Raw genomic sequence first — 85478 nt, 5'->3', positions numbered from 1 at the left:
TCGGGCCGGGGGGCGGCGTGCGAGATAGACCGTAGAGATTAGCGTGGAGAACATCTGGTATGATTGCTACTCATTCTAACGGTATTTTTTTTGTCTGAATCGCGCGCTCACTCGACTCTAAACGGCTGGCGGCCTTGGGAGCGTCAGATGTGTATAAGTGACCGCTCTCAACCCCACCTCGACCAGCAGCCCGCTTCCTCTAGCGAGCCCCACCAGGCAGATCCGAAAATCCAACTCGTTGATTTACAAGGAGTTTTCAGCAGCTCTGCGCTGGAAGTGGGGCGCATTATAAGCCTATCCAGCAGACCGTCAACCACTATTTGACTCACTGAACCAAATTGCGCCGAGCAGCTACCACCCTGCCCAGCCAACGCCGCCCCCAAGGGGTGCGGAAAAACAGCAGCGCACTAGCGAGGCACATATAGAGCGCCCACAACCCTAGGTCGGAGCGCACAACCCAGAGCATGTGCAGCAGAACCACGAGCAGAATCGGATAGACCAGGCGGTGCAAGCTCTTCCAACCGGCCCCTAGGCGACGCATGCTCCACCTGTTAGAAGTCAGAGCCAGCGCCAGCAACCCCAGGAAAGCCAGCGCCCCTACCATCACATAAGGTCTTTCCAGCAGCTCCGCGGGCAGGCGCTGCCATTGGGCACCCATGATGAACAATACAAAGCAGGCAATATGCAGGGTGGCGTACGCGAAACTCCACAACCCCAGCTGTCGCCGGATCGCCAGCCAGTGTGGCCAGCCTGTCAGTCGTGACAGCGGCGTCATGGCCAGCGTGAGCAACAGCAACACAAGCGCCCCCTGCCCCAAATGGTCCAATAGCCACTTACCCGGTTCGGGACCGAGGGCCAGCAGCCAACCGAGGTACAACCAATAGAGCGGCACACCCAGCGCAACGAGGAAAACGGCAATACGCAACCAGGCATGTTTCATCAGTAATGCTTCCGCAGATCCATGCCCCGGTAGAGGTCCGCAACCTGTTCACCATAGCCGTTGAATAACTCGGTCGGCCGCACGTTAGGGCTGAACAACGTATTGGGCAGACGGCGCTCCTGGGCCTGGGACCAGCGCGGATGGCTGACCGAGGGGTTCACATTGGCGTAGAAGCCATACTCGTCAGGGGCAATACCCATCCAGGAGCTCTCCGGTTGCTCGCTGACGAAGCTGATACGCACGATCGATTTAATGCTTTTGAAGCCATACTTCCATGGCACCACCAGACGCAGAGGCGCACCGTTCTGGTTAGGCAACACGCGGCCATACATCCCGACTGCCAGGATCGTTAACGGATGCATCGCCTCATCCATCCGCAGCCCCTCCACATAGGGCCAGTCGATCACCGAGAACCGCGACCGGGTACCGGGCATTTCCACCGGCCTATGGAGCGTTTCGAAACGCACGTAGCGGGCATCACCCAACGGCTCGACCCGCCGGATGAGGTCTGCCAGTGGAAACCCCAGCCAGGGAATCACCATCGACCAGGCTTCTACACAACGAAGCCGGTAGATCCGCTCCTGCAATCGGCTCTGTGCACAGAGCTGGTCCAGATCGTAAGTACCCGGCTTGGCCACCAAGCCATCGATGCGAACCGACCAGGGTTCGGTCTGCATCGCCGAGGCGTAGCGTGCCGGGTCGGTCTTGCCCGGCCCGAACTCGTAGAAGTTGTTGTATTGGCTGGCAACGTTGAAGGGAGCGACCCGCTCATCCGAAGACGACCACTGCACGTCGGCCAGGCGCCGCTGCAGCCAGGGCGGCGCAATGGCCGGCTCCACGTCGGAGTACTGCGCCCAGCCGACACTAGGCAGTGCGCCACTGGCAACACCCAGCAACGCGCCTTGCATCAGCCGGCGACGGGAAAGATAGACAGATTCGGGGGTGACCTCGCCTTCGCGACAGTCACTTGAAGGGGGGGACTTGATCAACATACTGCTTACCTCGCTCAACGGGCGCATGATGCACCCGCGAGCGAGATTGGAACAGACCTTATTCTTGCCCCGCGCGCCCCTGGCGACGACGAAGCTGAAGCACGAACTGCACCGGGCCGGATACCGCGTAGGCCAGGAAGATCAGCAGCAGCACTCGCGGCGGGTCGCTGAACACCACAGCGAACACCAGCACCACGACAAGAATAGCCACGAAGGGTACGCGCCCCTTCAGGTCCAGATCCTTGAAGCTGTAGTACTTGATGTTGCTGACCATCAGCACGCCGGCCAACGCCACCAGCAGGGCAAACAGCATGACGGTGGCGACAGGCATGTCGACGCCCTCAACACCGAAATCCTTCAAGGCCCAGACGGTACCAGCCACCACACCGGCCGCCGCCGGACTGGCGAGACCCACGAACCACTTCTTGTCGACCTTGCCGATCTGCGTGTTGAAACGAGCCAGACGCAGTGCGGCACAGGCGGCGTAGATGAAGGCTACGGTCAGGCCGACATTGCCCAGCTCCGAGAGCGCCCACTGATAGGCGAGCAGGCTCGGCGCCAGACCGAAGGCCACCATGTCCGACAGCGAATCGTATTCTGCGCCGAAGGCACTCTGGGTGTTGGTCAGGCGTGCCACGCGACCATCCAGGCTGTCCAGCAGCATCGCGACGAAAATGGCGATGGCCGCCACCTCGAACTTGCCGTTCATGGCACTGACGATGGCGAAGAAGCCGGCGAACAGGTTGGCGGTGGTGAACAGGTTGGGCAGCAGGTAGACGCCACGGTGACGCACCTTGCGCCCTTCTGCATCCTGGCCCTCCTCGACGTGCTCGTCGATCGGCAGCAGGCTTTCAACGGCGGAGTCCTTGTTCGGCTCCTCGGGACTTTCGCTCATGGACGATTACCTTGAAACAGAAGGAAGAAGACAGTGATCCAGTGTATGCCGGATATCACCGCCGGGCTTTATACCAGATGCTTCGAGAACAACGAAAAAACGCGGCACCAGGCCGCGTCTTTTCGGATCGTGCAAGCGCTTAGTTCTTGCTCTTGTCGACGATCTTGTTGGCAGCGATCCACGGCATCATGGCGCGCAGCTTCTCGCCGACCACTTCGATGCCATGGGCAGCATTGTTGCGGCGGTAGGCGGTCATCGACGGATAGTTGGTGGCGCCTTCGCTGATGAACATCTTGGCGTACTCGCCGTTCTGGATGCGCTTCAGGGCGTTGCGCATGGCGGCACGGGACTGCTCGTTGATCACTTCCGGACCGGTGACGTACTCACCGTACTCGGCGTTGTTGGAGATCGAGTAGTTCATGTTGGCGATGCCGCCTTCGAACATCAGGTCGACGATCAGCTTCAGCTCGTGCAGGCACTCGAAGTAGGCCATTTCCGGCGCGTAACCGGCTTCGACCAGGGTTTCGAAACCGGCCTTGACCAGCTCGACGCAACCGCCGCACAGCACGGCCTGCTCGCCGAACAGGTCGGTTTCGGTTTCGTCCTTGAAGGTGGTTTCGATGATGCCGGTACGGCCGCCACCCACGCCAGACGCGTAGGACAGAGCGACATTCTTGGCATTGCCGGAAGCGTCCTGGTAGACGGCGATCAGGTCAGGGATGCCGCCGCCGCGCACGAATTCGGAACGCACGGTGTGACCCGGTGCCTTCGGGGCGATCATGATCACGTCCAGGTCGGCGCGCGGCACCACCTGGTTGTAGTGGATGGAGAAACCGTGGGCGAAGGCCAGGGTGGCGCCCTTCTTCAGGTTCGGCTCCAGCTCCTCGCGGTACAGCTTGCCCTGGAACTCATCCGGGGTCAGCACCATCACCACGTCGGCCTGGGCGACCGCCTCGGCCACTTCGGCGACTTTCAGACCATGGTTCTTGGCCTTGGCGATGGAGGAAGAACCGGCACGCAGACCGACAGTGACATCCACACCGGAGTCCTTCAGGTTGCACGCATGCGCATGGCCCTGCGAACCGTAACCGATGATGGCGACCTTCTTGCCCTGGATGATGGAGAGGTCGCAGTCTTTGTCGTAATAAACTTTCATGAAATTTCCTCGGTATCTGGCCGTCTGGGCCACTTCAATAAAACGTCAGATGCTCAGCACTTTGTCGCCACGGGCAATCCCGGTGACACCGCTGCGCACGGTCTCCAGGATCGACGTGGTGCCGATGGCCTGGATGAAGCTGTCCAGCTTGTCGCTGGTGCCGGCCAGCTGGATGGTATAGACGCTCGGCGTCACGTCGACGATCTGCCCACGGAAGATGTCGGTGGTGCGTTTGACCTCGGCGCGCTGGGCGCCGGTGGCCTTGACCTTGACCAGCATCAGCTCGCGCTCGATGTGGGCGCTTTCCGACAGGTCTACCAGCTTTACCACCTCGATCAGCTTGTTGAGGTTCTTGGTGATCTGCTCGATCACCTCCTCGTGGCCGATGGTAGTCAGCGTCAGGCGCGACAGGGTCGGATCCTCGGTCGGCGCCACGGTCAGGCTTTCGATGTTGTAGTTGCGCTGGGAGAACAGGCCGACCACGCGGGACAGGGCGCCCGGTTCGTTTTCCAGCAGCAGGGAGATGATGTGTCGCATGCTCAGGTCCGCTCCGTCTTGCTCAGCCACATGTCGCGCATCGCGCCGTCCCTGATCTGCATCGGGTAGACGTGCTCGCTGGTATCCACCGCGATGTCGAGGAACACCAGGCGGTTCTTGAGGGCGAAGGCCTCTTCCATCTTCGGCTTGAGATCCTTCAGCTCGGTGATGCGCATGCCGACGTGGCCATAGGCTTCGGCCAGCTTGACGAAGTCAGGCAGCGATTCCATGTAGGAATGCGAGTAGCGGCTGTTGTACTGCATGTCCTGCCACTGACGCACCATGCCCAGCGCGCCGTTGTTGAGATTGACGATCTTCACCGGCAGGTCGTACTGCAGGCAGGTGGACAGCTCCTGGATGTTCATCTGGATGCTGCCCTCGCCGGTCACGCACGCCACGTCCACATCCGGGAAGTTCAGCTTGGCGCCCATGGCCGCCGGCAGACCGAAGCCCATGGTGCCCAGGCCGCCGGAGTTCAGCCAGCGATTGGGCTTGTCGAAGCGGTAGTACTGGCAAGCGAACATCTGGTGCTGGCCCACGTCGGACGACACGAACGCATCGCCCTTGGTGACTTCATAAAGGGTCTCGATGACCTTCTGCGGCTTGATGATCGAGCCGTCTCCCTCGTTGTAGGGGAACAGCCGGCCGCTGCCGCGCCACTCGTCGATCTGCTTCCACCAACTGGCCACCGCGTCCTTGTTCGGCGTCTGGCCGATTTCCTTGAGCACGGCGACCATCTCGGTCAGCACGCTGTCCACCGGACCGACGATCGGGATGTCGGCCTTGATGGTCTTGGAGATGGAGGCCGGGTCGATGTCGATGTGGATGACCTTGGCATTCGGGCAGAACTTGGCCGGGCCGTTGACCACGCGATCATCGAAACGCGCGCCGACGGCGAGGATCACGTCGGCATGGTGCATGGTCACGTTGGCGGTGTAGCTGCCATGCATGCCGAGCATGCCGATGAACTGGCGGTCGCTGCCAGGGTAGCCACCGAGGCCCATCAGGGTATTGGTGACCGGCAGGTTGAGCATTTGCGCCAGTTCGGTGAGCTGCGCGGACGCATTGCCCATGATCACACCGCCGCCGGAGTAGAGCACCGGACGCTTGGCGGCCAGCAGCATTTCCGCGGCCTTGCGGATCTGTCCGGAATGGCCTCGCACCGCCGGGCTGTATGAGCGCAGCTTGGCCTTCTTCGGGTAGACGTATTCGTATTTTTCGCCCGGAGTACCCATGTCCTTGGGAATGTCCACCACCACCGGGCCGGGACGACCGGACTCGGCGATGTAGAACGCCTTCTTCAGGGTTTCGGGAATCTCCGAGGGATGCTTGATCATGAAGCTGTGCTTCACGATCGGCCGGGAAATGCCGACCATGTCGGTTTCCTGGAAGGCGTCGGTGCCAACCATGGTGCTGGGCACCTGGCCGGAGATCACCACCATCGGAATGGAGTCCATGTAGGCGGTGGCAATACCGGTGATGGCATTGGTCGCACCAGGACCGGAGGTCACCAGCACCACGCCGGCCTTGCCGGTGGCGCGAGCATAGCCGTCGGCCATGTGAGTGGCGGCCTGTTCGTGGCGGACCAGGATATGGGTGATTTCCTTTTCCTTGAACAGTGCATCGTAGATGTGCAGCAGGGCACCGCCCGGGTACCCGTAAACATATTTCACGCCTTCGTCGCGCAGGAAGCGGACGACCATTTCAGCGCCGGATAGAAGCTCCACGTTATTCCCCTCTAGAACGCCAGAATGCCGCCTGGGGCCAGGCAGCCTGTTTAGGTCTACTCCTCGGCAGAGCATGTGCGACGGTTGGCCGCAAATGGAAACAGCTCTACTGAGCAAGTACTGGGAGCAACCCTGGTGTGTTGCGGATGGCTCCCACCCAGCGCGAGGTAACGCGTTGCGGGTGTTACAGATTCGGCACGGGTAGGCGCCTCGAGTCGCGTGAATCGGAGCCGTCGGCTCAAGATGCAGCGAGCGTGGAATTGTTCGGATAAGGCGCGAGCAAGTCAAGTCGCACGTGCTGCGAGGCGGGCATTGTGCGCCCTCGCGCCGACAGAGCCGTCCGTCATCTGTTATTCAGGCACGCTCCACCCACCCGGAACCTACCATGCATCCACTGCTTTCTACCCTGCTGCTGCTCAACGCCTCGTCTGCCCTGGCGGCTGCCGTCCACAGCTGGACGGACGAGCATGGCATCCGCCATTTCAGCGACCGCCCCAGCGCACTGCACAGTACGCAAGCACAGCCCCTGCCCAGCGCACCATCGCCCGGCCCCAGCCAGCAGCGAAGAGACAATACCGCGCAACGCGCGGCCGCAGAGCAACGCCGCTTCAACGACGTTCTGCGCCGGGATGCCTTCAGGGAGGAGCAGGCACGCCAGCAGCGCTGCAGAACGCTGGAGGAACAACTGGCAATGCTGCGCGACCGGCCACGCCTGAGACTGGCTGATGCCGCAGGCTCCCCACGGCCGCTGGACGAAGCCGAGCGGGAGGTATTGATCCGCGACACGCGGGAACGACTGAGGATCAGTTGCCCGCGGTGATCAGGCGATCAAATTCCGTCAGGGCCACCAGCAGGGTGCGCACCTCGCCGAGTCGCTCGGCATACACCACTTCGGCCATTTCCGTGATGCCGGAAACGGCCGGCAATGGACGACCACTCTCCACCAGGATCTTCATGCGCGGCAGGAAGATCCACTGCAGCCACTGATGCAATTCGAGGGTGTCCACACAGAACGGCTGCTCACTGGACAAGGCTTGGGCACTCGGCGGGACGCTACTCCACCACCCCAGCAGCCGCAGCTCCCGCTCGATCAACAACAACTGATCGGCGACGGCCGAAACTCGATTGTCCATCAACTGCTCACCTTGGCTCGTTGTCGGGCCTGCGCGGCCCCGGCGGGATCGCCCTGACGCTCACGGGCCTTGGCGATCAGCTCCCAGAGACTGGCCTGCAGCGCGGGTCGACCACCGGCGTAGGTGAGCGCCCGGCGGGCCAACTGCTCGGCCTGGGCAGGATCACCCTGCGCCAGGCGCAAGTCCGCCAGCCGGTAGAGCACCTGCGGCTCGCGGGGAGCGATGCGCTGTGCGCGCTCCAGACTGGAGGCGGCGCCATTCAGGTCCCCTCCATTCTGCATCTGCCGGGCGGATGTGAGCAGCGCCAGGACCGGACCGTCCAACTGCTCATCCGGCGCCAGCTCACCCTGGGGAATCCCGGTCGGTGCCGGCACGCGCGGCGATGCGGATATCACCGGAGACACCCCACCGGTCGACTGCCCTTGCCCTGCGCCGGGAAACGCAATGGCACCCGGTGCGGTCTGCAGCGGTGCCGAACCGGCATCCTGCGGCACCATCACCACGACACCGGCATCTTCCTCCTCGACGGGCGCGGGAGCCGCAGCGGGCGTGCGCGGCGTGGGCTGACGACCAAGCGGCTCGGCGCCCATCCACTCCTGCTCCTGATAGATCGAGGCGCCATTCTCCTGCACCGGGACCACCCCGCGCGGATTGCTCGCACAGCCCGAGAGCACCAGCAGAACCGCCACGGTGACAAGCCATCTGTTCACAAGCACACCTCTGTCGTCAGTTCAGCCAACCGCGCACCCAATCCATGACCGATTCGGCCGGCGGGATCCCACAGGAGACGCCCGGCAGCGGCTCGCTGCCGCGGATGTAGGGCATCTGCACGGCATCCGGACAATGTTCGGCGGAACCCTCGCCGGTATGCGCATTCACCCAAGCCAGCACGATGTTGTCCGGTACCGGCATCTCCAGCGGCATCGGATCGGCCTTGGCCATGAACCGCGTCCAGACCTGCAACCCTCCACTGGCGCCGGTCAGCGGCGTTGAGCCGTTGTCGTCACGCCCCATCCAGACGACCGCCAGCAGGTCTTGACTGAAACCGGCGAACCAGCTGTCGCGCGAGTCATTACTGGTCCCGGTCTTGCCGGCCAGCGTCAGGGATGTCGGCAACTGGTTGTAGACGGAGCGACCGGTACCCTCGCGCATGACGCGCTGCATAGCGTTCTGAATCAGATAGATCGCGCCAGGATCGAAACGTTGCTGGATCTCGAACGGATAACGCTTGAGCGGTTCGCCATTGCCGTCGAGCACGCTGCGAATGGCCCGCAGCGGCGTATTGAAGCCGCCGTTGGCCAGCGTCTGGTACATGCCGGCCACCTCCATCGGTGTCAGGCCGCCCGCGCCGAGCAACATCGAGGGGTAGGCCGGCCATTGCCGTGACACGCCCAGGCGCTGCAGGGTGCGCAGTACATTCTCGACGCCCAAGTCGAGACCGAGCCTGGCCGTGGACAGGTTGTAGGAGTTGGCCAGCCCCTGGTACAGGTAGACGGTGCCATGAGCCTTCTGATCGTAGTTCTGGGGCTGCCAGACCTGACCGTCGCGCGCGGTCACGGAAAACGGCTCGTCCTCGATCAGCGAGGTCAGTGTGTACTGACTGGGCCGCTCCAGCGCGGCCAGATACACCGCTGGCTTCACCAGCGAGCCAATCGGGCGCACCGCATCCAGCGCACGGTTGTAGCCCGCGAAGCGCGGCTGGCGACCGCCGATCAGCGCCTGCAACTCCCCCGTTTCCGGGTTGGCGACCACCATGGCCGCCTCGATCTCATCGACGCCCTTGCGCGCGCCCAACCGTTGCAGCGTCTCGGCCAGGGCTTCCTCGGCCTTCAACTGCAGCAGTGGATCGAAGCTGGTGAAAATGCGCAGCCCTTCCTCGGTGAGGTCCTGTTCCTGGTAGTCCTCACGCAGTTGACGCTTGACCAGGTCGAGGAAGCCCGGGAAGGAGGTATCGGCCAACCGGCCGCGCGGTGTGACACCCAGCGGCTGCTGTTTGGCCTGGGCCGCCTGGGCGACATCCAGGTTGCCTTGCTCGACCATCAGGTCGAGCACCAGATTGCGGCGAGCCAGCGCCCGCTCGGGCTGGCGTCGGGGGTTGTAGTAGGTGGGCCCCTTCACCATGCCGACCAGCAGGGCCACCTGATGCGCCTTGAGTTCGGAGAGCGGCTGGCCAAAGTAGTACTGGCTGGCCAGGCCGAAGCCGTGGATGGCGCGCTGGCCGTCCTGACCGAGGAACACCTCGTTGAGGTAGGCCTCGAGAATCTCCCATTTGTCGTAATGCAGCTCCAGCAGCAGGGCCATCGCCGCTTCCATCGCCTTGCGGCTGAGCGTGCGCTCGCTGGTCAGGAAGAAGTTCTTAACCAGTTGCTGGGTCAGGGTGCTGCCGCCCTGGCGCAGGCCACCGGCACTGACGTTGACCCACATGGCCCGGGCGATGGACTTGGGCGACACACCGAAATGATTGAAGTACTCGCGATCCTCGACGGCCACCAGCGCATCGACCAGCAGCGGCGGCACCTCGTCGATCTTGATCAGAATGCGGTCTTCCTGATGCGCCGGGTAGATACCGCCGATCAGCAGCGGCTCCAGACGCACCACGGCCAGCTCGCCGCCGCCCGGACGGCTCATGCTTGCGACCCGGTCACCGGCGAAGCGCACGCGAATATGCTGAGGCGATTCGGCGCCCTCGTAGAACTGGAAGCCGCGCGTCTGCAGCTCTACGGCGCCCCCGGTCACGGCGAAGGCGCCCGGCCCGGCCACGCTCGACTCACGTCGATAGCCGAGCGCTTCCAGCTCGCGCAGGAAATCCGCCTGGCTCAGCTTGAGCCCGCCGAATACCTCCAGCGGCCGCGCGTAGACTTTGGCTGGCACGGTCCAGCGCTTGCCGGAGAATTTCTCCTGCACGACCGCATCGAGATAGATGGCAAAACCGGCCAGTACCACCAGGCCGACCAGACCCAGCTTGACCACCCAGCCAAGCCATCTACGGCGAGGCCTGGAAGGTTTCTTGCCACGGGAACGAGGAGTAGGGGAATGCTTCATGGCGGCGGATTATACGCAGTTTATCCACAGTGCGCAGACGGCCACCGGCCGTGGCTGTGGGTAAGTCGTTCGCAAAATGGGTAATGGATGGCCTGAGCCGGTAAGGCCCGGATGATCGAGCTAAGACATGAAAAAAGGTCGCAGAGTTTCCCGCAGGCCGGCACAGCCGCCATAATGTCGCCTTTTCCTGACGAGACGTAAGGACTGACCCGTGAGCCTAGCCCTGATCTCCGCCCTGCAAAATCCAGCCCTTTACCCCCACCCCGTGGACGGTTTCCAGGTCATCGAAACCCACATCTCCTGGGTTCTGCTCACCGGCCCCTACGCCTACAAGATCAAGAAGCCGGTGAATTTCGGCTTCCTCGACTTCACCGAACTGGCAAGTCGCCAGCACTTCTGCAACGAGGAGCTGCGTCTCAACCAGCGTCTCGCGCCGTCGCTCTACCGACAGGTTCTGCCGATCTGCGGCAGCGAACAGGCCCCACAGTTCGGCAGCGACACTCCGGTCATCGAATATGCCCTGCAGATGCGCCAGTTCCCGCAGAGCCAGCTACTGGCGGAGCTGCAGAGCCGCGGCGAGCTGCGCAGCGAGCACATCGATGCCCTGGCCGAATTGATCGCGCACTTCCACCTGCAGGCACCTCGTGTTCCGGTCGAGCATGCCCTGGGTACACCCGAGGCGGTTATGGCGCCGGTGCAGCAGAATTTTGACCAGATCCGTCCGTTGCTCACCGATGCGGCCGATCTGGCTCAGCTGGACACCCTCGAGCACTGGGCACAGAGCACCTACCAGCGTCTGTATCCGCTGCTGGCCACACGCAAGGCCGATGGCTTCATTCGCGAATGCCACGGCGACATCCACCTGGGCAACGCCACCCTGCTGGACGGCGAGGTCGTGCTCTTCGACTGCATCGAGTTCAATGAACCGTTCCGCCTGACCGACATCGTCGCCGACTCCGCCTTCCTGGCCATGGACCTGGAATCGCGCGGCCTCAAGGCCCTGGCCCGGCGCTTCGTGAATCGCTGGCTGGAACTCACCGGCGATTACGCCGCCCTGGAACTGTTCAATTTCTACAAGGCCTATCGCGCCCTGGTTCGCGCCAAGATCAATCTGCTCAGCCTCAGTCACGAGCCGGATGCCACCTGTCAGGCCACCGCCCTGGCCGAATACCGCCGCTACGCCAGCCTGGCCGAACAATACTGCGCCATTCCCTCGCGCTTCATGGCCATCACCCACGGTGTGGCTGGCGTAGGCAAGAGCCATGTCTCGCTGCGCCTGGTGGAAGAACTGGGCGCCATCCGCTTGCGTTCGGACGTTGAGCGCAAGCGGCTGTTCGGCAGTCAGCCCAATGACCAGCAGGGCCAACTCGCCAGTGGCATCTATCAGGCCAGCGCCAGCCAGGCCACCTACCAGCGCCTGGCCGACCTGGCCAGCCTGGCGCTGCGCGCCGGCTATCCGGTGGTTCTCGACGCCACCTTTCTCAAGCGCACGCAACGGGACGCCGCACGGCACGTTGCCGAAGAGAATGGCGTGCCCTTTCTGATCCTGGATTGCCAGGCGCCCGAACCGGTTCTTGAGCAGCGTCTGGCGCAGCGCCAGCGCGAGGGCGGCGATCCGTCCGACGCCACCCTGGAAGTGATGCATGCGCAGCAGGCCTCGCGTGAGCCCCTCGCCGAAGACGAGTTATCCCGCCAGCGGGTCATCAACACGCAGGATGGCAGCGGCCTGGAACAGGCCATCGCCGATCTGCGCCAGCGCCTGCCAGGGCTCTGATCCGTCCGTTCGCCGGCGGCCGGCCCCTCCCCGGGGCCAGCCGCTACACTTGCCACTGGCAAGGAGGCACGATGAACGACGAACTGCTGCGCCTGAAGAACCTGGGCAAGACATCTGCACAATGGCTGCACGCCAGCGGCATTCACAACCTCGATGATCTGCGCCGACTCGGCTCGGTAGACGCCTACCGAGCCGTGCAGGCCCGTGGGTTTCGCGCATCCCGCGTCCTGCTGTATGCCATCGAGGGCGCGCTTCTGGACATCCCCTGGAGCCAACTGCCGCATGACCACAAGGCAGCGCTAAACGCGGCCCTGGAGCAGCGGCCTCCCAGACCCGCCTCGAAACACTGAAGCGCCGGCAACACAACCGCGCTTGACTATCAAATGATAATCGTTATTATTAGCTTCAACTGATCGCGAGATCAGCCGGTAAGCTGCAAGAGCAGGTGGCCCCAACCGGGCGGCGGTTCTTCAGACTATCTCCTCATCAGGCTAATCACGGTTTTAGACCCGGCACCCGCCGGGTCTTTTTTTGTCCGCCGACCACGCGCCCCACTCAACGCCTCAGGGCCGCCGTTCCCGCCATTCTGCACAGTGATCCTTTTCCGGCAGAGCGCGGGTATACCAGACGAAATCCGCCTGCCGCTCGCTGAGGTCGGCCCCCTCCTCGGCGAGGATCAGCACTCGGGTCACGCCCCGTGCCCCGAGGTCGTCGAGATGCAACGGCACGCCCAGATCACGGCGCACATGGAAGGCACCCGCGAACAACAGGGCCGGCCGTGGCGCCTGCAACAGACGCTCGGCCATGCGCCGGTCGCGCTGCTGCTGGACAAGGCGCATGGCCGGCACCTGCGACTCGGGCAGCATTCCGCAATGCGACTCCCGGATCTGGACATCCAGCGCGGCCAATACCGCCGGCGCACCGCTGCGTTGGCCGCCCAGCTGTGGCTGGCGTCGATAAATGTCGAGGATTTCGCTGCGATCCAGGTTGGCCGCCAGCAGCGGACTGGGCAGCCCCAGCGCGTACTCCACCAGCTCGCCATACAACGCCCAATCCCAGCCAGGCTGCCAGGCCAGCGCCTCGACCAGGTCTCCAGGGCGTTCACCCGCCGCCCAGCGGGCGCGCACGGCATCCACGCGCGCCTGCTGATCGGGGTTGAGCATTTCCAGCAACAGGCTGCCGGTCTGGCGCCGCTGCGCAAGCGCCTCCAGCAGCCAGCGCTGCAAGACGTGATGATCCGGGTGATCGTGGCGTTCGCCGACCAGCACCCAGTCCGCCCTGGCCAGCTCGCCTACCAATTGTTCGGGGGTTAATCGCTCGCCGCTCCGCAGATCGACGATTCCATTGTCGATCTGCCCGCTCGGCAGCGGCGGCAGCTGCTGGCAACCGGTCAGCAGCCAGAGCATGGCCAGCACTATCAGACGCATGTCGATCTCCCTTTATGAAACGAACCCACGCGGCGAAGCATAAGTTTCCGTTTGTCAGCCGATCAGTCGGCCGGCCGCTTGGCATTTGCCGGCAGGGCTGGATAATGCGCGGCCTCACCCGCAGAGGTCCCCCATGATTCGACTGTGTGCCCCCGAAGAACTGGCCGAAGGCCAGAGCCGCGGCTTCAGCCTGCCCGGCACCCGCGTGCTGGCCGTGCGCCGCGCTGGCCGTGTATATGCCTACGAGAATCGCTGCCCGCACCGCAACACGCCCCTGGAATGGCAGGCGGACCGCTTCCTGGATCAAAGCGGCACGCTCATCCAGTGCGCCAGCCACGGCGCCCTGTTCAGCATCGAGACCGGCGAATGCGTCTCCGGTCCCTGCGTGGGGCAGGAGCTGAACTTGATTCCCTGTGAAGAGAACGCGCAAGGCATCTGGGTCGACCCCTAAAGCACCTCCAACTGCCGCACCAGGCTGATGCTATCTGGGGTCAGCTCGGCGCCGTAGGCCAGCACCTCCACACCGGCGCGCTTCGCTTCGCGCAGCGCCGCCGCGTAGGCAGGGTCAATCTCCTCGGCGGCACGGACCGCCTCGATGCCGGACAGGTTCACGCAATACAGCTGCACCGCACGGATACCACTGCGCGCCAGGGCCGCCAGCTCGCGCAGATGGCGCGCGCCGCGCTCGGTGCGTGCATCCGGAAAGGCCGCCACCGCCTCGCCGGCGTAGCCAAGGGTGACGCTTTTCACCTCCACGTACACTGCCTCACCAGCAAAATCCAGGCAGAAGTCGATCCGGCTGTTTTCCACGCCGTAGCGCACCTCGCGGCGCAGGCCATCGAAGCCGGCCAACTCGCGAATGACGCCCCCACGCAGCGCCTCCTCGACCAGCGGATTGGCCCGCGCGGTATTGATGCAGGCAAGCCGGCCATGCGGCGTTTCACTCAACTCCCAGGTGCCGGGTAGCTTGCGCCGGGGATCATCGCTGCGACTGAACCACACGCGCCCGTCCGCCTGCATGCAGTTGAGCATCGAACCCGTGTTCGGGCAGTGGATGCACAACTCCTCGCCCTGCTCGGTCACCACGTCAGCCAGGAAGCGCTTGTAGCGACGACGCAGGCGCCCCCGCTCCAGCGGTCGCTCAAAGTGCATGGGGCCGCCAGCTGCGCAATCCCCGGGCAATGCGCGCCACGGCTTCTTCCAGGCGCGGCAGGCTCTGGGTATAGGCGAAACGCACATGCCGGTCGGCCAAGTGATGGCCGAAGTCGATGCCGGGCGTGACGGCGACGTACTCGGTTTCGATCAGATGGCGACACAGGTCGTAGGCGTTGCCACCGAACGCCGAGATATCCGCATATAAATAGAAGGCGCCCTCCGGCTCCACCTCGATCCGGAAACCCAGCTCGCGCAGGGCGGGTAGCAGGTAGTCGCGGCGCCGGGCGAATTCGCCGCGCCGCGCCTCGAGGATCTCCAGGGTGGCCGGCGCGAAGCAGGCCAGCGCGGCGTGCTGGGCCACGGTGGAGGCGCTGATATAGAGATTCTGCGCCAGTTTTTCCAGCTCCGGCACGGCCGCGGGGGGTGCCACCAGCCAGCCCAGGCGCCATCCGGTCATGCCGAAGTACTTGGAAAAGCTGTTGAGCACGAAGGCGTCGTCATCCACCTCCAGCACGCTGTGCGCGTCCGTACCGTACGTCAGACCGTGGTAGATCTCGTCAACCACCAGGTGACCGCCGCGTGCGCACGCAGCCGCGGACAGGGCCGCCAGCTCGTCGCGGCGCAGCAGCGTTCCGGTCGGATTGGCCGGCGACGCCACCAGGGCGCCTACACTGTCCGCATTCCAGTAACCTTCCAGCAGTTCAGCGGTCAGTTGATAACGCGTCTGCGGGCCAACCGGCACCAGCTGTGCCGCGCCTTCGACCAGTCGCAGGAAATGCCGGTTGCAGGGATAGCCCGGATCGGCCAGCAACCAGTGCTTGCCGGGATCGACCAGCAGGCTGCTGGCCAGCAATAGCGCGCCGGAGCCGCCGGGGGTGATCAGGATGCGTTCGGGGTCCAGCGACAGGCCGTAACGGTCGGCATAGAAGCCGGCCAGCGCCTCACGCAGTTGTGGCAGGCCGCGGGCCGAGGTGTAACGGGTGTGGCCGGCGGCAAGGGCTGCCTGACCGGCGGCAACAATGGGATCGGCGGTGGTGAAATCCGGCTCGCCGATCTCCAGGTGGATGACGTCATGGCCCGCCGCCTGGAGCTCATTGGCCCGCGCCAGCAGCGCCATGACATGAAAGGGTTCGATGGCGCGACTGCGCGCGCTGAAGGAGCTGAGCAATGCAATCTCTCCCGCCGTGGCGATGGGGAAAACCGGCGATTCTAGCGAACCATGAGCACCGCGGGCAGTTACGACCGTCCGGGAGTAGCGCACCCCGGTACGTTCTGGTAATTTCGCCCGCTTTGATGCGCGGGGGTCCGGTTTGCAACTGACCGGAAGGACTTTCCCCCACGTCTGGGGAATTGAGAAAGCGAGAGGCGGACATCCATGCCCACCAAAGCAAAAGAGCAACAAGGCCAACTCAACCGTGGCTTCGAGCCCTACCAGCCGGCCAAGGGTGAGGAGTACATGAGCGATGCCATGCGCGCTCACTTCACCGATATCCTCAACAAGTGGAAGCTGGAACTGATGCAGGAAGTGGATCGCACCGTGACCCACATGCAGGATGAAGCCGCCAACTTCCCCGATCCGGCCGACCGCGCCAGCCAGGAAGAAGAGTTCAGCCTGGAACTGCGCACCCGCGACCGTGAGCGCAAGCTGATCAAGAAGATCGACGAGACGCTGACCCTCATCGAAGAGAACGAGTACGGCTGGTGCGACTCCTGCGGTGTCGAAATCGGCCTGCGCCGGCTGGAAGCCCGCCCCACCGCCACGCTGTGCATCGACTGCAAGACCCTGGCGGAAATCAAGGAAAAGCAGATCGGTTCCTGATCCCGAACGGGGCGCCAGCGGCGCCCCGTTTCGTTTCCGATGCCCATGCCCCAACGTCCCGCCTACACCGGCCGCTTCGCCCCGACGCCCAGCGGCTATCTGCACTTCGGCTCACTGGTCGCCGCCCTGGCTTCCTATCTGGACGCCCGCGCTGTCGGTGGCGTCTGGCGGGTGCGCATGGAAGATCTCGACCCTCCCCGCGAAGTACCCGGCGCACAGGATGCCATCCTGCACACCCTGGAAACCTACGGTTTCGAATGGGATGGTCCGGTGCTGCGCCAGAGCGACCGGCATGAGGCCTATGCCGAGGTGGTGGGCCGCCTGCTTGCGCAGGACCTGGCCTATCCTTGCCACTGTTCGCGCAAGCAGCTCGAGGGCCAGGCGATTTATCCCGGCACCTGCCGCGATGCGCATCTGGACCGCCACGACGCCGCCATCCGCCTGCGTGTCCCGGACCGTGAATACGCCTTTGTTGACCGGGTGCAAGGCGCGTTCCGCCAGCATCTGGGTCGCGAGGTGGGCGACTTCATCATCCAGCGCCGCGACGGCTTTTACGCCTACCAGCTGGCGGTGGTCCTGGATGACGCGTTCCAGGGCATGACCGATATCGTGCGCGGCGCCGACCTGCTGGACAACACGCCGCGCCAGCTCTACCTGCAGGAACTGCTCGGCCTGCCCCAGCCCCGCTACCTGCATGTCCCCCTGCTGACCCAGCCGGATGGCCACAAGCTGGGCAAGCGTTACCGCTCGCCGCCGCTGCCGGCCGAGCAGGCCGCACCCCTGCTGTGCCGAGCCCTGCGTGCTCTGGGCCAGGCGCCCAAGCCCACGCTGGAGCAAGCCACTCCCCGGGAGGTGCTGGCCTGGGGTATCGCCCACTGGGACGCCGGACGCATTCCCCGCCAAGCCACCCTGGCCGAAGCGCAACTTCGCTAGCCCTATCGCGCAGAAATCGAACGGCAATACCGACCGTCGCTTGCAGCCTGGCGTCCATCGCTTATAACGTTGGGCCCGACGACCGCAACCCGCGAAGCCTGCCCCACCATGTACATCTATCGACTGGTCCTGCTTCTGGTGGTGGGCATCTACCTGTTCTCACCGGCCATCATGGACGGCTGGATCCAGCCGGGCAGCGCCTGGTACCGCCCGTACCTGCTGTGGCTGATCCTGATCGTCGTCACCTTCCTGCTGCTGAGCAACCGCGATGCCGATGAGCTTTAACCTCAGCCAGCTGCTGCTGCTCAGCGCGCTGTACCTGCTTGCCCTGTTCGGCGTCGCCTGGCTGAGCGAGCGCGGCGCGATTCCGCGCGGTCTGGTGCGCCACCCGATGATCTACACGCTGTCGCTGGGCGTATACGCCAGCGCCTGGGCCTTCTACAGCTCGGTGGGCCTGGCCTACCAGTACGGCTATGGCTTCCTGGCCTGTTACCTCGGGGTGAGCGGCGCCTTCCTGCTGGCACCCGTGCTGCTGCAGCCGATCCTGCGCATCACCCGCACCTATCAGCTGTCCTCGCTGGCCGACCTGTTTGCCTTCCGCTTTCGCAGCAGCTGGGCCGGCGGGCTGACCACCACCTTCATGCTGATCGGCATCCTGCCGCTGCTGGCATTGCAGATCCAGGCGGTCACCGACGCCATCGGCATCCTCACCCGAGAGCCGCCGCACGCACGGGTGGCACTCAGCTACTGCGCGCTGATCATCCTCTTCACCATCCTGTTTGGCGCCCGGCACATCGCCACCCGGGAAAAGCACGAAGGCCTGGTGTTCGCCATGGCCTTCGAATCGGTAGTCAAGCTCAGCGCTCTGGCCGGCATCGGCCTGTATGCGCTCTATCGGGTGTTCGACGGCCCCCAGGGCCTGGAAGCCTGGCTGCTGCAAAACCAGGAAGCCCTCGCCACACTGCACACGCCCTTGCAGGAAGGCCCCTGGCGCACCCTGTTACTGGTGTTCTTCGCATCGGCAATCGTCATGCCGCACATGTACCACATGACCTTCACCGAGAACCTGCGCCCGCGCAACCTGGCTTCCGCCAGCTGGGGCCTGCCGCTGTTCCTGCTGCTGATCAGCCTGCCAGTGCCGTTGATCTTGTGGGCCGGGCTCAAGCTGGGCGCCGGGACCCACCCGGAGTTCTTCACCCTGGGCGTCGGCCTCGCACTGGACAACCCGGCGCTGACCCTGCTGGCCTACATCGGCGGGCTGTCGGCCTCCAGTGGCCTGATCATCGTCGCCACGCTGGCGCTCTCCGGCATGGCGCTGAACCATCTGGTGCTGCCGGTGTTCCAGCCCAGCGGCGAGAGCAACATCTACGCCTGGCTGAAATGGACCCGCCGCAGCCTGATCGTCGCCATCATTCTCGCCGGCTACGGCTTCTACCTGATGCTGGGTGCCGAGCGCGACCTGTCGGCGCTGGGCATCGTCTCCTTCGTCGCCACCCTGCAGTTCCTCCCCGGCGTGCTGGCAGTGCTCTACTGGCCAAGCGCCAACCGGCGCGGCTTCATCGCCGGTCTCCTGGCCGGCTTCGGCATCTGGCTGGTGAGCATGCTGCTGCCGCTGGTCGGCAACCTGCCCGGGGTGTACCTGCCCGTCCTCGACCTCATCTATGTGCTGGATGACAGCAGCTGGCACCTGGCGGCCATCACCTCGCTGACCGCCAACGTACTGGTCTTCGCCCTGGTGTCGCTGTTCACCGAGCCGAATCCGCGCGAACGCAGCGCCGCCGAAGCCTGCGCCGTGGGCAACGTGCGGCGCCAGCCACGCCGCGAGCTGATCGCCACCTCGCCGCAGGACTTCGCCTCGCAGCTGAGCAAGCCGTTGGGCGCAAAAACCGCCCAACGTGAAGTGGAACGCGCGCTCAATGAACTGAAGCTGCCGTTCGACGAGCGCCGCCCCTACGCCCTGCGTCGCCTGCGCGACCAGATCGAAGCCAACCTGTCCGGCCTGATGGGCCCCAGCTTCGCCCAGGACATCGTGTCCACCTTCCTGCCCTACAAGAAGAGCAACGAAGCCTACGTCTCCGAGGACATCCACTTCATCGAAAGCCGCCTGGAGGACTACCGCTCGCGCCTCACCGGCCTGGCCGCCGAGCTGGACAGCCTGCGCCGCTACCACCGACAGACCCTGCAGGACCTGCCGGTGGGGGTCTGCTCCCTGGCCAAGGATCACGAGATCCTCATGTGGAACCACTGCCTGGAAGAACTCACCGGCATCCCCGCCCAGCGTGTGCTGGGCGAACGGCTGTCGGCCATCGACGAGCCCTGGCGAGACCTGTTGATGGACTTCATCGCCGCCCCCGACGAACACATCCACAAGCACCGCCTGCTGCTGGATGGCGAGGTGCGCTGGTTGAACCTGCACAAGGCCGCCATTGAGGAACCCCTGACCCCAGGACATACGGGCCTGGTGCTACTGGTCGAGGACCAGACCGCGACCCGCGCCCTGGAGGACAAACTCGTGCATGCCGAACGCCTGGCCAGCATCGGCCGCCTGGCTGCCGGCGTGGCCCACGAGATCGGCAACCCGATCACCGGCATCGCCTGCCTGGCGCAGAACCTGCGCGAGGAGCGTAGCGGCGACGCAGAAGTTACCGAAAGCAGCGCGCAGATCATCGAGCAGACCAAGCGGGTGTCACGCATCGTCCAGTCGCTGATGAACTTCGCTCATGCCGGCGCGCGTCAGCCAGGCAGCGAACGCGTCTGCCTGGCCGAGATCACCCGCGACGCCATCGCCCTGCTGCAACTCAACCGCGAAGGCACCGAGGTGCAGTTCCTCAACCTGTGCAATCCGCAGCACTGCGCGGAAGGCGATCCGCAGCGCCTCGCCCAGGTGCTGATCAACCTGCTGTCCAACGCCCGCGACGCCTCCCAGCCGGGTGGCAGCATCCGGGTGAGCAGCGAGGCGGACGAGCACAGCGTGGTGCTGTGCGTGGAGGACGAAGGCAGCGGCATCCCCAAGAGCGCCATGGACCGCCTGTTCGAACCCTTCTTCACCACCAAGGATCCCGGCAAGGGCACCGGCCTGGGCCTCGCGCTGGTCTATTCGATCGTGGAAGAGCATTATGGCCACATCGCCATCGACAGTCCGGCCGACCCGGAACGCCAGCGCGGCACCCGCTTCCGGGTGACCCTGCCGCGTCACGTCACGCCCATCAACGTCCCGTCCTGAGCCGTCGAGGAGAACCCTGCTCCATGCCCCACATTCTCATCGTCGAAGACGAAACCATCATCCGCTCCGCCCTACGCCGGCTGCTCGAGCGCAACCAGTACGCGGTGAGCGAGGCCGGTTCCGTGCAGGAGGCCCAGGAACGCTACAGCATTCCCGGCTTCGACCTGATCATCAGCGACCTGCGCCTGCCCGGCGCGCCCGGCACCGAGCTGATCCGCCTGGCCGAAGGCACGCCGGTGCTGATCATGACCAGCTATGCCAGCCTGCGCTCGGCGGTGGACTCCATGAAGCTCGGTGCGGTGGACTACATCGCCAAGCCGTTCGACCATGACGAGATGCTGCAGGCCGTTTCGCGCATTCTCAGTGAGCGTCCCGCCACCGTCCCAGCCGCTACGCCGGCCCGCGAGGAGAAGCCGGCCAGCCCGAACGACCTCGGCATCATCGGCTCCTGCCCGGCGATGCAGGACCTGTTCGGCAAGATCCGCAAGGTGGCACCCACCGACTCCACCGTGCTGATCCAGGGCGAATCCGGCACCGGCAAGGAGCTGGTGGCCCGCGCCCTGCACAATCTGTCACGCCGCGCCCGCGCGCCGCTGATCTCGGTGAACTGCGCGGCGATTCCGGAAACCCTGATCGAGTCGGAACTATTCGGCCACGAGAAGGGCGCCTTTACCGGCGCCAGCGCCAGCCGCACCGGCCTGGTGGAAGCCGCCGACGGGGGCACCCTGTTCCTCGACGAGATCGGCGAATTGCCGCTGGACGCACAGGCGCGCCTGCTGCGCGTGCTACAGGAAGGCGAGATCCGCCGCGTCGGCTCGGTGCAGTCGCAGAAGGTCGACGTCCGCCTGATCGCCGCCACGCACCGTGACCTTAAAAGCCTGGCCAAGCTGGGCCAGTTCCGCGAAGACCTTTACTACCGGCTGCACGTCATCGCCCTGAAGCTGCCCCCGCTGCGCCAGCGCGGCAACGACGTCATCGAACTCGCCGACACCCTGCTGGCCCGCCAGTGCGCCCGCATGGGTCGCACACCGATGCACTTCACCGAAGAAGCCCGCCAGGTCATCACCCACTATGCCTGGCCCGGCAACGTGCGCGAGCTGGAAAACGCCATCGAGCGTGCGGTGATTCTCTGCGAAAGCGAGAAAATCCCGGCCGACCTGCTGGGCATCGACCTGGAACTGGACAGCCTGGGCGTCGGCGACGAGGACTTCCCGGACAGCTCGATGCTCTCGCCGCAACCGCGTAACGAGCCCGCCGAGAATCTTTCGCTGGAAGACTACTTCCAACACTTCGTCCTCGAGCATCAGGACCACATGACCGAAACCGAACTGGCCCGCAAGCTGGGCATCAGCCGCAAGTGCCTGTGGGAACGTCGCCAGCGCCTGGGCATCCCACGGCGCCGCACGGGGGTGGGCAGCGGCTCCTGAGTCGCAGCGGGTGTTACCGGCAACCCGACGGGTAACGCACCCAGGTTCCGACGGTAACGAAAATGCCATCCCCAACCTGCACGAACGGTCACCGGATTCAGCTAACTCATTGAAAACAAAGCTTTTTATTTTTCTGGCACAACTTCTGCTTTATCTCAGGCACAACAACAACAAAAACCAAGAAACTCCATAACAAGAACAACACGCAACGACTCCTGCATAACAACGATAAAAAGGCGGAGACGCAGCAAACTGATCATTTTGGAGCAGAACGGTCTATGGAGCTTCCCCGGGCACATGCGAAACAACAAGACTGCCTGTGATGCAGCGAAGCGCATGGCCGGATCATCGATCAGGACCACGTCAGCAACCAAAGTAATCCGTTCGCTATTGGCCCCCGATTGGGGGTGCGTATGCGGGCTTCGGCCTGGCCTACGCTTCGGCGATAACAACACCAACAGCCGAAACAATAACAACAACAGCAACACTACTTCAGGGGGAGCTTCGGCTCCCCCTTTCCATTGGCCAATAACCTTGCGTTCCCGATTGCCCCACCCCGGTGCTAGAATTCCCGGCCATCGCATGCCCGGCAGTCACCGGCGGCCATGATCGCCCCCTGCGCGTTCCCGCCCAGCCCCCTGCCGGTTACCCCTTCCCGACACAGTAGCGCCCATGCTGAAGAAGCTGTTCCAGTCATTCCGATTCCCCTTGCGTCGCGCCGCGCAACCGCGCAGCACGCCCCAGGTGCTGGGCAGCCGCCAGCATTCCGTGAACCGTTCCAGTATCAGCCGCAACGCCGTGATGGTGGTGGAGCGACTGCAGAAGGCCGGCTATCAGGCCTACGCCGTGGGCGGCTGCGTCCGCGACCTGCTGCTCGAGCTGCCGCCCAAGGATTTCGACGTGGCCACCAGCGCCACGCCCGAACAGGTGCGCGCCGAGTTCCGCAACGCACGCATCATCGGCCGGCGCTTTCGCCTGGTTCATGTGCATTTCGGGCGCGAGATCATCGAGGTGGCCACCTTCCGAGCCGGCCATGGCGCCGATGACGCCGAAGAGGACAGCAACCGGGCGGCCCACCACGAAAGCGGGCGCATCCTGCGCGACAACGTCTACGGCACGCTGGAAGATGACGCCCAGCGCCGCGACTTCACCATCAATGCGCTCTACTACGACCCGGTCACCGAGCGCATCCTCGATTACACCCACGGCGTGCCGGACATCCGCAATCGCCTGGTGCGCCTGATCGGCGACCCGCGCCAGCGCTACCAGGAAGACCCGGTGCGCATGCTCCGCGCGGTGCGTTTCGCCGCCAAGCTGGACTTCGACATCGAGAAGCACAGCGCCGCGCCCATCAGAGAACTGGCGCCGCTACTGCGCGACATCCCCGCCGCACGCCTGTTCGAGGAAGTGCTCAAGCTGTTCCTCGCCGGCCGGGCCGAACGCACCTTCGAGCTGCTGCTGCACTACGACCTGTTCGCACCGCTGTTCCCGGCGACCGCCCAGGCCCTGAAGGAAAACCCCGAGTACACCGGCACACTGATCCGCCAGGCGCTGATCAACACCGACGAGCGCATTCGCCTCGGCAAGCCGGTGACCCCGGCGTTCCTGCTCGCCGCACTGCTCTGGCCGGCCCTGCCGGCACGCGTGCTCCAGCAGCAGGAGCGCGGCCTGCCGCCGATCCCTGCCATGCAGGAAGCCGCCCACGACCTGATCGCCGAGCAGTGCCGGCGCATCGCAGTGCCCAAACGCTTCACGCTGCCGATCCGCGAAATCTGGGACATGCAGGAACGTCTGCCGCGCCGCCAAGGCAAGCGCGCCGACCTGCTGCTGGAAAATCCGCGCTTCCGCGCCGGCTATGACTTCCTGCTGCTGCGCGAAAGCGCCGGCGAGGAGACCGGCGGCCTGGGCGACTGGTGGACCCGCTATCAGGAGGTGGACGACAGCACCCGTCGCACCATGATTCGCGACCTCAGCAAGGAAGACGGCGGCGCCGCACCGCGCAAGCGCCGGCGCAGCCCGCGCAAACGCCGTCCCGCCAGCCAATCGGGCGGCAGCGACGACTGAGATGGAGCGCGCCTACATCGCGCTGGGCAGCAACCTCGCGACACCGGTCGAGCAACTGCACGCCGCACTGCGGGCGTTGGCCGCACTGCCCGGCAGCCAACTGGCGGCCGTTTCCTCCTTCTACGCCAGCGATCCGCTTGGCCCGCCGGAGCAGCCGCGCTTCGTGAATGCCGTGGCCGCGTTGGACACCGAACTGGCGCCCCTGGCGCTGCTCGATGCCCTGCAGGCCATCGAGCGTGAACAGGGCCGCGTTCGCAAGGCCGAGCGCTGGGGGCCGCGCACCCTCGACCTGGATATCCTGCTGTTCGGCGACCTGCAGCTTGCCAGCGAGCGCCTGACCTTGCCGCACTACCATATGCACGCCCGTGCCTTCGTGCTCTATCCACTGGCGGAGATCGCCCCCGACCTGAGCCTGCCGGATGGCCGGCCGTTGCGCGCGCTGCTCGCCGACTGCCCGTATGCCGGACTGGAACGGTTACCCCAGGCAGCCACGAAGTAACCCCCGGTAACATTCGTAATTGACTTCGCCCGGACCCATCTGGACTATAAGCGCCCCAAGACCCGGCAATGGCGGTAACAGCCCCGGGCGCGCGACCCGGACCTCAGCGAAAGGACGGGGCGCGGAGCCTCCCACTTTCCTGCAGTTCACTCCGGCCCGTGTTGACGTCCGGAGTCATCCGCTCCGCGAAGAGGATCCACCATGCCCATCACGCTGACCACGCTGCAAAGCCGCAAGCAGAACGGCGAGAAGATCGCCATGCTGACCTGCTACGACGCCACCTTCGCCGCCGCGGCGAACGCGGCCGGCGTCGACATCCTGCTGATTGGCGACTCCCTCGGCATGGTCCTGCAGGGCCATGACAGCACGCTGCCGGTGACGGTCGCCGACATGGCCTACCACACCGCCTGCGTGAAGCGCGGCAACAGCGAGGCAATGATCCTTGCCGACCTGCCGTTCATGGCCAATGCCTCCCTGGAGCAGACCCTGCTCAACAGCGCCGAGCTGATGCGCGCCGGCGCGCACATGATCAAGGTGGAGGGGGCCGGCTGGTTGGCCGAGTCCATCCGTCATTTGGCCGATCGCGGCATTCCGGTGTGCGCTCACCTGGGCCTCACTCCGCAGGCGGTCAATGTGTTCGGCGGGTACAAGGTGCAGGGTCGCAGCGAGGCCCAGGCTCGCCAGCTGCGTGCCGATGCCATTGCCCTGGAGCAGGCAGGCGCCGCCATGCTGCTGCTCGAATGCGTACCCAGCGCCCTTGCGGCGGAGGTCACCCAGGCGGTTTCCATTCCGGTGATCGGCATTGGCGCCGGCCCCGGCACCGATGGCCAGGTCCTGGTGATGCACGACATGCTCGGCCTGTCGCTGACCGGCCGCACGCCCAAGTTCGTGAAGAATTTCATGGAGGGTCAGCCGAGCATCCAGGCGGCCCTCAGCGCCTATGTCCAGGCCGTCAAGGCCGTCACCTTCCCCGCCCCCGAGCACGAATTTTCCGCATGAACACCGTCACCACCGTCCAGCAACTGCGCGACGCCGTCGCCCAGGCGCGCCGCGCGGGCCAGCGCATCGGCCTGGTTCCCACCATGGGCAACCTGCATGCCGGCCATGTCTCGCTGATCGAGCAGGCCCGCCGCAGCGCCGACTTCATCGTCGCCAGCATCTTCGTCAACCCGCTGCAGTTCGGCGCCAACGAGGATCTGGACAAGTACCCGCGCACCCTGGCCGAGGATCAGGACAAGCTGGCGGCCGCCGGCTGCAACCTGCTGTTCACCCCGACCGTCGCCGAGATGTATCCCAATGGCATGGACGGCCAGACCCGCGTGCTGGTGCCCGGTGTCTCCGAAGGCCTGTGCGGCACCAGCCGCCCCGGCCACTTCGAGGGTGTGGCCACCGTGGTATGCAAGCTGTTCAACATGGTGCAGCCGGATATGGCCGTGTTCGGCGAGAAGGATTACCAGCAGCTGGCGGTGATCCGCACCCTGGTGCGCGACCTGAACCTGCCCATCGAGATCCAGGGCGCGCCCATCGTGCGTGCCGCGGACGGTCTGGCGCTGTCCTCGCGCAACGGCTATCTCAGCGCCGAGCAGCGATCCGTTGCGCCGGCGCTGTACCGCAGCCTGCAACAGCTGGCCGAGCGCCTGCGCAGCGGCGAGACGGACCATGCCGCGCTGGTCGCCGAGGCCCGTCGCAGCCAGGAGGCCGCCGGCTTCCGCCCGGATTACCTGGAAATCCGCGAAGCCAGCAGCCTGCGCCCGGCCACCGCGGACGACCGCAAACTGGTCCTGCTGACCGCTGCCTATCTCGGCAACACCCGACTGATCGACAACCTCTGCGTCGAACGCTGACCCCGCGCGGCGGCTTGCCCACCCCCCGGGGGTGAGGCACACTCGCCGCCGCCCGCATCCCTGGAGGATTACCCCGCCATGCATGCCATCATGCTCAAGGCCAAACTGCACCGCGCCATCGTTACCCACGCGGTGCTCGACTACGAAGGTTCCTGCGCCATCGACGGCGACTGGCTGGACATGTCCGGCATTCGCGAATACGAGCAGATCCAGATCTACAACGTCGACAATGGCGAACGTTTCACCACCTATGCCATTCGTGGCGAAGCCGGGTCGCGCATCATTTCCGTCAACGGAGCCGCTGCCCACAAGGCCGACGTGGGCCACCGCCTGATCATCTGTGCCTATGCTCACTACGCCGAAGCCGAGCTGGATGACCACACACCACGGGTGCTGTACATCGGCGCCGACGGTGCGCTGAGCCATACCAGCAACGCCATTCCGGTGCAGCTGGCCTGAGGCCGGCCATCGGTCGGCCGGGGGAAACCCCGCGAGTTTTTTCGCTCCAAGGACAGTAGCGCGCCTACGCGCAGGACTTGCCCCGCCGCGCCACAGCCTTCGCGGCATCGCCCCAGGAACCCGGACGACATGCTGCCGTACTACCAGACCCCGCACGACATCACCCTCCTTCCCGCCTGGCAACAGCTCGCCGAGCATCGCCAGGCCATGCGGGGCTTCAGCCTGCGCCAGGCGTTCGCCGAGGATCCCAAGCGCTTTGCCAGCTTTTCCATGGACAGCTGCGGGCTGTTCCTCGACTACTCGAAGAATCTGGTCAACGAGCAGACCATCGCGCTGCTGATGCGCCTGGCCCGCGAGGCAGGTCTGCAGCCGTCCATCGAGGCCCTGCTGGATGGCAAGCCGGTGAACGCCTCCGAGGGGCGCCCGGCGCTGCACACCGCCCTGCGCCGCCCGGTTGGCGAGCAGGTGCTGGTCAACGGCCAGGACGTGATGCCCGAGGTGCACCGGGTGCTGGGGCAGATGACCGACCTGGTCGGCCGCATTCACAGCAGCCTGTGGCGCGGCTACAGCGAGAAGAGCATCACCGACGTGGTGAACATCGGCATCGGCGGCTCCTACCTGGGTCCCGAGTTGGTCTCCGAGGCGCTGTTGCCGTTCCGCCAGCGCGGCGTGCGCTGCCACTACCTGGCCAATATCGACGGCAGCGAGTTCCGCGAGCTGACCGCGCGGCTGAACGCCGAAACTACCCTGTTCATCGTCTCCAGCAAGTCGTTCAGCACCCTGGAAACCCTGAAGAACGCCCTCGCCGCCCGCGAGTGGTACCTGGCCAGCGGCGGCTGCGAGGGCAAGCTGTACCGGCACTTCATCGCCGTCACCAGCAATCGCCAGGCGGCCATCGACTTCGGCATCCGCGAAGAGAACATCTTCCCCATGTGGGACTGGGTCGGCGGCCGCTACTCGCTGTGGTCGGCCATCGGCCTGCCCACCGCGCTGGCCATCGGCATGGCCAACTTCAAGGAGCTGCTCACCGGCGCCTACAGCATGGACCGCCATCTGCGCGACGCGCCGTTCGAGCGCAACATGCCGGTGCTGCTGGCCATGCTCGGCGTCTGGTACCAGAACTTCTGGGGCGCGCGCAGCCATGCGTTCCTGCCCTACGACCACTACCTGCGCAACTTCGTGAAACACCTGCAGCAGCTGGACATGGAATCCAACGGCAAGAGCGTGCTGCAGGATGGCCGCCCGGCGCCCTGCGACACTGGCGCGGTGGTCTGGGGCGGCGTCGGCTGCAACGGCCAGCATGCCTACCATCAGCTGCTGCACCAGGGCACCCAGTTCATTCCCGCCGACTTCATCGTCCCGGTGGTCAGCTACAACCCGCTGGGTGACCACCACCAGTGGCTGTACGCCAACTGCCTGTCGCAGAGCCAGGCGCTGATGCTCGGCAAGACCCGCGCGGAAGCCGAAGCGGAGCTGCGCGCCAAGGGCCTGGCCGAGGCCGAGGTGCAGCGCCTGGCGCCGCACAAGGTCATCCCCGGCAACCGCCCCAGCAACACCCTGGTGATCGAGCACATCGACCCGCGCCGGCTGGGCGCCCTGGTGGCGCTCTATGAGCACAAGGTCTTCGTGCAGAGCGCCATCTGGGGCATCAACGCCTTCGATCAGTGGGGGGTTGAGCTCGGCAAGGAACTGGGCCGCAACGTCTACGACAGCCTCACCGGCCAGCGCCCGGCCAGCGACGAGGATGGCTCGACCCGCGGACTGATCGACTTCTTCCGCAGCCGCCATCGCGGCTAGCGGTAATGGGTAGGCAGGAGGTCCACCGGCCCCCAAGAGCATGAGGCGACCACGATGGAATTCCTGCGCCAGCGCATCGAGCGCCATGTGCTCAGCCTGAGTGGGCTTACCCTCTCCGGCGTCGACATGGAACACCCCAAGGGGGATCCCGGCCTGTTCGGCCCGGACTCGGTGTGCTGGCGAGTACACAGCGACTTCACCTCGATGCTGATCGGCGGCATCTCCGCGCTGATGATCCAGATGCTGCATCCGCTGGCCCTGGCCGGGGTCTGGGAGCATTCCAACTTCCGCCAGGACATGCTGGGCCGCCTGCGCCGCACCGGCCAGTTCATCGCCGGCACCACCTTCGCCAGCCGCGCCGATGCCGAACGGCTGATCGCCCGGGTGCGCGCCATCCATGACCGGGTCAGCGGCATCGCGCCGGATGGCCGACCCTACGCGGCCAACGATCCGCACCTGCTCACCTGGGTGCACGTGGCCGAGGTGTACAGCTTCCTGCAATCGCACCTGCGTTATCGCAACCCCCATCTGAGCGGCGCCGAGCAGGACCGCTACTACGCCGAGATCGCCCAGGTCGGCGAACTGCTCGGTGCCCGCGACATTCCGCGCTCACGCCAGCAGGTGGCCGACTACTTCCGGGCGATGCAGGCGGAACTGCTTTGCGACTGGCGCTGCCGGGAGGTGCTGGATGCCCTGCTCGATGCGCCAGCCCCGAGCACCCTGACCCGTCCCTTCGGCAGCCTGATGCTGCAGGCCGGCATCGAGCTGCTGCCCGACTGGGCGACTCACCTGCTGGGCTTTCACCTGGCGGCACCACGCCGCCAGCTGATCCGCACGGCGGTGCGCCACAGTGCGCCCGTGCTGCGCTGGGCGGTGCGCAACGGCTCGATCCACCGTGCCCGGCGCCGCATGGGCATGCCGCCGGGCGGCTAGGTTTCGAGAACGTGCTCGGCATATCGCTGCGATCCCGGGCACGTGCGCCGGCCGCCGAGGTGGCCACGTGTTGCGTTGACCACCCTGCCAGCCCCGCCGCGGAGCGGGCGGGACCATACCCACGAACAAGGGGGTTCTGCTGGTCGCGGGCGATTTCCGTTAGAATCGCCGCCTCTCCCCGTCCCTCCCGAGTAGCTTCGCATGCCTGCTCTGCAACAGGCGCTGCGCGCCGCCCTCGCCTCCCGCCGCGAACTGATCGAGCGCCTGCATGGCCAAGGTACCGACTGCTATCGGCTGTTCCATGGCAGCCAGGAAGGCGCGCCCGGCCTCACGCTGGACCGCTACGGCCCGCAGCTGCTGATCCAGAGCTTTCACGAATCACTGGATCCGCAACAGCTGCCCCTGCTGGTCGCCGAAGTCGAGGCCTTCTTCGGGCATCCGCTGCTGCCGGTATACAACGATCGCGCGCGCGGCAACTCGCGGGTCGATCGCGGAGCGTACCGCCCCGATGCGGACGCCGTCGCCGAGCAGGTGGGACATGAATGGGGACTGAACTACCGGGTGCGTGGCCGGCATGCCGGACAGGATCCGCTGCTGTTTCTCGACCTGCGCAACGCCCGCGGCTGGGTGAAAGCCAACAGCCAGGGATTGTCCGTGCTCAACCTGTTCGCCTACACCTGCGGCGTCGGCCTGTGCGCGGCAGCCGGCGGCGCCTCGGAGGTGTGGAACCTGGACTTCGCCGCCGGCAACCTGGCCGTCGGTCGCGAGAATGTCGCACTCAATCCGCAACTACCGACCATGCGCTTCGTGCAGTCCGACTACTTCCCGGCCATCCGTCAACTGGCCGGGCAGCCCGTCGCCCATCGCCGCGGTCAGCGCCTGCCGGTCTACCCGCACCTTGAGGCGCGGCAGTTCGACCTGGTGTTCCTCGACCCTCCGGCCTGGGCGAAGAGCCCGTTTGGCACCGTCGATCTGCTACGCGACTACCAGAGCCTGCTCAAGCCGGCCCTGCAGGTGACCGCCGACGGCGGCACGCTGGTGTGCAACAACAACCTGGCCAAGGTACCGCTGGACGAGTGGCGCAGCCTGGTGCTGCGCTGCGCCGAAAAAGCCGGCCGACCGGTGCGCGACTGCCAGTACCTGCCCCCGGCCAGTGATTTTCCCTCGCTCGCCGGGGACCCGCCGCTGAAGACGCTGATCCTGAGGCTCTGAGTTCCCGGGCAGACCCGCATTCAGCTGCCATACTTGGCGCCGTCAAAGCTGGCGGAACCCTCATGTCGAACCTGCCCCTGCGCCTGGCTCGCGGCCTGGCCATCTTCCTGGCGTTCTATGCACTGATCGGCTTCTTCATCGTGCCCGGGGTGGCGCTGCGCATCGCCAATCAGCAGCTGGCACTCTATGCCACCGAACCGGCGCGCCTGGAGCGCCTGGAGTTCAACCCGTTCCGCCTGACGCTGGACCTTTACCACCTGCGCATCGGCGATACCGAAGCCCCGCAGCTGGCCTTCGAGTTCCTGCATGTCGACCTGGAATGGCGCAGCCTGTGGCAGCGCACCCTGCATCTGGCCGAGGTGCGCTTGGTCCGCCCGCACACGGAAGTGCTGTTCGACGCTGAAGGGAAGCTCAACCTCAGCCGGCTCTTCGCCTTTCCAGCCAGCGAGGAAAGCCCCAAGCCGGTGAACGCGGAACCGAGCCGCCCCTTCCCGCTGCGCATCGATCGCCTGCTGCTGGAGCGCGGTCTGGTGCATTTCCAGGATCGACGCCCTGGCGAAACCGTCGACTTCACCTACGACCCGCTCGATCTGGAGCTGCACAACCTGCGCACCCGCTCCGATGATGAAGCCGAAGCTCAGTTCGTGGCACAGGGGCCGGCGGGCGGCACGCTCCACTGGCGCGGCCAGCTGCATCTGCTGCCCTTCCGCTCCAGCGGCCACCTGGAACTGAAGGATCTGCGCCTGGCTAGCATCTGGCCCTATGTGCAGGAAAACATCGCGGTGTCGCTGCGTGACGGCGTGCTCAACGCCGCCGCCGATTACCGCCTCGACCTGGCGGAGGGAACGCAACTCACCCTGGCCAATGGCCGCCTGCGCCTGGCACCCTTTGCGGTTCAGGACCTCGACGGCCAACCGCGCCTGAACCTCGAGCATCTGGACATCCAGCAAGCCAGTCTGGACCTGGCCGCGCAACGGCTGGAAATCGGCCAGCTGCGCAGCGCCGGGCTGGAAACCTGGGCCGCCCGTGAAGCGGACGGGGAAATCGACTGGCTGCGCCTGCTCAAGGCGGACGGCGGCGCAACAGAGCAAGCCCCGACCACGGAGGGCAGGCCCTGGCAGATCCTGCTGAATGACGCCCAACTGCGCGGCTACCGCGCCCACCTGACCGATCGCGCCACGGAACAACCCGTTGAACTGCTGGTCGGCCCGCTGGACCTGGACGTACGCCAGTTCGACAGCTCGGGACAGGCGCCTTTCCAGCTGCGCCTGGACAGCGGCCTCGGCGAGCAGGGACGCGTGCACGCCGAGGGCGAGGCCGGGTTGCAGCCGCTCGCCGCCCAGCTGGCGGTGACGCTGCAGGCCATCGATCTGCGCGTCGCCCAGGCCTACCTCTCGCCGTATGTACGTCTTGAACTTCTCGGCGGTGAGCTGGCAGGCAACCTGGATGTGCAGGTCGCCCACGGCGAACAGCTAGCACTGCAGGTCAGGGGGCAGGCCAGCGTACAAGGTCTGCATACCCGTGACACCCTGCGTCACCGCGACCTTCTCAAATGGCAGGCGCTGCGCCTGGACGGGCTGGACTACCGGCACGGCGAGCAGTTGCACATCGAGGGCATCGAACTGGAGCAGCCCTACGCACGGCTGATTATCCAGGAAGACCTCAGCACCAACCTCAATGAACTGATTGTCGAGCAGCCCACGACGGCCGAAGCCGGCGAGGCCACCTCCGCCAATGAACCCCCTCTGGGTATCCACGTCGGCGGCATCGCGATTCGCGACGGCTCGGCCAACTTTGCCGACTTCAGCCTGCGACCGAACTTCGCCACGGCCATCCAGCAACTCAACGGCCGTATCGGCACCCTCGACAACCGGAGCAAGCAGGCCGCCAGCGTGGACATCACCGGCAAGGTCGATCGCTACGCGCCGGTCACCATCAAGGGCCGACTGACGCCGTTCGACCCGCTGCACAGCCTGGATATCGCCACCGTTTTCAAACAGGTGGAGCTGACCACCCTGACACCCTACTCCGGCAAGTTCGCCGGCTACCGCATCCGGCGCGGCCGTCTCAACCTGGATCTGCACTACCGCATCGACGAGGGCCGGCTGAATGCCGAGAACCATGTGCTGCTGGAGAACCTGCAGCTGGGCGAGCGGGTCGACAGCGACGACGCGGTGGATCTGCCGGTGCGCCTGGCCGTGGCGCTGCTCAAGGACACCAAGGGCAACATCGACATTGCACTGCCGGTGCAGGGTGACCTCAACGACCCGCAGTTCAGCGTCATGCCGATCATCTGGCAGACGTTGCGCAATCTGGTGCTGCGGGCTGTGCAGGCGCCCTTCAAGTTCGTCGCCGGGCTGGTGGGCGGCAGCGATGAGGACCTCGACCGTGTTCCCTTCGAGCCCGGCAGCAGCGTACTGGGCGATGCCGCTCGCCAGCGCCTGGACACCCTGGCGGCGGCGCTCAGGCAGCGGCCGCAGTTACGACTGGAGGTGGAAGGCGCCAGCGCGGTGAGCGCCGATGGCCCGCTGCTGGCCGAGCGGCGCCTGCAGCGTGAGTACCGGCAACTCTGGTACAACAGCTTGCAGCGCCGCGGTCAGCCGGTACCCGCCACCCCAGACGATCTGGAGATCGACGAGGACCTGGGTGATTCCTTGCTGCAGGCCATCTACCGCAGCCAGCTGGGGCAACCTCCCGCCAGCTGGGCTGAGCTTGCGGACGAGCAGATCCACGACAACATGCGCCAAGCCCTGCTGGCACGCTGGAGCGACAATCCCACGGCCCTGCGCCGCCTGGCCCAGGAACGTGCGGCCAGTATCAAGGCGTATCTGGTGGACCAGGGCGGACTCGAAGATAAACGCATCTATCTGCTGGACAGTACGCTGGTCACGGCCGGCACCACTGGCAGCGTGGAGACACCCTTGCATCTGGACAGTCAGTGATGATGAAAACAACGCTGCTCGCCGCCCTGTTGTTACTCGCGTCCCTGGCGCAGGCATCCTCGACGCTGCGTTGCGGCAGCGAGCTGATCAGCCTGGGCGACTCGGCCTGGGAGGTACTGCGCAAGTGCGGCGAGCCGGTGAATCAGTCCCAGCTGGGCCTCAAGCTTCAACGTGACGAATACGGCCTGCGCTACGACGTGGGTGTCGAGGAATGGATCTACGGGCCACGCAACGGCATGTACCACATCCTGCGCTTTGAAGGGGGACGGTTGCGGGACATCCGTAGCGAACGCAACCTGTAAACGCCGAAGCCGCCTGGACGGCGGCTTCGGGCTTTCCGCATGGCGGGCTCAGTCCATGGTTTTCAGCCCATCCGCCATGACCTCGCGCACGCCCTTGATCTCCTTGGCCTTGGTAATGGCCATCTCGCGCTCGGCCTCGGTGGCCACCGTGCCGGTCAGCGAGACCACGCCATCCTTGGTCTCCACTTCGATATCCATGCCGGGGGTGCTGTCATCCACCAGCAGGGCGGATTTGACCTTGGTGGTAATCCAGGTGTCGGACACCGCATCACCCGCTTCGTCCATGGTCGACTCGCCGGCCGCCAGCAGGACACCTGCCATGGGCTGGTCTGCCCAGGCGGGTACGAGAGGGAGGCCGAGAACCAGGGCCAGCGCGGAGGCGCTCAACGTTGTCTGGACTTTCTTCATGCTGTTCACTCCTGTGTTTTCAGGGGACTCCACGGCACTCTCCGGCCGCAGTGGAGGGGTAGACCCGGCAATCCCTCGCGCAGTTCAGAGCAGCCTGCCGATTGGCCTCGCTCGCTTTCTCTGTCCGGAAACGAAAAAGGCCCCTTACGGGGCCTTTTCGTACCGGTGTCGCTTAGACCTGGGAGGCCTTGGCGGCGGCGACGTCCTTGATGGACAGCTTGATGCGGCCGCGGTTGTCCACGTCCAGCACCAGCACTTCCACTTCCTGACCTTCCTTGAGGATGTCGGTGACCTTCTCCACGCGCTGATCGCTCAGCATGGAGATGTGCACCAGGCCGTCCTTGCCGGGCAGGATGTTGACGAAGGCGCCGAAGTCGACGATGCGCTCGACGCGGCCGGTGTAGATCTTGCCGATCTCGGCCTCGGCGGTGATCGCCAGCACGCGCTGCTTGGCGGCCTCGGCGGCTTCCTTGGTCTCGCCGAAGATCTTGACGGAGCCGTCGTCCTCGATGTCGATGGAGGCCTTGGTCTCCTCGCAGATGCCGCGGATGACCGCGCCGCCCTTGCCGATCACATCGCGGATCTTGTCCGGATCGATCTTCATGGCAATCATGGTCGGCGCATTGGCCGACAGCTCGCTGCGGGACTGCGAGATCACCTGGTTCATCTGGCCGAGGATGTTCAGGCGCGCTTCCAGCGCCTGGTTCAGCGCGATTTCCATGATCTCTTCGGTGATGCCCTGGATCTTGATGTCCATCTGCAGGGCGGTTACGCCCTTGGCGGTACCGGCCACCTTGAAGTCCATGTCGCCCAGGTGGTCTTCATCACCCAGGATGTCGGTCAGCACGGCGAACTTGTCGCCTTCCTTGACCAGACCCATGGCGATACCGGCTACCGGAGCCTTCATCGGCACGCCGGCATCCATCAGGGCCAGCGAGGCGCCGCACACGGATGCCATCGAGGAGGAGCCGTTGGACTCGGTGATCTCGGACACCACGCGGATGGTGTAGGGGAACTCGTCGGCGCTGGGCAGCATGGCCTGCACGCCACGACGGGCCAGACGGCCATGACCGATCTCGCGACGACCGGTAGCGCCCATGCGGCCGCACTCACCCACTGAGTAGGGCGGGAAGTTGTAGTGCAGCAGGAAGGGATCCTTCTTCTCGCCTTCCAGGGTGTCGAGGATCTGCGCATCGCGGGCGGTGCCGAGGGTGGCGACCACCAGGGCCTGGGTTTCACCGCGGGTGAACAGCGCGGAACCGTGGGTCTTGTCCAGCACGCCGACTTCGATCTTCAGCGGACGCACGGTGCGGGTGTCACGACCGTCGATACGCGGCTTGCCGTTGACGATGTTCTCGCGCACGGTGCGGTACTCGATCAGGCCGAAGGCTTCCTTCACCTGGGCAGGGGTGTAGGCGGCGTTCTCGTCACCGGCCAGCTTGGCCACCACCTGGTCGCGCAGCTCGCCGAGGCGGGCATAGCGGTCCTGCTTGACGGTGATGGTGTAGGCCTGGGAAACGGCATCACCCAGCTCGGCCTTGATGGCGTCCAGCAGCGCGGTATTTTCGACCGGAGCGTTCCAGTTCCAGGCCGGCTTGCCGGCTTCGGCGGCAAATTCCTTGATGGCCTGGATGGCGGTCTGGAACTCCTGGTGGGCGAACAGCACGGCGCCCAGCATCTGGTCTTCGGTCAGCTCCTTGGCTTCCGATTCAACCATCAGCACAGCGTCCTGGGTGCCGGCCACGACCATGTCCAGGCTGGAAGCCTGCTGCTGTTCGTAGGTCGGGTTCAGCAGGTAGCCGGTTTCGGGGTGGAAGGCCACGCGCGCGGCGCCAACCGGGCCCTGGAAGGGAATGCCGGAGATGGCCAGCGCTGCGGAGGTGCCGAGCATGGCGGCGATGTCCGGATCGGTCTTCTTGCTGGTGGAAACGACCGTGCAGATGACCTGCACTTCGTTCATGAAGCCTTCCGGGAACAGCGGACGGATCGGACGGTCGATCAGGCGCGAGGTCAGGGTTTCCTTCTCGGAGGGACGCGCCTCACGCTTGAAGAAACCACCGGGGATCTTGCCGGCCGCGTAGGTCTTTTCCTGGTAGTGCACGGACAGCGGGAAGAAGTCCTTGCCCGGGTCGGCCTGCTTGGCGGCGACTACGGTGACCAGCACGGTCACATCATTATCGATGCTGACCAGTACGGCGCCGGTGGCCTGGCGGGCAATGCGGCCCGTTTCGAGCGTTACGGTCGACTGACCGAACTGGAATTTCTTGGTAACCGGATTCACGGTGTTTTCCTTCTCTGTGTTGCCCTTGGGGAAATCGGTTGGAATGCCGGGAGTCGGACCCGATCCTTCCAGTACAGAAAGCGGAAAGCTGGAAGTGGAGAGTTGCAAGCGGGACAGCTAACCCACTTCCAACTCCCCACCCCCAGCTTCCAGCCTTCCAGCTCGCGTACGTCTTAGCGACGCAGGCCCAGACGCGCGATCAGGGCGCTGTAACGAGTGGCATCCTTACCCTTCAGGTAGTCCAGCAGCTTGCGGCGCTGGTTAACCATACGGATCAGACCACGACGGGAGTGGTGGTCCTTGCCGTTGGCCTTGAAGTGATCCTGCAGCTTGTTGATGTTGGCGGTCAGCAGAGCAACCTGCACTTCGGGGGAACCGGTGTCGCCTTCGTGCTGCTTGTTCTCGTTAACGATCTGGGCTTTTTCTTCAACGCTCAGTGCCATGGTATGGGCTCCTTGAGTGAACAGGCCGGGAATCGCTTCCCGTGTTTATGAATAGAGGCATGACCGTGCCTGTTGACAGCCACCCTCGGGGTGCGCCGCACGAGGCGGCGCGTTACGGTCATTCCGACCGAATCAGTCGACGCGGGGCGATGCGCCCGTCGTCGCTCGCCTCACCGATACCGATGAAGCGTCCCGCATGATCCTGCACCCGCATCAGCCCCTGCTCCGGTGCGCCAGGCGCGCGTACCGGCTGTCCGTGCAGCCAGTAGTAGGCGCTGTGCTCGGTCAACTGGATCACCGGCCAGTCCTGCAGGCCGCAATCCACCGGCAGCAGGAAACGATCCAGCGCCTCGGAGCCGCCTTCTGCGTGGGCCTGTTCCAGCGTTTCCAGGCTCACCGCCTGGGCCAGCGTGAACGGGCCGGCCTGGGTTCTGCGCAGCTCGGCGACGTGCGCGCCGCAACCGAGCATCTGCCCGAGGTCTTCGACCAGGGTACGAATATAGGTGCCCTTGCTGCAGCTGACGGCCAGGCGTGCCTGGTCATTATCCAGAGCCAGCAGTTCGAGCTGCGAGATAGTAACAGAACGCGCCTCGCGCTCCACTACCTCGCCGGCGCGCGCCAGCTTGTACAGCGGCTGGCCGTCCTTCTTCAGGGCCGAATACATCGGCGGAACCTGCTGGATATCGCCACGAAAACGCGGCAGCAGCGCTTCGATATCGGCGCGGGTCACTGCAACATCACGACGCTCCAGCACCTCGCCTTCCGCGTCGCCGGTACTGGTGGTGACGCCAAGCCGGGCCAAGGTCTCGTAGGCCTTGTCGGCATCCAGCAGGTATTGGGAGAACTTGGTGGCCTCCCCGAAGCACAGCGGCAGCACACCCGTCGCCAGCGGATCGAGGCTGCCAGTGTGGCCGGCCTTCTCGGCGTTGAGCAGCCAACGCACCTTCTGCAGCGCGGCGTTGGAGCTGAAACCGCGTGGCTTGTCGAGGATCAGCACGCCATGCACAGCGCGGCGAATACGTTTGACTTGCGCCACGCTCACTCCTCGCCCTGATCGTGCCGACGGTCTTCGGCCACCGCGCGCTCGATCAGCGCCGACAATTCGGCGCCACGGCGCACGCTGGCGTCGTAGTGGAAATGCAGTTGCGGCACGCTACGCAGCTTCATGGACTTGCCCAGCAGCATGCGCAGGTAGCCGGCGGCATCGTTGAGGATCTCCAGGTTCAGCGCCAGCTTCTCGTCGTCGAAGTCACCCATCAAGGTGATGAACACCTTGGCATGGCCGATGTCACGACTGACATCCACGGCGGTGATGGTGATGAAACCCAGGCGCGGGTCCTTCACTTCACGGGGGATCAACAGGGCCAGCTCGCGCTGCATCTGGTCGCCGATGCGCTGGGTACGGCTATATTCTTTGGCCATCATTCATTACTCGCTAAAAGCCAAAAGCTGGAAACCCCAGCCGGCGCCGCCCACAAGGGCGGCTCCGGCTGACGGCTTCCAGCTTCCGGCAGGTGTCCGCTTACAGCGTACGGGCCACCTGGACCTTCTCGAAGACTTCGATCTTGTCGCCGACCTTGACGTCGTTGTAGCTCTTCACGCCGATACCGCACTCCATGCCGGCGCGCACTTCGGCGACGTCGTCCTTGAAGCGGCGCAGCGATTCCAGCTCGCCCTCGAAGATCACCACATCCTCGCGCAGCACGCGGATCGGGCGGTTACGGTGCACGATGCCTTCAACCACCATGCAGCCGGCTACCGCACCAAACTTCGGCGAGCGGAACACATCACGCACCTCGGCGATGCCCAGGATGTGCTCGCGCACCTCGCTGCCCAGCATGCCGGTCAGCGCCTTCTTGACGTCTTCGATGATGTCGTAGATGACGTTGTAGTAGCGCAGATCCAGGCCTTCCTGCTCGACGATCTTGCGCGCGCCGGCGTCGGCACGCACGTTGAAGCCGAACAGCACCGCATTGGAAGCCAGCGCCAGGTTGGCATCGCTCTCGGTGATACCACCGACACCGGCGGCGACCACGCGCACCTGCACTTCCTGGTTGCCCAGCTCGGACAGGGCGCCCTGCAAGGCCTCCAGGGTTCCGCGCACATCGGTCTTGAGGACGATGTTGAGCATCTTCTTCTCGTCCTGACCCATGGTCTCGAAGATGTTCTCGAGCTTGGCGGACTGCTGGCGAGCCAGTTTGACCTCGCGGAACTTGCCCTGACGGAACAGTGCCACTTCGCGGGCCTTCTTCTCGTCGGCCACCACGGTGAGGTCATCACCGGCTTCCGGCGTGCCGTCCAGGCCGAGAATCGCCACAGGGATGGAGGGCCCGGCTTCCTTCACGTTCTTGCCGTTCTCGTCCAGCATCGCGCGCACGCGGCCGTAGTTCACGCCGCACAGCACCACGTCGCCCTGACGCAGGGTACCGTCCTGGACCAGCACGGTGGCCACCGGGCCACGGCCCTTGTCGAGACGGGACTCCACCACCACACCGCGACCGGGTGCGGACGGCGTGGCCTTGAGCTCAAGCACTTCGGCCTGCAGCAGCACGGCTTCCAGCAGATCGTCGATACCGGTGCCCAGCTTGGCGGAAACCGGGATGAACGGAGCATCGCCGCCCCACTCTTCCGGAATCACATCGAGCGCGGCCAGGCCGTTCTTGATGTTGTCCGGATTGGCTTCGGGCTTGTCGATCTTGTTGATGGCGACCACGATCGGTACACCGGCGGCCTTGGCATGCTGCACGGCTTCCTGGGTCTGCGGCATCACGCCATCGTCCGCCGCCACCACCAGGATGACGATATCGGTCGCCTGGGCACCACGGGCACGCATCGCGGTGAACGCGGCGTGGCCGGGGGTATCCAGGAAGGTGACCATGCCACGATCGGTCTGCACGTGGTAGGCGCCGATGTGCTGGGTAATGCCGCCGGCTTCGCCGACCGCCACCTTGGTACGACGGATGTAGTCGAGCAGCGAGGTCTTGCCGTGGTCGACGTGACCCATCACGGTCACCACCGGTGCGCGCGGTGCGCTCTCGCCCTCGAACTTCAGGGATTCGGCCAGTTGCTCTTCCAGGGCGTTGTCGCTCACCAGCTTGACCTTGTGCCCGAATTCCTCGGCGACCAGTTGAGCGGTCTCCTGATCGAGCACCTGGTTGATGGTGACGGGCGAGCCCATCTTGAACATGAACTTGATGACTTCGGCGGCCTTGATGGCCATCTGCTGGGCCAGTTCGGACACCGTGATGGTTTCGCCGATGGCCACGTCGCGCACGACCGGGCCGCTCGGGCTCTGGAACCCATGCTGGTTGCGCTTCTTCAGGCGGCCCTTGCCGCCACGACCGCCACGACGGAAGGCTTCGCCCTCGTCTTCGGCATTGCGCGGCGCGATACGCGGCGCCGGACCCTTGTCCTTCAGCGACGGACGCTGGGCGCCCTTGCGGTCACGACGCTCGTCGTCATCGCGGGCACGCTCGACGCGGCGCGGCTCTTCCTTCTTGCGTTCTTCGCTCGGCGCGGCAACGGCCACGGCAGCCGGGGCCTTGGCAGCTGCCGGAGTCGGTGCGACCACCGGAGAACCGGCCCTCTTTTCCGCTTCCAGGCGTGCCTGGCGAGCCGCTTCTTCTTCCGCCTGACGGCGGGCTTCCTCAGCCTTCTGGCGCGCGGCGGCCTCCTCGGCGGCGCGCTGGGCCTCCAGCTCGCGCTGCTGCTCGGCCTCGATCTCGGCAGGGCTGCGCTTGACGTAGGTCTTCTTCTTACGGACTTCTACGCTGATAGTCTTGCTGCCAGACACCTTCAGGGTCTGGGTAGTCTTGCGCTGCAAGGTGATCTTGCGCGGACCTTCGGCCTTGGAGCCGTCCCCCTTCAGGTGGTTCAACAGGGTCTGTTTCTCATTGTCGGTCACCACTTGCTCGGCACTCGTGTGCGGTAGACCCGCCTCACGCATCTGCTGCAGCAGGCGCTCGACCGGTGTTGCGACCACATCGGCCAGTTCTTTCACCGTGACTTGCGTCATGCATCTCTCTCCTCAGGCCGCGACTGCTTACTCGAACCAATGGGCTCGGGCGGCCATGATCAGCTTGCCGGCACGCTCTTCGTCCATGCCGTCGATCTCGAGCAGGTCGTCGATCGACTGCTCGGCCAGGTCTTCGCGGGTAGCCACGCCCCGCACTGCCAGTTCCACCGCCAGCTCCTTGGTCATCCCATCGAGCGACAGCAAATCTTCGGCCGGCTGTACGTCTGCGAGCTTTTCCTCGGTCGCGATCGCCCTGGTTAGCAGGCGATCCTTGGCGCGGGCACGCAGCTCGTTAACAATTTCCTCATCGAATCCATCGATGCTCAGCAGTTCTTCCATGGGTACGTAGGCGATTTCCTCCAGGCTGGTGAAGCCTTCTTCGACCAGCACCTGGGCCAGTTCCTCGTCGACCTCCAGATCATCGACAAAGGCCTTTAGAATGTCGCCGGTTTCAGCCTGCTGCTTGGCCTGAATGTCCGACTCGGTCATGACGTTGAGGGTCCAGCCTGTCAGCTGGCTGGCCAGGCGCACATTCTGACCCCCGCGGCCGATGGCTTGGGCCAGGTTGTCTTCCGCCACGGCAATATCCATGGCGTGGGCGTCTTCATCGACAATGATCGCCACCACTTCGGCAGGCGACATCGCGTTGATGACGAATTGGGCCGGATTTTCATCCCAGAGCACGATGTCCACACGCTCGCCGCCGAGCTCACCGGAAACGGCCTGCACCCGGGAACCGCGCATGCCGATGCAGGCGCCCTGCGGGTCGATACGCTTGTCCTTGGAGCGCACGGCGATCTTGGCGCGCGAACCCGGGTCGCGGGAGGCAGCCATGACCTCGATGAGTTCCTCGGCGATTTCCGGCACCTCGATGCGGAACAGCTCGATCAGCATCTTTGGATCGGTGCGCGACAGGATCAGCTGCGGGCCGCGGTTCTCGCTGCGGATTTCCTTGAGCAGGGCGCGCACGCGACCGCCAACACGGAAGATCTCGCGTGGAATAGTTTCCTCGCGCGGCAGCAGGGCTTCGGCATTGTTGCCCAAGTCCACGATGCAGCTGTCACGGGTCACCTTCTTGATGGTGCCGGAAACGATCTCGCCGACCTTGCCACGGTAGGCATCAACCACCTGGGCACGCTCGGCTTCGCGAACCTTCTGTACGATGACCTGCTTGGCGGTCTGCGCGGCGATGCGACCAAATTCGATGGACTCGATGGGCTCCTCGATCAGATCGCCCACTTTGGCGTCAGGCTTGCGCTCCTGCGCCTGCTCGACGGTCAGCTCGGCAGCCGGGTTGACCAGGTCCTCATCGGCGACCACGGTCCAGCAGCGGAACGTTTCATAATTGCCGCTCTGACGATTGATGGCGACCCGCAGATCGACCTCTTCCTCGTAGCGCTTCTTGGTGGCGGTGGCCAGAGCCAGCTCCAGCGCCTCGAAAATCACACCAGCCGGTACACCTTTCTCATTGGATACCGACTCAACCACCAGCAGTACTTCTTTGCTCATGTACGCCTCGCCTTCGCAATCCATTGGATCCGCGGGATCCGTGCCTTAATCAAAACGGGGAACGATGTTGGCCTTGTCGATCGAATCGATCGGCAAGAGGAATTCGTGATCGTCTACAAGCACCACCACATCCTGTTCCTCGACCCCGCGCAGGACACCCTGGAAATTGCGTCGCCCCTCGAAGGGCACGCGCAACTTGATCTTGACCTGCTCTCCGGCATGAGCAGCAAACTGCTCCAGGGTGAACAAAGGCCGATCCATTCCCGGGGAGGATACTTCCAGGGTGTACTCATTGCTGATCGGATCTTCCACATCCAGTACACCGCTCACCTGACGACTGACCTTTTCGCAGTCCTCGATGAAGATGCCATCGGCATGATCAATATAGATTCGCAGCAGGGAATGCTTGCCCTGGGAGAGAAACTCGATACCCCAGCACTCATAGCCAAGGGCTTCTATTACAGGAGCAACTATCGCCTGCAACTGTTCTAGCTTGCTCGACATCGAGAGCCCCCTCTTTTTTTCTTGTGAAATAAAAAATGGGCGAGACGCCCATCCATGCTTGCCATTCCTTACGAATGACTCGAAGACTGCGCAGCCAACAAAAAGCCCCTGGACAGGGGCTTGGCTACAGCGGGTTGCGAGACCGGAACCATCAGCCCTCCGGAAAAACGGAAGACCGGCTTCCCGGCGCCACGCCGCGACAAAGCTGGGCCACGAGTATACGCAGGAGTCCCAACACGGTCAATCGCACCTGCCGGAACGCAAGAGACCCGCATGAAGCGGGCCTCTTGGATATGGTACCGAGGAGGGGACTCGAACCCCTACAGCCTATGGCCACTACCACCTCAAGGTAGCGTGTCTACCAATTCCACCACCTCGGCAAAACCTTGCCTTACCGTTCCGGAACCTCCGGAACATCACCCGCTTCCTGCGGAGCCGAACGCCCCTCAAGAACAGGAACATCTTCTTCGACAACCTTCTTCGGCACTTCCAGCACCGCCGGATCAGGCAAGCCGATCTGACCGAGCTGTTCCGCCTTCTGGCTGGCGAAATACGCCAGACCCAGACTGGTCACGAAAAAAACCGCGGCGAGTATACCAGTAACGCGACTCAGAAAGGTAGCAGAACCCTGGCTTCCAAACACCGTGCCAGACGCACCAGCACCAAAGGAAGCACCCGCCTCCGCACCCTTTCCCTGCTGCAGCAGCACAAGACCAACAAGGCCTAGTGCCATTAGCAGATGAACTACGATCACGACAGTCTCAAGCATCTTCAGCTTCCCGCGGCACGACAGATCGCACCAAACTCATCCGCATTCAGAGAGGCCCCACCAATGAGACCACCGTCGATATCCGGCATGGCAAACAGCTCAGCCGCATTGGCAGCCTTCACACTGCCGCCATACAAAATTCTTACACCGCGCGCCACATCGGCACTCTCGGTTCGCAACTGCGCCCTGATCGACGCATGCACTTCCTGAGCCTGCTCAGGACTTGCCGTCAGCCCGGTACCAATTGCCCAGACAGGCTCATACGCAACTACCGCTCGTGCAAATGCACCAACACCCAGCTGCTCAATCACACTGCCCAACTGACGCTGCACGACCTCGAGGGTCTTACCCGCCTCACGCTGCGCCAGCGTCTCACCGATACACAGGATCGGAATCAGCCCACATGCCTGCGCAGCGGCGAACTTTCGGCTCAGCATCGCCTCGCTTTCACCGAGAATCTGACGCCGTTCGGAGTGACCAACCAATACGTAGGCACACCCGGAGTCAGCCAGCTGACTAGCAGCTATCTCACCCGTCAACGCACCTTGCATCGGCTCGACCGCGCAATTCTGCGCACCCACACCGATCGCCTTCCCCTCGAGCCCAGTCACCACCTGAGTGACGTACAGCGCGGGCGGAATCACAGCAATCTCGACCCCTACCGGCAAAGCCAGCTGACGAAGACCCCTGATCAATTCAGCTACGCTGGCGCGGGTACCGTGCATCTTCCAGTTACCGGCTACCAGTGGTCGACGCATGCTTTACCTCGTCGGTCAAAGTGGGCGCAGATGTTACCCAAGACTTTCAATACAGGCAAGCGAATCAAACACATAGATTCACCTGCCTGACCATTTCGCTTATGCGCAGGCGTCGGCGACGACCCTGGCAAGCGCTTCGGCATGCTGCCGCACCTGGGCCTCGTCATCGCCTTCGACCATGACGCGAACCAATGGCTCGGTGCCGGACTTGCGCAGCAAGACCCGACCTCGCCCGGCCATCTTACGGGTAACCTCATCACATGCCTCCTGCACTGAGGGATTATCGACGGGATCCTTGCCGCCGCTGAACTTCACGTTGACCAGCACCTGCGGGCATTTGCGAATGCCACTGCAGGCCTGCTGCAGTGTTTCGCCACGCCGCTTGAGCGCCAGCAGGACCTGCAGGGCGGCAATTATGGCATCTCCGGTGGTGGTGTGCCGGCAGCAGACGATATGCCCTGAATTTTCCCCACCGAGCTGCCAGCCACGCTCCTGCAGCTCAGCCATTACATAGCGGTCACCCACCTTGGCACGAGCGAACGGGATTTGCATGTCGCGCAACGCCAGCTCAAGACCCAGGTTGCTCATCAGGGTGCCAACGACGCCACCATCCCCCATCAGGCCGCGCTCCTTCAAGTCGCGCGCGATGATGAACAGCAGCTCGTCACCATCGACCACGCGCCCAGTGTGGTCGACCATCAGCACCCGGTCACCATCACCATCGAAAGCAACACCAAGGTCCGCACCCTGACTGACCACTTCAGCCTGGAGTGACTCCATATGGGTCGAACCACAACCTTCATTGATATTCAGCCCGTCCGGCTGCGCCGAGAGCACGCTCACCGTAGCCCCCAGCTCGCGAAAAACGCTCGGCGCCACCTTGTAGGTCGCACCGTGCGCGCAATCGACCACCAGCTTCAGACCAGCAAAACGAGTGCTGGTGGGCACGCTGCTCTTGCAGAACTCGATGTAGCGGCCAGCGGCGTCGTTGATGCGCGACACCTTGCCGATCGACTCGGACACAATCATCGGCTCGTCGAGCAGCGCCTCGACTTTCGCCTCGATATCGTCGGGCAGCTTGGTGCCCTGACCAGAGAAGAACTTGATGCCGTTGTCGTAATAGGGATTGTGCGAGGCACTGATGACGATGCCGGCCTCGGCATGGAAGGTGCGCGTCAGATAGGCAATGGCCGGTGTCGGCATTGGCCCCAGCAGCATCACGTCGGCACCGGCGGCCACCAGTCCAGCCTCCAGGGCCGATTCGAACATGTAACCGGAGATGCGCGTGTCCTTGCCGATCAGTACCCGGCAGATGCCTTCGCGCCGAAACGCGACGCCCGCCGCCCAGCCCAGCTTGAGCACGAAGTCAGGGGTAATGGGGAACTGGCCAACCCGACCGCGAATGCCGTCGGTACCGAAATACTTTCTCGTCATCTCTACTCCATCTGCCTCAATCGGCAGTTTCGACTGCTGCAATCATCCTGACTACATCGACCGTTTCCGCCACATCATGAACGCGAATGATTCGAGCCCCCTTGATCACCGCCAGCGCCGCCAGCGCCAAACTGCCGGGAAGGCGCTGCTTGACGTCGCGCCCCAACACCTGGCCGATCATGCTCTTGCGAGATACACCCACGAGCAGCGGGCGACCCAGCTGGTGCAATTCTTCCATATGCCTGAAAAGCACCAGATTGTGGTCGAGGCTCTTGGCGAAACCAAAACCGGGATCCAGAACGATGCGCTCAGCAGCAATACCAGCCGACTGACAGACGTCCATGCGCTCACGCAGGAACTGCTCAACGTCCCGAGTAACGTCTCCATAGGACGGATTGTCCTGCATGTTGCCGGGCTCGCCGAGCATGTGCATCAGACAGACCGCCATGGCACTGTCCGCCACCGCATCCAGCGCACCATCGCGTTGCAGCGAACGGACATCGTTGATCAGCCCGGCACCGAGCCGCCCGCATTCACGCATCACTGCGGGGGTTGAGGTGTCGACAGAGATCACCACATCCAGCTCGCGAGCAATGACCTCGACCACCGGAGCCACACGCTCCAACTCCTCGCTGGGAGAGACCGCGCGCGCACCGGGGCGAGTCGACTCACCGCCGACATCAATCAGGGTCGCCCCTGCCTCGACCATCGCCGCGGCGTGCCGCAACGCCTTGTCGCGCTCAGTGTAGCTGCCGCCATCGGAAAAGGAGTCAGGGGTGACATTCAGGATGCCCATCACATGCGGACGGGCCAGATCAAGAACCCGGCTGCCACACGGCAGCCGGGTCGGGAGACAAATGTTACTCATGCTCAGTGTTCGCCCGCCGGGCCTCCGATCGGCGACTCCGGACGCTCACCTTGCGGTGCGGAGCTTCCAGAGGCACCCGTACCACCCTGCCAGTCGCGCGGTTCGCGTGGCGGACGTCCGGACATGATGTCGTCGATCTGTTCGGCATCAATGGTTTCGTACTTCATCAGCGCCTCGGCCATCATTTCCAGCTTGTCGCGATTCTCGGTCAGCAGACGCTTGGCCGTGGCATAGCAGGTGTCGATGATGCTGCGCACCTCTTCGTCGATCTGCTTGGCGGTCTCGCCGGACACATTGGTGTGCTGACTGCCGGCACTGCGACCCAGGAAAACTTCACCTTCCTCTTCGGCATACATCAGTGGGCCCATCTTTTCCGACAAACCCCACTTGGTGACCATGTTCCGCGCCAGCTGTGTGGCACGCATGATGTCGTTGGAAGCACCGGTGGTGACACCATCGAATCCCAGGGTCATCTCCTCAGCGATACGGCCGCCGAACAGCGAGCAGATCTGGCTGATCAGCGCGCGCTTGGACAAGCTGTAGCGATCTTCCTCCGGCAGGAACATCGTCACACCCAGCGCACGACCACGGGGGATGATCGATACCTTGTAGACCGGGTCGTGCTCGGGCACCAGGCGACCGACGATGGCGTGGCCGGCCTCGTGGTAGGCGGTATTGAGCTTCTCCTTCTCGGACATGACCATGGTCTTGCGCTCGGCGCCCATCATGATCTTGTCCTTGGCCAGCTCGAACTCCTTCATTTCCACCAGGCGCTTGTTGACCCGCGCGGCAAACAGCGAGGCCTCGTTGACCAGGTTGGCCAGGTCGGCACCGGAGAAGCCGGGGGTGCCACGGGCAATCACGGCCGGGTCGACGTCGTCACCCACCGGCACCTTGCGCATGTGCACCTTGAGGATCTGCTCGCGGCCACGGATATCGGGTAGACCGACCACCACCTGGCGGTCGAAGCGGCCGGGACGCAGCAGCGCCGGATCGAGCACGTCGGGACGGTTGGTCGCGGCGATGACGATGATGCCGTCGTTCATCTCGAATCCATCCATCTCCACCAGCAGCTGGTTGAGCGTCTGCTCGCGCTCGTCGTGGCCTCCGCCGAGGCCGGCACCCCGATGACGACCCACGGCATCAATCTCGTCGATGAAAATGATGCAGGGCGCGTGCTTCTTGGCCTGGTCGAACATATCGCGCACGCGGCTGGCGCCGACGCCGACGAACATTTCAACGAAGTCCGAGCCGGAGATGGTGAAGAACGGCACCTTGGCCTCGCCGGCGACCGCCTTGGCCAGCAGAGTCTTGCCGGTACCCGGCGAACCGACCATCAGTACACCGCGCGGGATACGGCCACCCAGGCGCTGGAACTTGCCCGGGTCACGCAGGAACTCGACCAGCTCGGCGACTTCCTCCTTGGCCTCGTCGCAACCGGCAACGTCAGCGAAAGTGGTCTTCACCTGATCTTCCGAAAGCAGGCGCGCCTTGCTCTTGCCGAAGCTCATCGGCCCGCCCTTGCCTCCGGCACCGCCCTGCATCTGGCGCATGAAGAACATGAACACCGCGATGATCACCAGGATCGGGAAGCTGGCCACCAGCAACTGGGTCCAGATGCTCTGCTGCTCAGGCTGCTTGCCTTCGATGACCACGTTGTTGTCTATCAGGTCACCGATCAGTCCGCTGTCCTGGATCGCCGGACGCACGGTCTTGAACGTACCGCCATCGGTGCGTTTGCCGGTGATCACGAAGCCATCGACGGTGACTCGCTCGACACGGCCATCCTGAACCTGGCTCAGGAATTCGGAATAGTTGAGCGTCTGCGGCTCGCTGGGGCTGGAGAAATTGTTCATCACCGTCACCAGGACGGCGGCGATGATCAGCCACAGGATCAGATTTTTTGCCATATCGTTCAATTCGCTACCCTCTGAGTCGCTCCGTTCGAGGCAACTCCCGCACGCGGCTGGTTGATTACCCGGCCTAACTTACTACACAACCCCTGCCGGGGCAGGTGGCGTCTGTAACCCTTTATGAACCTTTGACTACCGGCTCGGCACTTCACTGCATCGGAGCGCCGCGGAAACCACGCGCCAGGAGGTACTGCTCCCGGGAGCGATCACGCGAGGACAACGGCTTGCGGATCTGCACCTTCTCGAACATCTCCCGCGTCTGCTTGTGGTACGCATCGAAACCTTCGCCCTGGAAGATCTTGATCAGGAAATCGCCACCAGGCCGCAGCACGCGACTGGCCAGATCCAGCGCCAGCTCGCACAGGTACATGGCACGCGGCTGATCCGCGGCCCGCACCCCACTCATATTGGGGGCCATATCGGAAATCACAAGGTCGACGGGATGATCACCGATCGCTTCGAGCAGCCGGGCGAACACCGCATCGTCGGTGAAATCGCCCTGGATGAAGGTGACGTCGGGGATCGAGTCCATCTCCAGGATGTCCGAGGCGATCAGCCGCCCCTTGTCGCCAATCACCCGGCTGGTCACCTGCGACCAGCCACCGGGGGCCGCGCCCAGATCGACGACCGTCATGCCGGGGCGCAGGATGCGGTCCTTTTCCTGGATCTCCAGCAGCTTGTAGCTGGCCCGCGAGCGATAACCGTCGCGCTGAGCCATCTTTACGTAAGGGTCGTCGAAGTGTTCTTTCAGCCAGCGTTGACTGGTCTTGGATCGGGCCACGGAATACCTCTTGGGCGGCGGCTCGGGTACACTAGCCGCCTTTTTCGTACAGTGAAACGTCAGGGCTTGATTATGGCGCTCTCGCAAGAGCAGAAGAAACAGTTCAAATCTATCGGCCACCATCTGAAGCCGGTATTGACCATTGCCGACAACGGTCTCAGCGAAGGGGTAATGGCCGAGCTGGAGCGCGCCCTCGCCGACCACGAGCTGATCAAGATTCAGCTGCGTGTGGCCGAGCGCGACGACCGTCACGCACTGGTCGAGGAGCTTTGCCGTAGCGCGGGCTGCGAGCTGGTGCAGAGTATCGGCAAGGTGGCACTGGTGTACCGCAAGAACCCCAAACCGAACCGCCACCTCTCCAACATCCTGCGCCACCAGGCGTAACCGGCAAGACGAGGCGCGGAACGTCTACGACCGCGCCTCGGGTGGCGCCTGTACCACCAGCAGCAGGCCACAGCAGGCCATGGCCAGGTAACTGAACATCTGCCAGTAGTCGGACACGAGCCAGCCGGCGCGCGCGGCGAGAAAGCCAAGCGCCAGCAGCAGCACCGCCAGCAGCAGCTGGCCGCGCATATCCTTCCACACGGCCCGCACGCCCAGCGCGACGGCCAGACTCAGCGCCTGCAGCAGCACGCAGACCACCGCAAAGCCCACCAGCAGCGGCCGCAAGCCGTTCGCCACCTCCTGCACCAGCAGCGGCGCGAGGCCGATCTTGCCGAGTGCCGGCAGCAATACGAAGTGCAGCAGCCACAGGCCGCCGACCCAGAATGTCTGGGCCAGCTGCCAGGCGATCACCGGCGCGCGCAGGCGCGGCGGATCAGACGTGACGGACTTCGACAATCTCGTACTCGACCACGCCACTGGGGGTGCGCACCGTCACCACGTCGCCTTCGGACTTGCCGACCAACGCGCGGGCGATCGGCGAGCTGACCGACAACTTGCCGGACTTGATGTCCGCCTCGTCGTCACCGACGATCTGGTAGGTCACTTCCTCGTCGGTTTCGACGTTCACGATGTCCACTGTGGTGCCGAAGATCACCTTGCCGGTATGCGGAAGGGTCGAGACATCGATGATCTGGGCGTTCTGCAAACGCCCCTCGATGTCACGGATGCGCGCCTCGGCCAGCCCCTGCTGCTCGCGGGCGGCGTGGTACTCGGCGTTCTCCTTCAGATCCCCCAGCTCACGCGCTTCGGCGATGGCCTGGCTGATCTTCGGGCGCTCCGCCTTGAGGATCTTCAGCTCTTCTTCCAGGGCGCGAGCGCCCTGGACGGTCATCGGGTATTTCGTCATGCCTTGATTCCTGCGTGCAAATCCTGCAGCCGGCGCACGGTCCGCTCGGGACCGAACTTGATGGCCTCACAGACTGCCTGACCACCCGCCAGGGTGGTGGTGATGCAGACCTTGTGCTGCAGGGCGTTACGACGGATGGAGTAAGAATCGGCGATCGACTGGCGCCCCTCGGTGGTGTTGATGATCAGGGTCACTTCCTCGTTCTTGATCATGTCCACCACATGCGGGCGGCCTTCGGTCACCTTGTTGACGCGGCGCACCGGCAAGCCAGCCGCCTCGATCACCTTCGCGGTTCCGGCAGTAGCCACCACTTCGAAGCCCTGAGCGATCAGGTCACGCGCCACATCGGCCACGAAAGGCTTGTCGTCCTCTCGCACACTGATAAAGGCGCAACCGCCGGTGGGCAGGATCTCGCTGGCACCCAGCTGAGCCTTGGCAAAGGCCTCGGCGAAGCTGTCGCCGACACCCATGACTTCGCCGGTGGATTTCATTTCCGGGCCGAGGATGGTATCCACCCCGGGGAACTTGGCAAAGGGGAACACGGCCTCCTTGACGCTGAAGTACTCCGGAATGATTTCCTCGGTAAAACCGGTTTCCTGCAGGGTCTTGCCGGCCATGACACGGGCCGCGACCTTGGCCAGCGATTCGCCGATGCACTTGGACACGAACGGCACGGTACGCGAAGCGCGCGGGTTCACTTCCAGTACATAGATGTCGTCGCCCTGAACGGCCATCTGCACGTTCATGAGACCGACCACACCCAGCTCCAGCGCCATCTTCTTCACCTGGTCGCGGATTTCGTCCTGAATGTGCTGGGGCAGCGAGTAGGCCGGCAGCGAGCACGCCGAGTCGCCGGAGTGGATGCCGGCCTGCTCGATGTGCTGCATGATGGCGCCGATCACCACGTCCTTGCCATCGCATACGGCATCGATATCCACTTCGATGGCCGAATTCAGGAAATGGTCCAGCAGTACCGGGCTGTCGTTGGAGACCTTCACCGCCTCGCGCATGTAGCGCTTGAGCTCTTCTTCCTGGTAGACGATTTCCATCGCCCGGCCGCCCAGCACGTAGGACGGACGCACCACCAGCGGGAAGCCGATGGCCTTGGCGTGCGCCAGGGCTTCGTCTTCGCTGCGTGCGGTGGCGTTCTGCGGCTGGCGCAGGTTCAGGCGCTGCACCATCTGCTGGAACCGCTCACGGTCTTCGGCGCGGTCGATGGCGTCCGGGCTGGTGCCGATGATCGGCACGCCGGCCTCTTCCAGAGCGCGGCACAGCTTCAGCGGGGTCTGGCCACCGTACTGCACGATCACGCCCTTGGGCTGCTCGACGCGGCAGATTTCCAGCACGTCTTCCAGGGTCACCGGCTCGAAGTACAGGCGATCGGAGGTGTCGTAGTCGGTGGAGACGGTTTCCGGGTTGCAGTTGACCATGATGGTCTCGTAGCCGTCTTCACGCATGGCCAGCGCGGCATGCACGCAGCAGTAGTCGAACTCGATGCCCTGGCCGATGCGGTTCGGACCGCCACCGATGACCATGATCTTGTCGCGGCTGGACGGGTTGGCCTCGCACTCTTCCTCGTAGGTCGAATACATGTAGGCGGTGTCGGTCTGGAACTCGGCGGCGCAGGTGTCGACGCGCTTGTAGACCGGCAACACCTTCAGCTTGTGACGGTGGCTGCGCAGGCTTTTCTCGCTCACGCCCAGCAGGGTCGCCAGGCGGGCATCGGAGAAGCCCTTGCGCTTCAGGCGGAACATCAGGTCACGGTCGATGCTGGCCAGGCCGAGGGTCTTGACCCGCTCCTCTTCCTTGACCAGGTCCTCGATCTGCACCAGGAACCAGGGGTCGATGTTGGTGAGTTCGAACACCTCGTCGACGGTCTTGCCGGCGCGGAAGGCATCGGCCACATACCAGACGCGCTCGGCGCTGGGCACGGTCAGCTCACGCTTGAGGACGCTCTCGGCTTCCGGATCGGCCAGGTCCAGCTTGGGATCGAAACCGGTGGCGCCGACTTCCAGGCCGCGCAGCGCCTTCTGCATGGATTCCTGGAAGGTACGGCCGATGGCCATGACTTCGCCCACCGACTTCATCTGGGTAGTCAGACGAGCGTCGGCCTTGGGGAATTTCTCGAAGGCGAAACGCGGCACCTTGGTGACCACGTAGTCGATGGCCGGCTCGAAGGACGCCGGGGTGCGACCGCCAGTGATGTCGTTGCTCAGTTCGTCCAGGGTGTAGCCAACGGCCAGCTTGGCGGCGATCTTGGCGATCGGGAAACCGGTGGCCTTGGAGGCCAGCGCCGAGGAGCGCGACACGCGCGGGTTCATCTCGATGACGACCATGCGGCCGTCCTTCGGGTTGATGCCGAACTGCACGTTGGAGCCGCCGGTCTCCACGCCGATCTCGCGCAGCACCGCCAGCGAGGCGTTGCGCATGATCTGGTATTCCTTGTCGGTCAGCGTCTGCGCCGGGGCCACGGTGATGGAGTCGCCGGTGTGCACGCCCATCGGATCGAAGTTCTCGATGGAGCAGACGATGATGCAGTTGTCCTGCTTGTCGCGGACAACTTCCATCTCGTATTCCTTCCAGCCGATCAGCGATTCGTCGATCAGCAGTTCCTTGGTCGGCGACAGATCCAGACCGCGGTTGCAGATTTCCTCGAATTCCTCACGGTTGTAGGCGATGCCGCCACCGGTGCCGCCCATGGTGAAGGACGGACGGATGATGCACGGGAAGCCCACCTGGTCCAGGACGCCGTAGGCTTCCTCCATGTTGTGGGCGATGCCGGAACGCGGGCACGCCAGGCCGATGTCACGCATGGCCTTGTCGAAGCGCGAACGGTCCTCGGCCTTGTCGATGGTGTCGGCGTTGGCGCCGATCATTTCCACGCCGAACTTTTCCAGCACGCCGTGGCGTTCCAGGTCCAGGGCGCAGTTCAGCGCGGTCTGGCCGCCCATGGTCGGCAGCAGCGCGTCAGGGCGCTCCTTCTCGATGATCTTGGCGACAGTCTGCCACTTGATCGGCTCGATGTAGGTGGCGTCGGCCATGGCCGGGTCGGTCATGATGGTGGCCGGGTTGGAGTTCACCAGGATGACGCGGAAGCCTTCCTCGCGCAGGGCCTTGCAGGCCTGGGCGCCGGAATAGTCGAACTCGCACGCCTGGCCGATCACGATGGGGCCGGCGCCGAGGATCAGAATGCTTTTGAGGTCTGTACGTTTTGGCATGGGAGTCTCGTAGCGGTAATCAGGTCAGGGTTGCGGTGGCCAGCTTCACGCCAAAGCCGACGAACAGGGCGCCCACGCCGCTGGTGGCGCTGGCGGCCAGACGCTGCCGTCGGCGGAACCAGTGCGCCAGGCGGGCGCCGGTAAAGATCAGGAGGCTCAGGTAGCTGAGACTGATGATTTGCAAAATCGCGCCCAGCACCAGGAACGACAATCCCGGATGGGCGTAGGCCGGGTCGACGAACTGGATGAAGAAGGACACGAAGAACAGGATCGCCTTGGGGTTCGACAGGCTGAGCAGCAGGGCGCGGCGGAACGGCTGACCCAGGTCCTGCTCGGGTTCAACCCGTGCATCCGCGGGATGCCGCCACTGGCGCCAGGCGCCGCGCAACATGCCAATGCCGATGTAGCAGAGGTATGCGGCACCCAGGTACTTGAGCCCGGTGAACAGCATCGGCTCGGCCTTCAGAAGCGAAGCAACGCCCAGTGCGGCGGCCAGCATTAGCAGGGTATCGCCGACGAACACGGCGGCGGCGGCGCTGTAACCCGCCGCGATACCGCGACGCGCCGCGCTGGCCAGCACGAACATGGAGTTCGGGCCGGGCAGCAGGATCACCAGCACCGTCCCCAGGACATAGGTCCAGAGGTCGACGATTCCCAGGCTTGCCAGCATGCGCGACAGCCCTTATTGCTTGCGGGCCGCCATGGCGGCGACAAAGCGGTCGAACAGCGGAGACACGTCGTTCGGGCCGGGGCTGGCTTCCGGGTGTCCCTGAAAGCTGAAGGCGACCTTGTCGGTGCGCTCGATGCCCTGCAGGGTGCCATCGAACAGCGACTTGTGGGTGGCGCGCAGGTTGGCCGGCAGGGTGGCTTCGTCGGCACAGAAACCATGGTTCTGGCTGGTGATCATCACCACGCCGCTGTCGAGGTCCTGCACCGGGTGGTTGGCGCCATGGTGGCCGCAAGCCATCTTCACGGTCTTGGCGCCGGAGGCCAGGGCCAGAAGCTGGTGTCCCAGGCAGATACCGAACACCGGGATGTCGGTTTCCAGAATGTCCTGGATCGCCTTGATGGCGTAGTCGCACGGCTCCGGATCGCCTGGGCCGTTGGACAGGAACACACCGTCAGGATTCAGCGCCAGCGCCTCGCTGGCCGGCGCCTGGGCGGGCAGCACGGTCACCCGGCAGCCGCGCTCGACCAACATGCGCAGGATGTTGCGCTTCACGCCGTAGTCATAGGCCACCACGTGGTACGGCAGCTGCTCGGCGGGAATTTCCGGATGGCTGTCGGTCTGTAGCGACCACACCGAGGAGCGCCATTCGTACGGCGCCTTGGTGCTGACCACCTTGGCCAGATCCAGCCCCTTCATGCCCGGAAATGCTCGCGCCAGCTCGAGCGCCTTTTCTTCGGTCGCATCCGCACCAGTCAGGATGCAACCGTTCTGAGCGCCCTTTTCGCGCAGGATGCGCGTCAGGCGACGCGTATCGATCCCGGCGATGGCCACGGTACCGTTTGCCTTCAGGTAGGCATCCAGCGGCTGCTTATTGCGCCAGCTGCTGGCCAGCAGCGGCAGGTCGCGGATGATCAGGCCGGCGGCCCAGACCTGGCTGGACTCGGCATCTTCCGGCGTGGTGCCGGTATTGCCGATGTGCGGATAGGTCAGGGTGACGATCTGCTGGGCATAGGACGGATCGGTGAGAATTTCCTGATAGCCGGTCATGGCGGTGTTGAACACTACCTCGCCGACGGTATGCCCATCGGCGCCGATGGATTCGCCGCGAAAAATGCTGCCATCAGCAAGGGCCAGAATCGCTGGCGTAGTGGCTGGCGTAGTCAAGAGACCTCCGGTAAATCTGCCTGGTGCGTACGCAGGTTGTAAAAAAGCGGGATGACGTGTGAAGGTCATCCCGCTTTTTTTGAATTCGGCCATCTGCGTAACTTTAGTGGACACACTAAAGCGCGAATCATACAGAAACGGCCTTTTTGGGTCTACCCAAACTGCAGACCGATGCGTGACCGCTCAGCGCAGGCCCAACACATCCTGCATGTCATACAGGGCCGGCGCGCGACCCTGCAGCCACAACGCCGAACGGACGGCGCCCTTGGCAAAGGTCATGCGGCTGGATGCCTTGTGGGTAATTTCCACCCGCTCGCCGTCGGCGGCGAACAGAACGGTGTGGTCGCCCACCACATCGCCGGCGCGCACGGTGGCGAAACCGATGGTTTCCCGAGCGCGCGCACCGGTCTGCCCTTCGCGTCCGTAGACCGCCACTTTCCGCAGATCGCGACCCAGCGCCTCCGCCACCACCTCACCCATGCGCAGCGCAGTACCCGACGGCGCATCGACCTTGTGACGGTGGTGGGCCTCGATGATCTCGATGTCCACGTCGTCCCCGAGTACCCGGGCCGCGGTGTCGAGCAGCTTCAGGCACAGGTTCACCCCGACGCTGAAGTTGGCGGCGAAGACGATCGGGATCTGCTTGCCCGCCTCGGCCAGCCGCTGCCTTTCTTCAACCGAAAAACCGGTGGTGCCAATGACCATGGCCTTGCCGGCCTGACGGCAGATCTCCAGGTTCTTCAGGGTCACGCTCGGATGGGTGAAGTCGATCAGCACATCGAAGCGGTCCACCACGGCTGCGAGATCACCGCTCAGGGCAACCCCCAGGCGCCCCAGCCCCACCAGTTCGCCGGCATCCGCACCGATCAGGCTGCTGTCCGGCCGGTCGATGGCCGCAGCCAGCTCGGCGCCCTCAGCCTGGCGGACCGCCTCGATCAGGTTCTTGCCCATGCGCCCGGCGGCGCCCATCACTGCAATTCGCATATACCCAAGCTCCACACTGCCGGCCGTCGCAGCAGGCGAGTGCCCGCTGCCGGCGCAGGATTCAAAGATCGTCGAAGAACCGCTTCATGCCCTCGAACCAGCCACTGGCACGAGGGGAATGGGAGCTGTCGCTCTGCAGGCTGCGGCGGAACTCTTCGAGCAGCTCGCGCTGATGCTTGTCGAGCTTGACGGGTGTTTCCACCACCACCCGGCACATCAGGTCGCCCGCACTGCCGCCACGCACCGGGGTCACGCCCTTACCGCGCAGGCGGAACAGCTTGCCGGTCTGGGTGCCTTCCGGAATTTTCAGCTTGACCCGGCCATCCAGGGTCGGCACTTCGAGCTCGCCACCCAGCGCCGCGTCGGCGAAGCTGATCGGCACCTCGCAGTACAGGTCGCGACCGTCGCGCTGGAAAATGTCGTGCTCGCGCACGTTGACCACCACGTACAGGTCTCCGCTCGGACCGCCCTGGGCGCCCGCCTCGCCTTCGCCCGCCAGGCGGATGCGGTCGCCGGTATCGACACCGGCCGGCACCTTGACCGACAGGGTCTTGTGCTCCTCGACGCGGCCCTGGCCATGGCAGTCGCCACAGGGGTCGGTGATCATCTTGCCGCTGCCATGGCAGCGCGGACAGGTCTGCTGCACCGAGAAGAAACCCTGCTGCATACGCACCTGACCGATGCCGCCGCAGGTGCTGCAGGTGGTCGGGCTACTGCCCTTCTTGGCACCGGAGCCGCCACAGGTCTTGCAGTTGGCCAGGGTCGGCACGCGAATGGTCACCGTGGTGCCGCGCACCGCCTCTTCCAGGCTCAGCTCCAGGGTGTAGCGCAGGTCGCTGCCCCGTTGCGGGCCGCCACGCTGGCCCCCACGGGCACCCCCGAAGAAGTCGCTGAACACGTCACCGAAGATGTCGGAGAAGCTGGCGCCGCCGGCAAAGCCCGCGCCAGCGCCACCCATCTGCGGATCGACACCGGCATGGCCGTACTGATCGTAGGCCGCGCGCTTGTTGGCATCGGAGAGCACCTCGTAGGCCTCGTTGGCCTCCTTGAATTTCTCTTCCGCCGCCTTGTCGTCCGGATTGCGATCCGGATGGTACTTCATCGCCAGGCGTCGATAGGCCTTCTTCAGCTCGGCGTCGTCGGCGCCCCGCTCGACACCCAGCACTTCGTAATAGTCTCGTTTCGCCATTTCTCTCGAATTCCTCTGACACACCCTCCAGACACGCCAACGCGGGAGAGGGCTCCCGCGTGGCGAGTCAGGGGCGCGCGAACACGGTCACGCGCATGAGGCGGAAGCAAACGTGACGTTTACTTGTTGTCCTTGACCTCTTCGAACTCGGCGTCGACTACGTCGTCACCCGCGTCCTTGGCCTTGCCGTCGGCCGGCTGAGCCTGTTCGGCCTGGGCCTGCTCGGCGTACATCTTCTGCGCCAGCGGCGCGGTGGCCTGGGACAGCGCGCTCATCTTGGCCTCGATCTCGGCCTTGTCGTCGCCCTTGATGGCGACTTCCAGGGCAGCGATGGCGGCTTCGATGGCGGACTTCTCCTCGGCGGTGGCCTTGTCGCCGGCCTCGGTGATCATCTTGCGGCTGGCGTGGGCCAGCTGATCACCCTGGTTGCGCGCGGTCACCAGCTCTTCGAACTTGCGGTCTTCCTCGGCGTTGGCTTCAGCGTCGCGCACCATCTTCTCGATCTCGTCATCGGACAGACCGGAGCTGGCCTTGATGACAATGGACTGCTGCTTGCCGGTGGCCTTGTCCTTGGCGGACACGTGCAGGATGCCGTTGGCGTCGATGTCGAAGGTGACCTCGATCTGCGGCACGCCGCGCGGCGCCGGCGGAATGTCGGCCAGGTCGAACTTGCCCAGCGACTTGTTCTGCGCGGCCTGCTTGCGCTCGCCCTGCAGCACGTGGATGGTCACCGCGCCCTGGTTGTCGTCGGCGGTGGAGAACACCTGCGACTTCTTGGTCGGGATGGTGGTGTTCTTGTCGATCAGCGGGGTCATCACGCCACCCAGGGTCTCAATGCCCAGGGTCAGCGGGGTGACGTCCAGCAGCAGCACGTCCTTCACGTCACCAGCCAGCACGGCGCCCTGAATGGCGGCACCCATGGCCACGGCTTCGTCCGGGTTGACGTCCTTGCGCGGTTCCTTGCCGAAGAACTCGGCAACGGTCTTCTGCACCAGCGGCATGCGGGTCTGGCCGCCGACCAGGATCACCTCGTCGATCTTGCCCACGTCGATGCCGGCGTCCTTCAGCGCGGTGCGGCACGGCTCGATGGTGCGCTGCACCAGATCCTCGACCAGCGACTCCAGCTTGGCGCGGGAGATCTTCACGTTCAGGTGCTTCGGACCGGTCTGGTCTGCGGTGATGTACGGCAGGTTGACGTCGGTCTGCTGCGCGGAGGACAGCTCGATCTTGGCCTTCTCGGCGGCTTCCTTCAGGCGCTGCATGGCCAGGGCGTCGCCCTTGATGTCCATGCCCGACTCCTTCTTGAACTCGTCGACGAGGTAGTCGATCAGGCGCATGTCGAAGTCTTCGCCACCCAGGAAGGTGTCGCCGTTGGTGGCCAGCACTTCGAACTGGTGCTCGCCGTCGACTTCGGCGATCTCGATCACCGACACGTCGAAGGTACCGCCACCCAGGTCATAGACGATCACGGTGTGGTCACCGCGCGACTTGTCCATGCCGTAGGCAAGGGCCGCTGCGGTCGGTTCGTTGATGATGCGCTTGACGTCCAGACCGGCGATGCGACCGGCGTCCTTGGTAGCCTGACGCTGGCTGTCATTGAAGTAGGCCGGCACGGTGATCACCGCTTCGGTGACCGGCTCGCCGAGGTAGTCTTCGGCGGTCTTCTTCATCTTCTTCAGCACTTCGGCGCTGATCTGCGGCGGCGCCATCTTCTGGCCCTTCACATCCACCCAGGCGTCACCGTTGTCGGCCTTGATGATCTTGTAGGGGACCAGCTTGATGTCCTTCTGCACCACGTCCTCGTCGAAGCGACGACCGATCAGGCGCTTCACGGCGAACAGGGTGTTGTGCGGGTTGGTGACCGCCTGGCGCTTGGCGGACTGGCCGACCAGGATTTCGCCATCGTTGGTGTAGGCGATGATCGACGGGGTGGTACGACCACCTTCGGCGTTCTCGATGACCTTGGCGGTGCCGTTTTCCAGGATGGAGACGCAGGAGTTGGTGGTCCCCAGGTCAATACCGATGATTTTTCCCATTTTCAATTCTCCAGAATCGGGTGGTGCCTGCGTCCCCGCCAGGGCCGCCGCGGCTCAAATGTGCTTGGTGAAACAGATGGGGTCGGCCCGATGGATTTCAAGCCTTTTCGTTGATCGAAGACGGCGTGTCGGCCGGTGCCTTGCTGACCACGACCATCGCCGGGCGCAGCAGGCGACCGTTGAGCAGGTAGCCCTTCTGGAACACCTTGAGCACGCTGCCCGGCTCCAGCGTGGCGCTTTCTTCCATCGCCATGGCCTGGTGATGCTCGGGGTTGAAGGGCTCGCCCTGCGGATCGAGCTGCTCCAGCTGGTGGCGCTTGAGGCTGTCGAGCAGCAGCTTGTGGGTCAGCTCCATGCCTTCACGCACCGCCTTGCTGGCCTCGTCGTCCGGACGGGTCAGCTCCAGGCCACGCTCCAGGCTGTCGACCACGGCGAGCAGATCGCCGGCGAACTTTTCCAGGGCGAACTTGTGGGCCTTTTCCACGTCCTGTTCGGCGCGGCGGCGCACGTTCTGCATATCGGCGGCGCTGCGCAGCACCTGATCCTGGGCGGCGGCCAGCTGCTCTTCCAGCTCCAGCACGCGCGCCTGCAACGCCTCGGTGCCCTGCTCGCCGGCGGACGGTTCGGCGTTGGGGGTTTCCAGGTTCTGTTCATCCACCATTGGGGGTCTCCTCTAGACGAAGGGATGCCGGCCGGGCCGGCGCCGAATGCAGCCCTATATGGGGACGGTGAAACCTTCTTCAAGGGGGAGCGGAGAAATGCTTGAAGGCGACTCACCGACCACTGTATAAATAGCCAGCCTGGCGAACCTGGGGAGCCTTCCATGCTGGTCCATCTGTCCATTCGCAACTACGCCATCGTCGATCAACTGGATCTGGAACTGCGCAGCGGCATGAGCGTCATCACCGGCGAAACCGGTGCCGGCAAGTCGATCATGCTCGACGCGCTCGGCCTGGCGCTGGGCGATCGCGCCGACAGCAGCGTGGTACGCCCCGGTACCGACAAGGCGGACATTCTCGCCAGCTTCGACGTCTCGCAGATTCCCGAAGCCCAGGCCTGGCTGCGCGAGCGCGACCTGGAGCAGGACGGCCCGTGCATCCTGCGCCGGGTCATCACCGCTGAAGGTCGCTCGCGCGCCTACATCAATGGCACGCCGTGTCCGCAGGGCGACCTCAAGGCGCTCGGCGAACTGCTGATCGACATCCACAGCCAGCACGAACACCAGTCGCTGCTCAAGACCGATACCCACCGCCGCCTGCTGGATGCCTATGCCGGCGCCGGCGAGCTGGCCCGTCAGGTATTGCTCGCCGCGCAGCGCTGGCGGCAGACCCGTCAGGAGCTGGAACGGGTGTCCAGCAGCGGCGACGAACAGCGCGCCCGCCACCAGTTGCTCAGCTACCAGCTCGAGGAGCTAGAAGCGCTGGCGCTGGGCGAGCAGGAACTGGAGCAGCTGGAAGAAGAACACAAGACCCTGAGCAACGCCGAGCATCTGCTCGGCGCCTGCCGCCAGGTGCTGGACCTGTGCAGTGAAAGCGACGCCGGCAACGTGCTGTCCGCGCTGAACGCCAGTCTGAACCGGCTGACCGCCTTCAGCCCGAACGCCGGCGCCATGGCCAGCGCCGTCGAGTTGCTGGCCAGCGCACAGATCCAGGTCGAGGAAGCCATCGGCGAGCTGAACCGCTTCATCGACCACTTCGATGCCGATCCCGAGCGCCAGCAACAGCTGGAGGAGCGCCTGGACAGCATCTATACCCTGGCCCGCAAGCATCGCGTGCAGCCCGGCGAACTGGGCGAGCTGCAGCAGCGACTGCTGGAGGAGCTGGAAAGCCTGAACGCCGATGACCAGGCTCAGGATCGCCTGACCGAAGAGCTGGCTGCCTATGCCCGTCACTATCAGGAGAAGGCCGAGGAACTCAGCGCGCTGCGTCATCGCGCCGCCAGCGAACTGAGCAAGGCCGTGGAAGTGGAAATGCAGCGCCTGGGCATGCCCGGCGGGCGCTTTCAGATCGAGCTGCGTGCCAACGCCACGGACGAACCGCATCCGGCCGGGCTGGAACAGGTGGAATTCCTGGTCAGCGCCAACCCCGGCCAGCCGCTGCGCGCCCTGGCCAAGGTGGCTTCCGGCGGCGAACTGTCACGCATCAGCCTGGCCATCCAGGTCATCACCGCGCAGACCTCGCGCGTACCGACGCTGGTGTTCGACGAAGTGGACGTCGGCATCGGCGGCCCGACCGCCGAAGTGGTCGGCCAGCTGCTGCGCCGCCTGGGCGAACGCGGCCAGGTGTTGTGCGTGACCCACCTGCCGCAGGTCGCCGCACAGGGGCATCAGCACCTGTTCGTGCACAAGCAGCGCGGCCGCTCGGACACCAGCACCGCCGTAGCGCACCTGGAGCGCCAGCAGCGTATCGAGGAAGTCGCGCGCATGCTCGGCGGGGTCGACCTCACCGACGAATCCCTGGCCCACGCCGCGAAGCTGCTGGCCAACGCGCAGGAATAAGGCCCGGCTGCGCCGTGGGAGCGGACTTGTCCGCTCGCGAATCAATTCGCTCCTGCAGGGTGCCGTGCCAACGCGCCAATGAAAAAGGCGACCCTGGGGTCGCCTTTTATCGGAACCGTTGCGCGCCGGTCAGGCTTTCTTGCGTACGTACAGCACCAGGTTGTGGTCCACCAGCTCGTAGCCGTGCTCGGCGACGATTTCGCGCTGGCGCTTTTCGATCTCATGGTCCATGAATTCGATCACTTCACCGGTTTCCACACAGACCATGTGGTCATGGTGCTCACCATCCGAAAGTTCGAAGACCGCATGGCCGCCATCGAAATTGTGACGAGTTACCAGGCCGGCCGATTCGAACTGGGTCAAGACCCGGTAGACGGTGGCCAGGCCGACATCCTCGCCCGCTTCCATCAGTGCCTTGTACACATCTTCGGCACTCATGTGGCGCTGATCGGTCGTATCCAGCATCTGCAGGATCTTGACGCGCGGCAGGGTGACCTTGAGGCCAACCTTGCGCAATTCGTTGTTTTCTACCATGTCAGTTTCTCATGCTCTGTTTCGCAGCATCCGTCATGCGGGTATGATCCGGAGCCTCGAATTCCCGGCCAAGATAGTGGAAGTCAGCCCCCGATGCAAAACACCAAGCTCCTGCTTTCCAGTTTCAGCCTGACGGCATTCTTGGCAGTTGCCGGCTGTTCCTTCCCTGGCGTTTACAAGATCGACATCCAGCAGGGCAATGTCGTGACGCAGGACATGATAGATCAGTTGCGTCCCGGAATGACCCGGCGCCAGGTGCGGTTTATCATGGGCAACCCCATGATTACCGATACCTTCCACCCCAATCGCTGGGACTATCTGTACAGCATCCAGCCCGGCGGCGGCGAGCGACGCCAGGAACGTGTCAGCCTGGAATTCGACGCTCAGGATCGCCTGACCACCATTTCCGGCGACTTCCGCCCCGGCCAAAGCCGGGACGAAGCCATCCTGGGCAGCAGCCCGCGCAATTAAGGCCGTTCGGCCTTCGCCTGCGCCGCCTTCGCGGCGCGCTGCTTGCGCACTTCCTTGGGGTCGGCGATCAGCGGGCGGTAGATTTCCACACGCTCTCCCTCCTCCACGGCCCGCTCCTCCGGCTTGGCGACGGCCTTGCCGAAGATGCCCAGCGGACAGGTGTGCAGATCCAGCTCCGGGAAGAACACTTCCATGCCGGAGCGCAGGGCCACGTCGCGCACCGTGGTGCCGACCGGCACGCTCAGGCGCAGCAGCTTCTGGCGCTCGGCCAGTGCATAGACGACCTCGACGGCAATCTGATTCGACTTATCCATGGAGTTGCTTGGCCCTTTGGCAGAAGGCATCGACCAGCGTGTTGGCCGCCTGGTTGAACAGTGGCCCCAGCGTGGCTTTGATCAACGGCCCGTCATAGTCGAAGGCCAGATCCAGACTGATCTTGCAGGCCTTGTCGGTCAGCGCCTTGAAGTGCCAGACACCGTGCAGCTGCTTGAACGGCCCCTGTTCCAGATCCATGACGATGGACTCGCCGGGCGTGAGCTGATTGCGCGTGATGAAGCGCTGGCTGACGCCGCCCTTGGCCACCGTCAGGCTGGCGCGCATCTGACCGGCGTCGCTCTCCAGCACTTCGCTGGCCGAACACCAGGGCAGGAACTGCGGATAGCTCGCAACATCGTTGACCAGATCGTACAGCGCCTGCGCCGGATACGGCAGCAGCGCCGAGCGTTGAATATGCGTCGTCATGCAGAGCCTTCATTGCGGACCGGCACCCGGAGGGTGCGCGTAACAGACCGCATTGTCGGGGATTCGTTTTGCCCCCTCAAGTTCTATGCGCCCGGTCACACGCAGGAGCACGCCTGAAAAGCTGCGTGGACAGTCGCCAGCGCAGCCGCCAGTCCCTATAATGCGCGCCCTATGGCTAAGCAAAAGAAACAACAGCAGGGCAGCATCGCGCAGAACAAAAAGGCGCTGCACGATTATTTCATCGAACAGAAGTTCGAGGCCGGCCTGGCCCTGGCCGGTTGGGAAGTTAAAAGCCTGCGTGCCGGCAAGGCCCAGCTGGTCGACAGCTACATCCTGCTCAAGGATGGCGAGGCCTGGCTGATGGGTTGCCACATCACGCCACTGAAGACCGCCAGCACCCACGTGATCGCCGATCCGACGCGCACGCGCAAGCTGCTGCTGCATGCGCGCGAGCTGGAGAAGATCACCGGCGGCGTCCAGCAGAAGGGCTACACCTGCGTCGCCCTGTCGCTGTACTGGAAGCAGCACCTGGTCAAGTGCGAGATCGCCCTGGCCAAGGGCAAGAAGGAATACGACAAGCGCCACACCGAGAAGGAACGTGACGCCGATCGTGATATCCAACGCGCCATGCGCAGCAAGGGCAAGGACGCCTGATCCACTCCCGCCTCAGGTAAGCAGGGTCCGCTCCCGGTGCCTGCGCTGCGCACGTGCCAGCCGCTGCGCCTCTTCCCGCCCCTCCGCCAGGACTTCCTGCACATAGTCGATGTGCCGGTGAATCACCTCGCGCGCCTGCTCGGCCTGGCGCGCCATGATCCTTTCATAAAGCTCGCGGTGCTGGCTCATCAGCATCTGGCGGGTCTCGTCGCGCAACGCATACATGCCGCCGATGTTGGTCACCACGTTGCGCTTGAGCAGATCGAACAGCCCGCGCATGGTGTGCAGCAGCACTGCATTGTGGCTGGCTTCGGCAATTGCCAGATGGAACCCGGCATCGGCGGCGCCCTCCTCGGTACGGCAGACAACATCACGGTCATAGCACGCCTGCAGCGTTTCGAAGGCCTCCGTCAGCCGCTGGCGATCCACCTCAGTGGCCCGCTGAGCCGCGTAATAGGCGCAGCTGCCCTCCAGGGTATGGCGGAACTCCAGCAGATCGCGCTGGGCATCCTCGTTGTTCTCCAGCAGCTGCAGCAGCGGGTCGCTGAAGGTGCTGCCCAGGGTCTGCGCCACATAGTTGCCGCCGCCGTGCCGACTGGTCAGCAAACCCTTGGCGACCAGCTTCTGGATCGCCTCGCGCAATGAAGGCCGGGACACGCCGAACTGCTCCGCCAGCGCCCGCTCCGCCGGTAGCCGCTCCCCGACCTTGAAGGTTCCCTCGAGGATCATCGCCTCCAGCTGGGCCACGATGTCGTCCGCCAGCCGACGCTGGCGCACCTTGTTTAGCTCCACACTTGCTCTCCGCAAAATTGGCCTGACCACTTTTCGTCGGATCAAAGCCTAACCATTCGCAAAGGTCCCCAGCAAGGGCCCTTTCTACGACCTACGTCTATCTGCACAGGATTGACGCGGCAAACCGTCACTGCGTAGCCTGACCACTCGCAACGCGTAATTGGTATTACCAATTTACAAAAACAATAACGAGGACTCTGCTATGCATCAGCACACCGCTTCCATGCCTGCGGCCCTGCGCCTGCACCTCGCGCGAGGAGCCTGACCATGTCGAACGGATTGCTCGCCCTGTGCGCCTTCTCGCCCATCCTGCTCGCCGCCATCCTGCTGATCGGCCTGCGCTGGCCCGCACGCCGCGCCATGCCAGTGGTGTTCCTGCTCACCGCAGGCATCGCGCTGTTCGTCTGGGACATGAGCTTCAACCGCGTGCTGGCCTCCACCCTGCAGGGCCTGGTGATCACCGCCGGTGTGCTGTGGATCATTTTCGGCGCCATCCTGCTGCTCAACGCCCTCAAGCATTCCGGCGGCATCACCGCGATCCGCGCGGGTTTCGCCACCATCAGCCCTGACCGCCGCATCCAGGCCATCATCATCGCCTGGCTGTTCGGCTGCTTCATCGAAGGCGCCTCCGGCTTCGGCACTCCGGCCGCGATTGCCGCTCCGCTGCTGGTGGCCATCGGGTTCCCGGCGCTGGCCGCCGTCATGCTCGGCATGATGGTGCAGAGCACACCGGTGTCCTTCGGCGCGGTCGGCACGCCGATCATCATCGGCATCAACGGCGGCCTGGACACCGCCACCATCGGCGCCCAGCTGGTCGCCCAGCAATCCAGCTGGGACGCCTTCCTGCAGCTGATCACCAATGAAGTGGCGATCCTGCACGCGCTGACCGGCACCCTGATGCCGGTGATCATGGTGCTGATGCTGACACGTTTCTTCGGCAAGGAAAAAAGCTGGAAAGCCGGCTTCGAGGCGCTGCCGTTCGCGCTGTTCGCCGGCCTGGCCTTCACTGTGCCCTACGCCCTCACCGGCATTTTCCTCGGCCCGGAATTTCCCTCGCTGCTCGGCGGGCTGATCGGCCTGGCCATTGTCACCTTCGCCGCGCGCCGGGGCTTTCTGGTACCGAAGAAGACCTGGGACTTCGCCGACGCCCGCGAGTGGCCCAGCGAGTGGCTCGGCAGCGTGGAGATGAAGCTTGACGAGCTGACCGCCAAACCGATGAGCACCCTGCGCGCCTGGCTGCCCTACGTGCTGGTCGGCGCCCTGCTGGTGCTCAGCCGCACCGTGCCGGAAGTCGGCGCCTTCATGAAATCCGTGGTGCTGCTGTTCCCCAACCTGCTCGGCGAAACCGGCGTGAACGCCGACTTCATGCCGCTGTATCTGCCCGGCGGCATCCTGGTGCTGGTGGTGCTGGCCACCTTCTTCCTGCACGGCATGAAGGTCCGCGAGCTGGGCGCGGCCCTGGGCGAATCCAGCAAGGTGCTGCTCGGCGCCGGCTTCGTGCTGCTGTTCACCGTGCCGATGGTGCGCATCCTGATCAACTCCGGCGTCAACGGCGCCGAGCTGGCCAGCATGCCGATCACCATGGCGCGCTTCGTGGCCGACAGCGTGGGCGGCATCTACCCGCTGCTGGCGCCGACTGTCGGCGCGCTGGGCGCCTTCATCGCCGGCTCCAACACGGTGAGCAACATGATGCTCAGCCAGTTCCAGTTCGGCGTCGCCACCAGCCTGGGCGTTTCCAGTGCGATGATCGTCGCCGCCCAGGCAGTCGGCGCCGCCGCGGGTAACATGGTGGCGATCCACAACGTGGTGGCCGCCTCCGCCACGGTGGGCCTGCTGGGTCGCGAGGGCACCACCCTGCGCCGTACCATCTGGCCGACCCTGTACTACCTGCTGATCTCGGGCCTGCTGACCCTGATCGCGATCTACGTGCTGGGCATCACCGACCCGCTGGTCGGCGTGTAAGGCATAACCGGACCTGTTCCGCCCCAAGCGGACAGGTCCCCCGCAACACTCAACCGGGCCAAGCCGATGAGCGACCTCTTCTACGACGCAGCCCCCAACGCCACCCGCGTGGCGCCGCCGCTGCCCACTCCGCGCCAGTATCCGGCCAAGCCGCAGCAGGTGTACCTGTTCGGCACCTGCGTGGTCGACCTGTTCTTCCCCGAGGCCGGCCTGGACGCCATCCGCCTGCTCGAACGCGAAGGCCTGCGTGTGCACTTCCCCCAGGAGCAGACCTGCTGCGGCCAGCCGGCCTACACCAGCGGCTACACCGAGGAAGCGCGCAAGGTGGCGCGCGCACAACTGGCGCTGTTCGCCAACGACTGGCCGGTGGTAGTGCCGTCCGGCTCCTGCGCCGGCATGTTGCGCCATCACTACCCGGAACTGTTCAAGGACGAGCCCGAGACCCTGGCGCAGGTGAAGGCGCTGGCCGAACGCACCTTCGAGCTGGCCGAATTCCTCCTGCATGTCTGCCAGGTCGAGCTGCAGGACCAGGGCGAACCGGTCCAGGTCGCCCTGCACACCTCCTGTTCGGCGCGCCGCGAGATGAACACCCACCTGCACGGCCGCGCCCTGCTCGCCCAGCTGCAGCGGGTCGAGCGCGTCGAGCACGACCATGAAAGCGAATGCTGCGGCTTCGGCGGCACCTTCAGCGTGCGCATGCCGGACATCTCCGGCGCCATGGTGCGCGACAAGACCCGCGCCCTGCAGGACTCCGGCGCCGCGCAAGTGATCAGCGCCGACTGCGGCTGTCTGATGAACATCAACGGCTCGCTGGAACTGCAGGACAGCCCGCTGCGCGGCCAGCACCTGGCCAGTTTCCTCTGGCAGCGCACCGGAGGCCGTCCATGAGCCAGCGCATCCCCGTCGTCGAACTGAGCAGCCGTGACCTGAAGCGCAACGCCCGCCAGGCGCTGGGCGACAGCCAGCTGCGCGGCAACATGCGCTCGGCCATGGACTCGCTGATGGCCAAGCGCCTGGCCTCGATGCCCGACGAGTACGAGCGCGAGCACCTGCGCGAGATGGGCAACCATGTGCGCGCCCGCGCGCTGTCCAAGCTGCCCGAGCTGCTGGAGCGCCTGGAAGCCAACCTGACGCGCAACGGCGTGAAGGTGCACTGGGCCGAGACCGTGGACGAGGCCAACACCATCGTCCTGGCGATCGCCCAGGCCCACCAGGCCCGGCAGGTGATCAAGGGCAAGTCGATGGTCAGCGAGGAAATGGAGATGAACCATTTCCTCGAAGGCCACGGCATCGAGGCCCTCGAGTCCGACATGGGCGAGTACATCATCCAGCTCGACCACGAGAAGCCCACCCACATCATCATGCCGGCGATCCACAAGAACGCCCGCCAGGTGGGCTCGCTGTTTCGCGACACTCTCGGCATCGACTACACCGAAGACGTCGACACGCTGATCCAGACCGGCCGCCGCGTGCTGCGCGAGAAGTTCTTCGCGGCCGACATCGGCGTCTCCGGGGTCAACTTCGCGGTGGCGGAAACCGGCACCCTGCTGCTGGTGGAAAACGAAGGCAACGGCCGGATGTCTACCGGCGTGCCGCCCGTGCACATCGCCGTTACCGGCATCGAGAAGGTGGTGGAAAACCTGCGCGACGTGGTGCCGCTGCTCTCGCTGCTGACCCGCTCGGCCCTCGGCCAGGGCATCACCACCTACGTCAACATGATTTCCGGGCCGCGCCGCGCCGACGAACTGGACGGCCCGCAGGAAGTACACCTGGTGCTGCTGGACAACGGCCGCAGCCAGGCCTTCGCCGACGGCGAGCTGCGCCAGACGCTGAACTGCATCCGCTGCGGCGCCTGCATGAATCACTGCCCGGTGTACACGCGCATCGGCGGACAGGCGTACGGCACTGTCTATCCGGGACCGATCGGCAAGATCATCTCGCCGCACCTGATGGGCCTGGAAAACACCCCGGACCACCCCTCCGCGTCGTCGCTGTGCGGCGCCTGCGGCGAGGTCTGCCCGGTGAAGATTCCGATCCCCGCGCTGCTGCGCCGCCTGCGTGAGGAGAACATCAAGAAGCCCGACGACCCGCACCGCGTCATGCGTGGCCAGGGCAGCAAGTACTCGGCGACCGAACGCCTGGTCTGGCAGGGCTGGCGACTGCTCAACACCTCTCCGCTGCTCTATCGGCTGTTCGGTTTCTTCGCCACCCGCTTGCGCAGCCTGACGCCGAACATCGGCCCCTGGGCGCAGAACCACGCCGCCCCGAAACCGGCGGCCCGTTCGCTGCACGAACTGGCGAAACAGCACCTGGAGGGCAAGTGACATGTCTGCCAAAGCCAACATCCTCGCCAAGCTGCGCAACAGCCTGGCCGGCACCCAGCCGCTGGTCGACGATTTCGACGAGGCCCTGGTGTCCGAGCCCTGGCGCTACGCGCCGGAGCAGCGCGTGCCGCGACTGCGCCAGCTGATGGAGGCGGTGCACACCGAAACGCACCTGACCACCCTGGCCGACTGGCCGGCGCTGCTGGAACGGCTGCTGACCGAGAAACAGCTGGGCAGCCTGCTGATCGCCCCGAGCACGCCGTGGGGCGCGCAGCTTGCCGAGCACTTCGCCGGCCGCAGCGATGCGCCGCACCTGAAAGCCTATGACCGCCCCGTCGAGGAATGGAAAGCCGAGCTGTTCAACGACACCCCGGCCAGCCTGACCGGCACCCTGGGCGCCATCGCCGCCACCGGCAGCCTGATCCTCTGGCCGACCCGCGAAGAACCGCGGCTGATGAGCCTGGTGCCGCCGGTGCACTTCGCCATCCTCAAGGCCAGCGAGGTGTACGACAACTTCTACGAGGTGCAGCAGCAACAACAGTGGGCCGGCGGCATGCCGACCAACGCCCTGCTGGTCTCCGGCCCCTCGAAGACCGCCGACATCGAGCAGGTGCTGGCCTACGGCGCCCACGGCCCGAAGGATCTGATCGTGCTGATCCTGGAGGACGCATGAGCCTGCCCGCCGCCTTTCGCCAGGCCGTCGAGGCGCTGATTCCCCGCGAGCGGCTGTTCGACGACCCGCTGTCCACCCTGGCCTTCGGCACCGACGCCAGCTTCTACCGGCTGATCCCCAAGCTGGTGGTGCGCGTCGAATCCGAAGCCGAAGTGATCGAACTGCTCAGGCTGGCCACGGCCGAGCAGGTGCCGGTGACCTTCCGCGCCGCCGGCACCAGCCTGTCCGGCCAGGCGATTTCCGACTCGGTGCTTATCGTGCTGGGCGAGCGCTGGAACGGTCGCGAGATTCGCAACGGCGGGGCGCAGATCCGCCTGCAGCCCGGCGTGATCGGCGCCAGCGCCAACGCCGTGCTGGCCCCGCTGGGCCGCAAGATCGGCCCCGATCCGGCCTCCATCAACGCGGCGAAGATTGGCGGCATCGTTGCCAACAACTCCAGCGGTATGTGCTGCGGCACCGCCCAGAACAGCTACAAGACCCTCGCCGGCCTGCGCCTGGTGCTGGCCGATGGCACCCTGCTGGACACGGAGGACCCGGCCAGCGTCGCCGCCTTCCGGCACAGCCACGCGGCGCTGCTCGAACAGTTGGCCCGACTGGGCAGGGAAACGCGCGCCAACAGCGCGCTGGCCGAGCGCATCCGCCACAAGTACCGGCTGAAGAACACCACCGGCTACTCGCTCAACGCCCTGGTCGACTACGACGACCCGCTCGACATCCTCGCCCACCTGATGGTCGGCTCGGAGGGCACGCTGGGCTTCATCAGCGCGGTGACCTACCACACCGTGCCCGAACACCCGCACAAGGCCAGCGCGCTGATCATTTTCCCGGACGTGGAAAGCTGCTGCCGCGCCGTGCCGGTGCTGCGCCAGCAGCCGGTCTCCGCGGTGGAACTGCTCGACCGCCGCAGCCTGCGCTCGGTGCAGGACAAGCCCGGCATGCCGGACTGGGTGAAGGCGCTGTCCGCCGGCGCCTGCGCGCTGCTGATCGAATCGCGCGCCGCCAGCCAGCCGCTGCTGCACGAGCAGATCGCACACATCATGGCCGCCCTCGACGGCTTCCCGGTGGAACGCCAGGTCGCCTTCAGCGAGGATCCGGCGGTCTACAACCAGCTGTGGAAGATCCGCAAGGACACCTTCCCGGCGGTCGGTGCGGTGCGCCGCACCGGCACCACGGTGATCATCGAGGACGTCACTTTCCCGGTCGAACAGCTGGCCGAGGGCGTCAACCGCCTGCTCGAGCTGTTCGACCGTCACCATTACGACGAGGCGATCATCTTCGGCCATGCCCTGGAGGGCAACCTGCACTTCGTGTTCACCCAGGGCTTCGACAGCGAGGCGGAAAAGGCCCGCTACGCGGCCTTCATGGAGGACGTGACGCAGCTGGTGGCGGTGGAATTCGGCGGGGCGCTGAAGGCCGAGCACGGCACCGGGCGCAACATGGCGCCGTTCGTCGAGCTGGAATGGGGGCGCGACGCCTACCAGCTGATGTGGGCCATCAAGCGCCTGCTCGACCCGCGCGGCATCCTCAACCCCGACGTGGTGCTCAGCGAAGATCCGCAGATCCACCTGAAGCACCTCAAGCCGCTGCCGGCCGCCGACGAGATCGTCGACAAGTGCATCGAATGCGGCTTCTGCGAACCGGTGTGCCCGTCCAACGGGCTGACCCTGACCCCGCGCCAGCGCATCGTCATCTGGCGCGACATCCAGGCTAGGAAGCGCGCCGGCGTCGACACCACGGAACTGGAGCGCGCCTACCGCTACCACGGCATCGACACCTGCGCCGCCACCGGGCTGTGCGCGCAGCGCTGCCCGGTCGGCATCAACACCGGCGATCTGGTGCGCAAGCTGCGCGCCGCCACGGCGGACCATCGCGGCACAGCCGACTGGCTGGCCGAACATTTCGCCGCTGCCCTCAAGGGCACGCGGCTGACCCTGGCCGCCGCCAACGGCGCGCGCCGCCTGCTCGGCGCGCCGCTGCTGGCGCGCACCAGCGCCGGGTTGCGCACGCTGTCCGGCAACCGCCTGCCCGCGTGGACGCCGGCCATGCCGCAGCCGGTCAAGCCGATCGCCATCACGCCCGCCAGCGACGACAGTCGGCCGCGCGTGGTGTACCTGGCGGCCTGCGTGTCGCGAGCCATGGGCCCGGCGTTCGGCGACGCCGAGCAGACCCCGCTGATCGAGCGCACCCGCGCCCTGCTGGAGAAGGCCGGCTTCCAGGTGGTGTTCCCCGAGGCGCTGGACAGCCTGTGCTGCGGCCAGCCGTTCGCCTCCAAGGGCTATGCCGACCAGGGCGAGCGCAAGAAGCGGGAAACCCTGGATGCGCTGCTCAAGGCCAGTCGCGGCGGCCTCGACCCGATCTACTGCGACACCAGCCCCTGCACGCTGCGCCTGGTGCAGGACCTGGCCGACACCCGGCTGAACATCCACGACCCGGTGCGCTTCATCCGCGAGCAGCTGTTCGAGCGCCTGGAGTTCGTGCCGCAGCGCGAGCCGGTGGCCGTGCACGTGACCTGCAGCACCCAGCACCTGGGCGAGGCGCAGGGGCTGATCGACATCGTGCGGCGCTGCACCGAGCAGGTGGTCATCCCGGAAGGCATCCATTGCTGCGGCTTCGCCGGCGACAAGGGCTTCAACCAGCCGGAACTCAACGCCCACGCCCTGCGTACGCTGCAGGACGCCGTGCAGCAGTGCCAGGAAGGGATCTCCACCAGCCGCACCTGCGAGATCGGCCTGTCCAGCCATTCGGGCATCGACTACCACGGTCTGGTCTATCTGGTCGACCGGGTCACTCGGTCCAAAGCCTGCTGAAGCGCGTCCGGCCAGGGAAGGCCGGGCGGCGACCCTTGCGATTGTCCTCCCGGCGGAACCCCTGGCCGTCCGACGCGTCAACCCTTGCGGACCCCACACGCGAGGAACCTCCATGAAAAGTCCCGCTCTGTTCATCTCCGCCGCCCTGCTGTTCGCGCCCGCCGCCTTCGCCGCCGACAACCAATGCGAAGCCCGCCTCGACCAGTTGGACGAGGCCATGGACCAGCGCGAGCTGACCGATGCCGAGGAAGACCAGATCGACAAGCTGCGTGACGAGGCCGAGGAGTACAAGGATGCCGACCGCATGTCGGAATGCCTCAGCACAGTCGACCAGGCCATGCAGATGCTCAACAGCGCCCCCATGAAGGAATGAACCCGGATCGGCCTGGCGTAGGGAGTCGCCGTCGTGGCCGATCCGTCCGGAGATATCCATGAAACCGACCCTTTTGCTACTGGCTACGTGTCTGGTCGCGGCGCCCGCCTTCGCGGACGCGGACCGCTGCAACGAGAACCTGCAGAAACTCGAGACAGAGACCGGCAACCCCACCGAGCACACGTCGGCCAATGAAGCGAAAATGTTCATCGAACAGGCGCGCGAGGCCCAGGCGCGTGGCGATACCAACGCCTGCGTGACCGCCAGCGAACGCGCGCTGAAGACTCTCGACCAATCCTATCGACAAGGAAACGGCTCAGGGTCGGGTCCGGGAGCAGGCTCAGGCAACGCTAATTGAACGGCTGCCCCTTGAAAGCCGCCTGACCGTCTCCATCTAGGTGTCAGGACGGTTGAAGGCTCCCAGCCTTAAGCCGACAAGAGGTTCGACGCAGCGATGCAATTGACGTACACTGCGCCGGACCTTTCTAGCGACACCTGGGGCCGATTAGGATTCGACGCCGGTAATGAAACTTGAGGGGCATGCCGAGTAGGTGACAGTTCTCGTAAATTCGCTGCCACAATTCATAGTTGCCAACGACGACAACTACGCTCTGGCCGCCTAAGGGCGCCAGCAGACCCTAGGGGATGCCTGTAAACCCGAAGATTAGGTCTGTCAGATAGAACAGGATCGCCGCCAAGCTCGCTGCAGGTGTAACGGCTAAAACTTATGCAGCTCGCTCCAAGCACCCTGCCACTCGGGCGGCGCGGAGTTAACTCAATAGAGATGGCTAAGCATGTAGAACCGATAGCGGAGTCCTGGCGGACGGGGGTTCAAATCCCCCCGGCTCCACCAAATCAAGCAAGCTAAGCCCCTGATTCCTAGAGAATTTCAGGGGCTTTTCTTTTGCACATCCTAAAGTGTCGAAGAAGCGTCGAGCCGTCGACTGCAACACCGCCCCGCCAATCCCGGGAACTCCCCACTCGCACCGGCTTCGTAACCCTGCAGGATGCGTTCTCGTTCCAGGCGCCGGGAGGCCTAACAGCAGGGGGTCGGTCATGCTTGCAAGTCATCATCTCAGCGCGACGGGTGACGAGGCGGATCGCGTCCGACGCGCCACATCGCCTGCGGTCAACGACGAGATCGATCGCCGGACCCAGCAGAACATTCGCCACTTCAGCGGCCTGGACCGCCAGGACATCCTGCGGCGCATCGACGCGCTGGAGCGGGAATGGGATATCGAGCGCGTCCTGGAGGTCAATGCCTCGACCCTCGCGCTGACCGGCCTGGTGCTGGGGCTCACCGTGAACCGCAGATGGTTCATGCTGCCCGGCGTGGTGCTGCCCTTCCTGCTGCAGCATGGCCTGCAGGGCTGGTGTCCGCCGCTGCCGATCCTGCGCCGCCTGGGCGTGCGCACCCGGGGCGAGATCGACCGGGAGAAATTCGCCCTGCTGGAAACTGTGCGGGGCAACCGCAATGCTCCGTGACGTTCAGCGCTGCGACGCAAACATCGGCGACTGCGCAAACGCCTCCACCAGGTAGTCGATCATTACCCGCACCTTGGCCGGCGGGCGGCGATCCGGCGGATACAGCACATGGATGCCGCCCAGGGTGCAGGTGGGCTGGTCCAGCGTCACTTCCAGCAGCTCACCCCGCTCGAGGGCATCGGTGACGATGAACAGCGGCTGGTAGATCAGCCCCTGGCCGCCGATGGCCGCCGCCGTCAGCGCGTCGCCATTGTTGGCGGTCAGGTCGCCGGTGACCGGCACCCGCACGCCGCCATCGTGGCCGAACGCCCATTCCTTGCCGCCCGCCCAGGACGACAGGCTGTAGCCCAGGCAGTTGTGCTGCACGAGTTCGGCCACGCGCCGAGGGATGCCACGTTGCTCCAGATAAGCCGGAGCGGCACACACGCACATCGGACAATCACCCAGCTTGCGCGCTTGCATCTGGCTATCGGCCAGGTGGCCGATGCGAATGATCAGATCCCAGCCCCCCTCGAGCATGTCGACCTGGCTGTCGGTCAGTCCCAGCTCGATGCGCACGGCGGGATGGCGGCGACTGAAGGCGGGCAGCAATGGCGCGATGAAACGGCTGCCGAACGACAGCGGCGCGTTGAGGCGCAACAGGCCGCGCGCCTCTATGCGCTGCGAGGCGGCCACGGCCTCGGCCTCGTCGATCTCCGGCAGGATTCGCTGGCAGGCCTCCAGGTAGTCGCTGCCCGCTTCGGTGAGGCTCAAGCGACGCGTGGTGCGGTGCAGCAGCTTGACGCCCAGGCGCGACTCCAGCGCATCGATGTGCTTGGTGGCCATGGCGGCGGACATGTCCAGCTGGCGCGCCGCCGCTGACAGACTGCCGGCGGCAACCGCCCGCACGAATACCCGCATTCCGGTGACCCGATCCAGCATGACTTCCAACCCTTGGTTAAAGGTGAACCCCCAGATCGGCCGATTATCACTTCTTCGACAGCAAGAGATACTGCCTACAGAATTATTTACCGGAGCACGCCCATGGCCACCGCCGCACCCCTTCGCCAACCGACGCTGTTTATCCCCCATGGCGCTGGCCCCTGCTTCTTCATGGACTGGAACCCGCCGACCGCATGGAACCGCATGGCCGACTACCTGCGCAGCGTGGCCGACACGCTACCCGAGCGGCCGCGCGCCATCGTCATGGTCTCGGCGCACTGGCTGGAGCCGGCGTTCAGCGTGACAGGTACGCCCCGCCCCGAGCTGATCTACGACTATTACGGTTTTCCGCCGCACACTTACGAGCTGCGTTACCCCGCGCCCGGCGAACCGGCGCTGGCCGAACGGGTGGCCACGCTGCTCAATCAGGGCGGCCAGCCCGCCCGGGTGGATCCGCAACGCGGCTTCGACCATGGCATGTTCATTCCGCTGAAGCTGATGTTCCCGGATGCGGACATCCCGGTCATCCAGCTGTCCCTGCGCCATGACCTGGACCCGCAGGCCCACCTGGACGCCGGCCGCGCGCTGGCGCCACTGCGCGACCAAGGCGTGCTGATCATCGGCAGCGGCATGAGCTTTCACAATATGCGCGCCTATGGCGACGCCCGTTTCGGAGCGCCGTCCGAACAGTTCGACCGCTGGCTGACGGAAACCGTGGAAGCCGAGCCCGCCGAGCGCTACCAGCGCCTGGTCGACTGGGCGCAGGCACCCGCCGCGCGGCTGTGCCATCCGCCGCGCGCCGAGGAACATCTGATCCCCTTGCTGGTGGCGGCGGGTGCCGCGGACAACGACCCCGGCAGGCGCGCCTTCACCGATCGGGTGCTTGACGTCACCCTTTCCGCATTCCACTTCGGCTGAGGGTCTTTAACAATGCCGGAATCCAGCACCCAGATCGCCACGGACAATCCACAGCGCCTGATCACCCGCCTGAGCAACCACTGGGCGCACAAGTTCCCCGTCACGCGCGGGGAAGGACGCAGCGAAATATCGCTGAGCCTTGGCCTGTGCCAGCTCGAGGCGCACGGAACCACACTGCGGGTGCGACTGAAAGGCGAGGAAGACGCGCTACGGCAACTCGAGACGGTGGTGGCCAGTCATTTGCAACGCATGGCAGCCGAACCGCTGCCCGAGTTCATCTGGAACCCGAGTCACCCCGATTCGACAAGGAGCAACCCATGAACGACTCAGCCCACCGCTATGGCAGCGTGAGCCGCATCCTGCACTGGGGCATGGCCCTGCTGCTGACCCTGCAATTCCTCAAGCTGGGGGACCGCATCGACGAAGGCGAGCACTGGATCGGCCAGACCCTGGTGCCCACTCATGTGAGCATTGGCGTCTTGCTGCTGGTACTGGTGCTGCTGCGCCTGACCTGGGCGGTGGCGCAGCGGGGTCGGCGACCGCAGCCGGCGGGGCCGCTGGGCGGGCTGGCACGCATCGGCCACGGCTTGCTGTATCTGTGCATGCTGGCGATGCCGCTGCTTGGCCTGGCCGTGATGCTCGGCAACGGTTACGGCCTGAAGGTGTTCGGCGTGCAACTGGTGGCCCGCGGCGGCGAGGAAATTCCCTGGCTGGCCGGCCTGGGCAGCCTGCACTCGCCGCTGGCCTGGTTGTTCCTGTTGCTGGTCCTCGGCCACGTTGCCGCGGCGCTGTTTCACCATTTCGTGGTGAAGGACGACACCCTGCGGCGCATGGCGGGTTGAAGTCGGAGCGGGCATTGCGCCCGCTCCCTGCCCCTCAGCCCAGCGCATCTTCGATGGCCTGCACGAGCAGCGGATCATCCGGCGCGGTGCGCGGCGCGAAGCGGGCCAGCACGCGACCATCCGGACCGACCAGGAACTTCTCGAAGTTCCAGGTGATGTCGCCGGGAAACTCCGCGCCCTCGCCGGCCAGCAAGCGGTACAGCGGATGGCGGCCCGGCCCGTTGACTTCGAGCTTGCGGCTCATGGGAAAGCTCACCCCATAGTGCTTCTCGCAGAAGCGTGCGATCTGCGCCTCGCTGCAGGGCTCCTGGGCACCGAACTGGTTGCAGGGCACGCCCAGCACGCTGAAGCCGCGCGTGGCGTAGCTGCGCTGCAGCTTCTCCAGCCCGGCGTACTGCGGGGTCAGCCCGCACTCCGAAGCGACGTTCACGATCAACAGCACCTTGCCCTCGTAGGGTTTGAGGGGTAGCTCCTCGCCCGTGAGGCTCGTCAAGGTAAGGTCGTGCAGGGCACTCATGGAAAAACAACTCCTTTCTCGCACGCAAATAAAAAAGGCGCCCCGCTGGGCGCCTTCTTGAGCAGTCCAGCCCGGGCTGCAATCAGTGGTGGTGACCACCTTCGCCATGGATGTGGCCATGGGCGATTTCTTCGGGGCTGGCTTCACGCACCTGCACGACCTTGACGTCGAAGCTCAGGCGCTGACCGGCCAGCGGGTGGTTGCCGTCGACGGTCACGTCGTTGCCTTCGATGTCGCGGATGGTCACGACCTGCATGCCGCCATCCGGCGCGGAGGCGTGGAACTGCATGCCGACTTCCAGCTCGTCGACGCCTTCGAACATGGCGCGGTCCAGCACGGCGACCAGTTCGGCGCTGTATTCGCCGTAGGCGTCTTCCGGTTCGATGGTGACGGTCAGCTGATCGCCAGCCTGCTTGCCTTCCAGTGCCTTCTCCAGGCCGACAATGATGTTGCCGCAGCCGTGCAGGTAGACCAGCGGCGCGCCGCCAGCGGAGCTGTCGATCACCTCGCCGGCATCGTTGGTGAGGGTATAGTCGATGGAGACAGCCTTGTTGGCGGCGATCTGCATGGGGAAGACCTTTTGGTAGAGAGTTTGGAACGCGGAAGTTTACCCGCGCGGGCGGTCGAAAGCGAACCATGTGCGGACAGGCGGGTCGCGCCAGCGCTGCTCGGTTTCCGTCAGGACGATGAAGGCCATTGGGTTGCGCTACTGTCTTGTGGACATACCCAGCACCTGCGTCATTCGCCACCCTGGCAGTCGCGCGCCTGGGTGCTGGATGCCGACAGCCGCGCCCGTCGCATCGGCCAGCCATTCGATTGCGGCTGGTGCCGGCAGGCCGGCCCTGCCGAGAGGGTGCCCGATGAGCGCGCGCAACGTTCTGGTGATCAACTGCGGTAGTTCGTCGCTGAAGTTCTCGCTGCAATGCGAGGCCCATTCCCGGGCTTTGCTCAGCGGGCTAGGCGAGCGGCTGGGCAGCGCCGAGGCCAGCCTGCGCTGGTGGCGCGGCGAAGCCATCCGCCAGCAGCGGGCACTGCCCGGCGCGGACCACGGCGCGCTGCTGCGGCAACTGCTGCCCATGGTCAACGAGGCGTGCGGCGGACGCCTGCACGGCGTCGGCCACCGGGTGGTGCACGGCGGCGAGCAGTTCACCCAGTCCTGCCGCATCGACGCCGAGGTGATCACGGCGATTCGCGCCACGGTGCCGCTGGCGCCGCTGCACAATCCGGCCAACCTGCTGGGCATCGAAACGGCCCTGCAGGTCTATCCCGACCTGCCGCACATCGCCGTATTCGACACCGCCTTCCACCAGAGCCTGCCGGAGCACGCCTTCCGCTATGCCCTGCCCGACCAGCTGTACCGGGAACAGGGCGTGCGCCGCTATGGCTTCCATGGCACCAGTCACCGCTATGTCAGCCGCCGCGCGGCGCAACTGTGCAACCTGGCGGTCGGCGACAGTTGCTGGCTGGTTGCGCACCTGGGCAACGGCAGCTCCACCTGCGCCGTCGTCGATGGCCAGAGCCGCGACACCAGCATGGGCCTGACGCCCCTGGAAGGCGTGGTGATGGGCACCCGCAGCGGCGACGTGGACCCGAACCTGCATGGCCACCTGGCCCGCACCCTGGGCTGGAGCCTGGAGGATGTGGAGCGCCTGCTCAATCATCAGAGCGGCCTGCTTGGCCTCTCGGGGCTGTCCAACGACATGCGCACCCTGGAACAGGCACGCGGCGAGGGGCATCGCGCCGCCACCCTGGCCATCGAGGTGTTCTGCTACCGGCTCGCCAAGTCGCTGGCAGCGATGAGCTGCGCCCTGCCACGCCTGGACGGGCTGGTGTTCACTGGCGGCATCGGCGAGAACTCGGTGCTGGTGCGCGCGCGCACCGTGGCCTGGTTGCCGCTGTTCGGCCTGGCCATCGACCCGCAGGCCAACGCCCTCTGCGTCGGCGGCGTAACCGGCGCCATCCATCGCCCGGGGACACCGCGCATCCTGGTGGTACCCACCAACGAGGAGAAGCAGATCGCGCTGGATACCCTGGCCCTTCTCGATTGACGCACGAACGGCTCTGAACGGCGGTTATCGTGACCATTCGGTCACTCTCGACGCTTGCAGTTGAGTGCACAATCGTTAACCTTGCGGCCAATTTTCCCTGACGAGAATCGGCCAATGCTGAGTTTTCTCCCTGCCACCCTGCGCGGCATCATCGCCAGCCTGATCCTGGCGCTGAACACGCTGTTCTGGTGCTGGCCGCTGTTCGCACTGTCCCTGCTCAAACTGCTGCTGCCGATTCCGGCCGTGCAGCGCGCGCTGCGTTCCGGCATGCACTGGATCGCGGAAACCTGGATGGCCATCAACAGCTTCTGGATGGACCTGGTGGGGCGTACCCGCTGGGACGTTCAGGGCCGCGACCTGGTGGACATGCGCCACTCCTATCTGGTGAGCAGCAACCACCAGAGCTGGGCGGACATCCTGGTGCTGCAGTACCAGTTCAACCGCCGCATGCCGATTCTCAAGTTCTTCCTCAAGCAGGAACTGATCTGGGTGCCGGTGATCGGCCTGTGCTGGTGGGCGCTCGAGTTCCCGTTCATGAAGCGCTACAGCAAGGAATACCTGCGCAAGTATCCGCACAAGCAGGGCCAGGACCTGGCCACCACCCGCAAGGCCTGCGAGCGCTACAAGACCAACCCGGTGTCGGTGTTCAACTTCCTGGAAGGCACCCGCTTCACCCCGGCCAAGCACGACCAGCAGCAGTCGCCGTTCCGCCACCTGCTCAAGCCCAAGGCCGGCGGCATCGCCTTCGTGCTGGACGCCATGGGCGAGCAGCTGGAGTCGATGGTCGACGTGACCATCCACTACCCGGCCGGCCGGCCCACCTTCTGGGACCTGCTGAGCGGCCGCGTGCCGCAGGTGGTCATGCGCGTGCGCAAGCGCGAGATCCCCACCCAGTTCCTCGGCCGCAGCTACGACAGCGACGCCGAGTACCGCCAGGCCTTCCAGCAGTGGGTCAACCAGCTGTGGCAGGAGAAGGACGCGGAGCTGGAACAGCTCAAGCAGCAGTTTCCGGGCTGAGGCAATTCGTGATTCGTAGGGTGGTCAAGGCAAAGCCTTGGCCACCGGATGGCTTGCGCACACCGCACGGCGGCCAGAAAAGCGCTGACCGCCCTACGCCAATGCCGACGCACCGTAGGGTGGACAACGTTTTCCTTGTCCACCGCCGCCCCCGCAGCGAGTCCACAGAACCGCACGACAGCTCCCCCCTACACCACCAGCGCCGCCAACCAGCGGCTCAACCCACCCAGCAACACCACTACTCCCACCGTCATCAACAGCAGGAACAAGGGCCGGAAAGGCTTGCGCTCGACCCGGTGCTGCGGGGCGTTGAGGTACTCGTTGACGCGCTGCTGATCTTCGCTGCTCAGGCGACTCGGCATGGTTCCATCCTCCGACAGGTTCTCCACCGGTATAGCCCAGGATGCTCAGCACCTATAGTGTGTCGACCATTCATTCCACGGAGCATCGCCATGGGCAAATGGATCGGCATCCTTCTGCTGGCCACGCTGGGCACGGTCGTGCGGGCCGCCGACTATCCCAGTGAGCAAGGCATTCTGCAGGTCGATGAAATGATCGGCGGCCTGGAGCATCCCTGGTCGCTGACCTTCCTGCCTGATGACCAGGGCCTGCTGATCACCGAGCGTCCCGGCCGCCTGCGCCGGCTGGACGCCAGCGGTAGGCTTTCGCCACCCATCGACGGCGTGCCGGCCGTGTATGCGCGCGGCCAGGGCGGCCTGCTGGATGTCGCGCTGTCGCCGGATTTCAAACAGGACCGGCTGGTCTACCTCGCCTACGCCGAGGCCGGCGATGGCAAGGCCGGCACGGCCGTCGGGCGCGGACGCCTCAGTGACGATGGCGCGCGGCTGGAGGACTTCCAACGCTTCTTCCAGCAACAGCCAAAGCTCTCCACCGGCATTCATTTCGGCGCGCGCCTGGTGTTCGATCGCGACGGCTACCTGTTCATCGCCCTGGGCGAAAACAATCAGCGCCCCACCGCCCAGGACCTGGACAAGCTGCAGGGCAAGCTGGTGCGTCTGCACGCCGATGGCCGCGTGCCGGCGGACAACCCCTTCGTGAACCGCCCGGGCGCGCGCCCGGAAATCTGGTCCTACGGCCATCGCAATCCGCAGGGCATGGCCCTGGATCCGCGCAGCGGCACGCTGTGGCTGCACGAGCATGGCCCGCGCGGTGGCGACGAGATCAACCTCCCGCGCCCCGGCCGCAACTACGGCTGGCCGCTGGCCACCCACGGCATCAACTACAGCTTCACAGCGATCCCGGAGGCCAAGGGCAAGCAGGTCGAGGGCACCGAGCCGCCACATTACGTCTGGGAAAAGTCCCCGGCGATCAGCGGCATGGCCTTCTACAACCACAGCCGCTTCCCCGCCTGGCGCGACAACCTGTTCATCGGCGCGCTCAAGGGCGAGCTGATCAGGCTGCAACTGGACGGCGAGCGCGTCGTCCACGAGGAACGCCTGCTCGGCCAACTGGGCAAACGCATCCGCGACGTGCGCCAGGGGCCGGATGGCTACCTCTACCTGCTGACCGACGAACCGAACGGCAAACTGTTGCGTGTCGGCCTGAAGCCCCGGGAACAACGGTAGAATGCGCGCCCTGACGTAACGAGGCACACCCCAACATGGCACTGATCGGTCGATTCAATTCACTGCAGGTCACCAAGCACACCGACTTCGGCCTGTACCTGGACGACGGTGCCGGCGACGAAATCCTGCTGCCCAAGCGCTACATCCCCAAGGACGAGCCCAGCGAGGAAGGGGACTGGCTGAACGTCTTCGTGTATCTCGACAGCGAGGACCGCCCCATCGCCACCACGCTCAAGCCCAAGGTGGAAGTCGGCGGTTTCGCCAGCCTCAAGGTGGTGGAGATCAACCGCATCGGCCTGTTCCTCGACTGGGGACTGCCCAAGGACCTGCTGCTGCCGCACTCGGAGGAAAAGCGCCCGCTGCAGGTCGGCGATTACTGCGTGGTGTATGTCTACCTCGACCCGCGCACCCGCCGTATCACCGCCACCGCCCGCCTGGATCGCTACCTCGACCAGACGCCGCCGCGTTACAGCCGTGGCCAGGCGGTCGACCTGCTCGTGGCCGAGAAAACCGACCTGGGCTTCAAGGCCATCATCAACAACAGCCACTGGGGCCTGATCCACAAGAACGAGGTGTTCAAGTTCCTGCGCCCCGGCTCACGGGAGACCGGCTACATCCGCGAGGTGCGCGACGACGGCAAGATCAGCCTGAGCCTGCAGCCGCCGCCGGAACAGGTGCGCGACAGCCTCGGCGAGCAGATTCTCGACCAGCTGCGCGCCAACGGCGGCAGCCTGCCGCTGGGCGACAAGAGCGATCCGCAGCTGATTGCCCAGCGCTTCGGCGTCAGCAAGGGCAACTTCAAGAAGGCCATCGGCGGGCTGTACAAGCAGGGCTTGATCCACATTCACGATGAGCGGATCGAACTGACCTGACGCCTTTTTTCAAGGAAGAACCATGCCCTGGAACCGCCTGCTCTGCCCCCTCGACCGCCTGCCAACCGGCGCCCTGCCTGCGTGGTACGCCCACCTGCAGGACCAGGCAAACGGGCTATCGACCGCCCAGCTGGCCATCCTCGGCGGCCGTCTGGCCGCTACCCCGGGGCTGGCCTTCCTGGCCGGCTACCAGGCGGCGCTGCGCGCGCTCTGGCCAGAAGCACCCGCCAGCCTAGGCGCCTTCTGCGTAACGGAGCGACGCAGCGTGCGTCCGGCGGACATGACTACCCGCTTTCACGAAGGACGACTCAGCGGCTGCAAGGATTTTGTTACCGGCGGCAGCGAAGCCGACTGGTTTCTGGTGGCCGCGCGCAGCGAGCCAGAGTGCGAACCGGTGCGTATCACCCTATGCAGCGTTGCGCGTGACACCGCCGGTGTCGCGCTGGAACACCTGCCGCCACTGCCCATCGCCCCGGATATCCCACACGCCCGCCTGCTGCTCGACGGCGCCGAGGCGCAGGCGTTGCCGGGTGACGGCTGGGATGACTACGCCAAGCCGTTTCGCACCCTTGAGGATGTCCACGTGCTGCTGGCGCTGAGCGCCTGGCTGTATGGCGTTAGCCTGGAATGCCGGTGGCCGCAGGGGTTGCGCCTGAAACTGGCCGGCGTGCTGGCGGCGGGGAGCGAAGTCGCTCGCCTCGATCCGCGTGAAGCCGCGACGCATCTGCTGCTGGGTGGGGTGTTTGCGCAGTTCGAATCCCTGCAGGCCGAACTCGACTTCGCCTTGAATGGCGCCGGTGAATGGGCCGCACTCTGGCGGCGCGACAGAGGGCTGCTGAAGATCGCCGGATCGGCGCGGCAAAAACGTCTGGAACAGGCCGAAGCAGCGGTGATGAACGCCCTGCTCCTGTAGGAGGGGCTTCAGCCGCGACCCGGCGCGCACCAAACCCAAAAGATCGCGAATGAATTCGCTTGTA

General features: G+C 64.9%; 82 protein-coding genes, 1 tRNA gene, 1 other RNA gene and 1 pseudogene. 41 read left to right on the top strand and 44 right to left on the bottom strand.

Annotated features, from left to right (window positions below):
* Positions 1 to 325: 325 nt before the first annotated feature.
* The 6 genes from msrQ to SF06_RS09095 all read right to left on the bottom strand — a co-directional run bounded on the left by msrQ (position 326) and on the right by SF06_RS09095 (position 6247).
* Entirely contained in the window at positions 326 to 940 is a 615-nt protein-coding gene (gene msrQ / locus SF06_RS09120; protein ID WP_039560916.1) for a protein-methionine-sulfoxide reductase heme-binding subunit MsrQ, read from the bottom strand.
* Positions 940 to 1932, bottom strand: a complete 993-nt coding sequence (msrP, locus tag SF06_RS09115) for a protein-methionine-sulfoxide reductase catalytic subunit MsrP (protein WP_039560928.1) — start codon at positions 1930 to 1932, stop codon at positions 940 to 942. The genes msrQ and msrP overlap by 1 nt, the downstream gene beginning before the upstream one ends.
* Positions 1933 to 1990: 58 nt before the next feature.
* The gene (pssA, locus tag SF06_RS09110) at positions 1991 to 2827 is read right to left on the bottom strand and encodes a CDP-diacylglycerol--serine O-phosphatidyltransferase (protein WP_027588949.1); all 837 of its coding nucleotides are present in this window, start codon (positions 2825 to 2827) and stop codon (positions 1991 to 1993) included.
* Positions 2828 to 2966: 139 nt separating this feature from the next.
* Positions 2967 to 3983: a ketol-acid reductoisomerase gene (gene ilvC, locus SF06_RS09105; protein ID WP_027588950.1), complete on the bottom strand. Its 1017-nt coding sequence runs from the start codon at positions 3981 to 3983 to the stop codon at positions 2967 to 2969.
* Between the two features lie 45 nt (positions 3984 to 4028).
* Positions 4029 to 4520 (bottom strand): acetolactate synthase small subunit, encoded by a 492-nt coding sequence (gene ilvN, locus SF06_RS09100; RefSeq protein ID WP_027588951.1) that lies wholly within the window; start codon positions 4518 to 4520, stop codon positions 4029 to 4031.
* Positions 4521 to 4522: 2 nt separating this feature from the next.
* Complete coding sequence (locus tag SF06_RS09095) at positions 4523 to 6247, bottom strand: acetolactate synthase 3 large subunit (RefSeq protein ID WP_039560913.1); 1725 nt, start codon at positions 6245 to 6247, stop codon at positions 4523 to 4525.
* A 385-nt stretch (positions 6248 to 6632) separates the two neighbouring features.
* Between SF06_RS09095 and SF06_RS09090 the strand changes: the two genes are divergently transcribed.
* A complete protein-coding gene (locus SF06_RS09090; RefSeq protein WP_027588953.1) occupies positions 6633 to 7067 on the top strand; it encodes a DUF4124 domain-containing protein in 435 nt (144 codons plus the stop codon).
* Here SF06_RS09090 and SF06_RS09085 read toward each other — a convergent pair.
* From SF06_RS09085 to mrcB, 3 genes are read right to left on the bottom strand one after another with little or no spacing between them, the layout of a single operon-like run.
* A complete protein-coding gene (locus SF06_RS09085) occupies positions 7051 to 7380 on the bottom strand; it encodes a YqcC family protein (protein WP_027588954.1) in 330 nt (109 codons plus the stop codon). The two genes, SF06_RS09090 and SF06_RS09085, sit on opposite strands and share 17 nt — an antisense overlap.
* Positions 7380 to 8090, bottom strand: a complete 711-nt coding sequence (locus tag SF06_RS09080; RefSeq protein WP_052199764.1) for a tetratricopeptide repeat protein — start codon at positions 8088 to 8090, stop codon at positions 7380 to 7382. Before SF06_RS09080 ends, SF06_RS09085 begins: the two co-directional genes overlap by 1 nt.
* A 16-nt stretch (positions 8091 to 8106) precedes the next feature.
* Positions 8107 to 10422, bottom strand: a complete 2316-nt coding sequence (mrcB, locus tag SF06_RS09075; protein WP_039560910.1) for a penicillin-binding protein 1B — start codon at positions 10420 to 10422, stop codon at positions 8107 to 8109.
* A gap of 211 nt (positions 10423 to 10633) precedes the next feature.
* On the opposite strand from mrcB, the gene SF06_RS09070 reads away from it, so the two are divergent.
* Positions 10634 to 12196: a bifunctional aminoglycoside phosphotransferase/ATP-binding protein gene (locus SF06_RS09070; RefSeq protein WP_039560909.1), complete on the top strand. Its 1563-nt coding sequence runs from the start codon at positions 10634 to 10636 to the stop codon at positions 12194 to 12196.
* Positions 12197 to 12267: 71 nt separating this feature from the next.
* Positions 12268 to 12546, top strand: coding sequence for a TfoX/Sxy family protein (locus SF06_RS09065; protein ID WP_027588958.1), 279 nt, complete (start codon positions 12268 to 12270; stop codon positions 12544 to 12546).
* A 213-nt stretch (positions 12547 to 12759) separates the two neighbouring features.
* On the opposite strand, the gene SF06_RS09060 is transcribed toward SF06_RS09065, so the two are convergent.
* Positions 12760 to 13623 carry a ChaN family lipoprotein gene (locus SF06_RS09060; RefSeq protein WP_039560907.1) on the bottom strand — a complete coding sequence of 288 codons (864 nt, stop codon included), beginning with the start codon at positions 13621 to 13623 and terminating at the stop codon, positions 12760 to 12762.
* A 133-nt stretch (positions 13624 to 13756) separates the two neighbouring features.
* Here SF06_RS09060 and SF06_RS09055 point away from each other — a divergent pair, with 133 nt between their 5' ends.
* Positions 13757 to 14074, top strand: coding sequence for a Rieske (2Fe-2S) protein (locus SF06_RS09055; protein WP_027588960.1), 318 nt, complete (start codon positions 13757 to 13759; stop codon positions 14072 to 14074).
* On the opposite strand, the gene sfsA is transcribed toward SF06_RS09055, so the two are convergent.
* Together sfsA and SF06_RS09045 are read right to left on the bottom strand one after the other, a co-directional pair.
* Positions 14071 to 14775: a DNA/RNA nuclease SfsA gene (sfsA, locus tag SF06_RS09050; RefSeq protein ID WP_027588961.1), complete on the bottom strand. Its 705-nt coding sequence runs from the start codon at positions 14773 to 14775 to the stop codon at positions 14071 to 14073. The two genes, SF06_RS09055 and sfsA, sit on opposite strands and share 4 nt — an antisense overlap.
* Positions 14765 to 15946 carry a pyridoxal phosphate-dependent aminotransferase gene (locus SF06_RS09045; protein WP_039560905.1) on the bottom strand — a complete coding sequence of 394 codons (1182 nt, stop codon included), beginning with the start codon at positions 15944 to 15946 and terminating at the stop codon, positions 14765 to 14767. Before SF06_RS09045 ends, sfsA begins: the two co-directional genes overlap by 11 nt.
* Positions 15947 to 16153: 207 nt before the next feature.
* On the opposite strand from SF06_RS09045, the gene dksA reads away from it, so the two are divergent.
* From dksA to SF06_RS08970, 15 genes are all read left to right on the top strand, one after another.
* Positions 16154 to 16597, top strand: a complete 444-nt coding sequence (gene dksA, locus SF06_RS09040) for an RNA polymerase-binding protein DksA (protein WP_027588963.1) — start codon at positions 16154 to 16156, stop codon at positions 16595 to 16597.
* Between the two features lie 45 nt (positions 16598 to 16642).
* Entirely contained in the window at positions 16643 to 17530 is an 888-nt protein-coding gene (gene gluQRS / locus SF06_RS09035) for a tRNA glutamyl-Q(34) synthetase GluQRS (RefSeq protein WP_039560924.1), read from the top strand.
* Positions 17531 to 17638: 108 nt separating this feature from the next.
* Positions 17639 to 17815 carry a hypothetical protein gene (locus SF06_RS18290; protein WP_027589012.1) on the top strand — a complete coding sequence of 59 codons (177 nt, stop codon included), beginning with the start codon at positions 17639 to 17641 and terminating at the stop codon, positions 17813 to 17815.
* Positions 17799 to 20753 (top strand): sensor histidine kinase, encoded by a 2955-nt coding sequence (locus SF06_RS09025; RefSeq protein ID WP_027588965.1) that lies wholly within the window; start codon positions 17799 to 17801, stop codon positions 20751 to 20753. Before SF06_RS18290 ends, SF06_RS09025 begins: the two co-directional genes overlap by 17 nt.
* Before the next feature lie 23 nt (positions 20754 to 20776).
* The gene (locus tag SF06_RS09020; RefSeq protein WP_039560903.1) at positions 20777 to 22180 is read left to right on the top strand and encodes a sigma-54-dependent transcriptional regulator; all 1404 of its coding nucleotides are present in this window, start codon (positions 20777 to 20779) and stop codon (positions 22178 to 22180) included.
* A 672-nt stretch (positions 22181 to 22852) separates the two neighbouring features.
* Positions 22853 to 24244 carry a polynucleotide adenylyltransferase PcnB gene (locus SF06_RS09015; protein ID WP_039560901.1) on the top strand — a complete coding sequence of 464 codons (1392 nt, stop codon included), beginning with the start codon at positions 22853 to 22855 and terminating at the stop codon, positions 24242 to 24244.
* Position 24245: 1 nt separating this feature from the next.
* Positions 24246 to 24743, top strand: coding sequence for a 2-amino-4-hydroxy-6-hydroxymethyldihydropteridine diphosphokinase (gene folK / locus SF06_RS09010; RefSeq protein WP_027588968.1), 498 nt, complete (start codon positions 24246 to 24248; stop codon positions 24741 to 24743).
* Positions 24744 to 24944: 201 nt separating this feature from the next.
* A complete protein-coding gene (panB, locus tag SF06_RS09005; protein ID WP_027588969.1) occupies positions 24945 to 25742 on the top strand; it encodes a 3-methyl-2-oxobutanoate hydroxymethyltransferase in 798 nt (265 codons plus the stop codon).
* A complete protein-coding gene (panC, locus tag SF06_RS09000) occupies positions 25739 to 26587 on the top strand; it encodes a pantoate--beta-alanine ligase (protein WP_039560899.1) in 849 nt (282 codons plus the stop codon). Before panB ends, panC begins: the two co-directional genes overlap by 4 nt.
* A 78-nt stretch (positions 26588 to 26665) precedes the next feature.
* The gene (gene panD, locus SF06_RS08995) at positions 26666 to 27046 is read left to right on the top strand and encodes an aspartate 1-decarboxylase (protein WP_039560897.1); all 381 of its coding nucleotides are present in this window, start codon (positions 26666 to 26668) and stop codon (positions 27044 to 27046) included.
* A gap of 132 nt (positions 27047 to 27178) precedes the next feature.
* Complete coding sequence (gene pgi, locus SF06_RS08990; protein ID WP_039560922.1) at positions 27179 to 28843, top strand: glucose-6-phosphate isomerase; 1665 nt, start codon at positions 27179 to 27181, stop codon at positions 28841 to 28843.
* Between the two features lie 54 nt (positions 28844 to 28897).
* A complete protein-coding gene (locus tag SF06_RS08985; protein ID WP_039560895.1) occupies positions 28898 to 29776 on the top strand; it encodes an oxygenase MpaB family protein in 879 nt (292 codons plus the stop codon).
* A gap of 201 nt (positions 29777 to 29977) precedes the next feature.
* Positions 29978 to 30988, top strand: a complete 1011-nt coding sequence (locus SF06_RS08980) for a class I SAM-dependent rRNA methyltransferase (protein ID WP_039560892.1) — start codon at positions 29978 to 29980, stop codon at positions 30986 to 30988.
* A gap of 62 nt (positions 30989 to 31050) precedes the next feature.
* Positions 31051 to 33930 (top strand): DUF748 domain-containing protein, encoded by a 2880-nt coding sequence (locus SF06_RS08975; protein WP_039560891.1) that lies wholly within the window; start codon positions 31051 to 31053, stop codon positions 33928 to 33930.
* Positions 33930 to 34232: a DUF2845 domain-containing protein gene (locus SF06_RS08970; protein WP_027588976.1), complete on the top strand. Its 303-nt coding sequence runs from the start codon at positions 33930 to 33932 to the stop codon at positions 34230 to 34232. The genes SF06_RS08975 and SF06_RS08970 overlap by 1 nt, the downstream gene beginning before the upstream one ends.
* A gap of 48 nt (positions 34233 to 34280) precedes the next feature.
* Here SF06_RS08970 and SF06_RS08965 read toward each other — a convergent pair whose 3' ends face one another.
* From SF06_RS08965 to rlmE, 15 genes are all read right to left on the bottom strand, one after another.
* Entirely contained in the window at positions 34281 to 34640 is a 360-nt protein-coding gene (locus tag SF06_RS08965) for a BON domain-containing protein (RefSeq protein ID WP_027588977.1), read from the bottom strand.
* 172 nt (positions 34641 to 34812) lie between these two features.
* Positions 34813 to 36921, bottom strand: coding sequence for a polyribonucleotide nucleotidyltransferase (gene pnp / locus SF06_RS08960; protein ID WP_027588978.1), 2109 nt, complete (start codon positions 36919 to 36921; stop codon positions 34813 to 34815).
* A gap of 173 nt (positions 36922 to 37094) precedes the next feature.
* Positions 37095 to 37364, bottom strand: a complete 270-nt coding sequence (rpsO, locus tag SF06_RS08955; protein ID WP_027588979.1) for a 30S ribosomal protein S15 — start codon at positions 37362 to 37364, stop codon at positions 37095 to 37097.
* 118 nt (positions 37365 to 37482) lie between these two features.
* Entirely contained in the window at positions 37483 to 38400 is a 918-nt protein-coding gene (truB, locus tag SF06_RS08950; protein WP_039560888.1) for a tRNA pseudouridine(55) synthase TruB, read from the bottom strand.
* Positions 38401 to 38402: 2 nt separating this feature from the next.
* Positions 38403 to 38786, bottom strand: a complete 384-nt coding sequence (gene rbfA, locus SF06_RS08945; RefSeq protein WP_027588981.1) for a 30S ribosome-binding factor RbfA — start codon at positions 38784 to 38786, stop codon at positions 38403 to 38405.
* 100 nt (positions 38787 to 38886) lie between these two features.
* Positions 38887 to 41379 carry a translation initiation factor IF-2 gene (gene infB, locus SF06_RS08940; RefSeq protein WP_027588982.1) on the bottom strand — a complete coding sequence of 831 codons (2493 nt, stop codon included), beginning with the start codon at positions 41377 to 41379 and terminating at the stop codon, positions 38887 to 38889.
* A gap of 27 nt (positions 41380 to 41406) precedes the next feature.
* Positions 41407 to 42888, bottom strand: a complete 1482-nt coding sequence (nusA, locus tag SF06_RS08935; protein WP_027588983.1) for a transcription termination factor NusA — start codon at positions 42886 to 42888, stop codon at positions 41407 to 41409.
* A gap of 45 nt (positions 42889 to 42933) precedes the next feature.
* Positions 42934 to 43392 (bottom strand): ribosome maturation factor RimP, encoded by a 459-nt coding sequence (gene rimP / locus SF06_RS08930; RefSeq protein WP_027588984.1) that lies wholly within the window; start codon positions 43390 to 43392, stop codon positions 42934 to 42936.
* Between the two features lie 294 nt (positions 43393 to 43686).
* A tRNA-Leu gene (locus tag SF06_RS08925) sits at positions 43687 to 43772 on the bottom strand.
* An 11-nt stretch (positions 43773 to 43783) separates the two neighbouring features.
* Entirely contained in the window at positions 43784 to 44161 is a 378-nt protein-coding gene (gene secG, locus SF06_RS08920) for a preprotein translocase subunit SecG (protein ID WP_027588985.1), read from the bottom strand.
* A 2-nt stretch (positions 44162 to 44163) separates the two neighbouring features.
* Positions 44164 to 44919, bottom strand: a complete 756-nt coding sequence (gene tpiA / locus SF06_RS08915; protein WP_027588986.1) for a triose-phosphate isomerase — start codon at positions 44917 to 44919, stop codon at positions 44164 to 44166.
* Between the two features lie 99 nt (positions 44920 to 45018).
* Positions 45019 to 46353, bottom strand: a complete 1335-nt coding sequence (gene glmM, locus SF06_RS08910; RefSeq protein WP_039560886.1) for a phosphoglucosamine mutase — start codon at positions 46351 to 46353, stop codon at positions 45019 to 45021.
* A 16-nt stretch (positions 46354 to 46369) separates the two neighbouring features.
* Complete coding sequence (gene folP / locus SF06_RS08905; protein WP_039560885.1) at positions 46370 to 47221, bottom strand: dihydropteroate synthase; 852 nt, start codon at positions 47219 to 47221, stop codon at positions 46370 to 46372.
* Between the two features lie 2 nt (positions 47222 to 47223).
* Positions 47224 to 49131, bottom strand: a complete 1908-nt coding sequence (ftsH, locus tag SF06_RS08900; RefSeq protein ID WP_039560882.1) for an ATP-dependent zinc metalloprotease FtsH — start codon at positions 49129 to 49131, stop codon at positions 47224 to 47226.
* A 151-nt stretch (positions 49132 to 49282) separates the two neighbouring features.
* Positions 49283 to 49915, bottom strand: coding sequence for a 23S rRNA (uridine(2552)-2'-O)-methyltransferase RlmE (rlmE, locus tag SF06_RS08895; RefSeq protein WP_039560881.1), 633 nt, complete (start codon positions 49913 to 49915; stop codon positions 49283 to 49285).
* A 72-nt stretch (positions 49916 to 49987) separates the two neighbouring features.
* Here rlmE and yhbY point away from each other — a divergent pair, with 72 nt between their 5' ends.
* Positions 49988 to 50299: a ribosome assembly RNA-binding protein YhbY gene (gene yhbY, locus SF06_RS08890; RefSeq protein ID WP_027588991.1), complete on the top strand. Its 312-nt coding sequence runs from the start codon at positions 49988 to 49990 to the stop codon at positions 50297 to 50299.
* Positions 50300 to 50323: 24 nt separating this feature from the next.
* Here yhbY and SF06_RS08885 read toward each other — a convergent pair whose 3' ends face one another.
* From SF06_RS08885 to grpE, 9 genes are all read right to left on the bottom strand, one after another.
* Positions 50324 to 50755, bottom strand: a complete 432-nt coding sequence (locus tag SF06_RS08885; protein WP_076380927.1) for a DUF4149 domain-containing protein — start codon at positions 50753 to 50755, stop codon at positions 50324 to 50326.
* Positions 50733 to 51206: a transcription elongation factor GreA gene (gene greA, locus SF06_RS08880; protein ID WP_027588993.1), complete on the bottom strand. Its 474-nt coding sequence runs from the start codon at positions 51204 to 51206 to the stop codon at positions 50733 to 50735. The genes SF06_RS08885 and greA overlap by 23 nt, the downstream gene beginning before the upstream one ends.
* A complete protein-coding gene (gene carB, locus SF06_RS08875; protein WP_039560879.1) occupies positions 51203 to 54424 on the bottom strand; it encodes a carbamoyl-phosphate synthase large subunit in 3222 nt (1073 codons plus the stop codon). The genes greA and carB overlap by 4 nt, the downstream gene beginning before the upstream one ends.
* A 19-nt stretch (positions 54425 to 54443) precedes the next feature.
* Entirely contained in the window at positions 54444 to 55091 is a 648-nt protein-coding gene (gene leuE, locus SF06_RS08870) for a leucine efflux protein LeuE (protein ID WP_139182059.1), read from the bottom strand.
* 15 nt (positions 55092 to 55106) lie between these two features.
* The gene (gene carA, locus SF06_RS08865; RefSeq protein WP_027588996.1) at positions 55107 to 56258 is read right to left on the bottom strand and encodes a glutamine-hydrolyzing carbamoyl-phosphate synthase small subunit; all 1152 of its coding nucleotides are present in this window, start codon (positions 56256 to 56258) and stop codon (positions 55107 to 55109) included.
* 183 nt (positions 56259 to 56441) lie between these two features.
* A complete protein-coding gene (gene dapB, locus SF06_RS08860) occupies positions 56442 to 57242 on the bottom strand; it encodes a 4-hydroxy-tetrahydrodipicolinate reductase (protein WP_039560875.1) in 801 nt (266 codons plus the stop codon).
* A 61-nt stretch (positions 57243 to 57303) separates the two neighbouring features.
* Positions 57304 to 58431 (bottom strand): molecular chaperone DnaJ, encoded by a 1128-nt coding sequence (gene dnaJ / locus SF06_RS08855; protein ID WP_027588998.1) that lies wholly within the window; start codon positions 58429 to 58431, stop codon positions 57304 to 57306.
* 119 nt (positions 58432 to 58550) lie between these two features.
* Positions 58551 to 60467, bottom strand: coding sequence for a molecular chaperone DnaK (gene dnaK, locus SF06_RS08850; protein WP_039560873.1), 1917 nt, complete (start codon positions 60465 to 60467; stop codon positions 58551 to 58553).
* Positions 60468 to 60564: 97 nt separating this feature from the next.
* Entirely contained in the window at positions 60565 to 61128 is a 564-nt protein-coding gene (gene grpE, locus SF06_RS08845) for a nucleotide exchange factor GrpE (RefSeq protein ID WP_039560872.1), read from the bottom strand.
* 162 nt (positions 61129 to 61290) lie between these two features.
* Here grpE and recN point away from each other — a divergent pair, with 162 nt between their 5' ends.
* Positions 61291 to 62964, top strand: coding sequence for a DNA repair protein RecN (gene recN, locus SF06_RS08840; RefSeq protein WP_027589001.1), 1674 nt, complete (start codon positions 61291 to 61293; stop codon positions 62962 to 62964).
* 129 nt (positions 62965 to 63093) lie between these two features.
* On the opposite strand, the gene fur is transcribed toward recN, so the two are convergent.
* Positions 63094 to 63498: a ferric iron uptake transcriptional regulator gene (gene fur / locus SF06_RS08835; protein WP_027589002.1), complete on the bottom strand. Its 405-nt coding sequence runs from the start codon at positions 63496 to 63498 to the stop codon at positions 63094 to 63096.
* A gap of 93 nt (positions 63499 to 63591) precedes the next feature.
* Here fur and SF06_RS08830 point away from each other — a divergent pair.
* Positions 63592 to 63951 (top strand): annotated as a pseudogene (locus tag SF06_RS08830) (outer membrane protein assembly factor BamE); the annotation flags it as partial.
* Between the two features lie 14 nt (positions 63952 to 63965).
* Here SF06_RS08830 and SF06_RS08825 read toward each other — a convergent pair.
* Entirely contained in the window at positions 63966 to 64283 is a 318-nt protein-coding gene (locus tag SF06_RS08825; RefSeq protein ID WP_039560870.1) for an RnfH family protein, read from the bottom strand.
* Complete coding sequence (locus tag SF06_RS08820) at positions 64276 to 64710, bottom strand: type II toxin-antitoxin system RatA family toxin (RefSeq protein WP_027589004.1); 435 nt, start codon at positions 64708 to 64710, stop codon at positions 64276 to 64278. The genes SF06_RS08825 and SF06_RS08820 overlap by 8 nt, the downstream gene beginning before the upstream one ends.
* A 171-nt stretch (positions 64711 to 64881) precedes the next feature.
* Between SF06_RS08820 and smpB the strand changes: the two genes are divergently transcribed.
* Positions 64882 to 65364, top strand: a complete 483-nt coding sequence (gene smpB / locus SF06_RS08815) for an SsrA-binding protein SmpB (protein ID WP_027589005.1) — start codon at positions 64882 to 64884, stop codon at positions 65362 to 65364.
* A 12-nt stretch (positions 65365 to 65376) separates the two neighbouring features.
* Here smpB and SF06_RS08810 read toward each other — a convergent pair whose 3' ends face one another.
* Positions 65377 to 66156: a GntR family transcriptional regulator gene (locus tag SF06_RS08810; RefSeq protein ID WP_027589006.1), complete on the bottom strand. Its 780-nt coding sequence runs from the start codon at positions 66154 to 66156 to the stop codon at positions 65377 to 65379.
* Positions 66157 to 66423: 267 nt separating this feature from the next.
* On the opposite strand from SF06_RS08810, the gene SF06_RS08805 reads away from it, so the two are divergent.
* The 9 genes from SF06_RS08805 (at position 66424) to SF06_RS08770 (ending at position 75780) form a co-directional block, all read left to right on the top strand.
* Positions 66424 to 68118, top strand: a complete 1695-nt coding sequence (locus tag SF06_RS08805; RefSeq protein WP_039560868.1) for an L-lactate permease — start codon at positions 66424 to 66426, stop codon at positions 68116 to 68118.
* 66 nt (positions 68119 to 68184) lie between these two features.
* Positions 68185 to 69006 (top strand): (Fe-S)-binding protein, encoded by an 822-nt coding sequence (locus SF06_RS08800; RefSeq protein ID WP_039560867.1) that lies wholly within the window; start codon positions 68185 to 68187, stop codon positions 69004 to 69006.
* Positions 69003 to 70442 carry a LutB/LldF family L-lactate oxidation iron-sulfur protein gene (locus tag SF06_RS08795; RefSeq protein WP_039560866.1) on the top strand — a complete coding sequence of 480 codons (1440 nt, stop codon included), beginning with the start codon at positions 69003 to 69005 and terminating at the stop codon, positions 70440 to 70442. Before SF06_RS08800 ends, SF06_RS08795 begins: the two co-directional genes overlap by 4 nt.
* A 1-nt stretch (position 70443) precedes the next feature.
* The gene (locus SF06_RS08790) at positions 70444 to 71115 is read left to right on the top strand and encodes a LutC/YkgG family protein (RefSeq protein ID WP_039560865.1); all 672 of its coding nucleotides are present in this window, start codon (positions 70444 to 70446) and stop codon (positions 71113 to 71115) included.
* A complete protein-coding gene (locus SF06_RS08785) occupies positions 71112 to 73922 on the top strand; it encodes an FAD-binding and (Fe-S)-binding domain-containing protein (protein ID WP_039560864.1) in 2811 nt (936 codons plus the stop codon). The genes SF06_RS08790 and SF06_RS08785 overlap by 4 nt, the downstream gene beginning before the upstream one ends.
* Positions 73923 to 74034: 112 nt before the next feature.
* Complete coding sequence (locus SF06_RS08780; protein WP_027591490.1) at positions 74035 to 74295, top strand: PA2433 domain-containing protein; 261 nt, start codon at positions 74035 to 74037, stop codon at positions 74293 to 74295.
* A gap of 58 nt (positions 74296 to 74353) precedes the next feature.
* The gene (locus SF06_RS08775; RefSeq protein ID WP_039560863.1) at positions 74354 to 74653 is read left to right on the top strand and encodes a PA2433 domain-containing protein; all 300 of its coding nucleotides are present in this window, start codon (positions 74354 to 74356) and stop codon (positions 74651 to 74653) included.
* Positions 74654 to 74792: 139 nt separating this feature from the next.
* Positions 74793 to 75148, top strand: a transfer-messenger RNA (tmRNA) gene (gene ssrA / locus SF06_RS17820).
* A gap of 203 nt (positions 75149 to 75351) precedes the next feature.
* Positions 75352 to 75780, top strand: coding sequence for a hypothetical protein (locus tag SF06_RS08770; protein ID WP_027591492.1), 429 nt, complete (start codon positions 75352 to 75354; stop codon positions 75778 to 75780).
* A gap of 3 nt (positions 75781 to 75783) precedes the next feature.
* Here the strand turns inward: SF06_RS08770 and SF06_RS08765 are convergent, their stop codons facing one another.
* On the bottom strand, positions 75784 to 76701 hold the full coding sequence (locus SF06_RS08765; protein ID WP_039560862.1) for a LysR family transcriptional regulator: 918 nt from the start codon (positions 76699 to 76701) through the stop codon (positions 75784 to 75786).
* Between the two features lie 102 nt (positions 76702 to 76803).
* Here SF06_RS08765 and SF06_RS08760 point away from each other — a divergent pair, with 102 nt between their 5' ends.
* Genes SF06_RS08760 through SF06_RS08750 form a run of 3 tightly spaced genes read left to right on the top strand, consistent with a single transcriptional unit; the run spans position 76804 to position 78461 of the window.
* Positions 76804 to 77619 (top strand): DODA-type extradiol aromatic ring-opening family dioxygenase, encoded by an 816-nt coding sequence (locus SF06_RS08760; RefSeq protein WP_039560861.1) that lies wholly within the window; start codon positions 76804 to 76806, stop codon positions 77617 to 77619.
* Positions 77620 to 77631: 12 nt separating this feature from the next.
* Positions 77632 to 77940 carry a DUF2218 domain-containing protein gene (locus SF06_RS08755; RefSeq protein ID WP_065365677.1) on the top strand — a complete coding sequence of 103 codons (309 nt, stop codon included), beginning with the start codon at positions 77632 to 77634 and terminating at the stop codon, positions 77938 to 77940.
* The gene (locus SF06_RS08750; protein ID WP_039560859.1) at positions 77937 to 78461 is read left to right on the top strand and encodes a cytochrome b; all 525 of its coding nucleotides are present in this window, start codon (positions 77937 to 77939) and stop codon (positions 78459 to 78461) included. The genes SF06_RS08755 and SF06_RS08750 overlap by 4 nt, the downstream gene beginning before the upstream one ends.
* A 34-nt stretch (positions 78462 to 78495) precedes the next feature.
* Here SF06_RS08750 and SF06_RS08745 read toward each other — a convergent pair whose 3' ends face one another.
* Positions 78496 to 78978: a glutathione peroxidase gene (locus tag SF06_RS08745; protein ID WP_039560857.1), complete on the bottom strand. Its 483-nt coding sequence runs from the start codon at positions 78976 to 78978 to the stop codon at positions 78496 to 78498.
* An 82-nt stretch (positions 78979 to 79060) separates the two neighbouring features.
* Positions 79061 to 79546, bottom strand: coding sequence for an FKBP-type peptidyl-prolyl cis-trans isomerase (locus tag SF06_RS08740; protein WP_027591497.1), 486 nt, complete (start codon positions 79544 to 79546; stop codon positions 79061 to 79063).
* Between SF06_RS08740 and SF06_RS17980 the strand changes: the two genes are divergently transcribed.
* From SF06_RS17980 to yihG, 3 genes are all read left to right on the top strand, one after another.
* A complete protein-coding gene (locus SF06_RS17980) occupies positions 79439 to 79876 on the top strand; it encodes a DUF3565 domain-containing protein (RefSeq protein WP_234702685.1) in 438 nt (145 codons plus the stop codon). The genes SF06_RS08740 and SF06_RS17980 overlap by 108 nt on opposite strands.
* A complete protein-coding gene (locus SF06_RS08735; protein ID WP_039560856.1) occupies positions 79839 to 81026 on the top strand; it encodes an acetate kinase in 1188 nt (395 codons plus the stop codon). The genes SF06_RS17980 and SF06_RS08735 overlap by 38 nt, the downstream gene beginning before the upstream one ends.
* A 114-nt stretch (positions 81027 to 81140) precedes the next feature.
* On the top strand, positions 81141 to 82043 hold the full coding sequence (yihG, locus tag SF06_RS08730) for a 1-acylglycerol-3-phosphate O-acyltransferase, YihG family (protein ID WP_039560855.1): 903 nt from the start codon (positions 81141 to 81143) through the stop codon (positions 82041 to 82043).
* A gap of 188 nt (positions 82044 to 82231) precedes the next feature.
* Here the strand turns inward: yihG and SF06_RS08725 are convergent, their stop codons facing one another.
* Positions 82232 to 82405, bottom strand: coding sequence for a DUF3094 family protein (locus SF06_RS08725; protein WP_037008507.1), 174 nt, complete (start codon positions 82403 to 82405; stop codon positions 82232 to 82234).
* Positions 82406 to 82495: 90 nt separating this feature from the next.
* On the opposite strand from SF06_RS08725, the gene SF06_RS08720 reads away from it, so the two are divergent.
* Genes SF06_RS08720 through SF06_RS08710 form a run of 3 tightly spaced genes read left to right on the top strand, consistent with a single transcriptional unit; the run spans position 82496 to position 85414 of the window.
* Positions 82496 to 83629 carry a PQQ-dependent sugar dehydrogenase gene (locus SF06_RS08720; protein ID WP_039560853.1) on the top strand — a complete coding sequence of 378 codons (1134 nt, stop codon included), beginning with the start codon at positions 82496 to 82498 and terminating at the stop codon, positions 83627 to 83629.
* Between the two features lie 35 nt (positions 83630 to 83664).
* Positions 83665 to 84501 carry a CvfB family protein gene (locus SF06_RS08715; protein WP_039560850.1) on the top strand — a complete coding sequence of 279 codons (837 nt, stop codon included), beginning with the start codon at positions 83665 to 83667 and terminating at the stop codon, positions 84499 to 84501.
* Between the two features lie 22 nt (positions 84502 to 84523).
* Positions 84524 to 85414, top strand: a complete 891-nt coding sequence (locus SF06_RS08710) for an acyl-CoA dehydrogenase middle domain-containing protein (protein WP_039560849.1) — start codon at positions 84524 to 84526, stop codon at positions 85412 to 85414.
* The last annotated feature ends 64 nt before the right edge of the window (positions 85415 to 85478 follow it).

The sequence above is a fragment of the Pseudomonas flexibilis genome (assembly GCF_000802425.1).
Lineage (GTDB): Bacteria > Pseudomonadota > Gammaproteobacteria > Pseudomonadales > Pseudomonadaceae > Serpens > Serpens flexibilis.
This window is presented reverse-complemented; position numbering and strand designations above follow the sequence as displayed.

What these genes read in the sequence shown, in the direction of transcription:
- pssA (WP_027588949.1), bottom strand. Translation starts at nt 2,827, where the DNA reads ATGAGCGAAAGTCCCGAGGAGCCGAACAAGGACTCCGCCGTTGAAAGC.
- rimP (WP_027588984.1), bottom strand. Translation starts at nt 43,392, where the DNA reads ATGTCGAGCAAGCTAGAACAGTTGCAGGCGATAGTTGCTCCTGTAATA.
- SF06_RS08985 (WP_039560895.1), top strand. Translation starts at nt 28,898, where the DNA reads ATGGAATTCCTGCGCCAGCGCATCGAGCGCCATGTGCTCAGCCTGAGT.
- infB (WP_027588982.1), bottom strand. Translation starts at nt 41,379, where the DNA reads ATGACGCAAGTCACGGTGAAAGAACTGGCCGATGTGGTCGCAACACCG.
- ilvC (WP_027588950.1), bottom strand. Translation starts at nt 3,983, where the DNA reads ATGAAAGTTTATTACGACAAAGACTGCGACCTCTCCATCATCCAGGGC.
- dnaJ (WP_027588998.1), bottom strand. Translation starts at nt 58,431, where the DNA reads ATGGCGAAACGAGACTATTACGAAGTGCTGGGTGTCGAGCGGGGCGCC.
- SF06_RS08715 (WP_039560850.1), top strand. Translation starts at nt 83,665, where the DNA reads ATGGCACTGATCGGTCGATTCAATTCACTGCAGGTCACCAAGCACACC.
- msrP (WP_039560928.1), bottom strand. Translation starts at nt 1,932, where the DNA reads ATGTTGATCAAGTCCCCCCCTTCAAGTGACTGTCGCGAAGGCGAGGTC.
- SF06_RS18290 (WP_027589012.1), top strand. Translation starts at nt 17,639, where the DNA reads ATGTACATCTATCGACTGGTCCTGCTTCTGGTGGTGGGCATCTACCTG.
- SF06_RS08710 (WP_039560849.1), top strand. Translation starts at nt 84,524, where the DNA reads ATGCCCTGGAACCGCCTGCTCTGCCCCCTCGACCGCCTGCCAACCGGC.
- SF06_RS09085 (WP_027588954.1), bottom strand. Translation starts at nt 7,380, where the DNA reads ATGGACAATCGAGTTTCGGCCGTCGCCGATCAGTTGTTGTTGATCGAG.
- SF06_RS08795 (WP_039560866.1), top strand. Translation starts at nt 69,003, where the DNA reads ATGAGCCAGCGCATCCCCGTCGTCGAACTGAGCAGCCGTGACCTGAAG.
- SF06_RS08775 (WP_039560863.1), top strand. Translation starts at nt 74,354, where the DNA reads ATGAAACCGACCCTTTTGCTACTGGCTACGTGTCTGGTCGCGGCGCCC.
- SF06_RS08970 (WP_027588976.1), top strand. Translation starts at nt 33,930, where the DNA reads ATGATGAAAACAACGCTGCTCGCCGCCCTGTTGTTACTCGCGTCCCTG.
- yihG (WP_039560855.1), top strand. Translation starts at nt 81,141, where the DNA reads ATGCTGAGTTTTCTCCCTGCCACCCTGCGCGGCATCATCGCCAGCCTG.
- yhbY (WP_027588991.1), top strand. Translation starts at nt 49,988, where the DNA reads ATGGCGCTCTCGCAAGAGCAGAAGAAACAGTTCAAATCTATCGGCCAC.
- SF06_RS08785 (WP_039560864.1), top strand. Translation starts at nt 71,112, where the DNA reads ATGAGCCTGCCCGCCGCCTTTCGCCAGGCCGTCGAGGCGCTGATTCCC.
- mrcB (WP_039560910.1), bottom strand. Translation starts at nt 10,422, where the DNA reads ATGAAGCATTCCCCTACTCCTCGTTCCCGTGGCAAGAAACCTTCCAGG.
- SF06_RS08750 (WP_039560859.1), top strand. Translation starts at nt 77,937, where the DNA reads ATGAACGACTCAGCCCACCGCTATGGCAGCGTGAGCCGCATCCTGCAC.
- gluQRS (WP_039560924.1), top strand. Translation starts at nt 16,643, where the DNA reads ATGCCCCAACGTCCCGCCTACACCGGCCGCTTCGCCCCGACGCCCAGC.
- carB (WP_039560879.1), bottom strand. Translation starts at nt 54,424, where the DNA reads ATGCCAAAACGTACAGACCTCAAAAGCATTCTGATCCTCGGCGCCGGC.
- SF06_RS08725 (WP_037008507.1), bottom strand. Translation starts at nt 82,405, where the DNA reads ATGCCGAGTCGCCTGAGCAGCGAAGATCAGCAGCGCGTCAACGAGTAC.
- folK (WP_027588968.1), top strand. Translation starts at nt 24,246, where the DNA reads ATGGAGCGCGCCTACATCGCGCTGGGCAGCAACCTCGCGACACCGGTC.
- SF06_RS09090 (WP_027588953.1), top strand. Translation starts at nt 6,633, where the DNA reads ATGCATCCACTGCTTTCTACCCTGCTGCTGCTCAACGCCTCGTCTGCC.
- SF06_RS08965 (WP_027588977.1), bottom strand. Translation starts at nt 34,640, where the DNA reads ATGAAGAAAGTCCAGACAACGTTGAGCGCCTCCGCGCTGGCCCTGGTT.
- rbfA (WP_027588981.1), bottom strand. Translation starts at nt 38,786, where the DNA reads ATGGCCAAAGAATATAGCCGTACCCAGCGCATCGGCGACCAGATGCAG.
- SF06_RS08755 (WP_065365677.1), top strand. Translation starts at nt 77,632, where the DNA reads ATGCCGGAATCCAGCACCCAGATCGCCACGGACAATCCACAGCGCCTG.
- SF06_RS09055 (WP_027588960.1), top strand. Translation starts at nt 13,757, where the DNA reads ATGATTCGACTGTGTGCCCCCGAAGAACTGGCCGAAGGCCAGAGCCGC.
- SF06_RS08720 (WP_039560853.1), top strand. Translation starts at nt 82,496, where the DNA reads ATGGGCAAATGGATCGGCATCCTTCTGCTGGCCACGCTGGGCACGGTC.
- SF06_RS08770 (WP_027591492.1), top strand. Translation starts at nt 75,352, where the DNA reads ATGCTTGCAAGTCATCATCTCAGCGCGACGGGTGACGAGGCGGATCGC.
- SF06_RS09015 (WP_039560901.1), top strand. Translation starts at nt 22,853, where the DNA reads ATGCTGAAGAAGCTGTTCCAGTCATTCCGATTCCCCTTGCGTCGCGCC.
- SF06_RS08780 (WP_027591490.1), top strand. Translation starts at nt 74,035, where the DNA reads ATGAAAAGTCCCGCTCTGTTCATCTCCGCCGCCCTGCTGTTCGCGCCC.
- SF06_RS08975 (WP_039560891.1), top strand. Translation starts at nt 31,051, where the DNA reads ATGTCGAACCTGCCCCTGCGCCTGGCTCGCGGCCTGGCCATCTTCCTG.
- nusA (WP_027588983.1), bottom strand. Translation starts at nt 42,888, where the DNA reads ATGAGCAAAGAAGTACTGCTGGTGGTTGAGTCGGTATCCAATGAGAAA.
- greA (WP_027588993.1), bottom strand. Translation starts at nt 51,206, where the DNA reads ATGACGAAATACCCGATGACCGTCCAGGGCGCTCGCGCCCTGGAAGAA.
- msrQ (WP_039560916.1), bottom strand. Translation starts at nt 940, where the DNA reads ATGAAACATGCCTGGTTGCGTATTGCCGTTTTCCTCGTTGCGCTGGGT.
- smpB (WP_027589005.1), top strand. Translation starts at nt 64,882, where the DNA reads ATGGCTAAGCAAAAGAAACAACAGCAGGGCAGCATCGCGCAGAACAAA.
- fur (WP_027589002.1), bottom strand. Translation starts at nt 63,498, where the DNA reads ATGGTAGAAAACAACGAATTGCGCAAGGTTGGCCTCAAGGTCACCCTG.
- ilvN (WP_027588951.1), bottom strand. Translation starts at nt 4,520, where the DNA reads ATGCGACACATCATCTCCCTGCTGCTGGAAAACGAACCGGGCGCCCTG.
- SF06_RS09025 (WP_027588965.1), top strand. Translation starts at nt 17,799, where the DNA reads ATGCCGATGAGCTTTAACCTCAGCCAGCTGCTGCTGCTCAGCGCGCTG.
- SF06_RS08825 (WP_039560870.1), bottom strand. Translation starts at nt 64,283, where the DNA reads ATGGATAAGTCGAATCAGATTGCCGTCGAGGTCGTCTATGCACTGGCC.
- rpsO (WP_027588979.1), bottom strand. Translation starts at nt 37,364, where the DNA reads ATGGCACTGAGCGTTGAAGAAAAAGCCCAGATCGTTAACGAGAACAAG.
- secG (WP_027588985.1), bottom strand. Translation starts at nt 44,161, where the DNA reads ATGCTTGAGACTGTCGTGATCGTAGTTCATCTGCTAATGGCACTAGGC.
- dnaK (WP_039560873.1), bottom strand. Translation starts at nt 60,467, where the DNA reads ATGGGAAAAATCATCGGTATTGACCTGGGGACCACCAACTCCTGCGTC.
- SF06_RS09065 (WP_027588958.1), top strand. Translation starts at nt 12,268, where the DNA reads ATGAACGACGAACTGCTGCGCCTGAAGAACCTGGGCAAGACATCTGCA.
- ftsH (WP_039560882.1), bottom strand. Translation starts at nt 49,131, where the DNA reads ATGGCAAAAAATCTGATCCTGTGGCTGATCATCGCCGCCGTCCTGGTG.
- folP (WP_039560885.1), bottom strand. Translation starts at nt 47,221, where the DNA reads ATGAGTAACATTTGTCTCCCGACCCGGCTGCCGTGTGGCAGCCGGGTT.
- SF06_RS08805 (WP_039560868.1), top strand. Translation starts at nt 66,424, where the DNA reads ATGTCGAACGGATTGCTCGCCCTGTGCGCCTTCTCGCCCATCCTGCTC.
- sfsA (WP_027588961.1), bottom strand. Translation starts at nt 14,775, where the DNA reads ATGCACTTTGAGCGACCGCTGGAGCGGGGGCGCCTGCGTCGTCGCTAC.
- dksA (WP_027588963.1), top strand. Translation starts at nt 16,154, where the DNA reads ATGCCCACCAAAGCAAAAGAGCAACAAGGCCAACTCAACCGTGGCTTC.
- SF06_RS09020 (WP_039560903.1), top strand. Translation starts at nt 20,777, where the DNA reads ATGCCCCACATTCTCATCGTCGAAGACGAAACCATCATCCGCTCCGCC.
- SF06_RS08820 (WP_027589004.1), bottom strand. Translation starts at nt 64,710, where the DNA reads ATGACGACGCATATTCAACGCTCGGCGCTGCTGCCGTATCCGGCGCAG.
- dapB (WP_039560875.1), bottom strand. Translation starts at nt 57,242, where the DNA reads ATGCGAATTGCAGTGATGGGCGCCGCCGGGCGCATGGGCAAGAACCTG.
- SF06_RS08735 (WP_039560856.1), top strand. Translation starts at nt 79,839, where the DNA reads ATGAGCGCGCGCAACGTTCTGGTGATCAACTGCGGTAGTTCGTCGCTG.
- SF06_RS09060 (WP_039560907.1), bottom strand. Translation starts at nt 13,623, where the DNA reads ATGCGTCTGATAGTGCTGGCCATGCTCTGGCTGCTGACCGGTTGCCAG.
- panD (WP_039560897.1), top strand. Translation starts at nt 26,666, where the DNA reads ATGCATGCCATCATGCTCAAGGCCAAACTGCACCGCGCCATCGTTACC.
- recN (WP_027589001.1), top strand. Translation starts at nt 61,291, where the DNA reads ATGCTGGTCCATCTGTCCATTCGCAACTACGCCATCGTCGATCAACTG.
- SF06_RS08740 (WP_027591497.1), bottom strand. Translation starts at nt 79,546, where the DNA reads ATGCAGATCGCCGCCAACAAGGCTGTCTCCATCGACTATACCCTCACC.
- SF06_RS08745 (WP_039560857.1), bottom strand. Translation starts at nt 78,978, where the DNA reads ATGAGTGCCCTGCACGACCTTACCTTGACGAGCCTCACGGGCGAGGAG.
- grpE (WP_039560872.1), bottom strand. Translation starts at nt 61,128, where the DNA reads ATGGTGGATGAACAGAACCTGGAAACCCCCAACGCCGAACCGTCCGCC.
- glmM (WP_039560886.1), bottom strand. Translation starts at nt 46,353, where the DNA reads ATGACGAGAAAGTATTTCGGTACCGACGGCATTCGCGGTCGGGTTGGC.
- tpiA (WP_027588986.1), bottom strand. Translation starts at nt 44,919, where the DNA reads ATGCGTCGACCACTGGTAGCCGGTAACTGGAAGATGCACGGTACCCGC.
- panB (WP_027588969.1), top strand. Translation starts at nt 24,945, where the DNA reads ATGCCCATCACGCTGACCACGCTGCAAAGCCGCAAGCAGAACGGCGAG.
- SF06_RS08765 (WP_039560862.1), bottom strand. Translation starts at nt 76,701, where the DNA reads ATGCTGGATCGGGTCACCGGAATGCGGGTATTCGTGCGGGCGGTTGCC.
- SF06_RS08800 (WP_039560867.1), top strand. Translation starts at nt 68,185, where the DNA reads ATGAGCGACCTCTTCTACGACGCAGCCCCCAACGCCACCCGCGTGGCG.
- panC (WP_039560899.1), top strand. Translation starts at nt 25,739, where the DNA reads ATGAACACCGTCACCACCGTCCAGCAACTGCGCGACGCCGTCGCCCAG.
- SF06_RS08980 (WP_039560892.1), top strand. Translation starts at nt 29,978, where the DNA reads ATGCCTGCTCTGCAACAGGCGCTGCGCGCCGCCCTCGCCTCCCGCCGC.
- SF06_RS08760 (WP_039560861.1), top strand. Translation starts at nt 76,804, where the DNA reads ATGGCCACCGCCGCACCCCTTCGCCAACCGACGCTGTTTATCCCCCAT.
- SF06_RS08790 (WP_039560865.1), top strand. Translation starts at nt 70,444, where the DNA reads ATGTCTGCCAAAGCCAACATCCTCGCCAAGCTGCGCAACAGCCTGGCC.